The 82935-nt window shown below is 61.4% G+C and carries 83 protein-coding genes; 41 read left to right on the top strand and 42 right to left on the bottom strand.

Translation table 11 applies throughout. The annotated features are described in order from the left end of the window. Nucleotides 1-95 precede the first annotated feature (95 nt). Nucleotides 96-713 (bottom strand): NAD(P)H-binding protein, encoded by a 618-nt coding sequence (locus ACF8EF_RS03380; RefSeq protein ID WP_392460489.1) that lies wholly within the window; start codon nt 711-713, stop codon nt 96-98. Nucleotides 714-765: 52 nt separating this feature from the next. On the opposite strand from ACF8EF_RS03380, the gene ACF8EF_RS03385 reads away from it, so the two are divergent. After that, nucleotides 766-1098 (top strand): DOPA 4,5-dioxygenase family protein, encoded by a 333-nt coding sequence (locus ACF8EF_RS03385; RefSeq protein WP_020189868.1) that lies wholly within the window; start codon nt 766-768, stop codon nt 1096-1098. 120 nt (nt 1099-1218) lie between these two features. On the opposite strand, the gene trpA is transcribed toward ACF8EF_RS03385, so the two are convergent. Together trpA and trpB are read right to left on the bottom strand one after the other, a co-directional pair. Continuing rightward, entirely contained in the window at nt 1219-2028 is an 810-nt protein-coding gene (gene trpA / locus ACF8EF_RS03390) for a tryptophan synthase subunit alpha (RefSeq protein WP_011953131.1), read from the bottom strand. Beyond that, nucleotides 2025-3242 carry a tryptophan synthase subunit beta gene (trpB, locus tag ACF8EF_RS03395; RefSeq protein WP_010951489.1) on the bottom strand — a complete coding sequence of 406 codons (1218 nt, stop codon included), beginning with the start codon at nt 3240-3242 and terminating at the stop codon, nt 2025-2027. The genes trpA and trpB overlap by 4 nt, the downstream gene beginning before the upstream one ends. A 110-nt stretch (nt 3243-3352) precedes the next feature. On the opposite strand from trpB, the gene ACF8EF_RS03400 reads away from it, so the two are divergent. After that, nucleotides 3353-4249: a LysR family transcriptional regulator gene (locus tag ACF8EF_RS03400; RefSeq protein WP_176682986.1), complete on the top strand. Its 897-nt coding sequence runs from the start codon at nt 3353-3355 to the stop codon at nt 4247-4249. On the opposite strand, the gene ACF8EF_RS03405 is transcribed toward ACF8EF_RS03400, so the two are convergent. Beyond that, nucleotides 4246-4569 carry a YqjD family protein gene (locus ACF8EF_RS03405; RefSeq protein ID WP_016712811.1) on the bottom strand — a complete coding sequence of 108 codons (324 nt, stop codon included), beginning with the start codon at nt 4567-4569 and terminating at the stop codon, nt 4246-4248. The two genes, ACF8EF_RS03400 and ACF8EF_RS03405, sit on opposite strands and share 4 nt — an antisense overlap. A 150-nt stretch (nt 4570-4719) precedes the next feature. On the opposite strand from ACF8EF_RS03405, the gene ACF8EF_RS03410 reads away from it, so the two are divergent. Together ACF8EF_RS03410 and ACF8EF_RS03415 are read left to right on the top strand one after the other, a co-directional pair. Then, complete coding sequence (locus tag ACF8EF_RS03410) at nt 4720-4935, top strand: dodecin (protein WP_012269893.1); 216 nt, start codon at nt 4720-4722, stop codon at nt 4933-4935. Between the two features lie 101 nt (nt 4936-5036). Next, complete coding sequence (locus tag ACF8EF_RS03415) at nt 5037-5258, top strand: DUF1161 domain-containing protein (RefSeq protein WP_020191565.1); 222 nt, start codon at nt 5037-5039, stop codon at nt 5256-5258. A gap of 101 nt (nt 5259-5359) precedes the next feature. Here ACF8EF_RS03415 and ACF8EF_RS03420 read toward each other — a convergent pair whose 3' ends face one another. Beyond that, entirely contained in the window at nt 5360-6364 is a 1005-nt protein-coding gene (locus ACF8EF_RS03420; protein WP_176682987.1) for an LLM class flavin-dependent oxidoreductase, read from the bottom strand. Nucleotides 6365-6516: 152 nt separating this feature from the next. On the opposite strand from ACF8EF_RS03420, the gene ACF8EF_RS03425 reads away from it, so the two are divergent. Beyond that, the gene (locus ACF8EF_RS03425) at nt 6517-6942 is read left to right on the top strand and encodes an OsmC family protein (protein WP_176682988.1); all 426 of its coding nucleotides are present in this window, start codon (nt 6517-6519) and stop codon (nt 6940-6942) included. 75 nt (nt 6943-7017) lie between these two features. Next, complete coding sequence (locus tag ACF8EF_RS03430; RefSeq protein ID WP_209968977.1) at nt 7018-7251, top strand: DUF1161 domain-containing protein; 234 nt, start codon at nt 7018-7020, stop codon at nt 7249-7251. A 35-nt stretch (nt 7252-7286) separates the two neighbouring features. Here ACF8EF_RS03430 and ACF8EF_RS03435 read toward each other — a convergent pair whose 3' ends face one another. Together ACF8EF_RS03435 and ACF8EF_RS03440 are read right to left on the bottom strand one after the other, a co-directional pair. Then, nucleotides 7287-7700 carry a hypothetical protein gene (locus ACF8EF_RS03435; RefSeq protein WP_176682990.1) on the bottom strand — a complete coding sequence of 138 codons (414 nt, stop codon included), beginning with the start codon at nt 7698-7700 and terminating at the stop codon, nt 7287-7289. Between the two features lie 55 nt (nt 7701-7755). Further along, nucleotides 7756-8169, bottom strand: a complete 414-nt coding sequence (locus tag ACF8EF_RS03440; RefSeq protein ID WP_176682991.1) for a hypothetical protein — start codon at nt 8167-8169, stop codon at nt 7756-7758. Nucleotides 8170-8254: 85 nt separating this feature from the next. Here ACF8EF_RS03440 and ACF8EF_RS03445 point away from each other — a divergent pair, with 85 nt between their 5' ends. Beyond that, nucleotides 8255-9328 carry an aminopeptidase gene (locus ACF8EF_RS03445; protein ID WP_392460490.1) on the top strand — a complete coding sequence of 358 codons (1074 nt, stop codon included), beginning with the start codon at nt 8255-8257 and terminating at the stop codon, nt 9326-9328. A gap of 109 nt (nt 9329-9437) precedes the next feature. On the opposite strand, the gene ACF8EF_RS03450 is transcribed toward ACF8EF_RS03445, so the two are convergent. Beyond that, on the bottom strand, nt 9438-10088 hold the full coding sequence (locus ACF8EF_RS03450) for an HAD family hydrolase (RefSeq protein WP_176682993.1): 651 nt from the start codon (nt 10086-10088) through the stop codon (nt 9438-9440). A gap of 117 nt (nt 10089-10205) precedes the next feature. Beyond that, a complete protein-coding gene (locus ACF8EF_RS03455; RefSeq protein ID WP_252461741.1) occupies nt 10206-10754 on the bottom strand; it encodes a gamma carbonic anhydrase family protein in 549 nt (182 codons plus the stop codon). 66 nt (nt 10755-10820) lie between these two features. On the opposite strand from ACF8EF_RS03455, the gene prlC reads away from it, so the two are divergent. The 6 genes from prlC (at nt 10821) to ACF8EF_RS03485 (ending at nt 19179) form a co-directional block, all read left to right on the top strand. After that, nucleotides 10821-12908 (top strand): oligopeptidase A, encoded by a 2088-nt coding sequence (gene prlC / locus ACF8EF_RS03460; protein ID WP_392460491.1) that lies wholly within the window; start codon nt 10821-10823, stop codon nt 12906-12908. Next, a complete protein-coding gene (locus ACF8EF_RS03465; protein ID WP_010951500.1) occupies nt 12905-13186 on the top strand; it encodes a YheV family putative zinc ribbon protein in 282 nt (93 codons plus the stop codon). The genes prlC and ACF8EF_RS03465 overlap by 4 nt, the downstream gene beginning before the upstream one ends. Nucleotides 13187-13309: 123 nt before the next feature. Further along, nucleotides 13310-15304 carry a M3 family metallopeptidase gene (locus ACF8EF_RS03470; protein WP_392460492.1) on the top strand — a complete coding sequence of 665 codons (1995 nt, stop codon included), beginning with the start codon at nt 13310-13312 and terminating at the stop codon, nt 15302-15304. Nucleotides 15305-15374: 70 nt separating this feature from the next. Then, entirely contained in the window at nt 15375-16433 is a 1059-nt protein-coding gene (locus ACF8EF_RS03475) for a PA0069 family radical SAM protein (protein ID WP_176682997.1), read from the top strand. 302 nt (nt 16434-16735) lie between these two features. After that, nucleotides 16736-17455, top strand: coding sequence for a carbonic anhydrase (locus ACF8EF_RS03480; RefSeq protein WP_003253046.1), 720 nt, complete (start codon nt 16736-16738; stop codon nt 17453-17455). 191 nt (nt 17456-17646) lie between these two features. Beyond that, a complete protein-coding gene (locus tag ACF8EF_RS03485) occupies nt 17647-19179 on the top strand; it encodes a SulP family inorganic anion transporter (RefSeq protein WP_392460493.1) in 1533 nt (510 codons plus the stop codon). Between the two features lie 147 nt (nt 19180-19326). Here the strand turns inward: ACF8EF_RS03485 and ACF8EF_RS03490 are convergent, their stop codons facing one another. Continuing rightward, on the bottom strand, nt 19327-19968 hold the full coding sequence (locus ACF8EF_RS03490) for a hypothetical protein (RefSeq protein WP_176682999.1): 642 nt from the start codon (nt 19966-19968) through the stop codon (nt 19327-19329). 369 nt (nt 19969-20337) lie between these two features. Here ACF8EF_RS03490 and coxB point away from each other — a divergent pair, with 369 nt between their 5' ends. The 4 genes from coxB to ACF8EF_RS03510 are packed head-to-tail and all read left to right on the top strand — an operon-like array spanning nt 20338 to nt 24578. After that, entirely contained in the window at nt 20338-21465 is a 1128-nt protein-coding gene (gene coxB / locus ACF8EF_RS03495; protein WP_339442803.1) for a cytochrome c oxidase subunit II, read from the top strand. A 43-nt stretch (nt 21466-21508) separates the two neighbouring features. Next, on the top strand, nt 21509-23098 hold the full coding sequence (gene ctaD / locus ACF8EF_RS03500; protein WP_014589242.1) for a cytochrome c oxidase subunit I: 1590 nt from the start codon (nt 21509-21511) through the stop codon (nt 23096-23098). 9 nt (nt 23099-23107) lie between these two features. Further along, complete coding sequence (locus ACF8EF_RS03505) at nt 23108-23674, top strand: cytochrome c oxidase assembly protein (protein ID WP_176683001.1); 567 nt, start codon at nt 23108-23110, stop codon at nt 23672-23674. A 16-nt stretch (nt 23675-23690) separates the two neighbouring features. Further along, entirely contained in the window at nt 23691-24578 is an 888-nt protein-coding gene (locus ACF8EF_RS03510) for a cytochrome c oxidase subunit 3 (protein ID WP_176683002.1), read from the top strand. A gap of 32 nt (nt 24579-24610) precedes the next feature. Here ACF8EF_RS03510 and ACF8EF_RS03515 read toward each other — a convergent pair whose 3' ends face one another. After that, the gene (locus ACF8EF_RS03515; RefSeq protein WP_176683003.1) at nt 24611-24814 is read right to left on the bottom strand and encodes a twin transmembrane helix small protein; all 204 of its coding nucleotides are present in this window, start codon (nt 24812-24814) and stop codon (nt 24611-24613) included. A 51-nt stretch (nt 24815-24865) separates the two neighbouring features. Here ACF8EF_RS03515 and ACF8EF_RS03520 point away from each other — a divergent pair, with 51 nt between their 5' ends. From ACF8EF_RS03520 to ACF8EF_RS03540, 5 genes are read left to right on the top strand one after another with little or no spacing between them, the layout of a single operon-like run. Further along, entirely contained in the window at nt 24866-25603 is a 738-nt protein-coding gene (locus ACF8EF_RS03520) for an SURF1 family protein (RefSeq protein ID WP_209969946.1), read from the top strand. Beyond that, entirely contained in the window at nt 25572-26153 is a 582-nt protein-coding gene (locus ACF8EF_RS03525) for a hypothetical protein (protein WP_020191167.1), read from the top strand. The genes ACF8EF_RS03520 and ACF8EF_RS03525 overlap by 32 nt, the downstream gene beginning before the upstream one ends. Before the next feature lie 9 nt (nt 26154-26162). Continuing rightward, complete coding sequence (locus ACF8EF_RS03530) at nt 26163-27242, top strand: heme A synthase (RefSeq protein WP_020191166.1); 1080 nt, start codon at nt 26163-26165, stop codon at nt 27240-27242. Further along, nucleotides 27227-28120 (top strand): heme o synthase, encoded by an 894-nt coding sequence (gene cyoE / locus ACF8EF_RS03535; RefSeq protein ID WP_392460495.1) that lies wholly within the window; start codon nt 27227-27229, stop codon nt 28118-28120. The genes ACF8EF_RS03530 and cyoE overlap by 16 nt, the downstream gene beginning before the upstream one ends. Further along, nucleotides 28117-28749 (top strand): SCO family protein, encoded by a 633-nt coding sequence (locus ACF8EF_RS03540; RefSeq protein WP_021784590.1) that lies wholly within the window; start codon nt 28117-28119, stop codon nt 28747-28749. The genes cyoE and ACF8EF_RS03540 overlap by 4 nt, the downstream gene beginning before the upstream one ends. A 93-nt stretch (nt 28750-28842) precedes the next feature. Here ACF8EF_RS03540 and ACF8EF_RS03545 read toward each other — a convergent pair whose 3' ends face one another. The 3 genes from ACF8EF_RS03545 to ACF8EF_RS03555 form a co-directional block, all read right to left on the bottom strand. Continuing rightward, nucleotides 28843-29613, bottom strand: a complete 771-nt coding sequence (locus tag ACF8EF_RS03545; RefSeq protein WP_010951512.1) for a MetQ/NlpA family ABC transporter substrate-binding protein — start codon at nt 29611-29613, stop codon at nt 28843-28845. 64 nt (nt 29614-29677) lie between these two features. Beyond that, entirely contained in the window at nt 29678-30349 is a 672-nt protein-coding gene (locus ACF8EF_RS03550) for a methionine ABC transporter permease (RefSeq protein ID WP_021784592.1), read from the bottom strand. Beyond that, complete coding sequence (locus ACF8EF_RS03555) at nt 30349-31356, bottom strand: methionine ABC transporter ATP-binding protein (RefSeq protein ID WP_392460496.1); 1008 nt, start codon at nt 31354-31356, stop codon at nt 30349-30351. The genes ACF8EF_RS03550 and ACF8EF_RS03555 overlap by 1 nt, the downstream gene beginning before the upstream one ends. 227 nt (nt 31357-31583) lie before the next feature. Here ACF8EF_RS03555 and katE point away from each other — a divergent pair, with 227 nt between their 5' ends. Further along, a complete protein-coding gene (katE, locus tag ACF8EF_RS03560) occupies nt 31584-33719 on the top strand; it encodes a catalase HPII (protein ID WP_392460497.1) in 2136 nt (711 codons plus the stop codon). A gap of 60 nt (nt 33720-33779) precedes the next feature. On the opposite strand, the gene ACF8EF_RS03565 is transcribed toward katE, so the two are convergent. From ACF8EF_RS03565 to zur, 4 genes are all read right to left on the bottom strand, one after another. Continuing rightward, the gene (locus ACF8EF_RS03565; RefSeq protein ID WP_392460498.1) at nt 33780-34487 is read right to left on the bottom strand and encodes a PA5502 family lipoprotein; all 708 of its coding nucleotides are present in this window, start codon (nt 34485-34487) and stop codon (nt 33780-33782) included. 126 nt (nt 34488-34613) lie between these two features. Continuing rightward, nucleotides 34614-35396 (bottom strand): zinc ABC transporter permease subunit ZnuB, encoded by a 783-nt coding sequence (gene znuB / locus ACF8EF_RS03570; RefSeq protein ID WP_392460500.1) that lies wholly within the window; start codon nt 35394-35396, stop codon nt 34614-34616. Then, nucleotides 35389-36162 carry a zinc ABC transporter ATP-binding protein ZnuC gene (gene znuC / locus ACF8EF_RS03575; RefSeq protein ID WP_003253004.1) on the bottom strand — a complete coding sequence of 258 codons (774 nt, stop codon included), beginning with the start codon at nt 36160-36162 and terminating at the stop codon, nt 35389-35391. The genes znuB and znuC overlap by 8 nt, the downstream gene beginning before the upstream one ends. Next, nucleotides 36159-36644 carry a zinc uptake transcriptional repressor Zur gene (zur, locus tag ACF8EF_RS03580; RefSeq protein WP_176683011.1) on the bottom strand — a complete coding sequence of 162 codons (486 nt, stop codon included), beginning with the start codon at nt 36642-36644 and terminating at the stop codon, nt 36159-36161. The genes znuC and zur overlap by 4 nt, the downstream gene beginning before the upstream one ends. 66 nt (nt 36645-36710) lie before the next feature. Here zur and ACF8EF_RS03585 point away from each other — a divergent pair, with 66 nt between their 5' ends. Then, nucleotides 36711-37619, top strand: coding sequence for a metal ABC transporter solute-binding protein, Zn/Mn family (locus tag ACF8EF_RS03585; protein WP_209968923.1), 909 nt, complete (start codon nt 36711-36713; stop codon nt 37617-37619). A 111-nt stretch (nt 37620-37730) separates the two neighbouring features. On the opposite strand, the gene ACF8EF_RS03590 is transcribed toward ACF8EF_RS03585, so the two are convergent. Both ACF8EF_RS03590 and ACF8EF_RS03595 read right to left on the bottom strand, forming a co-directional pair. Continuing rightward, a complete protein-coding gene (locus ACF8EF_RS03590) occupies nt 37731-38681 on the bottom strand; it encodes a homoserine kinase (protein WP_176683013.1) in 951 nt (316 codons plus the stop codon). A 69-nt stretch (nt 38682-38750) separates the two neighbouring features. Next, the gene (locus ACF8EF_RS03595; RefSeq protein ID WP_176683014.1) at nt 38751-39038 is read right to left on the bottom strand and encodes a DUF2782 domain-containing protein; all 288 of its coding nucleotides are present in this window, start codon (nt 39036-39038) and stop codon (nt 38751-38753) included. A gap of 75 nt (nt 39039-39113) precedes the next feature. Here ACF8EF_RS03595 and polA point away from each other — a divergent pair, with 75 nt between their 5' ends. Further along, the gene (gene polA / locus ACF8EF_RS03600) at nt 39114-41861 is read left to right on the top strand and encodes a DNA polymerase I (protein ID WP_176683015.1); all 2748 of its coding nucleotides are present in this window, start codon (nt 39114-39116) and stop codon (nt 41859-41861) included. Between the two features lie 545 nt (nt 41862-42406). Here polA and yihA read toward each other — a convergent pair. Then, the gene (gene yihA / locus ACF8EF_RS03605) at nt 42407-43039 is read right to left on the bottom strand and encodes a ribosome biogenesis GTP-binding protein YihA/YsxC (RefSeq protein WP_003252993.1); all 633 of its coding nucleotides are present in this window, start codon (nt 43037-43039) and stop codon (nt 42407-42409) included. Nucleotides 43040-43240: 201 nt separating this feature from the next. Here yihA and ACF8EF_RS03610 point away from each other — a divergent pair, with 201 nt between their 5' ends. From ACF8EF_RS03610 to ACF8EF_RS03640, 7 genes are all read left to right on the top strand, one after another. Then, nucleotides 43241-43543: a cytochrome c5 family protein gene (locus tag ACF8EF_RS03610; RefSeq protein WP_003252992.1), complete on the top strand. Its 303-nt coding sequence runs from the start codon at nt 43241-43243 to the stop codon at nt 43541-43543. A 31-nt stretch (nt 43544-43574) separates the two neighbouring features. After that, the gene (locus ACF8EF_RS03615) at nt 43575-44192 is read left to right on the top strand and encodes a cytochrome c (protein WP_176683016.1); all 618 of its coding nucleotides are present in this window, start codon (nt 43575-43577) and stop codon (nt 44190-44192) included. 151 nt (nt 44193-44343) lie between these two features. After that, the gene (dsbA, locus tag ACF8EF_RS03620) at nt 44344-44976 is read left to right on the top strand and encodes a thiol:disulfide interchange protein DsbA (RefSeq protein ID WP_020191156.1); all 633 of its coding nucleotides are present in this window, start codon (nt 44344-44346) and stop codon (nt 44974-44976) included. Between the two features lie 12 nt (nt 44977-44988). Beyond that, entirely contained in the window at nt 44989-45843 is an 855-nt protein-coding gene (locus ACF8EF_RS03625; protein ID WP_103443600.1) for an endonuclease/exonuclease/phosphatase family protein, read from the top strand. Nucleotides 45844-45870: 27 nt separating this feature from the next. Further along, a complete protein-coding gene (locus ACF8EF_RS03630) occupies nt 45871-47808 on the top strand; it encodes a GGDEF domain-containing protein (RefSeq protein ID WP_176683017.1) in 1938 nt (645 codons plus the stop codon). Between the two features lie 77 nt (nt 47809-47885). Then, a complete protein-coding gene (locus ACF8EF_RS03635) occupies nt 47886-48674 on the top strand; it encodes an N-acetylmuramoyl-L-alanine amidase (protein WP_176683018.1) in 789 nt (262 codons plus the stop codon). 206 nt (nt 48675-48880) lie between these two features. Further along, nucleotides 48881-50479 carry an EAL domain-containing protein gene (locus ACF8EF_RS03640; RefSeq protein WP_392460501.1) on the top strand — a complete coding sequence of 533 codons (1599 nt, stop codon included), beginning with the start codon at nt 48881-48883 and terminating at the stop codon, nt 50477-50479. A gap of 14 nt (nt 50480-50493) precedes the next feature. On the opposite strand, the gene ACF8EF_RS03645 is transcribed toward ACF8EF_RS03640, so the two are convergent. Together ACF8EF_RS03645 and algB are read right to left on the bottom strand one after the other, a co-directional pair. After that, nucleotides 50494-52275 carry a KinB sensor domain-containing domain gene (locus tag ACF8EF_RS03645; RefSeq protein ID WP_392460502.1) on the bottom strand — a complete coding sequence of 594 codons (1782 nt, stop codon included), beginning with the start codon at nt 52273-52275 and terminating at the stop codon, nt 50494-50496. Then, nucleotides 52272-53618, bottom strand: coding sequence for a sigma-54-dependent response regulator transcription factor AlgB (gene algB / locus ACF8EF_RS03650; RefSeq protein ID WP_176683021.1), 1347 nt, complete (start codon nt 53616-53618; stop codon nt 52272-52274). The genes ACF8EF_RS03645 and algB overlap by 4 nt, the downstream gene beginning before the upstream one ends. A 210-nt stretch (nt 53619-53828) precedes the next feature. On the opposite strand from algB, the gene ACF8EF_RS03655 reads away from it, so the two are divergent. The 6 genes from ACF8EF_RS03655 (at nt 53829) to ACF8EF_RS03680 (ending at nt 59248) form a co-directional block, all read left to right on the top strand. Then, nucleotides 53829-54650, top strand: a complete 822-nt coding sequence (locus ACF8EF_RS03655; RefSeq protein WP_392460504.1) for a BON domain-containing protein — start codon at nt 53829-53831, stop codon at nt 54648-54650. Between the two features lie 174 nt (nt 54651-54824). Continuing rightward, nucleotides 54825-55115, top strand: coding sequence for a hypothetical protein (locus ACF8EF_RS03660; RefSeq protein ID WP_176683023.1), 291 nt, complete (start codon nt 54825-54827; stop codon nt 55113-55115). A gap of 43 nt (nt 55116-55158) precedes the next feature. Then, nucleotides 55159-55320, top strand: a complete 162-nt coding sequence (locus ACF8EF_RS03665) for a DUF1328 domain-containing protein (RefSeq protein ID WP_003252966.1) — start codon at nt 55159-55161, stop codon at nt 55318-55320. A 5-nt stretch (nt 55321-55325) separates the two neighbouring features. After that, a complete protein-coding gene (locus ACF8EF_RS03670) occupies nt 55326-55796 on the top strand; it encodes an inhibitor of vertebrate lysozyme family protein (protein ID WP_392460505.1) in 471 nt (156 codons plus the stop codon). A gap of 746 nt (nt 55797-56542) precedes the next feature. Further along, complete coding sequence (gene gltP, locus ACF8EF_RS03675; protein WP_176683025.1) at nt 56543-57871, top strand: glutamate/aspartate:proton symporter GltP; 1329 nt, start codon at nt 56543-56545, stop codon at nt 57869-57871. A 147-nt stretch (nt 57872-58018) separates the two neighbouring features. Further along, on the top strand, nt 58019-59248 hold the full coding sequence (locus ACF8EF_RS03680; protein ID WP_176683026.1) for a nucleoside recognition domain-containing protein: 1230 nt from the start codon (nt 58019-58021) through the stop codon (nt 59246-59248). On the opposite strand, the gene ACF8EF_RS03685 is transcribed toward ACF8EF_RS03680, so the two are convergent. From ACF8EF_RS03685 to ACF8EF_RS03725, 9 genes are all read right to left on the bottom strand, one after another. After that, nucleotides 59230-59865 (bottom strand): ABC-type transport auxiliary lipoprotein family protein, encoded by a 636-nt coding sequence (locus tag ACF8EF_RS03685; protein WP_176683027.1) that lies wholly within the window; start codon nt 59863-59865, stop codon nt 59230-59232. The genes ACF8EF_RS03680 and ACF8EF_RS03685 overlap by 19 nt on opposite strands. Next, entirely contained in the window at nt 59862-60800 is a 939-nt protein-coding gene (locus ACF8EF_RS03690) for an MlaD family protein (RefSeq protein WP_176683028.1), read from the bottom strand. Before ACF8EF_RS03690 ends, ACF8EF_RS03685 begins: the two co-directional genes overlap by 4 nt. A 3-nt stretch (nt 60801-60803) precedes the next feature. Beyond that, the gene (locus ACF8EF_RS03695; protein ID WP_176683029.1) at nt 60804-61595 is read right to left on the bottom strand and encodes an ABC transporter ATP-binding protein; all 792 of its coding nucleotides are present in this window, start codon (nt 61593-61595) and stop codon (nt 60804-60806) included. Further along, the gene (locus tag ACF8EF_RS03700) at nt 61592-62725 is read right to left on the bottom strand and encodes an ABC transporter permease (RefSeq protein ID WP_176683030.1); all 1134 of its coding nucleotides are present in this window, start codon (nt 62723-62725) and stop codon (nt 61592-61594) included. The genes ACF8EF_RS03695 and ACF8EF_RS03700 overlap by 4 nt, the downstream gene beginning before the upstream one ends. A 201-nt stretch (nt 62726-62926) precedes the next feature. Next, complete coding sequence (locus ACF8EF_RS03705; RefSeq protein ID WP_209968871.1) at nt 62927-63952, bottom strand: DUF5924 family protein; 1026 nt, start codon at nt 63950-63952, stop codon at nt 62927-62929. Between the two features lie 93 nt (nt 63953-64045). After that, complete coding sequence (locus ACF8EF_RS03710; protein WP_176683032.1) at nt 64046-65452, bottom strand: pitrilysin family protein; 1407 nt, start codon at nt 65450-65452, stop codon at nt 64046-64048. A gap of 30 nt (nt 65453-65482) precedes the next feature. Continuing rightward, complete coding sequence (locus tag ACF8EF_RS03715; RefSeq protein WP_176683033.1) at nt 65483-67141, bottom strand: Na/Pi cotransporter family protein; 1659 nt, start codon at nt 67139-67141, stop codon at nt 65483-65485. Between the two features lie 271 nt (nt 67142-67412). Next, entirely contained in the window at nt 67413-68183 is a 771-nt protein-coding gene (locus ACF8EF_RS03720; RefSeq protein ID WP_176683034.1) for a TerC family protein, read from the bottom strand. Nucleotides 68184-68252: 69 nt separating this feature from the next. Beyond that, nucleotides 68253-69560, bottom strand: a complete 1308-nt coding sequence (locus ACF8EF_RS03725) for a CitMHS family transporter (RefSeq protein ID WP_176683035.1) — start codon at nt 69558-69560, stop codon at nt 68253-68255. Between the two features lie 267 nt (nt 69561-69827). Here ACF8EF_RS03725 and ACF8EF_RS03730 point away from each other — a divergent pair, with 267 nt between their 5' ends. Next, nucleotides 69828-70229 (top strand): GFA family protein, encoded by a 402-nt coding sequence (locus ACF8EF_RS03730; protein WP_176683036.1) that lies wholly within the window; start codon nt 69828-69830, stop codon nt 70227-70229. Between the two features lie 39 nt (nt 70230-70268). On the opposite strand, the gene ACF8EF_RS03735 is transcribed toward ACF8EF_RS03730, so the two are convergent. The 10 genes from ACF8EF_RS03735 to ACF8EF_RS03780 all read right to left on the bottom strand — a co-directional run bounded on the left by ACF8EF_RS03735 (nt 70269) and on the right by ACF8EF_RS03780 (nt 80152). Beyond that, on the bottom strand, nt 70269-72224 hold the full coding sequence (locus ACF8EF_RS03735) for a DUF4105 domain-containing protein (protein WP_176683037.1): 1956 nt from the start codon (nt 72222-72224) through the stop codon (nt 70269-70271). Continuing rightward, complete coding sequence (locus ACF8EF_RS03740; RefSeq protein WP_021784622.1) at nt 72221-72541, bottom strand: DUF2388 domain-containing protein; 321 nt, start codon at nt 72539-72541, stop codon at nt 72221-72223. Before ACF8EF_RS03740 ends, ACF8EF_RS03735 begins: the two co-directional genes overlap by 4 nt. Before the next feature lie 36 nt (nt 72542-72577). Then, complete coding sequence (locus ACF8EF_RS03745; protein WP_176683038.1) at nt 72578-72871, bottom strand: DUF2388 domain-containing protein; 294 nt, start codon at nt 72869-72871, stop codon at nt 72578-72580. 89 nt (nt 72872-72960) lie between these two features. Further along, nucleotides 72961-73278, bottom strand: a complete 318-nt coding sequence (locus ACF8EF_RS03750) for a DUF2388 domain-containing protein (RefSeq protein WP_176683039.1) — start codon at nt 73276-73278, stop codon at nt 72961-72963. A 309-nt stretch (nt 73279-73587) separates the two neighbouring features. After that, nucleotides 73588-73803, bottom strand: coding sequence for a DUF1127 domain-containing protein (locus ACF8EF_RS03755; protein WP_021784625.1), 216 nt, complete (start codon nt 73801-73803; stop codon nt 73588-73590). Nucleotides 73804-74248: 445 nt separating this feature from the next. Next, nucleotides 74249-75742, bottom strand: coding sequence for an acetyl-CoA hydrolase/transferase family protein (locus ACF8EF_RS03760; RefSeq protein WP_176683040.1), 1494 nt, complete (start codon nt 75740-75742; stop codon nt 74249-74251). Nucleotides 75743-75928: 186 nt separating this feature from the next. Beyond that, nucleotides 75929-77365, bottom strand: coding sequence for an NAD(P)(+) transhydrogenase (Re/Si-specific) subunit beta (locus ACF8EF_RS03765; RefSeq protein ID WP_176683041.1), 1437 nt, complete (start codon nt 77363-77365; stop codon nt 75929-75931). A gap of 2 nt (nt 77366-77367) precedes the next feature. After that, nucleotides 77368-77682: an NAD(P) transhydrogenase subunit alpha gene (locus ACF8EF_RS03770; RefSeq protein ID WP_003252914.1), complete on the bottom strand. Its 315-nt coding sequence runs from the start codon at nt 77680-77682 to the stop codon at nt 77368-77370. Nucleotides 77683-77693: 11 nt separating this feature from the next. Then, nucleotides 77694-78815, bottom strand: coding sequence for a Re/Si-specific NAD(P)(+) transhydrogenase subunit alpha (locus ACF8EF_RS03775; RefSeq protein ID WP_021784628.1), 1122 nt, complete (start codon nt 78813-78815; stop codon nt 77694-77696). 419 nt (nt 78816-79234) lie between these two features. Beyond that, the gene (locus ACF8EF_RS03780; RefSeq protein ID WP_392460506.1) at nt 79235-80152 is read right to left on the bottom strand and encodes a LysR family transcriptional regulator; all 918 of its coding nucleotides are present in this window, start codon (nt 80150-80152) and stop codon (nt 79235-79237) included. A 160-nt stretch (nt 80153-80312) separates the two neighbouring features. On the opposite strand from ACF8EF_RS03780, the gene ACF8EF_RS03785 reads away from it, so the two are divergent. Together ACF8EF_RS03785 and ACF8EF_RS03790 are read left to right on the top strand one after the other, a co-directional pair. Beyond that, nucleotides 80313-81494, top strand: a complete 1182-nt coding sequence (locus ACF8EF_RS03785; RefSeq protein WP_003252907.1) for an acyl-CoA dehydrogenase — start codon at nt 80313-80315, stop codon at nt 81492-81494. Nucleotides 81495-81507: 13 nt separating this feature from the next. After that, a complete protein-coding gene (locus ACF8EF_RS03790) occupies nt 81508-82728 on the top strand; it encodes a CaiB/BaiF CoA transferase family protein (protein ID WP_392460507.1) in 1221 nt (406 codons plus the stop codon). The last annotated feature ends 207 nt before the right edge of the window (nt 82729-82935 follow it).

Genomic DNA, 82935 nt, shown 5'->3' on the forward strand with positions numbered 1-82935 from the left:
ATCGCGACACAAGGCCGCTCCCACAGTGGCACTGCACACGCCGGCCCATGTGTGGGCCTTGCGTCGCGATGGGCTGCGCAGCAGCCCCCGGCAATTTAGACCACGAAGTTCAGGTGCTCGCCCCGGTGCAAGTCCAGCTCCAGCATGTCCACCATCCCCGCTGCGATCCTGGCCAAGCGCCGCAACGGCTCAGCCAGCCCAGGCTCCAGCGTGCCTTCGGTACTGCGAAAATGCTCCATGCCCAACCCGGCCAGTTCCTGCGGTGCATTGATCAGCGTCCAGTGCAAGGCACTGCGCTGCAACCCATCAACCACCTGGGCCACGCATTCCCGCTCCACCTCGCTGTACTTGCTCGGCTCATCCAGCACATCGAAATCGCCCACAAGCAGCAGCCGGCGTATAGTCGTACGCGCAAGCCCCGCCACCAGCGCCTCGCTCAAGCGTGCCTGCCCCGGCAGGTCACCCGGCGCCAGCGCTGGTAACAGGGCGATCACCGCCGAGCCGCCCGCTGCGCCCTGCTCCGCCTGGTGGGCATCACCCAGCCCCCCTATCTTGAAGTGCAGGCCCGGGCGCGGCGAATGGCGGTTGAGGTCGTCGACCACGGCGATGACTTCGTGCTGGCGCGACAGCAGCTCGACCATCAGGGCATTGCCCAGGCTGCTTTCAGGCCCGAACAGGACCAGTTTGAACACTGGGGTTTCGGCGTTTTTCACTGCATCACTCCCGTTGCAGGTGGTGATGGTTGGACCGCAATCAGGAGTTATCGTGCAGAGGATCAAGGGTTACCACGCCCACGTTTATTACGACGCAGCCACCATGGAGCAGGCCCGGGAACTGTGTGAGGAGGCGGCGCGGCTGTTCCCCGTGACCATGGGGCGCATGCATCAGAAACCGGTTGGGCCGCATCCGGACTGGAGTTGCCAGCTGGCGTTCGGGCCGGAAGTGGTGGGGGTGGTTTTGCCCTGGTTGGCGCTGTACCGCAAGGGCCTGGTGGTATTCATGCATCCGGAAACCGGGGATGAACTGGCGGATCACCGGGATCATGCGATCTGGATGGGGGCCGTGCGGCCATTGAATCTATCGGTTTTTGGGGGCTAGGCGGGGGTTGCCTGTGCTGGCCTCTTCGCGGGTGAACCCGCTCCTACAACGATATCGCAGAGCCAGAGGGTGGCACTGGCCCCGTAGGAGCGGGTTTACCCGCGAAGCAGACGACGCAGTTTAACGGCGTGCGCCACGCACCCCTTCAGCCAATGCCGAGCACAGGCTCAATACATCGGTCACCGCCTGATCGGCGCTCTTGGCCTGGGCGATCTTGTCGACCAGTGCCGAGCCCACCACCACACCATCCGCCAGGCGGGCAATGTTCGCAGCCTGTTCCGGCGTGCGAATGCCGAAGCCAACGCTGATCGGCAGATCGGTATGCCGACGCAGGCGGGCAATGGCTTCGGTCACATGCTCGGTGGTCGCCGAACCGGCACCGGTCACGCCGGCCACCGACACGTAGTAGACGAACCCGGAGCTGCGCTCCAGCACGCGCGGCAGGCGCGCGTCGTCGGTGGTCGGGGTGGTCAGGCGGATGAAGTCGATGCCTGCGGCCTGGGCCGGGGTAGCCAGTTCGGCGTCGTGCTCTGGCGGAAGGTCGACGATGATCAGGCCATCGACGCCCGCTGCCTTGGCTTCAGCCACGAACGTGTCCACGCCAAAGCGGTGGATCGGGTTGTAGTAGCCCATCAGCACGATTGGCGTGGTCTGGTTATCCACACGGAATTCGCGAACCATCTGCAGGGTCTTGGCCAAGGTCTGGCCAGCTTCAAGGGCGCGCAGGGTGGCCAGTTGGATGGCCACGCCATCGGCCATCGGGTCGGTGAACGGCATGCCCAGCTCGATCACGTCGGCGCCAGCAGCCGGCAGGCCCTTGAGGATCTGCAGCGAGGCGTCGTAGCCTGGGTCGCCAGCTGTGACGAAGGTGACCAGTGCCGAGCGGCCTTCGGCCTTCAGCTCGGCGAAGCGTTGTTCAAGACGGCTCATGCCTGTTTCTCCTGGGCGGCCATGTGGTTCATGACGGTTTGCATGTCTTTGTCGCCGCGGCCCGACAGGCACACGACCATCAGGTGGTCCTTGGGCAGCTTCGGTGCGCGCTTGATCGCTTCGGCCAAGGCGTGGGAGCTTTCCAGGGCTGGGATGATGCCTTCCAGACGGCAGGTTGCGTGGAACGCATCCAATGCTTCGTCGTCGGTGATACTGACGTATTCGACGCGCTTCACCTCATGCAGATAGGCGTGCTCCGGGCCGATGCCCGGGTAGTCCAGGCCTGCGGAAATCGAGTGGGCATCGGTGATCTGGCCGTCTTGGTCCTGCAACAGGTAGGTGCGGTTGCCGTGCAACACGCCCGGTACGCCGCCGTTCAGGCTGGCGGCGTGCTTGTCGGTGTGTACGCCGTGGCCACCGGCTTCAACGCCGATGATCTGCACGCTCGGCTCTTCGAGGAATTCATGGAACAGGCCCATGGCATTGGAGCCACCGCCGACGCAGGCAACCAGGCTATCAGGCAGGCGGCCTTCCTTCTCTTGCAACTGGGCACGGGTCTCTTTGCCGATGATCGACTGGAAGTCGCGCACCATGGCGGGGTATGGGTGTGGGCCAGCCACGGTGCCGATCAGGTAGAAGGTGTCTTCGACGTTGGTAACCCAGTCACGCAGGGCTTCGTTCATGGCGTCTTTCAGGGTGCCGGTGCCGGCGGTAACTGGCACGATCTCTGCGCCCAGCAGCTTCATGCGGAACACGTTCGCCTGCTGGCGCTCGATGTCGGTGGCACCCATGTAGATCACGCAAGGCAGGCCGAAGCGCGCGGCGACGGTGGCGGTGGCGACACCGTGCATGCCGGCGCCGGTTTCGGCGATCAGGCGCTTTTTGCCCATACGCTTGGCCAGCAGCACCTGGCCGATGCAGTTGTTCACCTTGTGCGCACCGGTATGGTTGAGCTCTTCACGCTTGAAGAAAATCTTCGCCCCGCCGCAATGCTCGGTCAGGCGCTCGGCGAAGTACAGTGGATTGGGGCGGCCGATGTAGTCGCGCTGGAAGTACGCCAGCTCTTCAAGGAACTTGGGGTCTGCCTTGGCCGCTTCGTATTCGCGGGCCAGGTCCAGCACCAGTGGCATCAGGGTTTCGGCCACATAGCGGCCGCCAAACGAGCCGAACAGGCCATTGGCGTCGGGGCCGGGGCGGTATTGGGACTGGGTCATGGGGCGCTCCAAGGCGTAGTGAATGAGTGATGGGCTTTACTCTAACCACGGCAAGCTCGGCTGAAAACCGATAAGATTGCGCAAACTTGTCAGAAAAACTCACAGGTAAAATGGCCCACGACCTCCCTCCCCTCAATGCCCTGCGTGCCTTCGAGGCTACAGCCAGGCTGAACAGTGTCAGCCAGGCAGCGGAAGCGCTGCACGTGACCCACGGCGCTGTCAGCCGGCAGATCAAGGTGCTTGAGGAGCATCTGGGCGTCGCCCTGTTCGTCAAGGACGGGCGCGGCATCAAACTCACAGATGCGGGTGTTCGTCTGCGCGATGCCAGCGGTGAAGCCTTCGACCGGCTGCGCAGCGTGTGTTCCGAACTCAGCCGTGATGTGAGTGAGGCGCCGTTCGTACTGGGCTGCTCGGGCAGCTTGCTGGCGCGCTGGTTCATCCCGCGGCTGGGGCGGTTGCAGGCGGATTTGCCTGAGCTGCGCTTGCACCTGTCGGCGGGTGAGGGCGACCTTGACCCGCGACGGCCTGGGCTGGATGCGTTGTTGGTGTATGCCGAGCCACCGTGGCCGGCGGACATGCAGGTGCATGTGCTGGCCGAGGAATGCATCGGACCGGTGCTCAGCCCGCATTTCGCAGGCTTCCAGCGCTTGCAGGGGGCGCCCGCCAAGGCGCTGCTGGGCGAAGCCTTGCTGCACACCACTTCACGCCCGCAAGCCTGGCCGACCTGGGCGCTGCAACAGGGCCTGGACCCGGCGGCCATTCACTATGGCCAGGCTTTCGAGCACCTGTATTACCTGCTGGAAGCTGCCGTGGCCGGATTGGGCGTGGCGATTGCACCGCAGCCACTGGTCGCCGATGACCTGCGGGCGGGCCGCTTGAGTGCGCCGTGGGGCTTTTCACCTACCCAGGCGGCGCTGGCATTGTGGGTGCCACGGCGCGCCGCAGACGGGCGCGCCGAGCAGTTGGCGCAGTGGTTACGGGCAGAACTTGCGCGGCAGGGCGCTTAGTTTCGCTTGCACATCAGGTACGCCGCCAGCAGGCCCAGCGCACCAATGGCCACACCGGCGGTGGTGTAGGGGTGTTCCTGGGCGTAGTCCCGGGTGGCTATGCCGGTCTGGCGGGTGCGCTGCTTCACTTCCTCGTACGCATCGCTCAGTAGGCTGCGCGAATGACGCAGTGCGCTTTCAGCGTTGCTGCGGATTGCCTTCACCGACTTCTGGGACTCTTCCGACGCATCATGCTTGAGGTTTTCCAAGCTTTTCAGAAGGCTCTCGATCTCCGCTTCCATGCTTTCCAGGGACGTTTTACGCAGCGAGTTACGGTGCATGTTGACTCTCCTTTGCAGTATGGGCTCTAAGGATTGCGACCCTTGGTCTGCGAGAAAGTGCGATCGAACTTTCGCTGACAGTGACCGCTCGCAGGTAAACCAGGCCTGCGCTGCTAGGCTGAAACTCACTGTCACCCATGGAGAGCACTCATGACCGATCATCACACCTACAAGAAAATCGAACTGGTAGGGTCTTCGCCCACCAGTATCGAAGACGCCATCAACAATGCTCTGGCTGAAGCCGGCAAAAGCATCAAGCACCTGGAATGGTTCGAAGTGGTCGATACCCGTGGCCATATCCGTGACAACAAGGCGGCGCACTTCCAGGTCACGCTGAAGGTCGGCTTCCGTATCGCCAATAGCTGATATAGCGTCGGGCTGCATGATCTCGGCGTGATGAGGTATTCAGGAACGGGGCGCCTTGGTGGGGTCCCCTTCTGATTTCATCTGCACAAGGAAAGCGAGTGATGAACAAACTGATTCTGGCGCTGGGCCTGATGACCCTGGCCGGTGGTGCGCTGGCAGCGGGCAAACCGTGTGAGGAACTGAAGGCGGAAATTGCGGCCAAGCTGGATGCCAAGGGCGTCACTGGCTACAAGCTGGAGATCGTCAAGAAAGGCGAGCCGGCGGGCAAGGTCATTGGTAGCTGTGAGGCCGGTACCAAGGAGATTGTGTACCGCCGCGGCTGATAGGCCCGCTCATACGCGGGCTTGCCCGCTCCCACAGTCCAACAGCGCAGGCCTTGAAGGCTCCAGTCAAACGGTGGAAACGGGCGAGCCCGCGACGAGGATCACTCGGTCTTGAGGGCCTGCGCCATCAGCTCATATGACCGAATGCGGTCCGCATGCTCATACAGGTCACAGGTAAAGATCAGCTCATCCGCACCCGTCTGTTCCAGCAGCACTTCTACCTTGGCCTTTACCTTCTGCGGGCTGCCGATCATGGCCAACCCCAGGAAGCTGCCCACCGTCTCTCGCTCATGGGGCAACCACAGCCCATCCATGCTTTCCACGGGTGGCTTCTGCATCAGGCTCTGTCCGCGAATCAGCGCCAGGATGCGCTGATAGACCGAGGTGGCCAGGTATTCGGCCTTCTCGTCGGTCTGCGCCACCACCATGGGAATGCCCAGCATCACATACGGCTTATCCAGCGTGGTCGAGGGCCTGAAATGGTTGCGATATACGCGAATTGCCTCGTGCATGTAGCGTGGTGCGAAATGCGAGGCGAAGGCGTAGGGCATGCCGCGCATGCCGGCCAGCTGGGCGCTGAACAGGCTGGATCCCAGCAACCACATTGGCACGTCGGTGTCGTGCCCGGGTACGGCGATCACTTTTTGATCATCGGTGCGTGGCCCGAGGTAGCGCGAAAGCTCCTCGACATCGTCCGGGAAGTCATCCGGGCTGCCAGCGCGCTCGCGTCGCAGGGCATAGGCGGTCATTTGGTCCGAACCCGGCGCACGGCCCAGGCCAAGGTCGATCCGCCCCGGATACAGGCTGGCCAAGGTGCCGAACTGCTCGGCAATTACCAGCGGCGCATGGTTGGGCAGCATTACCCCGCCAGAGCCCACGCGAATACGTGAGGTCCCACCGGCCAGGTAGCCGATCAGCACCGAAGTCGCCGAACTGGCGATGCCGTCCATGTTGTGGTGTTCGGCCACCCAAAAACGGTTATAGCCAAAGCGCTCGACATGCTGCGCCAGGTCCAGCGAGTTGCGCAGCGATTGCGCGGGGCCAGCGTCGGCGCGTACGGGCACCAGGTCCAGGGTGGAAATCTTCAGGTCACGCAGCTGCGTCATGGAGCCTCCGCAAAAGTGATTGGCCAGAGGCCTTTTTGATTCTGTATGGGCGCATTCGTTGGATTCAATGGCTGCAAGCATATTGCTCTGAACTTGCGGCAGTCGGCAGGCCTCTGAACCGTAGGTAAGCAACCCAGTGACCAGGAGGCATCATGAAAAAGACAGCATCGGCGATCTGGCAAGGTGGCCTGAAGGATGGAAAAGGTCTGCTTTCTACCGAAAGCGGCGCACTCAAGCAGAACCCTTATGGCTTCAATACACGTTTCGAGGGCACACCCGGTACCAACCCGGAGGAGCTGATCGGCGCGGCGCATGCCGGTTGTTTCTCGATGGCGCTATCAATGATGCTCGGCGAGGCGGGGCTTACCGCAGAGCGGATCGACACGGTTGCAGAGGTGACGCTCGACAAGCAAGCGGACGGTTTTGCCATTACTGCCGTGCACCTGGTGCTCAGGGCCAAGGTACCCGGGGCCAGCGAGGCTCAATTCCTGGAGATTGCCAACAAGGCGAAGGAAGGCTGCCCGGTGTCCAAGGTTTTGAATGCGAAGATCAGCCTGGATGCAGCGTTGGTGGGGTGAAACGGTGCAACGGTAGTGGTTTGCTGTAGTCTAAAGAACGTCGGCAGCGCCACTGCCCTTTTCAGGAGCCGTTCCATGATTCGCGTAGCTACCGCTGTGTTGGCTACCCTTTTCGCCACGTCTGCGCTGGCGGCCGTCAAGCCATGCGAGGAGCTGAAAGCCGAGATCGAGGCCAAGATCCAGGCCCAAGGGGTTACGTCCTACACGCTGGAGATCGTGCCCAACAGCGAGGTCGAGGACCAGAACATGGTCGTCGGGACCTGCGATGGTGGGACGAAGAAGATCATCTATCAGAAGAACGATCGATAAGCATCAGGGCTCGGGGCTGCAAAGCAGCCCCGAATTCACGGTATGCAGAACACTTCGCTAGGCTCGTTCACCACCACCTTGCGGTTGGCGTCATACAGCAGAACCTGCGGCTCCATCACTGGCGCTCGCGCCTCCAGGCGATAGCGCTCGCCGGCCTTGAAGTTGTCAAAGCGCACGGTCAGGTAGCAGGTTCGGTCCCTGGGTTGTGACATGATGCCGCCCGAGTAGATTTCATAATCGAAGCGCACCACCAGTTCGTGTTTGCCCGGCGTCACCTGAAAGTAACGGCCATCCTCCAGGCGCTTGCCGTCAAGGCGGTCGGCCATGATCACCCGGCCGGGGGTCATGGTGTACAGGTCGACCCACGCCTGCTTCGGGTCGACGGGCGGCAAGGGGCTGGCGCAAGCCCCCAGTGTACTGAGGGCGATCAGCATCATGGGCTGGCGCATGGCGAAACTCCCACTTGCGATTTACAAGTAACAAGCATAGCGCCGTTTGTGCGGTTCAGGTGCGTTGGCAACCCGCCGGCAGCCCTTGACCCAGCAGTTTTTGCTGGTGGTCGTAGAGTTTGATCCAAGGGCGGAAGCCAATGCTGCCGGCCTGTAACTGATAACGCTGCCCGGCGCTGAAGTCCTTGAAGGTCAGCTTGATCTGGCAATCGCGCCACAGCGGCTTATCGACGGGGCCGATATTGCTGGGGTTAACCGGAAACTGATAGCGCACGGTCAGTTCATGGCTGCCGGGTTGAACCTCGAAATAGCGGCTGTCAGCCCAGTCACGTTCATCTACCTGCACGGCGTCCAGCGAGGTGTTGTCGTAGCGCGTGAGGTCGATCCAGGCCTGGTTCGGGTCCGGGGCTGGCAATGTTGAACAGGCAGCGATCAACACCAGTGAGCCGGCGACCAACAATGCACGCATGGCGAAACTCCCCCTTGGCGAGATAGTCTTGGAGCGAAATGGCCTTGAGCGAGTCAGACAGTCCCGGATGCTTCGACTTTTTCTTATGCAGCGCTCAGGCCTTGGGGCACTCGACCGCAATTTCACCCGTTTGGTTCCGCTGCTTGCGGCGCTTCTGCTGAACGGTTGCAGCAATGTCACCTACTATGGGCAATTGGCGCAGGGCCAGTGGCAGTTGCTGCGGGCGCGGCAGCCTGTAGAGCAGGTATTGGCCGACCCTGCTACCCCTGCACCCTTGCGCGCGCACCTGCAACAGGCCGAACAGGCGCGGGTGTTTGCCAGCCAGCAATTGAAACTGCCGGACAACCGCAGCTACCGGGTATACGCCGACCTTGGCCGCCCTTACGTGGTGTGGAATGTGTTCGCCGCGCCCGAGTTGTCGTTGCAACCGGTAACGCACTGCTTTCCGATTGCCGGGTGCGTGGCGTACCGCGGCTACTACCGGCAAGGCGCGGCGCGAGGCGCGGCGGCGTTGATGCGCCAGGATGGCCTGGATGTGTACGTAGGCGGTGTGGAAGCCTATTCGACCCTGGGTTGGTTCGATGACCCGATTTTGTCGTCGATGGTGGGCTGGGGCGATGAGCGCCTGGCTACGTTGATCTTTCATGAACTGGCCCACCAGCGCTTCTATGTGCAGGACGATACCGAGTTCAATGAATCGTTTGCCTCGTTCGTCGAGCAGGAGGGGACGCGGCAATGGCGCGCGGCGCGTGGGCTGGCGGCGGTTGGCGGGGATCAGGGAAAGCAGCGCGACCAGTTTATCCGCCTGGTGTTGGCCAGCCGTGAGCGATTGCAGGCAATTTATGCGGGGCCGTTGGATGATGCGCACAAGCGCCGGGCCAAGCAGGCCGAGTTTGAGCGTTTGAGGCGTGAATACCGGCAGGTGCGTGATGGCCAGTGGGGCGGTGACAAACGCTATGACGCCTGGATGTATGGGCCGATGAACAATGCCAAGTTGTTGCCGTTCGGGCTATATGACCAGTGGGTGCCGGCGTTTGCGGCGCTATTTCGTGAGGTGGGTGGGGATTGGGTTCGGTTTTACGCGCGGGTCGAGCATTTGGGGCGGTTGCCGATTGAAGAAAGGAAAGCGGCACTGCAGCGTTTGATGGTTAGCCTTTGAGATTTTGGGGCCGCTTTGCGGCCCATCGCGACACAAGGCCGCTCACACAAAGGCCCTGCTTACGCCGATCGATGTGGGAGGGCCGGCTGCAAAGCAGCTCTGCTGGCCCTCAAGCCTTGCTAAAAGCCTGATGCAAATCGGCTACCGTGGCGAAGTGGAAAGCGGGTTCTTCTGCCATCAGCTCTTCCCGGCTACCAAACCCGTATCCCACCGCCACTGCCTGCAGCCCGTTGCTGCGTGCGCCGATCAGGTCATGCTTGCGGTCACCGATCATCAGCGTCTGTGCAGGGTCCAGCCCTTCTTCATCCAGTAAATGGCGAATCAGCTCGACCTTGTTGGTGCGCGTGCCGTCCAGTTCACTGCCGTAGATCACCTTGAAGTGATGATCGAAGGCAAAGTGCCGGGCGATTTCGCGGGCGAACTCCCACGGTTTGGAGGTGGCAATGTACAACGTGCGGCCCTGCCCGTTCAGGGCTTCGAGCAATTCGGGCACGCCGGCGAACACCAGGTTTTCGTAAAGCCCGGTCACGCGGAAGCGCTCCCGGTAGAAGTTCACCGCATCCCAGGCCTTGGCTTCGTCGAAGCGGTAGAACTGCATGAAGGCCTGTAGCAGGGGGGGGCCGATGAAATGTTCGAGGCGGGCCAGGTCCGGTTCGTCGATACCCAGCTTGGCCAGGGCATACTGGATCGAGCGGGTGATGCCCAGGCGTGGGTCGGTCAGGGTGCCGTCGAGGTCGAAGAGGATGTTTTGCTGGTGCATGTACAGGGTTCCACTTGAGTGCTGCGTGGCCTTCTTCGCGGGCATGCCCGCACAGGTAAAGCGCAGGCCTTGAAGGCGCCACTCAACCTGTGGGAGCGGGCGTGCCCGCGAATGCGGTCATTCAGGTTGATCGTAGCCTTCGGCCAGGTGCTGGTCCTTGAGCTTCACGTAGTTGCCGGCGCTGTAGGAGAAAAATGCGCGCTCCTTGTCGTTCAGCAGCCGGGCCTGTTTCACCGGGCTGCCCATGTACAGGTAGCCACTGACCAGGCGTTTGCCTGGCGGCACCAGGCTGCCAGCGCCGATGATCACTTCGTCCTCGACGATGGCACCGTCCATGATGGTGCTGCCCATGCCCACCAGGATGCGGTTGCCCAAGGTGCAGCCATGCAGCATCACCTTGTGCCCGATGGTCACTTCGTCACCGATGATCAGCGGGAAACCATCCGGGTTGAAAGGCCCTGCGTGGGTAATGTGCAGCACGCTGCCGTCCTGCACGCTGGTGCGCGCGCCAATGCGGATGCGGTGCATGTCGCCGCGCACCACGGTCAACGGCCATACCGAACTGTCTGCACCGATCTCCACGTCGCCCAGCACCACCGCCGAACGGTCGACGAAGGCCCTGGGCCCAACTTTCGGAGTGTGTTGCTGGAAGCTGCGAATGGCCATGATAGCGTCTCTCATCTGTGCCGATAGGCAGGCTGCCTGCTGCGGTCGGCGTCGATTGTAATTAAGATGGGGCAGTGTTTCTTCTGCCAAGGTATCCAAACCGTGACTGCGAACAACCCGCTTCTGCAATCCCACGATCTGCCGCCCTTCTCGCAAATTCGTGCCGAACACGTGTTGCCGGCGATCGAAGCGATCTTGGCCGACAACCGTAAAGCCATTGCCGAGATCCTTGAAAAGCAGGGCAAGAACCCTACATGGGCCGGCCTGGTGCTGGCCATGGACGAACTGAACGACCGCCTGGGCGCCGCCTGGAGCCCGGTCAGCCACCTTAACGCGGTGTGCAACAGTGCCGAGTTGCGCGAGGCCTACGAGTCGTGCCTGCCGGCGTTGAGTGCCTACTCTACCGAACTGGGCCAGAACCGCGCGCTGTTCGAAGCTTACCAGGCGCTGATCGACAGCCCGGAGGCTGCCGGCTTCGACGTGGCGCAAAAGACTATCCTCGAGCACGCCTTGCGTGACTTCCGCCTGTCGGGTATCGACCTGCCGGCGGACAAGCAGCAGCGCTACGCCGAAGTGCAGAGCAAGCTCAGCGAGCTGGGCAGCCGTTTCTCCAATCAGCTGCTCGACGCCACCCAGGCATGGACCAAGCATGTCACCGACGAAGCTGCGCTGGCCGGCCTGACCGATTCGGCCAAGGCGCAGATGGCCGCTGCAGCCCAGGCCAAGGGCCTGGACGGCTGGTTGATCACCCTCGAGTTCCCCAGCTACTACGCGGTGATGACCTACGCCAGCGACCGCGCCTTGCGCGAAGAGCTATACGCCGCCTACTGCACCCGCGCCTCCGACCAGGGCCCGAATGCCGGGCAGTTCGACAACGGCCCGGTGATGCGCGAAATCCTCGACCTGCGCCAGGAACTGGCCGAACTGCTGGGCTACAAGAACTACGCCGAGCTGAGCCTGGCCACCAAGATGGCCGAGTCCAGCGACCAGGTGCTGAGTTTCCTGCGTGACCTTGCCAAGCGTTCCAAGCCGTTCGCCGCCCAGGACCTGCAACAGCTCAAGGCCTACGCTGCCGAACAAGGCTGCCCCGAGCTGGCCAGCTGGGACGCCGGCTACTTTGGCGAGAAGCTGCGCGAGCAGCGCTACAGCGTGTCGCAGGAAGCCCTGCGCGCCTACTTCCCGATCGACAAGGTGCTGGACGGCCTGTTCAGCATCGTGCAACGCCTGTACGGCATCGAAATCGCCGAGCTCAATGGCTTCGACAGCTGGCACCCGGACGTACGTCTGTTCGAGATCAAGGAAAACGGTCAGCACGTTGGCCGTTTCTTCTTCGACCTGTACGCCCGCGCCAACAAGCGTGGCGGCGCATGGATGGACGGCGCCCGTGACCGTCGCCGCACCGCCGGCGGCCAGCTGCAGAGCCCGGTGGCCAACCTGGTGTGCAACTTCACCCCGGCCGCGCCCGGCAAGCCCGCGTTGCTGACCCACGATGAAGTCACCACCCTGTTCCACGAATTCGGTCACGGCCTGCACCACATGCTGACCCGCATCGAGCATGCTGGCGTGTCCGGCATCAACGGCGTGGCCTGGGATGCGGTCGAGCTGCCAAGCCAGTTCATGGAAAACTGGTGCTGGGAGCCGGAAGGCCTGGCACTGATTTCGGGTCACTACGAAACCGGCGCCGCCCTGCCCCAGGACCTGCTGGACAAAATGCTGGCCGCGAAAAACTTCCAGTCGGGCATGATGATGGTGCGCCAGTTGGAGTTCTCGCTGTTCGATTTCGAGCTGCACGCCAGCCATGGCGACGGCCGCAGCGTATTGCAGGTGCTCGAAGGTGTGCGTGACGAGGTGTCGGTCATGCGCCCGCCGGCTTACAACCGCTTCCCCAACAGCTTTGCGCACATTTTCGCGGGTGGTTACGCGGCGGGCTACTACAGCTACAAGTGGGCCGAAGTGCTGTCGGCTGACGCCTTCTCGCGCTTCGAGGAAGAAGGCGTGCTGAACGCCGAGACCGGCCGCGCCTTCCGCGAGGCGATCCTGGCCCGTGGGGGTTCGCGCGAGCCGATGGAGCTGTTCGTCGACTTCCGTGGCCGTGAGCCTTCCATCGATGCATTGCTGCGCCACAGTGGTCTCACCGAGGACGCTGCAGCATGAGTGAGGTAGCTGTGAACAAGACCAAGAAGCGCTTCATTGCCGGTGCCGTGTGCCCGGCGTGCAGCGAGCCCGACAAGCTGATGATGTGGAACGAAGACGGCGTACCGCACCGCGAGTGTGTAGCTTGCGGCTTTACCGACACCCTCAACGAGCAGGGCTTGTCGGTGCCGAAGGAACTGGGCACCCGGGTCAACCACCTGGCGCCGAAAGCCGCGCCGGCCAAGGTGCAGACCGTGCAGTTCTTCCCAAATCCGAAGCTGAAAAAGCCGGCTGAGTAATACGGTCATGCCACCCGGGCGCAATGCCCGGGCAGGCATGGACAGGTGTTAGATAGTCAGGCCACCTGGCACACGCTGGCCATGCAAGCTCTCTTGCTCATTTCTACCAGCAAGGTGTGCGTCATGGCCAACCCTCTTCTGCAAGATAGCCATATCCCCGTCGATTACTCCTCCATCACCCTCGAAAACATGCAGGCGGCATTCGCTCACGTGCTGCAGGCACACGAGAACGGTGTCGAACGCATCATCCGTGATCAACGAACCATGCCCACCTGGGATGACATGGTGCTGGCGGTGGATGGGCTGGATAGCCGACTGCTGGCAGTGTTGTATGCCGCCTCACCACTGGTCGGCCGGGATACGGCCTGGGCCAACGCCATCATCGATTTCTACGGCAGAGTGACGGCACGCTTCGAGCAGAAATTCGCCAACACTGGCTTGCATGAGCTTTATGAACGCTTGGCCGGCAGTGACATCGGCAAACAACTGGATACCGGAAAGCGCGCCACCTTGCGTTGGCACCTGGACAAGTTCGCCGCTGGCGGTGCGTTACTCGACTCCACAGGCAAAGCGCGTCTGGCAAACCTTCAGGAGCAGATTGGCACTGTACGCGAGGCGTTCCGCGGCAACATCAACAGGCCTGGGTTCACTGTCACCGATGAAGCCGAGCTGAGCGGCCTCCCGCAGCGCGTACGCGACGAATTGGCTGCAGGAGCGCAACAAGCAGGTAAGCAGGGGTGGCTGATTGCCTGTGACACGCTGACTACTCGAGAGGTGCTCAAACATGCTGCCAACCGCCAGCTCCGTGAGCGTGTGTACCGGGCTTTCCACGCCCGCGGCATCAGCCATGATCCGCAACAGGACAACGGCACGTATCTGCAGCAACTGGCGCAGTTGCTTGAGGCGAAGGCTCTCCTGCTCGGTTATTCCGGCCATCTGGAGCAGAGTCTGCAGGTGAAGAGTGCGGGCTCGGTAGCCCAGGTATGCGGCTTTCTTCACGATCTGGCCGATCATGTGCGACCCGCCATGTTGCGGTGGCGTTCGCAGGTGGAGCGCGGGGCTACCGAGCAGGGCCTGGGCAAACCTCAACCCTGGGATTTCGAGTACCTGCGGCGTGCTTCGCGCAGTGAGTGTCCTGCCGAAGCGCTGCGCGATTACTTCCCGCTGAATACCGTTGTCAGTGCGTTACAGCAATTGGCGCGGAAGTTGTTTGGTGCAGTGCTGCAGCCCAAAGCGCTGCCTGCTTGGGATGACAGCGTGCAGCCATTCGACGTGTGGCAGGACAGCGCTTTCATTGGCTTTCTGTATCTGGATGCCGTGCAACACGCAGGCAAGCAGCCAGACGCGGTGTTCACCACTTACGTAAGGAATCGCCGGGTCGATGCAGAGGGTATTTACCAGGCAGCCTCGGTGGTGGTGTTCAGTGATGTACCGCAAGCGCTGTCTGGTTTTCAGCCGTTGCTCGACCATTTGTCACTGCGCAAGCTTTTCCATGAATTCGGCCATGCCCTGCACCACCTGCTGGTGCGTACGACGAACCACGTCATGTCCAACGTGACCGAGTTGGGCACCGATGGTGTGGAGTTGTTCGGCAAGCTGTTCGAGCGTTGGGTCTGGGATGCAGACTATCTGGTGGCGATCTCGGCGCGCACGCAGGACGGCCGCCAACTATCCCGCAAGCAAGCCGATGGGTGCCTGCAGCAGTTACGACAGCAGGGCGTGGAGGAGATCGCGAGTGATCTGTGCCTGGCGTTGTTCGACATGGACCTGCATGGCACACCAAACGATGGCAGGTCCTTGGAACAGCGACTGGGTGATGCCCGCGAGCGTTGTGGTTACTGGCCGCTCGCTGATTTCGAACATCCGGCGCATGCCTTCGACCACCTTGTAAACGGCTACGATGCTGGTTACTACGCCTACCTGTGGTCGGATGTGCATGCCTTCGATGTGTTCACCCGCTTCGAAGCCGAGGGCCTGTTGAACGGAGCCACGGGCCGGGCACTGCAGGAAGCACTGTTCGTCCCAGGGGCATCCCGCCCGTTACGTGAAGGCATCGAGGCATTTCTAGGGCGGCAATCGAGCCAGGCAGCGTACCTCAATTGGCATGGCCTGAATTAGCCAGACCAGAGGTGCTGGAAAGATCCTGGGATGCGTTGTACTGTATATGAATACAGTATTCGGGTGAGCCATGATTCCTCCAGCACCGCAAAAGGGCCGTGGCACGGCACACAACCCACACAACCGCTTTGCCCCTGGTCATTCGGTGGCGGAAGATGACGGCTGGTACCAGGAAGTGCCGCAAACCCAGGGCACCGAGGTGCGGACCGAGACGGCCAAGTCGGTGATCAGCCGCAACACCTCGCCCGACCTGCCCTTCGATCGCTCCATCAACCCTTACCGTGGCTGTGAGCATGGCTGCATCTACTGCTATGCCCGCCCCTCACACGCCTACTGGGACCTTTCTCCCGGCCTGGATTTCGAGACCAAACTGATTGCCAAGACCAACGCCGCCGAGGTGCTGGCACAGCAATTGAGCAAACCGGGCTACGTGTGCGCGCCGATCAATCTCGGCTCCAACACCGACCCCTACCAGCCGATCGAGCGGGAACAGTTATTGACCCGGCGCTTGCTTGAAGTGTTACTGCGTTTCCGTCACCCGGTGACCATTGTCACCAAGGGTTCACTGGTGCTGCGCGACCTCGACCTGCTGGCCGAGATGGCCCGCCAGCGCCTGGCACGGGTGATGATCAGCCTGACTACGCTGGACGATGGTCTCAAACGGGTGCTCGAACCCCGAGCGGCTTCACCCGGTGCAAGGTTGAGGGCCATCCGGGTATTGCGTGAAGCGGGCGTACCGGTGGGCGTTTTGTGTTCGCCGATGATTCCGATGATCAACGACAGTGAGCTGGAGCGCCTGCTGGAGGCGGCCAGGGAGGCTGGCGCACAGAGTGCGGCCTACATGATGCTGCGCTTGCCGCGCGAGGTGGCGCCGTTGTTCGAGCAATGGTTGCAGGACCATTACCCGCAGCGGGCGGCGCATGTTCTGAGCCTGATCCGCCAGAGCCGCGGCGGCGAGCTGTACGACAGCCGGTTTGGCGTGCGCATGCGTGGTGAAGGGGTGTTTGCCGAGTTACTGGCGCAGCGCTTTGCCAAGGCAATGAAGCGGCTGGACTTCGAAGGGCGCGAGGCGCAGGCGCTGGATTGCTCGGCGTTTTGCCCGCCGGGTGGGCAGATGGCGCTGTTCTGACATGAACCCGCCCCCACAGGGGCTGCGCATTGCTCACAACGCAACTAATAACAACCAATAATTGTGCTAATACATATTGGCAACTGATGTTTTTTTGCTATTATCCAACTCCCGCCTTTTTCTCTGGAACGCCCGTTCTAGAGCCTTCTAATTAAGTTTCAGTTAAGTTTTCCCCGCTAGCGTAGGTAATAAGTCCACACCGACTGTGATCTATGGCCCGTGCGTGTCATCTAAAACCCTGCATAGCCTGAATCTTTCACCGGTAAAATGGATTTACCTACACACCGTCAAGAGGATGAATCATGCCCGTCAAGGACCCATCCAAGGTCGTACCGCAGGTCCCCGCGGAAAGCGCCGATGCTGCCCTTAAGCACATCGTCGACGGCTTCCTGCGCTTTCACCATGATGTTTTCCCGGATCAGCAAGAGCTGTTCAAGAAGCTCGCCACCGCGCAAACACCACGCGCCATGTTCATCACCTGTGCCGATTCGCGCATCGTTCCCGAGCTGATCACCCAGAGCTCGCCAGGCGACCTGTTCGTAACCCGTAACGTGGGTAACGTGGTACCGCCTTATGGCCAGATGAACGGGGGTGTTTCCAGCGCCATCGAGTACGCCGTGATGGCGCTTAAAGTGCACCACATCATCATCTGTGGCCACTCCGACTGTGGCGCCATGCGTGCGGTACTCAACCCGCAGTCGCTGACCAAGATGCCTACCGTTGGCGCCTGGTTGCGCCACGCTGAAGTGGCCCGCACCGTGGTCGAGAACAACTGCTCCTGCGGCAGCGAACACGAGACGATGCAAGTGCTGACCAAAGAAAACGTCATCGCCCAGTTGCATCACTTGCGCACCCATCCTTCGGTGGCTTCGCGCCTGGCGGCCGGTGAGCTGTTCATTCATGGTTGGGTGTACGACATCGAGACCAGCAAGATCGAAGCCTATGACGCTGCCAGCGACAGCTTCCTGCCCTTGGCCGCGGGTGAACCCGTGCCCTGCGCCACTCCGAGAGGCCGCTACTAAGCGACCCGTCCGCCGCTAGAACCTTGATAGCCGGCTGCACCCTGTGGGGTGTGGCGCGGCCTTCGGCTGCCTTGAATTCCCTGACTGCCCTGCCGGCAAGCCCGCTGGCGGCCTGCGCTTGCGCGCTCTTCAGGGGCAAATGTGCCCACGGCCAGGGGAATGGCCGTGTGTTTAGAGAAAGGAGAAACACGGTGAACATTACACAGTTGAAAGCGGCCCTGCCGCGTGAGTTGCTGGCGTCGGTGGTGGTCTTCCTGGTGGCCCTGCCGTTGTGCATGGGCATTGCGATCGCCTCGGGCATGCCTCCGGCGAAAGGCCTGATTACCGGAATTATCGGCGGCATTGTCGTGGGTTTCCTTGCCGGCTCGCCGCTGCAGGTGAGCGGTCCGGCCGCTGGTCTGGCGGTATTGGTGTTCGAGCTGGTGCGCCAACATGGTATGGCCATGCTTGGGCCGATCCTGCTGTTGGCCGGCCTGCTGCAGTTACTGGCCGGGCGTCTGCGTCTGGGCTGCTGGTTCCGCGTCACTGCGCCGGCGGTGGTGTACGGCATGCTGGCGGGGATTGGCGTGTTGATCGTGCTGTCTCAGGTTCATGTGATGTTCGACACCGCGCCGCAACCGTCAGGTCTGCAGAACCTGCTGGCGTTCCCGGCAACCGTGGCGGCAGCCCTGCCACAGGAAAGCGTTGGCTCAGGCTGGATGGCCGGTGCGCTAGGCTTGGGGACCATCGCCATCATGTGGGGCTGGGAGCGCCTTCGGCCGCAGCGGCTGCGCTTCGTGCCGGGTGCCCTGCTCGGCGTCGCAAGCATGACCGCCATCAGCATGTGGCTGGTCCTGCCGGTGAACCGCGTGCAAGTGCCGGCAGACCTGACCGAGGCCATTGACTGGATTCGCCCGGGTGACCTGATGCAACTGGCTGACCCTGCTCTGCTGGTCGCTGCCTTTGCCCTCGCTTTCATCGCCAGTGCCGAAACCCTGCTGTCGGCTGCAGCGGTCGATCGCATGCACAGTGGTCAGCGCTCGGATTTTGACCGCGAGCTTTCAGCCCAAGGCATTGGCAACATGCTTTGCGGGGTGCTGGGTGCTTTGCCAATGACCGGGGTGATCGTGCGCAGCTCGGCCAACGTCCAGGCGGGGGCGCAAACCCGGGCCTCGGCAATCTTCCATGGCTTGTGGTTGCTGGCCTTCGTGGTAGCGCTGAGCAGCGTGCTGCAGCAAATCCCGGTGGCGAGCCTGGCGGGGGTGCTGGTGTTTACCGGGGTCAAACTGGTCGACTTCAAGGCGTTTCGCGGGCTGGGCCGTTATGGGCGCATGCCGATGTTCACCTATGCGGCGACTGCGCTGGCGATCATCTTTACCGACCTGCTGACCGGTGTACTGCTGGGCTTTGCCCTGACCTTGCTGAAGCTGGCGTTCAAGGCGGCGCGGTTGAAGATAAACCTGGTGAGCCTGGCCAAGGATGGGCATATGGAACTGCGCCTCAGTGGCGCGGCGACCTTCCTGAAGGTGCCGGCGCTGACCCAGGTGCTGGATACCGTACCGGTGGGCACCACGCTGCATGTGCCACTGGGGAACCTGAGTTATATCGACCACTCGTGCCTTGAATTGCTGGAGGACTGGAGCCGCAGCAATTCTGCCAATGGTTCGCGCTTGTTGATCGAGCAGCGGCGCCTTAAGCGGCGGATCGAGGGGCGGTTGCGGACTACGGCGGGGGTTGGGGCGTAGGAGCGGGTTTACCCGCGAATACGGTAGTGGCGGCAACGGTGATCGGTGGGTGGAGATTGGCCAGCAGGGCCGGCCCTTTCGCGGGTGAACCCGCTCCTACGACGGCCTGCGCCGAACCACCGATGCACCTACGCCGTGACAGGTATATCAGGCCGGCTGACCCAGCTCGACACCCAGTTGGCGCGACAGGCACGGCCAGCGCTTCCACGCTGCGCCAGTTGCCGGGCTGCTCAGCTTCTCTCGATAGGCCTCCACCGATTCAACCGCAAAGCTCTCGTCATTGAGCATTTCGTCGACCGAGTGGTGCACCACTTCATCCAGCTGGTTGGCAAAGCTTTCGCCAATCAACTGGTGGGCAATCAGGTTGGCGACAGTGGTATCGACCGGGATCAACGGCTGCTGGAAGTGGCGAATGTACAAGTCATTCACCTCTTCCACCAGGCGGTGCGCCAGGTAGGCTTCATCCAGAAGGCAGTCCAGGCCTACATGCCCTTGCATCAAGCTGGGCGGCTGCAGGAAGTAGGCTTCGGCAATTTTCAGTACAGGTTTGATCTGCGATTCGATCCCGGCTTCGCGGGCGACCTCGTGGGCGGCCTCCAGCAATTCCGGAACCTGGTCGATGTAGGCGCTGACGAAGCGCGCCAAAGTACCCTGGGCGTCCTGCTCAGGCAGTCGGATCGAGGGGTGCAGGTGGGGCAGTTGCAGCTCGAGACGCTGTTTCAATTGGCCGGTCTGGCCTTCATGTTGATGGGCTTGGCTTACCTGCTCGCGTACAGCAGCGATGTTCATGACAACTCCAGGGACATTACGTTTCAAACGGAAGACACTAAATTAGCTCGGTATACAGAATACCTAAGACGTATTTGTTATAAGCCACGCAAACGTGTGCGCTATCAGGCATATGGCTCTGCCATTATTACGCCATGCCCTATCAAGCACGCGGTTTTCAGGCCATTCAGCCATTTCATGAAGTTCATTTCACAGGCTTCATTGCGTGCCATTGGTCGCTGTCTATACTCCCGTTGAACGTGATTCGTTGATGAGGCCCGACTGCTTTTAGCAGGGGCTCGGTCGTCGAAGCCATGCAGTCTTGACCGCCGTTCCCTCTTGCCGCAGGCCACGCCTCCGGGACAACAAGAATTAGAAGGGGAACCCGCAATGATGCGACATCCACATGTCTGGATGGGCCTCCTGTTGTGGTCGGTTTATGGCCAGGCGAACGCCGCCTGGACCGTGAACATGCACCCAGGGGCGACGGAGGTCTCCAACGCCGTCTTCGACCTGCACATGACCATCTTCTGGATCTGCGTGATCATCGGCATCGTGGTGTTTGGCGCGATGTTCTGGTCCATGGTCATCCACCGCCGCTCCACTGGCCAGCAGGCCGCGCATTTCCATGAGCACACGTGGGTGGAAATTCTCTGGACGGTGGTGCCCTTCCTGATTCTGGTGGTGATGGCCATTCCGGCTACCAAGACCTTGATCGACATCTATGACGCCAGCGAGTCGGACATCGACGTCCAGGTCACCGGCTACCAGTGGAAATGGCACTACAAATACCTGGGCCAGGACGTGGAATTCTTCAGCAACCTGGCCACCCCCACCGACCAGATTCACAACAAGGCGCCCAAGGATGAGCATTACCTGCTGGAAGTCGACCAGCCGCTGGTGCTGCCGGTGGGGGCCAAGGTGCGTTTCCTGGTGACCGCCGCCGATGTCATCCACTCCTGGTGGGTGCCGGCCTTCGCGGTCAAACGCGACGCCATCCCAGGCTTTGTCAACGAAGCCTGGACCCGTATCGAAAAGCCAGGCATCTACCGCGGCCAGTGCACCGAACTGTGCGGCAAGGACCACGGCTTCATGCCGGTGGTGGTCGAGGTCAAGTCCAAGGCCGACTACGACACCTGGCTGGGCGAGCGCAAGGCTGAAGCCGCCAAGCTCAAGGAGCTGACCAGCAAGGAATGGACCCTGGAAGAGCTGGTGGAGCGTGGCGACAAGGTCTACCACACCGCCTGCGTGGCCTGTCACCAGGCCGAAGGCCAGGGCCTGCCACCAATGTTCCCGGCGCTAAAGGGCTCGAAGATTGCCACCGGGCCGAAGGAAGACCACCTGAGCATTGTCTTCCATGGCAAGCCCGGCACGGCCATGGCCGCTTTCGGCAAGCAGCTGTCGGAAGTCGACATCGCTGCTGTGGTCACCTACGAGCGCAATGCCTGGGGCAACAACAAAGGCGACATGGTCACGCCGAAGGACGTGCTGGCGCTGAAGCAGGCAGAAGCCAAGTGAACCGGGTTACTCGCGGCAATCAATGGATTGCAGGAGACAGGACATGAGTGCAGTGATCGACGACCACGCCCACGGCCACGACCATGCGCACGGCCCGGCCAAGGGCCTGATGCGCTGGGTGCTAACCACCAACCATAAAGACATCGGCACGATGTACCTGTGGTTCAGTTTCATCATGTTCCTGCTGGGTGGCTCGTTCGCGATGGTGATCCGCGCCGAGTTGTTCCAGCCTGGCTTGCAGATCGTGGAGCCGGAGTTCTTCAACCAGATGACCACCATGCATGGCCTGATCATGGTGTTCGGCGCGGTGATGCCGGCCTTCGTCGGTCTGGCCAACTGGATGATCCCGCTGATGGTCGGCGCGCCCGACATGGCACTGCCACGGATGAACAACTTCAGCTTCTGGCTGCTGCCGGCGGCCTTCCTGCTGCTGGTATCGACCCTGTTCAGCCCGGGCGGAGGGCCGAACTTTGGCTGGACGTTCTACGCGCCGCTTTCCACCACCTATGCGCCAGCCAGCGTCACCTTCTTCATCTTCGCCATCCACCTGATGGGTATCAGTTCGATCATGGGGGCGATCAACGTGATTGCCACCATCCTCAACCTGCGTGCCCCCGGCATGACGCTGATGAAAATGCCGCTGTTCGTCTGGACCTGGTTGATTACCGCGTTCCTGCTGATTGCGGTGATGCCGGTGCTGGCCGGCGTGGTAACCATGATGCTGATGGACATCCACTTCGGTACCAGCTTTTTCAGTGCCGCAGGTGGCGGTGACCCGGTGCTGTTTCAGCATGTGTTCTGGTTCTTCGGTCACCCTGAGGTGTACATCATGATCCTGCCGGCCTTCGGCGCCGTCAGCTCGATCATCCCGGCGTTCTCGCGCAAGCCGCTGTTCGGTTATACCTCGATGGTGTATGCCACCGGCGCCATTGCCTTCCTGTCATTCATCGTCTGGGCCCACCATATGTTCGTGGTCGGTATCCCGGTGGTCGGCGAGTTGTTCTTCATGTACGCCACCATGCTGATTGCGGTGCCCACCGGGGTGAAGGTATTCAACTGGGTCAGCACCATGTGGGAAGGTTCGCTCACCTTCGAAACGCCGATGCTGTTCGCCATCGCCTTTGTCATCCTGTTCACCATCGGTGGTTTCTCCGGGCTGATGCTGGCGATCGCCCCGGCGGACTTCCAGTACCACGACACTTACTTCGTGGTGGCGCATTTCCATTACGTACTGGTACCTGGTGCAATCTTCGGCATCTTCGCCTCGGCCTACTACTGGCTGCCGAAATGGACTGGCCACATGTACGACGAAACCCTCGGCAAACTGCACTTCTGGCTGTCGTTCGTCGGCATGAACATGGCCTTCTTCCCCATGCACTTCGTAGGTTTGGCCGGCATGCCGCGGCGCATCCCCGACTACAACCTGCAGTTCGCCGATTTCAACATGGTGTCGTCGATCGGCGCGTTCATGTTCGGCGCCACGCAGATCTTCTTCCTGTTCATTGTCATCAAGTGCATCCGCGGGGGCGCGCCGGCACCGGCAAAACCCTGGGATGGCGCCGAGGGCCTTGAGTGGTCGATACCTTCGCCTGCGCCCTACCACACCTTCCAGACACCCCCGGAAGTGAAATAGGAACCCGCCATGAACGGCCTGTCGGTGAAACGCCTGGTAACGCGCCTGTTGATGCTGACGGTGGTGATGTTCGCCTTCGGCTTCGCGCTGGTGCCGATCTACGACGTGATGTGCAGAGCCTTCGGTATCAACGGCAAGACCGGCGGCCAATACGAAGGTAGCCAGGTCAGTGACCCGACCCGTGCGGTGCGGGTGCAGTTCATGTCGACCAATGCCAGCGACATGGTCTGGGACTTCTACTCCACTGCCGACCAACTGGAGGTCAACCCGGGGGCGGTGAATCAGATGATCTTCATTGCCCACAACCCGACCGACCGGCCGATGAGTGCACAGGCAATACCCAGCATTACCCCGGCCGAGGCCGCGGCCTACTTCCACAAGACCGAGTGCTTCTGCTTTACCCAGCAGGTGCTGCAGCCCGGCGAACGTATCGAGATGCCAGTGCGCTTTATCGTCGACCGCGACCTGCCGGCCAGCGTGAAGCACCTGACGCTGGCCTACACCTTGTTCGACATCACCGCTCGCCACCCGCCGGTCGCGCATGTCGCGGCCCAGGACGTCCAGGGCGCCCGTTAAGGGAAGGAGAACAGCAATGGCAAGTCATGAGCATTACTACGTTCCGGCGCAGAGCAAATGGCCGATCATCGCCACCATCGGCATGTTCATCACGGTATTCGGCCTGGGCACCTGGTTCAACGACATGAAGGCGGGCCACCCGGATTCGCACGGGCCGCTGATTTTCTTCGTGGGTGCGTTGTTTCTGGCCTACATGCTGTTCGGCTGGTTTGGGGCAGTGGTCAAGGAGAGCCGCGCCGGGTTGTACAGCCCGCAGCTGGACCGCTCGTTCCGCTGGGGCATGAGCTGGTTCATCTTCTCCGAAGTGATGTTCTTCCTGGCCTTCTTCGGTGCGCTGTTCTATGTACGCGTACTGGCGGGACCTTGGCTGGGTGGCGAAGGGGCCAAAGGTGTTGCGCACATGCTGTGGCCAACCTTCGAATTCACCTGGCCGCTGCTGCACACCCCCGACCCCAAGCTGTTCCCTCCCCCCAAGGAGGTGATCGACCCGTGGCACCTGCCGCTGATCAACACCATCCTGCTGGTCAGTTCCAGTGTGACAATCACCATTGCCCACCACGCCTTGCGCCGTGACCACCGCGGTCCGCTGAAATTCTGGATGGCGCTGACCATTGTCCTGGGCATCAGTTTTATCGCGCTGCAGGCCTTCGAGTACTACGAGGCCTATACCAAGCTGGGGCTGACACTGGGCTCAGGAATCTACGGTGCGACGTTTTTCATGCTGACCGGCTTCCACGGTGCCCACGTGACATTGGGCACGATCATTCTGATTGTGATGTTCGTGCGCATTCTGCGCGGGCATTTCAACCCGGAAAAACACTTCGGCTTCGAGGCGGCCAGTTGGTACTGGCACTTCGTCGATGTGGTGTGGGTGGGGTTGTTCATCTTTGTCTATGTGTTGTGAATACGAAAACCCTGTAGGGGCGGGTGAGAACTTCAGAAAGGGGCTTGGGAGACCAATTGACCGCTGATCAAGCCCCAGGCGACCAGGCCTATGGTCAGGGCTGCCAGGGTCACCCGTACAGTCAGGGCCTTTAGCAGACGGGTCGAGTTTTCATCATCTTTGACCAGAAACACCAGGCCACTGAACAGGCTGGCAATGGTGGCCAACAGCATCAGGACAATCGCGGCCTTGAGCATGGCGTTACTCCGGGGGGATGCGGTGATGTGGATAAGTATAGCGAGGCGCCTGTGAGGCCGTTTCGCCCAGGCTGGGTACCGACGCTGGTGGTGCTTGCACTGCTGCCGGGGTTAATTGCGCTTGGTTGCTGGCAACTCGGCCGTGCCGAGGAAAAGCGCGTGCTGCTGGCCACCTATGCAGAACGGCGGATTGAAGCGCCGATCGCCGCCGCCCAGCTCCTCTCACAAGAAGACAACGCCTTCCGCCGCGTGCACCTGTATGGGCGCTTCGACGCCGAGCACAGCGTGCTGCTGGACAACCGCATGCGCGACGGTAAAGCCGGTGTCGAGCTGCTGCAGCCCTTTCACGACCAAGCCAGCGGCCTGTGGTTGCTGATCAATCGTGGCTGGCTGCCATGGATGGACCGCCGGGTGCCGGTGCACTTCGAAACCCCTGCCCAGGCCTTGGCGCTGGATACCTCTGTGTATGTCGCGCCTGGCAGCACCTTCCAGCTGCACCCGGACCCCATCGGCGGGCAATGGCCACATCTGTTGACCGCTATCGATGCAGCGCTGCTATGGCAACAGCTTGATCGTGAAGGCTTCGCCCAGGAATTGCGCCTGGAACCGGGCCCGGCGAGCTATCGCCTGGACTGGCCGGTTGTCGCCATGAGCCCCGAAAAACATGTGGGCTATGCCGTGCAGTGGTTTGCCCTGGCGACCGCTCTGGTTCTGCTCTACCTCTACTTCGGCTGGCACCAAAACAAGGAGAAACGCCATGGCCACCGCCACTCCACTGGACGCGCCTGAACGTAGCAAACCCAGAGCCCGTGGGCGTTTGCAGCTGTTGCTTATTCTGCTGGTGGTGCTTGGGCCGATGGTTCTGGCTACCAGCATGTACAAGCTCAAATTCTGGGTGCCGGAAGGCCGCAGCTACCATGGCGCCATGATTGGCAATGGGGAAAGTCGTGCCGATCTCGGCGTGGCGGGGCAGGACGATCGCTGGCAGTTGCTGGTCAGCGCACCCCAGGCTTGCACCGAAGACTGTCAGCGCCTGGTGTACCTGGCTCGGCAGATTCAGGTCGGGCTGGGGCGTGATGCCAGCCGCGCCAGCCACGCGCTGGCCGCCGCCCAGCCGCTGAGTGCCGACTATCAGGCACTGCTCGGCCGCGAGTACCCGCAGTTGCAGCGCTACCCGCTGGATGCACAACGTTACCAGCAGAAGGTTGCCGAGCCCGGCCCGCAGCTGTGGATCGTCGACCCGCACGGCAACCTGGTGCTGCGCTACGACGGCAAGGTCAACGGCAAGCACGTGCTGGATGACCTGCGCCACCTGCTCAAGCTGTCCAACATCGGCTAGGAGCCTGCCATGGCCAGACCTGGATTTCGCCTTGCTGTGTTCGCCACCCTGCTGGCACTGCTGGTCGTCCTGCTCGGTGCCTATACCCGCCTGACCCACGCCGGCCTCGGTTGCCCCGACTGGCCGGGGTGCTATGGGTTTATCAGCGTGCCCAAGAGTGAAGCGCAGTTGGCCCATGCCGAGCTGCACTTTCCTGAGCACCCGGTGGAAGCTGCCAAGGGCTGGGCCGAGATGGTCCACCGCTACTTTGCCGGTAGTCTGGCCGTGGTGATCGCCCTGCTCGCTTTCCAGGCAATGCGCCGGCATGCCCGTGATGGGCAGCCTTATCGCCTGCCGATGCTGCTACTGGGTGTGGTGCTGGCCCAGGCAGCCTTCGGTATGTGGACGGTCACCCTGAAGCTATGGCCGCAGGTGGTCACGGCGCACTTGCTGGGTGGCTTTACCACGTTGAGCTTGCTGTTCCTGTTGTCTCTGCGTCTGTCCCGGGCCTTTGCGCCCTTGCCGAAACTGCCGCTGAGCCTGCGCCGGATCGCTGCGCTGGCGCTGCTGGTGGTAATCGGCCAGATCGCCCTGGGCGGTTGGGTCAGCGCCAACTACGCCGCCGTGGCCTGCATCGACCTGCCGACTTGCCATGGCCAGTGGTGGCCGGCGGCGGACTTCAGCAACGGCTTCCACCTGACCCAGCACGTCGGCCCCAATTACCTGGGCGGACAGCTGGACAGTGATGCGCGCACGGCCATCCACATCAGCCACAGGCTGGGCGCGCTGCTGGTGACCTGCGTGCTGCTGATGCTCAGCTGGAAGCTGCACCGCTGTGGTCTCCCCGGCCTGGCGCGGCTGGTGCTGCTGGCGCTGGCCCTGCAAGTGGGCCTGGGCATCAGCAACGTGGTGTTCCACCTGCCGCTGGCGGTGGCTGTTGCGCACAATGCCGGCGGGGCGATGCTGCTGCTGAGCATGGTGCTGGTGAACTACCGCATTCGAGTGGTCGACAAGGTTCGAGTGGGTGTCGGCCATGGCTGGCGTCTGCGGCCCGTGGTCGGGGTGGGCATTTCCCATCATATGAGGAACGACTCGTGGCGACGCTTCTAAGCGTACGACGGGCTCGCTGGCGCGATTACCTTGAGCTGACCAAGCCCAAGGTGGTGGTGCTGATGCTGATCACCTCGCTGGCGGGCATGTTCCTGGCCACCCGGGCGGGCGTCAGCTGGAGCGTGCTGTTGTTTGGCAACCTGGGCATTGGCCTGTGCGCGGGTGGCGCGGCGGTGGTCAATCATGTGGTGGATCGGCGCATCGATGCGCTGATGGCGCGCACCCACAAACGGCCTTTGGCCCAAGGCCGAGTCGAGCCACTGCCGGCGCTGTTGTTCGCCTTGGCCCTGGCCCTGTTGGGCATGGTCCTGCTGCTGATGTTCACCAACGCCCTCACCGCCTGGCTGACCCTGGCCTCATTACTCGGTTATGCGGTGCTCTACACTGGCTTTCTCAAGCGCGCCACGCCCCAGAACATCGTCATCGGTGGCCTGGCCGGTGCCGCTCCGCCGTTGCTCGGCTGGGTGGCGGTAAGCGGCCATGTCAGTGCCGAACCCTTGCTGCTTGTGCTGATCATTTTCGCCTGGACCCCGCCGCATTTCTGGGCGCTGGCCATCCACCGCAAGGAAGAATACGCCAAGGCCGATATCCCGATGTTGCCGGTGACCCATGGCGAGTACTACACCAAGCTGCATATCCTGCTGTACACCCTGATCTTGCTGGCAGTGAGCCTGCTCCCGTATGCCATCCACATGAGTGGCCCGCTGTACCTGGCCTGTGCCCTGGCTTTGGGCCTGCGCTTCCTGCATTGGGCCTGGGTGTTGTACCGTAGCAGCCGGCCGCACGCGGCGATCGGCACCTTCAAGTACTCTATCGGCTACCTGTTCGCGCTGTTCATTGCGTTGCTTCTTGACCACTACCTGTTGCTGAACCTATGACCCGAACCCAGAAAACCGTCTTCATCCTCGTTGCCCTGGTCGCGTTGATCATGGGCCTTACCGTCAACAAGGTGCTTAATGGTCGTGACCAGCCTAACCCTGCCGAACTGATCGATGCGGGCATCATCCTGCTGCCGCAGAGCCGCGCCGTGGCCGATGTCACCATGACCAACCAGGACGGCCAGCCGGTGCAGATGGATGCCCTCAAGGGCAAATGGTCGCTGCTGTTCTTTGGCTACACCTACTGCCCGGATATCTGCCCGACCACTCTGGCCCAGCTGCGCCAGGTGAAGAGCGAGCTGCCCAAGGATGCCGTCGACCGGCTGCAGGTGGTGTTGGTGAGTGTGGACCCTAACCGCGACACGCCGAACCAGCTGAAGCAGTATCTGGGCTATTTCGACAAGGACTTTGTCGGGGTGGCGGGGTCGATCGAGGATACCCAGAAGCTGGCCAATGCCTTGAGCATTCCGTTCATTCCGGCGGATACCAGCAAGCCGGGGTATACCGTGGATCACAGCGGTAACCTGGCGATTGTCGGGCCGGATGGGCGACAGCGGGGGTTCATTCGGGCGCCGTTCAACAACCAGAAGCTGGGGGCGCAGTTGCCGGGGCTGGTCAAGCGGGATTGAGTCAGCCCCAAACGCTTCGCGGGTAAACCCGCTCCTACAACGATGTGTGTAGGGGCGGGTTTACCCGCGAAGAGTCCAGCGTGATAGTTCGGCTCAGAACGCCGGAACCACAGCGCCTTTGTACTTCTCGATGATGAACTGCTTCACCTCGGGCGAGTGCAGTGCAGCCGCCAGTTTCTTCATGTCGTCCGAGTCCTTGTTGTCCGGGCGGGCAACCAGGATGTTCACGTAAGGCGAGTCGCTGCCCTCGATGGCCAGCGCGTCTTTTTCCGGGTTCAGCTTGGCTTCCAGCGCGTAGTTGGTGTTGATCAGGGCTGCATCTACCTGGGTCAGCACACGCGGGATGGTGGCGGCTTCCAGCTCACGGAACTTCACGTTTTTCGGGTTTTCGGCAACATCCTTCACGGTCGACAGGATGTTCTTGTTGTCCTTGAGCTTGATCACACCAGCCTTGTCCAGCAGCAGCAAGGCGCGGCCGCCGTTGGTGGCGTCGTTGGGGATGACCACGGTGGCACCGGAGGACAGCTCGTCCAGCTTCTTGATCTTGGTCGAATACACGCCCAGTGGCTCGATGTGCACGCCGGCCACGCTCACCAGGCTGGTGCCCTTGGCCTTGTTGAACTCATCCAGGTAAGGCTGGTGCTGGAAGAAGTTGGCGTCCAGGCGCTTTTCGGCCACCTGCACGTTCGGCTGGATGTAGTCGGTGAATTCCTTGACCTTCAGCTCTACGCCTTCTTTCGCCAGTTGTGGTTTGACGAAGTTGAGGATCTCGGCGTGCGGCACCGGGGTGGCGGCGACGGTGAGGGTATCGGCCTGGGCCGAGAAGGCCGCGACAGCGGCAGCGACAGCAAGCAGCTTCTTCATTGATCACTCCTTGTGAGGGCCGCGACGGCCCCCGAACGGGTCGGCCAGGCCGACCCCATTGGGGTTACTTACGGGAAAAATGCACGACCAGTTTGTCGCCCACGCTCTGCAGGACTTGAACCAGTACCAGCAGCAGTACCACGGTCACTACCATCACATCGGTCTGGAAACGCTGGTAACCGAAGCGGATAGCCAGGTCGCCAAGGCCACCGGCACCCACCACACCAGCCATGGCGGTGTAAGAAACCAGGGTGATGGCGGTCACGGTAATGGCCGCGAAGATGCCCGGACGGGCCTCCGGCAGCAGCGCACTGGTGATGATCTGGCGGGTGGTGGCGCCCATCGACTGGGTGGCCTCGATGATGCCGCGGTCCACTTCACGCAGGGCGGTTTCAACCAGGCGTGCAAAGAACGGCGTGGCACCCACCACCAGCGGCGGGATGGCGCCTGCAACGCCCAGCGAGGTACCGGTGATCAGCACGGTGAACGGGATCATCACGATCAGCAAAATGATGAATGGCAGCGAGCGCAGGATGTTGACCACCAGCGACAGCAGGGCATAGACGCCTTTTTGTTCGAACATCTGCTTTGGCCCGCAGAGGAACAGCAGCACACCCAGTGGCAGGCCCAGCAGCACGGTGAAGAACAGCGAGCCGAACAGCATGATCATGGTATCGACGGTGGCCAGCCAGATTTCGGCCCAGTCGACGTTGGCGAAGAAACTCAGAGCGTCCATCAACGCAGTACCTCCATATGTACGTCAGCTGCCTTGAAGCGGGCGAACGCCGCTTCCATGTCTCCGCCGATCAGGGCGAGAGTGAGCTGGCCATAGGGGACATCCTTGATGCGGTCGATACGCCCGGCGAGGATGCTGTAGTCGACACCGGTTTCGCGGGCTACGGTGCCCAGCAGCGGCGCGTAGGTGGCGTCGCCCTGGAAGGTCAGGCGTACGATACGGCCTGGAACGTGGGCAAAGTCGTCGCGCTGCTCGCCTTCGTCGACCTGCTCGTCTTCCTGGACGAAGCGCTTGGTGGTGGGATGCTGCGGGTGCAGGAACACCTCGGCCACCGAGCCTTGCTCGACGATCTTACCGGCGTCCATCACTGCCACGCAGTCGCAGACACGGCGGATCACGTCCATCTCGTGGGTGATCAGCACGATGGTCAGCTTCAGTTCACGGTTGATCTCGGCCAGCAGTTGCAGAACTGAGGCCGTGGTTTGCGGGTCAAGGGCACTGGTGGCCTCGTCGCATAGCAGGATCTTCGGGTTGGTCGACAGGGCGCGGGCGATACCGACGCGCTGCTTCTGGCCACCGGACAGCTGTGCCGGGTACTTCTTGGCGTGGTCCGACAGGCCAACGCGAGCCAACAGCTCGGTGACTCGCTTGTCGATTTCGCTGCGCGACAGCTCCCCGGCCAGGGCCAGCGGCAGGGCGACGTTGTCGGCGACGGTCTTGGAGGCCAGCAGGTTGAAGTGCTGGAAAATCATCCCGACCTGCTGGCGGAAGCCGCGCAACTGGCTGGCGTTGAACGCGGTGACGTCTTCGCCGTCGACGATGATCTTGCCGCCGGAGGGTTCCTCCAGGCGGTTGATCAGGCGCAGCATGGTGCTTTTGCCGGCGCCGGAATGGCCGATCAGGCCGAACACCTGGCCATCTTCGATGGTCAGGCTGGTCGGATTCAGTGCGGGGATTTCCCTACCGGCAACGCGGTAGGTTTTATGTACCTGTTGGAACTCGATCACGTAGCGAACCTTGTGGGGCGCATTGAAATTTGGGTCAGCGGTTAGCTGGGGTCGCGCATTTTAGCCTTTTCCCATAGCTGTTCTTAGCATTTATTTCGTCATGCACCAATCCATCGGGCATATCGCGACAACCGGTAATCCTGATTGAACGCTCGGCAACGCCCTCCAGTCACTACTTGCACAAGCCCTGAACGGGCACGCCTTAAGACTGATGAGGAGAGCCGATCATGCCCAGCAAGAAAACGGATGCGCCCAAGCACAGCGAGGCCGCCGGCACCCAGACCCCCGACCGGGCCAATACCAATGCCAAGCTGCAGAGCCTGGAGGCCGACCGCAGCGATGCGACCGGGCATGCGCTGCGCACCAACCAAGGCGTGCGCATTGCTGACAACCAGAACTCCCTCAAGGCGGGTGATCGCGGGCCGTCGCTGCTTGAAGACTTCATCATGCGCGAGAAGATCACCCACTTCGACCATGAGCGTATCCCCGAGCGCATCGTGCACGCCCGCGGTACCGGGGCACACGGGTTCTTCCAGAGCTATGGCAATCACGCCGAGCTGACCAAGGCCGGCTTCCTGCAAGATCCGGAAAAGATCACCCCGGTTTTTGTCCGCTTCTCGACGGTTCAGGGCCCACGCGGTTCTGGCGATACGGTGCGAGATGTGCGTGGCTTTGCCGTCAAGTTCTATACAGATGAAGGCAATTTCGACTTGGTTGGCAACAACATGCCTGTGTTTTTCATCCAGGATGCCATCAAGTTCCCCGATTTTGTCCACGCGGTCAAGCCAGAGCCACACAACGAGATACCTACCGGTGGTTCAGCTCATGACACCTTCTGGGATTTCGTCTCGCTGGTGCCGGAGTCGGCTCATATGGTCATGTGGGCCATGTCTGACCGCGCGATCCCGCGCAGCCTTCGAATGATGGAAGGCTTTGGCGTGCATACTTTCCGCCTGATCAATGCCGAGGGCGTGGCCAGCTTCGTCAAGTTTCATTGGAAACCAAGTCAGGGCGTGCATTCCCTGCTGTGGGACGAAGCCCAGAAACTGGCGGGCAAGGACACCGACTTCCAGCGCCGTGACCTATGGGAAGCCATCGAAACCGGCGACTACCCGGAATGGGAGCTGGGCGTGCAGATTGTGCCTGAGGCTGACGAACACAAATTCGACTTCGACCTGTTGGACCCGACCAAGATCATCCCCGAGGAACTGGTACCCGTCACGCCGCTGGGCAAGATGGTGCTCAACCGTAACCCGGACAATTTCTTTGCCGAAGTCGAACAGGTTGCGTTCTGTCCCGGCCATATCGTACCGGGTATCGACTTTACCAACGACCCGCTGCTGCAGGGCCGACTGTTCTCGTACACCGATACCCAGATCAGCCGCCTGGGTGGGCCGAACTTCCACCAGATACCGATCAACCGGCCGGTATCGCCGAACCACAACAACCAGCGTGATGCGCTGCACCAGCACGTCGTGCACAAGGGCCGGGCTTCCTACGAGCCCAACTCGATTGACGGCGGCTGGCCGAAGGAAACCCCGCCTGCGGCGCAAGACGGCGGCTTCGAGAGCTATCAGGAGCGTATCGATGCGCACAAGATTCGCCAGCGCAGTGAGTCGTTCGGCGATCACTTCTCGCAGGCGCGGCTGTTCTTCCAGAGCATGAGCCCGACCGAGCAACAGCACATCATCAAGGCTTACAGCTTCGAGTTGGGCAAAGTGGAGCGTGAACATATCCGTGCCCGGGAAGTGAATGAAATTCTTGCCAACATCGACTTGAAGCTGGCGGCGGCAGTTGCGGCCAACCTGGGCCTCCCTGCGCCGAAAGCGGGTACGGTGCAGGTGAAGGGTAGCCAGCTGGCGCAATCGCCTGCGTTGAGCCAGATGAACCACCCAGGTTCAGTGGGTATCAAGGGGCGCAAGATTGCCGTGCTGGTGGCCGATGGCGTGGACGCTGTCAGCGTGGACAAACTGGTAAAGGCCCTGGAAGCGCACAGTGCCCGGCCGATGCTGCTGGGGCCGACCTCGGCGCCGGTGAAGGCGGCGGATGGCAAGCAACTGCCAGTAGCGGCGTCGATGGAGGGGATGCCTTCGATCATGTTCGACGGGATTGTCGTGCCTGCGGGCAAGGCTTCTACGGATGCGCTGGCGGCTAGCGGATTGGCCAAGCATTTCTTGCTGGAGGGTTACAAGCACCTGAAGGCGCTGGTGCTGACCAAGGAATTGGTGAAATCGTTGGGGCTCAAGGAGGACAAGGGGCTGTTGCTTGGGGATGAGCAGAAGGCAGTGGATGCCTTTGTCAAAGCGGTAGAAGGTCACCGGGTGTGGGAACGGGAGGCGGCTGCTGAAGCTGTTCCTGCCTGATAAGACCTTTTCGCGGGTAAACCCGCTCCTGCTGTAGGAGCGGATTTACCCGCGAAGCTTTTACTGCTGATGCGGGACCAGTACCACCTGTGCCGGCAACGAGCGCTGGATTTCATGCTTCTGCTTCAGCTCGAACCCATCGTCGATCTTGCGCACGCGTTTTTCCAGCAAGGTCTTCAGCCAAGGTGCATCCTCGGTGCGCGGCACCTGGAATACCACCTCACACTGGTAATTCACCACATCCGCGGCAATGTCGTCCAGTTGGCGGCGCAGCCCGCGGCTGTCGGTGGTCTTCAAGGCCACCACGGTGCTCGGCGCTGTCGGGTCGATGATGCGTGCCTTGGGCTTGGCTTCGGCGGCCTTCAGCGCAGCCTCGGCCTTTTCCAGCTCGGCCTTGCGGGCCTGGGTCACGGCGTCCCCGCCGGTCACTGCTGGCGCCTGCGGCATCAGTGCCCGGGCACGGGCCAGCGCAGTAGCTGCCGCGTTCACATCGCCCTTCTGCAGGACGATCTGGCTGCGTTGCAGGTAGGCTTCGGCCAATTGGCGCTGGTATTGCTCCAGGCGTGCATCATCCGGCGACTGGGCCTGCAGTGCTGCAAGCTGGTCTTCGGCGGTAGCCAGCTCGTTGCTGGCGATGTTCTGTTGCAACTGCTGCCAGGCATCTGCTTGGGCAGGTGCGGTGGCCTGGTCGACCGGCGCATTGGAGCAGGCAGCCAGGATCAGGGAAAACGCGGCAACAAGCAGATAACGGGAGGCGAACGGCTTCATTCCTGCGACTCTCTATTTGCGCAAAAAGCGAGCAAGTCTACACCCAGGTGCGCACGCTCGAAAATAGGCCTTACAGACCCTTTACCGGCCAAAGGTTGCAAGGCGTGCCTGCACACGCCCTGCTTTTCAGCGTTTTGGCAGGGCCAGGCTCAGCAAGAATAGCACCGCGGCGCAGACCACGATCGACGGCCCGGCGGGGGTGTCCTTGAACCAGGACATGGCCAGGCCGCCGCAGACCGCAGAGACGCCCAGCAGGCTGGCACCCAAGGCCATCTGCTCTGGTGAGCGGGCGTGCCGCTGTGCCGCAGCCGCAGGGATGATCAGCAGCGAGGTGATCAGCAGCACGCCAACGATTTTCATGGCAACTGCAATCACCACTGCAATCAGCAGCATCAGCGCCATGCGTAGGCTGGCCACGGGCAGGCCTTCGACCATGGCCAGCTCTTCGTGCACGGTAACTGCCAGTAGCGGCCGCCACAGCACAGCGAGCAGCAGCAGGACCAGTGCACTGCCGCCGAGGATCCAGGCCAGGTCGGTTGGGCTGATGGCCAGCAGATCGCCGAACAGGTAAGCCATCAGGTCGATGCGCACATCGTGCATGAAGCTCAGCACCACCAGGCCCAGCGACAAGGTGCTGGGGGCCAGGATGCCCAGGAGGGTGTCGGAGGCCAACGGCTGGCGTTGCTGCAATGTCACCAGCAGAATTGCCAGCAACAGGCAGCCCACGGTTACCGCCAGTGCCGGGCTGACATCCAAGGCGAAACCCAGGGCTACACCGAGCAGGGCGGCGTGAGACAGGGTGTCGCCAAAGTAGGCCATGCGCCGCCATACCACGAAAGAGCCCAGTGGGCCTGCAACCAGTGCCAGGGACAAGCCGGCAAGCAAGGCGTAGAGAAGAAAGTCAGCCATGCTTGCAGTGCTCTCCGTGAACATGGGTGCCAGGGGCGACCACCGAGCCATGCAGGTCGTGGCTGTGGTCGTGATGGTGGTGGTAGATGGCCAGGCTCGGTGCGGTTTTGCCGAACAGTTCGACGAACGCAGGGTCACCGCTGACTTGCTCGGGGTGGCCCGAGCAGCATACGTGGCGGTTCAGGCACACCACCTGGTCGGTGGCGCTCATGACCAGGTGCAGGTCGTGGGACACCATCAGCACGCCGCAGCCGTGGCGGTCGCGCAGGCGGGTGATGAGGTTGTAAAGCTCGGTCTGGCCGACTACGTCTACTCCTTGTACCGGTTCGTCGAGCACCAGCAACTGGGGTTCGCGCAGCAAGGCGCGGGCCAGCAGCACGCGTTGCATTTCGCCGCCGGAAATAGTCTGGATCGGGCTGTCGATGACTTGCTCGGCACCCACTTCCTGCAGCGCCGACAAGGCTGCCGCGCGGTCTACGCCGGGCACCAGGCGCAGGAAGCGCAGCACCGACAGCGGCAGCGTGGCATCAACCTGAATCTTCTGCGGCATGTAGCCAATGCGCAGCTTGGGCTTGCGCCATACCTTGCCACGATGTGGCTTGAGCAGGCCAAGTACGGCGCGCACCAGGGTTGTCTTGCCCGCCCCGTTAGGGCCAATCAGGGTGACGATCTGGCCTGGGGCGACCGACAGGTCGATGCTGTCGAGCACCGCCTCGCCGCCAAAGGTGACGCCGACCTGCTCCAGGCGAATCAGGGCGTCGCTCATGCCGTGCTCCGGCAGCTACCGCACAGGCCGACCACTTCCACGGTCTGGGTCTCGACCGTGAAACCCACACCTTTGGCGCTGTTGATGATCGCCTCGCTGATGCTGCTCTGCTCAAGCTCGATGGCCACATGGCAGGCCCGACAGATCAGAAACTGGCCTTGGTGCACGTGCTCGGGGTGGCTGCAGCCGATGAAGGCGTTGAGCGACGCGATGCGATGCACCAGGCCGTTTTCCAGAAGGAAGTCCAGCGCGCGGTACACCGTGGGCGGCGCGGCGCGGCGGCCGTCCTGCTCACTGAGCACCGCGAGGATGTCGTAGGCGCCCAGCGGCTTGTGGCTTTGCCACACCAGCTCCAGCACACGGCGGCGCAGGGCGGTCAGGCGCAGGCCCTGGCGGGTGCACAAGGCGTCGGCTTCAGCCAGTGCGCTGTGTACGCAATGGGAGTGGTCGTGAGGACGGTTGGCCAGCGGTGTGATGGACATGGGCAGCGACGGTTCTGGACAGAGACGTTATTATGTTACCTGTTTCTGACGACTCGAGTATTCACCGTGTCCCGATTCCTGGTTCTGTTTGTCGCTTTCATCGCATTCTCCGCGCAGGCCGACGTGCGTGTGCTCACCAGTATCAAGCCCCTGCAGCAGATTGCCGCTGCCGTGCAGGATGGTCTTGGCAGCCCTGACGTGCTGCTGCCGCCCGGAGCTTCACCCCACCATTATGCGCTGCGCCCCTCTGACGTGCGGCGGGTTGGCGATGCCGACCTGCTGTACTGGATCGGCCCGGACATGGAGAACTTCCTTCCGCGTGTGCTGGGAAGCCGCAGCAAGGCCACAGTGGCTGTTCAGGCGCTGCCGGGCATGAAGTTGCGCCACTTTGGCGAGGACAGCCATTCCCATGAGGAAGAAGACCACAGCGACCACGACCATGACCACCGCCCGGGCAGTCTTGATGCACACTTGTGGCTATCGTCGGTCAATGCGCGAGTAATCGCAGCAAAAATGGCGGCTGACCTGGCCAAGGTCGATCCGGCCAATGCGGCTCGCTATCAGAGCAACCTGAAGGCCTTCGATGAACGCCTGGATGCGTTGGATGAGCGTATCAAGGCTCGGGTGGCCGGTATTGCCGGCAAGCCGTACTTCGTCTTCCACGAAGCCTTCGATTATTTTGAGGCTGAGTATGGCTTGAAGCACGCGGGCGTGTTCAGCGTGGCATCCGAGGTGCAGCCTGGGGCGCAACATGTGGCGGCCATGCGCCAGCGTCTTCAGGAAGTGGGCAAGACCTGTGTGTTCAGCGAGCCGCCACTGCGGCCGCGCCTGGCCGAGACCCTGACTGCCGGTTTGCCTGTGCGCCTGGCCGAGCTGGATGCCTTGGGTGGCACCGATCCGGTAGATGGCAAAGGGTATGAGCGCTTGCTCGAGAAGCTGGGCGGTGACCTGGCAGGCTGCCTGGAACAGTTGTAAGCCTGTACCGGCTCCTTCGCGGGTGAACCCGCTTCCACAGGTACTGCACAGCCCTCAAGGCTGTCGCTATCCCTGTAGGAGCGGGTTCAAGCGCGAAGAAGCAGACGCGGTCTACAGCGCAAACGGCAGGTGCAAAGCCACCTGCTGGCGTTGCGCCAGACGTACTTCGAACTCGCTCGGATCGTGGATCATCACATCCATTCCGGCAAACGACTCGGCCGCAATCAGGCGCGACAGCCAGAAACGCACGCAGCCTACCCGCAACATTTCCGGCCACAGCTCGGCTTCGGCTGCAGTGAACGGCCGCAGCGCCGCATAGGCTGCCAGCAGCGCCTGGGCGCGTGGTGCATCTACTGCCCCCTGCTCATCCAGGCACCAGTCGTTCACGGTGATGGCGATGTCATACAGCATCGGCCCGGAGCAGGCATTGTAGAAGTCGATCACACCGGTCAGGTGGGTGCCTTCGAACATCACATTGTCGCGGAACAGGTCGGCATGCAGGTTGGCCCGCGGCAAGGCCAGAATCTGCGCCTTGTGTGCGCTGATTTCGTCCAGCGCCGGCTGCAGCAATGCGGCTTGCTCTGCAGTCAGGCGTGGCAGTAGCTCGGCACCCGAGGCCAGCATCCAGTCCAGACCGCGGTCGGTGCGGCGCTCGATGATGTGCTCGCGGGTGGCCAGGTGAATGTGTGCCAGTAGCTCGCCGACCTGGGCGCAGTGCTGGTTGTTGGGGGCCTTGATGTGCTTGCCCGACAGCCTGGGCTGCAGCAATGCCGGCTTGCCGCACAGCTCGCGCAGGCCGTTGCCGTCGCGGTCACGAATGGCATAGGGCACCGGCATGTCGGCGGCGTGCAGGGTGTCGAGCAGCTCGATGAAGAACGGCATGTCCTCGCTGGGCCCACGCTCGATCAGCGTCAGGACGAACTCCCCCTGTTCGAGGCTGACGAAGAAATTGCTGTTCTCGGTACCGGCGGCAATGCCCTGGAAGTCGAGCAGACGGCCCAGCTCGTACGGCGCCAGAAAGGTTTCCAGCTCAGGCCGGGTCACGGGGGTGAAGACTGACATGATGAAAAATTGCCCATACGGGCACTTCCGCCGGGAAGTGCCGGGTTGATGTGAACGGTGCGCGTCAGCTTACCACTCGAAGATCTTCCAGGACGGAATCAGCATGTCCGGCTGGTCGGATCGAATGAAATTGGCATCAGTGCCATCGGCGCGTACCAGAAAATAAGGCTTGCCGTTTTTCGGCGTGATCTTGATCGCATACAGGAAGCCGTTCTGCCGGTATTCCTGGATGGTTCTATCGCCTTCCGTGCGAATGGTCACCTCGGGATCGGCCGAGGGGGCGTCGTCCGCCGCCAGGGTGACGACAGGCGTGGTTGCCAACAGGCCGAGCAGTAACAGGCGATTGAGTGTGCGCATGATAACCTAGTCCCTTTGTCGTCAATGATTCTGGCTATTCTAGCGCCGGACCCGTCGAAAAGGTTGATTCTGCTCATGAGCCAAGCGCCCCTCGTCCTGGTGGACGGTTCCTCCTACCTTTATCGCGCCTTCCACGCGCTGCCACCGCTGACCACGTCCAAGGGCATGCCGACCGGTGCGGTGAAGGGTGTGCTGAACATGCTCAAGAGCTTGCGCAAGCAATACCCCGACAGCCTGTTCGCCGTGGTGTTCGACGCCAAGGGCGGCACCTTCCGCGATGCCATGTTCGCCGAGTACAAGGCCAACCGCCCCAGCATGCCGGACGACCTGCGGGTACAGATCGAGCCGCTGCACGCCAGCGTCAAGGCACTGGGCTACCCGCTGCTGTGCGTGGAGGGTGTCGAGGCTGACGACGTGATCGGCACCCTGGCGCGCAGCAGCGCCGCCCTGGGTCGCCCGGTGATCATCTCGACCGGCGACAAGGACATGGCGCAATTGGTGGACGGGCACATTACCTTGGTCAACACCATGACCGGAAGCGTGCTGGACGTGGCTGGCGTGCACGAGAAATTCGGCGTCGGCCCGGAACACATTATCGACTTCCTGGCCCTGATGGGTGACAAGGTCGACAACATCCCCGGCGTGCCGGGCGTGGGCGAAAAAACGGCGGTGGGGCTGTTGACCGGCATCGGCGGCGGTCTCAGCGACCTTTACGCCAACCTGGACAAAGTGCCAGCGCTGGCCATTCGCGGCGCCAAGACCTTGCCGGCCAAGCTGGAGGAGCACCGCGACGCGGCATTCCTGTCCTACGAACTGGCCACCATCAAGGTTGACGTGCCGCTGGATGTGGAGGTCGAGGCGCTGGTGTGCGGTGAACCTGACCGCGAGGCGCTGCTGGCGTTGTACACCGAGATGGAGTTCAAGAGCTGGGTCGCCGAAGTGCAGCGCGATGCGGCCAAGGCCGGTGACGATGTTGCCCCGGCCGTGGAGCCTGCGGCCAAGGTCGAGCCCAAATACGAAACCATTCTCGACCAGGCCCGTTTCGATGCCTGGCTGGAGAAGCTGCGCCAGGCACCGCTGTTTGCCTTCGACACCGAGACCACCGGCCTGGACGCCCAGCAGGCGCAGTTGGTCGGCCTGTCCTTCGCAGTCGAGCCGCATGAAGCGGCCTATGTGCCGCTGGCCCACGATTACGAAGGCGCGCCGGTCCAGCTGGACCGCGAGGCCGTGCTGCTGGCGCTGAAACCACTGCTGGAGGACCCGGCCAAGGCCAAGGTCGGGCAGAACGCCAAGTACGACATCAACATCCTCGCCAATGGCTCCCCCGCCATCGAGATGCGCGGTGTGGCCTACGACACCATGCTCGAGTCGTACGTGCTGAACTCCACCGCCACCCGTCATGACATGGACAGCCTGGCGCAGAAGTACCTCGACCACACCACGATTGCCTTCGAGGACATCGCCGGTAAGGGTGCCAAGCAGCTTACCTTCAACCAGATCAACCTGGACAAGGCCGGCCCCTACGCCGCCGAAGACGCCGATATCACCCTGCGCCTGCACCACGCATTGCAGGCCCGCCTGGCACAAACGCCGAGCGTGCAACCGGTGCTGATGGATATCGAGATGCCGCTGGTGCCGGTGCTGGCCAGGATCGAGCGCCAGGGTGCACTGGTCGATGCCGAGCTGTTGAAGGTACAGAGCGGTGAGCTGGGCGTTAAGATGGCTGAGCTTGAGCTGCGTGCCTACGAGCTCGCCGGTGAGGCGTTCAACCTCGGCTCGCCCAAGCAGCTGGGCGCGATCCTTTACGACAAGCTGGGCATGCCGGTGCTGAGCAAGACTGCCAAGGGCCAGCCATCCACCGCCGAAGCAGTGCTCGACGAACTGGCCGAGCAAGGTTATCCGCTGCCAGAGGTGCTGATGCAGTACCGCAGCCTGAGCAAGCTCAAGAGCACCTATACCGACAAGTTACCGGGGCAGATCAACCCGCGCACCGGGCGTATCCATACCTCCTACCAGCAGGCCGTGGCGGCCACCGGCCGGTTGTCGTCGAGCGACCCGAACCTGCAGAACATCCCGATCCGCACCGCTGAAGGCCGGCGTATCCGCCAGGCCTTCGTCGCCAGCCCGGGTTACAAGCTGCTGGCGGCAGACTATTCACAGATCGAGCTGCGCATCATGGCCCATCTGGCCAAGGACGAAGGCTTGCTGCATGCCTTCCGCAACGACTTGGACGTGCACCGCGCCACGGCAGCCGAAGTGTTCGGTGTGGCCCTGGAAGACGTCACTACCGACCAGCGCCGCAGTGCAAAGGCTATCAACTTCGGCTTGATCTACGGCATGAGTGCCTTTGGCCTGGCCAAGCAGATCGGCGTCGACCGCAAGCAGTCGCAGGACTACATCGACCGCTATTTTGCCCGTTACCCCGGCGTGCTGGCCTATATGGAGCGCACTCGTGCCCAGGCGGCCGAACAAGGCTTTGTCGAAACCCTGTTTGGCCGCCGGCTGTACCTGCCTGACATCAATGCCAAGAACCCTGCCCTGCGCAAGGGCGCCGAGCGCACGGCGATCAACGCGCCGATGCAGGGTACTGCTGCCGACATCATCAAGCGGGCCATGGTCAAAGTGGATAACTGGTTGAGCGAGAGCGGGCTGGATGCCCGGGTGATCCTGCAGGTGCACGACGAACTGGTGCTTGAGGTACGCGAGGACCTGGTGCAGCAGGTGAGAGATGAAATTCGCCAGCACATGAGTCAGGCCGCCCAGCTGGATGTGCCGCTGCTTGTCGAAGCAGGCGTTGGTGCGAATTGGGACGAAGCTCACTGATTGAGCAGGTAAAACTGTGTAGGATCTGCGACGTAGTGACGCGGATCCGTGCACCGCTCAGTGCCGGGGGTGCTTAAGTTTCATGAAACTATCGCAAATAGTTTTATGGGTTTCGGAACTAAACCGGTGAAGCGGAACTCAGAGTAACTGAATGGCTGGTGAAGCCCTTCGATGCTCCTATGTTGTGTTAAGTGTTGGCAGATATCTGGACCCCGCCCTAGCGGTCCGGACTTGGACCCCGAACTTCCCCCTCCCCATACGAAGTCCGGGGTTTTTTTTGCCCGGAATTTGCCGGATGGCTTGTACTGAGCCCCCGTAGGAGCGGGTTTACCCGCGAATGCGATGTCGAATTCACCGCTGCATTCGCGGGTAAACCCGCTCCTACAAGGGCCTGCGCCCAATCACCAAAGCGTGTCCAACCCCGATCAGGTGTAGGAGCGGGTTTACCCGCGAATACGGTAGTGGCGGCAACGATGAACGGCGGGTGGAGAGCAGGCCCGGCCCTTTCGCGGGTAAACCCGCTCCTACGGTTCAGGCGCAAAGCATCAAATGACCGGCTTGTCTTCCAGTTCCATCCAGTCCGCCAGCACTCGGTAGGCGTCTTCCACGCCCAGGCGCTTGGGTGCCGAGAACAGCTGGATAGTAACGCCATCCCCCCAGCCCTTGCGGATTTCCGACTGCACTTTCAGCAGTGTGTTCTTGCCCGCGCCGTGGGTCAGCTTGTCGGCCTTGGTCAGCAGGATGTGCATCGGCATGCTGCTGGCCTTGGCCCAGTCGAGCATCATCTTGTCGAAGTCGGTCATCGGGTGACGCACGTCCATCATCAGGATCACGCCACGCAGGCACTCACGGCTGCCCAGGTAGGCTTCCAGGTGTTTCTGCCAGTGCTGCTTGAGCGGAATCGGGACTTTTGCATAACCATAGCCCGGCAGGTCGACCAAACGCCGTTCATCGTCCAGACTGAAGAAATTCAACAGCTGGGTGCGCCCGGGAGTTTTCGAGGTACGCGCCAGGCTGGCATGAGTCAGGGTATTGAGGGCGCTGGATTTGCCGGCGTTGGAACGGCCGGCAAAAGCCACCTCGTAACCCTGGTCGTCCGGGCATTGTTCGACCTTGGCTGCGCTGAGGGCGAATTTGGCTTTCTGGCAGAGGCCGAGGATGGGGTTCTTGACTTGCATGGGATATCCGATGTGGGTGTTGCCTGACTTTGTAGAGCCAAGCCTGGCAAGCGGTGTCGTTTCCGTTTGGATGGCGGAAGTATATAATGCCCCAGTTTTTGTGTGCTCATTCTCCCAGCGAAGGAGAACGGGCATGGGGTGTCGAACAATAGCTCGCGCAACAGAACGCAGCGCGGCCCCCAACCCTGAAGGTCGTTCCGCATGGCGAAATGGCTGCTTGCTGTCGGTATGTTCCTGCCGTTTTTCAGCGCACAGGCTACACAGGATCCCGAGGTGTTGTACAACCGCACGTGTGCGGCCTGTCACACCGGGCAGTTGCCACAGGCACCCAGACGGGGTGACCGGGCAGCTTGGGAGCCAAGGCTGGCGCAAGGCATGGATGTACTGGTGAAGCACGTGACCCAGGGTTTCAAGGCTATGCCGCCGCGTGGATTGTGCATGGACTGCAGTGCCGAGGACTACCGTTTGGTCATCCTTTGGATGAGCGGCAGTCCCGATACATAACATTTCACCCTTAGCCGTGTTGGATTAGCTGATGAACAAACTAGTCGTGAGTCTGCTGTTGACCTTGGGTGTCGCTGGTGCGGCCACTGCTGCGCAACCTATCAAAGGCGATGCCGCCGCTGGCCAGGCCAAGACCGCCGTCTGTGGCGCCTGCCACAATCCCGACGGCAACAGCCTGGCACCGAACTTCCCGAAACTGGCTGGCCAAGGCCAGCGCTATCTCGAAAAACAACTGCACGATATCAAGTCGGGCAAGCGTACCGTGCTGGAAATGACCGGCATGCTGACCGCATTCAGCGACCAGGACCTGGCCGATATCGCCGCCTACTTCTCCAGCCAGAAAGGCAGCGTGGGTGCCGCCGATCCCAAGCTGGTCGAGCGCGGCCGTGCGCTGTTCAACGGCGGCGACCTGGAGAAGGGCATGCCGGCCTGCACTGGCTGTCACTCGCCTAACGGCGCGGGCATCGCCCTGGCCGGCTTCCCGCACCTGAGCGGGCAGCACTCGCAGTACGTGGCCAAGCAGCTCACTGACTTCCGCGAAGGCAACCGCACCAACGATGGCGATGCCATGACCATGCGCACCATCGCTGGCAAGCTGAGCAACCACGACATCGAAGCGTTGGCCAGCTACATTCAGGGCCTGCATTAACCTTCGGTTAATGTTGTAGGCCAATGATGAAAGGGCGGCCGGGCTGCCCTTTTTTCCGTCCGCAGCCGTTACACTACAGAACTCGAGCCCTTCCCGACCTGTCTCAGTACAGGTCGCGTCGTGGCGACCCATGACTGCTCAGGAGTAAAGCATGCGTAAACTGATTCTCAGCGCTGCGCTGGTCGCCGCCAGCGTATTCGGTATGACTGCCGTTCAGGCCGCCGAGCCTGTTGCTGGCAAGGAATACATCGAGCTGAGCAACCCTGTTCCGGTTTCCGTGCCCGGCAAGATCGAAGTCGTCGAGCTGTTCTGGTACGGCTGCCCGCACTGCTACCACTTCGAGCCGACCATCAATCCTTGGGCTGAAAAGCTGCCCAAGGACGTCAACTTCAAGCGCGTACCGGCCATGTTCGGTGGCCCGTGGGATGCACACGGCCAGATGTTCCTGACCCTAGAAGCCATGGGCGTCGAGCACAAGGTGCATGCTGCGGTGTTCGATGCCATTCAGAACCAGCACAAACGCCTGACCGACAAGAACGACATGGCCGACTTCCTCGCCACTCAAGGCGTGGACAAGGACAAGTTCCTCGCCACCTTCGACTCGTTCGCCATCAAGGGCCAGGTCAAACAGGCCAAGGAACTGGCGAAGAAGTATGAAATCACTGGCGTACCGAGCCTGGTCGTCAACGGTAAGTACCGCTTCGACCTGGGTACTGCCGGCGGACCGGAAGGCGTGCTGAATGTCGCCGACCAGCTGATCGACAAGGAGCGCGCCGCCAAGTAGGCGGCATAACCCATGCCCCGCTTCAGAGCTACGCGTGGCATTGGCCTGCACGAGCCGCAGGTCAACGAACATCACCTGCAGGCCCCGGGCCTGCCTGAGGATGGCCGCCTGCGGCTGCTCAGTTTCAACATCCAGGTGGGCATAAGCACCGAGCGCTACCGCCATTACCTGACGCGTAGCTGGCAGCACCTGCTGCCGCATAACGGGCGTGCCGGCAACCTGCAGAAAATCGGCAGGCTGTTGGGCGACTTCGACCTGGTTGCCCTGCAGGAAGCCGATGGTGGCAGCCTGCGCTCGGGCTACGTCAACCAGGTCGAACACTTGGCCCACTTGGGGGCTTTCCCCTATTGGTATCAGCAGCTCAACCGCAATCTTGGGCGTTTTGCCCAGCACAGCAACGGCGTGCTCAGCCGCCTGAAACCGCAACTGCTCGAAGACCATCCGTTGCCTGGCCCGGCCGGGCGTGGAGCGATCCTGGTGCGGTTTGGCGAAGGCGACGATGCGCTGATAGTGGTGATGATGCACCTGGCATTGGGGGCCAAGACCCGCGCCCTGCAGCTGGGTTATATCCGCGAGCTGATTGGCGGTTATCGTCACCAGGTGCTGATGGGGGATATGAACACCCACGCTACCGACCTGCTGGAGCACTCGCCGCTGCGCGACCTGGGGCTGGTCGCCCCACAAGTCGAGGCCACCTTCCCCAGTTGGCGACCGCAGCGTTGTCTTGATCATATTCTGCTCAGTTCAAGCCTCACGCTGGAGCGTGTCGAGGTGCTGGCGCAGCCAATTTCGGACCACCTTCCCGTTGCAGTCGAGATTCGATTGCCTGATGCATTGACTGTGGATACGCTGCCGGTTTTGAGCTAATTGCCATCACCGTTTGCGGACCCGGGCATGACTGAAGACGCTGAGCGCTGGAAAGAAAAATACCTTAAAAGCATCGAGCAGCAAGAAAAGCTCGAACGCCGTTGGGATGCCCGTCTTGACCTGCTGCGTCGGGGCCTGGTGCGCAGCACCCTGGCTGCTGAAGGCAGCGACAAGGTGGTAGACGAGTGCATGAAAGAAATGCGCGACGTCATTCGCAGCCGCAACATGGACGCCGGCCTCGCCGGCTTGATTCCGCGCCTTGAGAAAGCGGTACTGGACTCCGAACAGCGTCGCGAGACCCGCATGAATCAGGTCAGCGATGCGCTGACCGCACTGGTTGGCCAACTGCAAGGCCTCCCGCTACCCAGCGATATCTCGCGGTCATTGAAAAAGCTGGCGAAGAAGCTTGACGGTGGGGTTGCCCAGTCACGCGAGCTACCGCCGCTGTTGAGCGAGTTGAGCGGCCTGCAGGGGCGCGCGCTGTCGGCCCTTGGCAAGCCGGGTGAAGAAGCCCGACCAGGTTTTCTGCAGCGGTTGTTCGGAAGCCGCGAGGAAGATGCACAGGCAGGAGCAGCGCTTGCGCCGGTAGCGTTGCCTGCTGCCGAGATTGTGCCCCATACAGCCGGCAGTACCGAGCCCTTGCGGCCCGATGACGTCGATGCGCTACAACCGCTGCCGGCCCCTGCTGCTCTGGCTGCCGAGGTAGCCGAAGCGCCCGAGCTTGAGCTGGAGGCATTTGGCCCGGCGCTGATCGAAACGGCCGAAATACCGCCAGCCCCTTTGCCACAGGATAAGGCCCCAGTGGCGGATGCTGCAGTTGCCGCCAGCGAGCCGTTGGCTGAGGCAGAACCCTTACAAACTCTTGAAGAAACCTTTGGTGAAGACGGCCCCTATGCACTGCCCTACGCAGTGGAGCCGCCTTACAGCCAGGTTGCCGCGCACATCGAGCAGACCCTGATCGGTCTGCTCGATGACCTCAGCCTACCCGAGCGACACAAGGCTCAGGCGCTGGAAATGCGCGAGCGGGTTGCCCGCGGCTTGAACTGGTATGAGCTGATCCCGGTGCTGGATGACTTGGCAGTACTCATGCTGGCGATCACCGACAGCGGCCAGCACGAATTCGAAACCTACCTGCAGCAGCTCAATGAACGCCTGGAAGGTTTCCAGAGCCATCTGCACGAAGCCAGCGCCGGCCACGCGGACAACAGTACCGCTGCCCGCGAGCTGGATAGCCAACTGCGTGAGCACGTCGACGGCCTGCAGAGCAGTGTGCAAGGTGCCGCCGATGTAGAAAGCCTCAAGCACATTCTGGAAAACCGTCTGGAAGGTTTGCTGGTGACCATGGACGAGCACAAGCACGAGCGTGACCGCCGCGAGCAGGAACTGGCCGGTCGCCTGCAAGGCTTGTCGGAGCGGGTGGCGAGTATGGAGCATGAGGCGCTTGGCTATCGCGAGCACCTGGAAGAGCAGCGCCAGAAAGCCCTGCTGGACCCGCTCACCGGCCTGCCCAACCGTGCGGCCTGGAGCGAGCGAGTGGAACGCGAAATGCTCGACTGGAAGGAAAACGGCGGCCACCTGGCGATGGCGATTCTTGACCTGGACCATTTCAAGCGCATCAACGACAACTATGGGCATCTGGCTGGGGACAAGGTCCTCAAGATCGTTGCCGACCAGTTGCGCAAGCGTCTACGGGGCCGTGATTTCATTGCCCGTTTTGGCGGCGAGGAATTCGTCCTGCTGCTGCCGCAGACCACGCCGGCAGTCGCCGCGCAAATGGCCGAGGGGTTGCGCGCCACAGTCGAAGCCTGCCCATTCCACTTCAAGGGTGAGCGGGTGGTGATCACCACCTCCATTGGCCTGGGCGCGTTCCGTTCTGGCGATCGCAGCGACCAGGTGCTCAAACGAGCCGATGCAGCGCTGTACCGGGCAAAGGAGCAAGGGCGTAATCGCGTCGAGCAGGGCTAGCCAGCCGCCGTCTCCTCGGCAGGCGCAGCGCAGTTGAGCACGTTATACTGTAGCGCTCATACGCTGAGGCCACTGACGTGCTTTCCACGCTAAAAAAAACCCTGATTTCCTTATTGCTGTTGTCTGTCGCCGGTTGCTCGACGGGCCTGCGCATCGACCGCAGTCATCCTTCTGCCAATCAGGACAACCGCATCCAGTTCGTTGTCCTGCATTACACCAATGCTTCGCTGGAGCGGTCCCTGGCGCTGCTTACCCATGGTGAGGTCAGCAGCCATTATCTGATCGGCGATGGCCCGGCCACGGTGTATCAACTGGTGGATGAAAACCGTCGTGCCTGGCATGCCGGTGATAGCCAGTGGCAGGGGCGCACCTGGCTGAACTCTTCGTCCATTGGTATCGAGATCGTCAACCCGGGCTTCACCGATACCCCGAACGGCCGGGTCTGGCACCCTTACAGCGAGGCGCAGATCCAGTCGCTGATCGCGCTGCTCAAGGACATTGTCAAACGCAACAACATCGAACCACGCCATATCATCGGCCACAGTGACATCGCCCCGCTGCGCAAGCTGGACCCGGGACCATTGTTCCCGTGGAAGCGCCTGGCCGATGCCGGGCTGGGTGTCTGGCCGGATGCCAGCGCCGTGGCACGGCAGCAGGCCTACTTCAGCGTCAACCCGCCAAGCGTTGGCTGGTACCAGCAGGAGCTGGCACGGTTTGGCTATCAGATCGATCAGACCGGCGTGCTGGATGTAGCCACACGCCATGTGATCGCCGCGTTCCAGATGCGCTTCCGCCCGCAGCGTTTCGACGGTATGCCGGATGCGCAGACAGCGGCGATGCTGCAGGTACTTAATCGCATGCGTTGAGTCACGGCGGGCGGGGTACTTGTTGCAGCAGCCTTGCGCTGCGAAGAGGCGTTTTTAGTCGACGCAATTGTATTGACTTTAACGGTCTCACCGCAGCCACAAGGCTGCTTCTATAAAGAGTGTGGGTGGATTGCAGCGAAGCGCCAAACGGTGAGGGTGATTATCGATTCAGTTGCTATACCTTTGTTATCAACTGGATGCCTTTGATGTCAGCCTTCTTCGCCTTGCTGCGCCAAATTTTTTACCGTCCCTGGATGCTGGCCACTTTGGCAGCGCTGGCCAGCGCCGCGGTGTTGCTCTCTGCCAGCATCGGCATTGCCCTGCAACAAATGAAGCAAAGCGAAAGCGAACAGATGAATGCCCAGGGCGAGCGTTTTCTGGACCGGCTCGAACAGGTGTTCGGCCAGTTGCGCGAAGGGGTCGACTTGTTGCAGGCCCAACCCTTGCGCGGCTGCAGCCCGGCGATGCTGGCAGCCTTGCAGCAAGTTGGCCTGAACTCGCGGTTCATCTATGAAGCGGCTTATGTGGATGGCAATGTTGCCTGCTCCAACCGCGGTGATGAGCGAGCGTTCGTTCCCCTGCGGGCGCCAGATATCCAGGGGCCGACGTACAGCTACTGGCTTAACACCACCACCGAGCCGAACGAGAACCTGGCAGCACTGATGCTGGGCCGTGGCAAGTTTCTGGTTTCCACCTCCCGTGGGCATTTGACCGATGTGGTGGACCTGCCCCCGGGCGGCAGCCTGGTGGTGGTGCTGGACAACGGCGCCCGGGCCATTCCGGTGCTCGGCCCGCCACAGGTTTGGCCACCGCCCTCGGCCTGGTCGACCAGCCACAAGTCGCTACTGGAACTCAGCGACCGGCTGATCTACCGAATGCCGACCAAGTCGCCGGATTACCAGTTGGTGTTGATCGCCCCCAGGGCCAGTCTGCCGCTGAGGATGAACGGCATGCTCTGGTTGCTGTTCCCCGGTAGCGTGCTGGCGGCCTGCTGCATCGGTTGGTTGGTACTCCAGTTGATTTTGCAACGGCGGTCGATGAGCTCAGAGTTGCAGAATGCCTTGCGTCGTGGAGAGCTGCAGGTGCTCTACCAGCCAATCATCGAGCTCGACAGCCGGCGCTGTGTGGGCGCCGAGGCCTTGGTGCGCTGGCGTCGCCCGGACGGCACCCTGACCAGCCCGGACCTGTTCATCCCGCTGGCGGAAAATACCGGGCAGATTCGCCAGATCACCGACTTTGTCCTGCAGCGTGTGCTTGAACAGCTAGGACAGCTACTGCGCTCGCACCCCAAGCTATACATATCGATAAACCTGGCGGCCTGCGATGTCATGGTGCCACGTATTGGCCGGGTGGCGGCGCGCTTGTTGGCCTTGCATCGAGTGGCACCCAGCCAGATTGCCTTCGAGGTGACCGAGCGCGGCCTGATCGACGTGGTGGTCGCCCGTGACAACCTGCAGGCGCTGCGCGCTGTGGGGCACCAGGTGCTGATTGACGATTTCGGTACCGGTTATTGCAGCCTGGCCTACCTGCAAACCCTGCCAGTGGACTGCCTGAAGATCGACAAGGCATTCATCGACGCTTTGGGCCACGATGCCGCCAGTAGCGGTGTGGCCCCGCATATCATCCGCATGGCCCATGACTTGCACCTGCGGGTAATTGCCGAAGGTATCGAGTTCGAGGACCAAGCGGAGCTGCTGAACAGCGAGGGGGTCAATTATGGCCAGGGCTGGCTGTTTGCCCGGCCGTTGAACGCCCGGCAGTTTGCCGAGTTGGTGACTCGCGGACACCTGCCGCGGCGGCTGTAGGCGCGGTAAAGCAGTCAGACCGGCAGTGCCATGTAGAACTGGGTCCCCTGCCCCGGCCGGGAAAACACGCCCATGCGACCTCCGTGCAGCTGCACAATCTCCTTGCACAGCGCCAGCCCCAGCCCAGCGCCGCCTTTCTTGCGCCCTACCTGCACGAAAGGCTCGAAGATACGGCCTTGCTGCCCATAGGAAATGCCCTCGCCGTTGTCCTCGACGCTGATGATCACCCGTTCTGCGTGCCGTCGGGCATGCAGGCGTATGCGCCCGCCGTTGGCGGTATGGCGAATGGCGTTGTGCAGCAGGTTGTCCAGCACACGGTCCAGCTGGGCGACGTCGGCCTGGATGCGCGGTAGCGGCAGGTCCAGTTCCTTTATCAGCTCGATCTGCTTGTGCGCAGCCTGTTCGGCAAAACGCAATTGCGCGTGCTCCAGCAGTTCGTCGATGGCACAGGGGGCCAGCTCGAGCTTTTGCAACCCGCTCTGATAACGGGAGAAGTTGAGCAGGTCGTTGATCAGTTGGGTCAGGCGCTGCATTTCTTCGCCGATGGTCTCCAGCAGGTCGTACTCGCGGGCCTCGGGCGGGAACTTGACCCGCTCGCGCAGCAGGCCGAAGGCCATGTGCATGCCGGTCACCGGGGTACGCAGTTCGTGGGATGCGCGCAGCACGAATTCGCTGCGCACCCGTTCGAATGCCCTTTGCTCGGTCACATCGTGCAGGACCATCACCGCGCCGAGGATTGGCCCCTGCGGGTGGCTGACCGGGGTCAGGCTGTAGGTGAGTAGACGTGACTCTTCATCGACCTCCATGTTCAGGTCGTCCGGTGGGCGGTCGAGGCTGCCCCCGCGCAGAACCTGGCGTAGTTGTTGCTCAAGCTCGGGTCGCTGCAAGGCTTCGACCAGGCTGCTGCCCACGCGGCTGTCATTCCAGGCCAGCTGGCGCTGCGCCACTGGGTTGAGGTGCTCGAGGCGACCCTGGCGGTCGATGATCAGCAGGCCGTCGTCGATGCTGTCGAGTACGGCCTGTAGTCGCTGCTGGCCGGCCAGCAGCTCGTCAACGTTGGTGGCCTGGTGCTTGCGCAAGGCATCGGCCATCAGACCAAAGCTGCGGGTCAGCTGGTTAAGCTCGGCGGCCTGGGTGACAGGCAAGGTAACGTCGAAATTGCCCTTGCCCAGTTGGTCGGCCGCCTTGGCCAAGGCTTCGATCGGCTGGCCGATACGCCGGGCGATGTTGTGCGCGGTGATAAAGCCCAGTACCAGCACCACCAGCCCCATCAGGCCGAGTACACCACTGACCAGCAAGGCACGGTCACGGGTGCGTTCCTCGCTACGGGTAATCTGGTCCAGTGCCTGTTTGTGAGAATCGATGAGGTCGGTGCGCACCTGGTTGAACGCGGCCCCTAGCGGCTGATCGGCACCCATGCTGCGAGCGGGTGTGGCGCTGCCGCGATAGGTCTGGAGGAAGGCCTGGTAATTGCTGCTGGCCTTGCTGAAACCCGTGCGCTCACCGCCTTGCTCCAGCCCCTGGTTGAGCAGGTCCTGGAAGTTTTCCTGCAGCAGCCGCAGGCTTTCCGGGGCAGTGTCCTCATCGAGAATAAGCATCAGCTGTTCGCCCAGGTTCTGGCGCAGCTTAAGCCCCACCTCCAGGACGTGGGTGGTATCACGCACCAGTCGCTGTTGCACTGTCGCCATCTGCAGCATGCTGACCAGGCCCAGCAACAGCCCTAGCAACGCCACGGTGACGAGCGCCGAGATGCTGAGGAAAAGCCGCGTGCGCAGCTTCATGGGCGGCCACTTCATAGGTTGTACTGCTTGCGCTTGCGGTACAGGGTAGAAGCATCGATGCCCAAGGTCTTGGCGGCTTGGTCGAGGGTATCGCTGGCAGCCAGTACGGCACCGATATGGGCACGTTCCAGCTCATCCAGGCTAAGCGCCGCACCTACGCGTGGGGCATTGCCGGCGGGTTGTTCACCCATGCCCAGGTGGCTGATTTCCACGCGTTCCTGCGGGCAGATGATGCTGGCCCGTTCCACTACGTTGCGCAGTTCGCGAATGTTGCCAGGCCAGCGGTAGTTGAGCAGGGCGGTGCGCGCCTCGTCACTGAAACCGCGCGCGGGTCGGGAGTACTCCTTGACGAAACGGGCGAGGAAGCGGTCGGCCAGGATGAGGATGTCTTCGCTGCGCTCGCGCAGCGGGGGCAGGTGCAGGGTAATCACGTTCAAGCGATATAGCAGGTCTTCGCGGAAGCGGCTTTCGCGCACCATCTCTTCGAGGTTGAGGTTGGTGGCAGCCAGGATACGCACATCGGCACGTCGGGTAACCGGGTCTCCGACGCGTTCGTATTCCTTGTCCTGGATGAAACGCAGCAGTTTGGGCTGCAAGGTCAGCGGGAAATCGCCGATCTCGTCGAGGAATAGTGTGCCCCCGTCAGCCTGGTTCACCCGTCCCAGGGTGCTTTCGCTGGCGCCGGTGAAGGCGCCGCGGGTATGGCCGAATAGCTCGCTTTCCATCAGCTCGGCGTTAAGCGACGGGCAGTTGATGGTCACACAGGCTTTGCGTGCACGCTTGCTCCAGCCATGGATGGCCCGAGCCAGCTCGCCCTTGCCGGTACCCGATTCGCCAAGGATGAGGATGTTGGCGTCGGTGATGGCGACTTGGCGGGCAGTTTCAAGCACCGACATCATGGCCGGGCTATGGGAATCCAGGCCGTCCTTGGGCTTGCGTACTTCACCTTCCAAGGCTTCCAGGCGCGCAGAAAGCTGGCGCACCTCCAGTTGCTTGGCGGTGGCCAGGCGCAACTGGTCGGGGCTGCACGGTTTGACCAGGTAGTCGGCAGCGCCGGCCTGTATGGCGTCTACTGCGGTGTCGATCGCCGAGTGCGCGGTGACGATCACCACCCGCATCCACGGGGCCTGGATGCGCATCTGTGCAAGCACATCGAGGCCATTGTCTTCACCCAGGCGCAAATCGAGGAAGCACAGATCGAACACCTGGCGCTGCAGCAGGGTTTCCGCCTGTGCGGCGCTGTTGGCGGTGGCCACGCTGTAGCCCTCGTCTTCCAGGCAGTAGCGGAAGGTGCGCAGGATCGCGGACTCGTCATCCACCAGCAGAATGCGGCCTTGGTTGTCCTGGGCTGATTCCATTTCCTGTGCTCCTTAGGGAAAGATCTTTATTTAGTGTGGGAAAAATCGGGCAAGTTGCATGGTCAATTCTGAAGGATTCTGTCCTTTGCACGCTAGCCAATGGCCAAACGATGTTTACAGGCCGTGATTCTTCAATGATTTGCTTAGAGACACGCGCTGGCACATTGGTTGCGATGATTTTCAGATTTTGCCCACGAAGGAGGCACTGTCATGCCCTTTTCCCTGCGTACAGCCGTTTTGGTCGCCACCCTGCTGCCAATAGTTACCCCGGCATTCGCCGACCCTGTGCAGGACGCCCGCCTGGAAGGCGCCCTGCAAACCGCTTTGTCAATGAACCGCATGCTTGATTCATTTCGTATCAAGGTTGAAGTGGACGGCAAGCAGGCGCGGCTTTCCGGTGAGGTGGAGAACGAGGTCGAGCGGCAGTTGGCCGGAGACGTGGCCCGTGCTACCCGTGGCATCGAGCAGGTGGAAAACCGGCTGCAGCTAAATGCCCAACTGGTGGAGCGCCCGCAGGAGCTGCGTGCTTACGCCCAGCGCCTGGAGGACGTGACCCTGGCAGCGGTGATTCGTGCTCGTCTGTTATGGAGCCGCACCACCGAAAAGGCACCTATAGAAGTACAAAGCAGTGAAGGTGTGGTGACGTTGCGTGGCAAGGTCGACAGTGCTGAAGCCAAGGAACTGGCGGGCGTGATAGCGCGTACCACCGACGGCGTGTATTTGGTCAACAACCTGGTCAGCCTAGATAGCGCCGCCATGGTCAAGGCGCGGGAAACACCGGCGGGGGCGCCAACCGGGCCGCAACCAAGCGACAGCTGGATCATCGACAAGATCCAGACCAGCTATCGCTTCAGTCGCAACCTCGATGGCCTGAACCTGAAAGTGGCCAGCGAAGCAGGCTTGGTGCGGCTCTCGGGCGAGGTGGTTAGCGCGGAGCAGAAAACCATCGCTGTGGAGATCGCCCGACAGATCATCGGTGTACGGGGAGTGGATGCTGACCTGCTGAAGGTGGCAACCAAGGTTGAAGGCTGATCGTGCAATTCGCACGACCACACGGGCGTCATCGTGCAGGATACGTCCTTGTGGTGTGCTTGCATGTTTTATAAGTTATTGATTTATAAGGATTTTATTTAAATCAAAAGGCTGGCATGCAGGCTGCAATTACCTGTTCAGGTTTGAACAAAAATTACAGCAGGAGGAGCCAGCATGAACCGCCAATCCGTCAACCGCTCGCAGAGCGCCGCACTGCCATTGCGCCAGATGCTGACACTCGGCATGGCGATGCTGCTCACCTTGGCCGCTGGCCTCTTCTATTACAGCTTGCAGACGGCGCGTCTGGCTGAGCAGGTCGCCGCTCAGACTGCCCTGTTGACGCAGATTCAGGCAACTCGTGCCAACACCTTGGTCAAGGCCGCTGACTCCCAGCCAACTGGCCAGGCCATTGCCTCACCGGCCACCCTGGAAAAAGTTGTTCCCCAGGAACGTTGGGTTTTCTGACCTGGCGGCCGGATCGATTCCGCAAAAAGAAAGGAGAACTACCATGCTGAGTTGGGCTATCACTTTTCTCATCATCGCCATTGTCGCCGCCGTACTGGGCTTCGGTGGTATCGCGGGCGCTGCGACAGGTATCGCCAAGATCCTGTTCATTGTCTTCCTGGTGTTGTTTGTAGCCTCCTTCTTCTTTGGCCGCGGACGAGGTTGAAGAAGATGAGCAGGAAGCTTCGTTCAGCCGTGGCTGCTGCCCTGTTGCTGGGCGGCAGCGCGGCGGCCATGGCGGCCAATGACGGCCAGTTTCGGGTCGACCAACTGCTCGGCTCGGACCCGGAGTACCGGGAAACCTGGCAGGACACCATCGAAGGCGAGGAACGCCTGCCCGAGTGGGTGCTCAATCTGACCGGCAGTGCCCAGCAGCAGATGTCTGCAGTCACGGAAGACGGCGACAAGTACTTGGTCGGTCCGCTGTGCGAAAAGCAGGACAATTGCACCTATAAGCGGCTGATCGTGGCGTTCAGCTGGGACAAGGATGATGCCTACGGGATGCTCGTGGAGGTGCCCGAAGGTTTGCCGAGCGACAAGTCGCCCACCCGTCATGCGCAGTACCGCTGGCTGGGCAAACCTGACGACGGCATGAAGGCAATACTGCAGGAGCAGCTCAAGCGTGACCCGAACTGGTACTGAGCATTTATTGCCGGCACGGATGAAAGGTCACTCACTGTCACGTAATAGAAGCTGAAGCTTTCTATAGTTCAGCCTTCTATGATGCGCCGCCCCGAGGAGGGGTAGCACATGACCAAGGGGCCGGGCTGCTCTGATTGTTCCAGGATCGGAGAGGCCTAGGGGTACAGGGAGTGCCTCCAGTAATGGGCCGGGTCAGGAAAGGCGAAATCGGAAGTTTCAGGTCGGCGGTGTCACAGGGATGCCTTGCCAGACCTGACTTCCGAGGAGCCATGTAGGAAACGTCGCTTCCCTTGCGCGTTTTTTCCCCTGAGACACATTTTGTCTCGACCGTACATCAATTTTTTTTCGGACTTCTCGGCGCTTCTACAAGTGGCATTTCTGCCATTCGGATTGTCGAACAGGCCATCTTTCGTGTCCTATCTGCACCGCCAAATCTGCCGAAAAATGGCGGGTTGGTCTTGTTCGGGATTCCGAATGTTATAAATCAAGCACTTGCGAAGCTGCCGGCTAGGTCGAAAACAGTATGCGTGAACGGCATGGGTCATGCGTTTCAGGCATTAGCTTTCGCCCCTTGCCGTCGCAATAGTTGCCGCCTTTTTCGCTGGCCAGAGCGCCTTGTCGCTCGCCTGCGGTGTCCTTACATGACGTCGCCTGACGTGAAGCCTTTACTGCCCGTGACCTTGCCTATGGCTCTGTTACGCGTGCTTGCGCCAGGTGCCATGACCACTAAAACAAAGGGTAAAGACATGAAGAAGGCAAAACTGAGCCTCGCCTGGCAGATCGTTATCGGTCTGGTTCTGGGTGTTGCAATCGGCGCGCTACTGAATCATTTCAGTGCAGAAAAGGCATGGTGGATCAGCAACGTCCTTCAGCCCGCTGGTGACATCTTCATCCGCCTGATCAAGATGATCGTCGTCCCGATCGTGATTTCGTCGCTGATCGTGGGTATCGCCGGTGTTGGCGACGCGAAGAAACTGGGCAGCATCGGCCTGAAGACCATCATCTACTTCGAAGTGGTGACCACGATCGCCATCGTCGTAGGCCTGGTGCTGGCCAACCTGTTCCACCCGGGCGCCGGCATCGACATGAGCACCCTGGGCACTGTGGACATCTCCAAGTACCAGGCGACAGCGGCTGAAGTACAGCATGAGCACGCGTTCATCGAAACCCTGCTCAACCTGATCCCGTCGAACATCTTCGCAGCGCTGATGCGTGGCGAAATGCTGCCGATCATCTTCTTCTCGGTGATGTTCGGCCTGGGCTTGTCGAGCCTGCAGGCAGAGCTGCGTGACCCGCTGGTTCGTACCTTCCAGGCCGTTTCGGAAACCATGTTCAAGGTCACTCACATGATCATGAACTACGCTCCGATCGGTGTGTTCGCACTGATTGCCGTGACCGTGGCCAACTTCGGTTTCAGCTCGCTGCTGCCGCTGGCCAAGCTGGTGGTGCTGGTGTACTTCGCCATCGCCTTCTTCGCCTTCATGGTGCTGGGCCTGGTTGCCCGCCTGTTCGGCTTCTCGGTGATTAAGATCATGCGCATCATGAAAGATGAGCTGATCCTGGCCTACTCCACCTCCAGTTCGGAAACCGTGCTGCCGCGGGTGATCGAGAAGATGGAGAAGTACGGTGCGCCAAAGTCGATCTGCTCGTTCGTGGTACCGACCGGCTACTCGTTCAACCTCGACGGTTCTACTCTGTACCAGAGCATCGCGGCGATCTTCATCGCCCAGCTGTACGGTATCGACCTGTCTTGGAGCCAGCAGCTGCTGCTGGTACTGACCCTGATGGTCACCTCCAAAGGTATCGCTGGTGTGCCGGGCGTATCGTTCGTGGTACTGCTGGCCACCCTGGGCAGCGTGGGCATCCCGCTGGAAGGCCTGGCCTTCATCGCCGGTGTGGACCGCATCATGGACATGGCCCGGACTGCGCTGAACGTTGTGGGCAACGCCTTGGCTGCGTTGGTCATTGCTCGCTGGGAAGGCATGTACGATGCGGCCAAGGGCGAGAAGTACTATGCCTCGCTGATGGCCGCGAAGCGGGAAGCTGTAGTGGTTGGCGAAACCGCCAAGCGCTGAGCCTGATGGCTGTTTGACCAAGAGCCCCGACTTGTCGGGGCTTTTTATTATCTGCGAGAACTTGAGCCGCGCCTGCAAAGGCTCGCGATCCCCAGTCACAGGCTGCGATACGCTATTATTCGGGCACTTTTCAGGGGGAACATACGGATGCTCAACGGCCTTTGGCTCGGCTTTTTCCTGGTGGCGGCGGTGTCCGCCCTGGCCCAATGGCTGGTAGGTGGCAACGCTGGCATCTTCGCTGCAATGGTCGAAAGCATCTTCGCCATGGCCAAGCTGTCGGTCGAGGTAATGGTGTTGTTGTTCGGCACGCTGACCCTATGGCTGGGCTTTCTCAAAATCGCCGAAAAGGCCGGCATCGTCGAATGGTTGGCCAAGGTGCTGGGCCCGTTGTTTGCCCGTCTGATGCCGGAGGTACCACCCGGCCACCCGGCCCTGGGCCTGATCACCATGAACTTCGCTGCCAACGGCCTGGGCCTGGACAATGCCGCCACGCCGATAGGCCTGAAGGCCATGCGCGCGCTACAGGAGCTGAACCCCAGCAGCACTACGGCAAGCAATGCGCAGATTCTGTTTCTGGTGCTCAACGCCTCGTCGTTGACCCTGCTGCCGGTGACCATCTTCATGTATCGGGCCCAGCAAGGTGCGGCAGATCCGGCCATGGTGTTCCTGCCAATCTTGTTGGCTACCAGCGTCTCGACATTGGTTGGCCTGCTGTCGGTGGCAGTGATGCAGCGCTTGCGCCTGTGGGACCCGGTCGTGCTCGCCTACTTCATTCCCGGCGCCTTGCTGCTGGGTGGCTTCATGGCTTTTCTTGGCACATTGTCGGCGGCAGCGCTGGCAAGTCTGTCGTCAGTGCTGGGCAACCTCACGTTGTTTGGCGTGATCACGCTGTTCCTGGTAATCGGTGCCCTGAGACGCGTGCAGGTATATGAAGCTTTTGTCGAAGGCGCCAAGGAAGGCTTTGACGTGGCCAGGAACCTGTTGCCCTACCTGGTGGCGATGTTGGTGGCGGTAGGTGTGCTACGCGCGTCAGGTGCCCTTGAGCTGGCCTTGGAAGGCATTCGCCATGCGGTGAACTGGATGGGCATGGACACACGCTTCGTCGAAGGCTTGCCGACGGCGCTGGTCAAACCGCTCTCTGGCAGCGCTGCACGGGCGATGCTGATCGAGACCATGCAGACCCACGGCGTGGACAGTTTCCCGGCGCTGCTGGCGGCGACTATCCAGGGCAGTACCGAAACAACCTTCTATGTGCTGGCGGTGTACTTTGGTGCCGTGGGCATCCAGCGCGTGCGCCATGCAGTGGGCTGCGCACTGCTGGCCGAGTTGTCCGGCGTGATCGCGGCGATCTTTGTCTGCTATTGGTTCTTTGCCTGAACCTTCAGTTGTGCCTGATTGGCCTGGGTGATGGTCCAGTTCACGACTTGCCCCACCAGTTGGTCGCTGGCCTGGCCGAAGCCGGCGACCACTGCTGATACCCGTGTATCGTCCAGCGGTTGGCGGATTTCGAAGCGCTTGCTGGCCAGGATGCGTTGGTTGCGGCCCTGGACCAAGCGAGCGTCATAGCGGATCACCACCTCCACTCCCCCATCTGTGCGGTATTCACTCTGAAATGCCTGCAGCTCGCCGGCCAACTCGTAGTCAGCCTGCAGGTTGCTGTCGTCGGCGCTCAGGCGCTGTACCTGGCCCTCTCGCTGGAACCCATCGAGCAAGCGGTTGCGCAGCAGTACCGGGGCCGCATCGCTCCAGCGCGCGCCCTTGTAGCTGCTCACCACATTGCCTTGGGGAATCACGGCAATCCTTGGCCCCGCCAACACTTCACTGGCCAGTGGCTTGTTCAGGCGCAATGACCAGTCCAGCGCCGGTGCCGTGCGGCTAGGTTGATTTACCGGCAGGCGATAAAGGTCCACAGGTTCGCTCTTCGGCAGGATCGAGCAGGCACTGGCCAGGCTCAGCGAGGCCGCCAGGGTCAGCAGGCGCAGCGACGGATTCATGGCTGGAACTCCTTGTTGTTGTCGCGGCCAAGCAGGTAGCCGCTTGGGTCGGCCTCCAGTTGCCGGGAAATGCCTTTGAGTGCGTTAAGGGTTTCGCGCAGTTCACGAATGGCCGGGGCAAGCTGGTTCAGGCTCTGGGCGCCGTCACCAATAGCCTCGCTGTTGTTCTGGAGCAGGTTATTGATGGTTGCCGTGCTTTGGGCCAGTGACTGCATGGCCTGTTCGGCACTGCCGATCGCCTGTTTGCCTTCGCTAGCCAGCAGGCCGTTGGCATTGCGCATCAGCGCCTGGGTTTCGGCCAGAGTGGCGCTGGCCTGCTTGCCCACCTGCACCAGCTGTGCGATGGCCTCGGCGATGCTGCCGTGCTGCCCGGCAAAGGCGCCGGTGGTCTTGTCGAGGTTGGCCAGGGTGTTACTGAGGTGGCCTATGTTGTCCTCGGAGAACATCTGGTTGGCGTTGTGTAGCAACAGGTTGATGTTGGTCACCAGGTCGCTGCTGTCGTTGAGCAGGCGCGAAATTGGCGATGGCGACGCGATGATCACCGGCAGCTTGCCGTCCTTGCCTTTAAGCTCGGGGCTTTGCGGGGTGCCACCGCTGAGCTGGATGAACGAGTTGCCGGTGACGCCGGCCAGGGTCAGTTTGGCCTGGGTGTCTTCCTTCACGGGGGTATCGGCGCTCAGGCGCACCCGTGCCAATACCCGACGCGGGTCTTTCGGGTCCAGTCGCAGGGTGGACACGTCGCCCACCTTGATGCCGTTGTACTGCACCGTGCTGCCGGGGGAAAGGCCGGACACGGCTTCGTTGAACACCACTTCGTAATCCTTGAAGGCGTCGTCGACACTGGATTTGGCCAGCCACAGGCCGAACAGCATGGCCCCGGTCACCACCAGAACGGTGATCAGGCCGATGAGGACGTGATGGGCTCGGGTTTCCATTGCTCAGCGCTCCTGCCCGGCACGGGTGGCAGCCTGTTCGGCTGCGCGCCCGCGTGGGCCGTGAAAGTATTCTTGGATCCAGGTGTCGTTGGTCTTCTCGACCTCGGCCAGCGGGCCGGCCACCAGGACCTTCTTTTGCGACAGCACCGCGATGCGGTCGGTGATGGTGTACAGGGTGTCGAGGTCGTGGGTGATCAGGAACACCGATAGGCCCAGCGCATCGCGCAGGGTAAGGATCAACTGGTCAAATGCTGCCGCACCGATCGGGTCCAGGCCAGCTGTGGGTTCGTCGAGGAACAGGATGTCCGGATCCAGGGCCAAGGCACGGGCCAGCGCTGCGCGCTTGATCATGCCCCCCGACAGCGAGGCCGGGTACTTGTCGGCAGCCGAGATCGGCAACCCGGCAAGGGCCAGTTTCACCCCGGCCAGGTGCTCGGCATCACTACGAGACAGCCCGGCGTGCTCGATCAGCGGCAAGGCCACGTTCTCGGTCACCGTCAGCGAAGAGAACAGCGCGCCCTTCTGGAACAACACGCCAAAGCGCCGTTCGACCAGTGAACGCTGTTCTTCGCGCAAGCCGGCCAGGTCCTGGCCGAGCACCTTGATCTGCCCTTGATTGGGGCGGCGCAGGCCAATGATGCTGCGCAGAAGCACCGACTTGCCGCTGCCTGAGCCCCCTACCACGGCGAGGATTTCGCCACGGTACAGGTCAAGGTCAAGGTTTTCATGTACCACCTGGCGGCCGAAGCGGTTGCAGATGCCGCGGGCTTCGATTACGCAATCCTGGCCACTCACCAGCCCATCTCCATGAAGAACAGTGCTGCCACCGCATCCAGCACGATGACCACAAAAATCGACTGCACCACTGCCGAGGTCGTGTGTGCCCCCACCGACTCGGCGCTGCCGCTGACCTTGAAGCCTTCCAGGCAGCCGATGGCGGCGATCAGGAAGGCGAAGAACGGTGCCTTGGCCAGGCCTACCAGGAAGTGCTGCACGCCAATGTCGCTTTGCAGCAGCGACAGGAACATGGCCGGTGAAATATCCAGTGTCAGGGCGCATACCACCGCACCCCCAACGATGCCGCAGATCATCGCGACAAAGGTGAGCAACGGTAGCGAAATCAGCAGGGCCAGTACCCGCGGCACCACCAGCAGCTCCATGGGGTTGAGGCCCAGCGTGCGGATGGCGTCAATTTCTTCGTTGGCCTTCATCGAGCCGATTTGCGCGGTGAACGCGCTGGCAGTGCGGCCGGCCATGAGAATGGCTGTCAGCAGCACGGCGAACTCGCGCAGGAACGAGAACGCAACCAGGTCGACGGTAAAAATGGTCGCGCCGAAGTCGGCCAGCACCGTGGCGCCAAGGAAAGCGACTACGGCGCCCACCAGGAATGTCAGCAACGCAACGATGGGCGCGGCATCCAGCCCAGTCTGTTCAATGTGTGCCACTACAGGAGTGAAGCGCCAGCGATGTGGCTGGAAAGCGCGGCGCAGCAAGGTTTCGAGAATCACACCGACGAAACCAAGCAGTTGCATGCTGTCCTGCCAGAGCGTGCCGACGGCGCGGCCGATACGCTCCAGCAGCTGCAACAGCACATTGCGCTCGGCCTCCTTGACCGGGATGCAGTAATCCTGGACCGAGCAGTAGACATTCTTCAGCAGCGCCCGGCTGGCCTCAGGCAGTTCGTGGGTGCAGCGCGACAGGCGCTCGGAGCCTAGCAGTTCGGCCAGCAGCGAAGCGCCGGCGGTGTCCAGGCGGCCCAGCTGGCTGAGGTCGGCGACGGTGTCGGCAGCGCACTGCGTGCGCAGGCGCTCGCTCTCGCGCTTGAGGTTGGCGTAGTGTGCCAAGGTCCAGTCACCGGTAATACGCAGGCAGGCCGGTTGGCTGCTGGTGTCCAGGGTGGCGCTGGGGGTGGTCATAGGCTCCATGCAATTGACTCGGCGCTAAGGCTTAGGGGCTGATCATAGCGCAGGGGGCAGGGGCTGTTTGGTGATTATGTGCTGTGTGCACGCTTGGCAACAGTGACCTGGAGCAGCCTCGAGTTGCGAAGCGGTCGTGAGCGCCCACGGAAGTGGCGTGCTGTACCGACCCTTTCGCAGCACAAGGCTGCTCCGGCGCTAGGCAGGGTGTCAATTACCCGCTGGTGCATCATTGACCACCTTGAAGCGCAGCACGCCGATCACTTGCCCATCCTCGGTCAGCACCCTCACCTGCCACTTGCCTACCGGGTTGGGTGGGAAGTTCTGCTTGTGGGTCCAGGCCCGATAGCCTTCCTTGCGCCCGCCGTGGATGTCCAGGGCAATGCGGTCGACCTCCTTGCCGTCCTTTTGCCACACATGGTAGATCCGTTCGTTCAGGCCGCGTGGTGCGTTGATGGCGGTATAGGCATACAGGCCACTGCTGCGGATGCGGCTGGCAGCAATTTCGTCCAGTGAGTCGCCGGGTTGGCGGTTCAGCACTTCGGTACTCACCGCCACCTCGGTCATCCACAGGGTTGCCGGCGGTACCCAAGAGCGCAGCAGCCAGCCCCCGGCACCGACCGACAGGGTAACCAGCACCAGTGCCACCGCGCGGCGCCAATTGTTGATCGGGAAGCTGCTGGCCAGGCTGGGGAACGACAGGACCATGGCCGCGATCAGGGCCAGCTTGAAGCTTTGTGCGGTGGTCAGGTGCAGGATGATCGGGAGCGCGGTCAGCAGAGCAGCGAACAACGTCAGGGTATGCAGCGCCAGGAACAGCCAGCGCCGCGGTGCCAGCCACTTGTAGTACAGCGGGTCGATGATCGAAACCAGGCCGGCTGCGCCGAGCAAGCCGGTGAAGACCAGCTGACCGCTGTTCCAGGTGGTTGTGATGAAAAAGAACGGCAGCACGAAGAACAGCGTTTCCTGGTGGATCATCTGCGTTGCGTAGCGCAACAGCGGCTGAGGGATCTCGCGGTTGAAAGTGCGCGCGAACAGCCCGGTGAGGGTGTTCTCCAGCATCAGCCAGACCCAGCTGACCAGCATGAGCACAGCGACCCAGCTGGCCAGGCCGGCTTGGCGGTCGACCAGGATGAAGCTGCCGATACCAGAGAGGAAACCGCCGAGCGCGATGATGCCGGGGTAGCGCTTGAGTAGTTCGATGATGCGCTGGACGATATGGGGGATTTGGGGCATTGGGGGCTACAACAGAAAAGTGAGGTGGCTGTGCCAGCTTCTGCGCGGGCAACCCCGCGAAAGGGCAAGTACTGGCAAAAGGATACCGCCGATTCACTGCCGCCGTGTAGCACCACTGGGCCGTTCAGGCCCTTGCCGCCGCCAGCGCAACAGCCCCGCCGCCAGGACCAGCCCTACAAGCAAGGCCATCAGTCCGTAAAGCTCGTCATAGCCTAGCAACGGCTTTTCGATGCGCACATAGCCATCTTCCTTGAGCAGAGCCTTCAGCGCCTCGTTGGCCTGTTCCAGGCTGACCTGGCGCAGCTTGCGCACCGGGTTGGCAAAGCGCCCTTCGGTATAGTCGTTCAGCGCCCCCCAGTAGTAGTCGGCCAAGGCACTGTTGCCTTGGGTGCTCCAGCTTTCCTTGCCGATGCTGGCTTCCTTGATGCGGGCGAAGGTGTCCGGGTCCAGCCCTTCCTTGCGCAGGTGGTCGAACATGCCCTGCATCACCTTGATGGCCTTGTCGATGTCATCGCGCTCAAGGTCCGCATTGAGGCTGAGCAGGCCGGTGTCGCCAAAGCTCTCACGCTGCACGGAGGGGCCGTAGGATAGCTCGTTGCGCAGGCGCAGCTGGTCGTACAGCGCCCAGTCCAGGTAGCGCGACAGCAGGTCGAGTGTGGCTTGGTGGTCGTTGTCCAGCACCGGCTCGATGAACAGCCAGTGCAGTTTGACGCCATCGCCCAGCCAGCCGCGGGTCAGGTTGCGACGCTGCTCGGCCTGTCGGGTGATGCTTTCAAGGTTGCGACGCTCTTCTGGTTCAGTGGCGGGCAGTTCGCCAAACGACCGCTCCAGATAGGCCGGAAGCAGGCGGTCGAGGCCACCGACCATGATCAGGGTCATGTTGTTGGCCGCGTACCAGCGGTCACGCAAAGCCTGTACTTGCGCCAAGGTCATGTCGTCGAGGTTGGAGCGCTCCGGGCATTTCAGGCCCAGCTCGGTGGCCAACTGGTCGCTGGCGGGGTGGCCGATATCCTGGCGATCGAGCCAGCGCTGCAGGTGGCCATAGTGGCCGCCATCTTCGCGCTCTATGATGCGCTTGGCGGTGGCCAAGGTCTTGGCGTCGATGCGGGTATCGCGGATGACTGCCAACAGCAGGTCGAGGACCTTACGCTGGTTGCGCGCCGGGGCCTCGATGACAAAGGTGGTGTCGGCACTGCTGGTATAGGCGTTCCACTCGCCGCCAAGCGCTTGCAAGCGCTCTTCCAGCCCGCCTTCGCCTGTTTCGTCGATACCACTGAACAACAGGTGCTCAAGCAGGTGTGGCAGCTCTTTCTGCTCGCAGTCGAAATCATCCAGGCCCACGCCGACCACCAGACGAATCGCCACATGGTCACGTTCGTAACCGTTTTTCAGGATGACCTGCAGACCATTAGGCAACAGGTAGCCTTCAACCCGCGAGCGGTCGAGGGCGAACGAGGGCAGGCTGCAGATCAGCAGGCAAACGAACATCAGGCAACGCATGGGCGAGCGAGGGTCCTCAGCTAGGAGAAATCACGGCTGGCGGGCTTCATCGGGCACACTGTCGAGCATCAGCCCTCCGGTGTCCGAGCCGCCCAGTACCACATAGGCACTGCTACAGAACAAAGAGTTCAACCGCTTCATGTCGGCGATCAGCTCCAAGTGTAGCGAACTGGTTTCGATACTTTGCACGACCTTGCGCTGCAGGCGGCTGACATGGGCGTGGGCGAGGCGCCGTTCCTGGGCACGGAACCGGCGCTTTTCCCGCAGCAGCAAGCGGGCGCTTTCCGGGTCTGCACTGAGGAACACTGACAGGCCCAGGCGCAGGTTGGCCAGCAATTGCTCCTGAAGGCCGGACAGCTCTTCCAGGCCTACCCGGGAGAATTCCCGGCGCTGGCTGGTTTTCTGCTGCTGGACCTTGCGCAGCATGCGTTCGATCAGGTCACAGGCGAGTTTGAGGTTAATTGCCAGCTCTATGATTTCGGCCCAGCGGCGGTTGTCCTGCTCGCTGAGGTCTTCCCGTGACATCTGCGCCAGGTACAGCTTGATTGCGCTGTACAGGGCTTCGGCGTCTTCGCCCAAGGCGCGAACTTGCTGTGGCAAGGCGGTCTGGGTACCACGCAGGGCTCCAAGCATGGCTTCGAGCAGGCTGTCGACGATGTCCCCCAGGCGCAAAGTCTCGCGGGCGGCGTTGGCCAGGGCCAGGCTGGGCGTTTCCAAGGCCGAGACGTCGAGGTGGCGCGGACGCATCTGGCCATTGCCGGTTTCCCGTTCAGGCAGCAGGACGTTGCACAGTCGCCCCATCGGTTTGACGGTGGGCAGCATGATCAGACAGCGCAGCGTGTTGTAGAGCAGGTGAAAACCGATGACCAGTTCCTGAGGGCTGAAACTCAGCGAGTCCATCCATTCCACCAGCGGGTGCAGCACAGGGATGATCAGCACCAGGCCGATCAGCTTGTACAGCAAGCTGCCCAAGGCCACCCGACGCCCGGCGCCGTTCTGCATGCTGGTACTGATGAAAGCCAGCAGCCCGCTGCCGATGTTGGCGCCGACCACCAGCCCAATGGCTACCGGCAAGCTGATCAGTTCGGCGCCGGCCAGGGTTGCGGTGAGCAGAACCGCAGCCAGGCTGGAATAGGAAATCATGGCGAACATTGCCCCGACCAGAGCGTCGAGCATGATGTCGCCGGTCAGTGAGGCAAACAGCACTTTCACGCCCTGGGCATGGGTGATTGGCGCAGCTGCCTGCACGATAAGTTCAAGTGCCAGGATGATCAGGCCAAGCCCGATGCCCACCCGACCCAGTTGGCCGGCCCGTGTCTGCTTGCGCGAAAGGAAGAAGATCACGCCAAGGAAGATCAGCAGCGGCGACAGCCAGGACAGGTCGAAGGTCAGTACCCGGGCCATCAGTGCGGTACCCACGTCGGCACCCAGCATGATCGCCAAGGCCGGGGTCATGGCCATCAGACCCTGGCCGACGAACGAGGTGACCAACATGGCCGTGGCGTTGCTGCTTTGAACCATGGCCGTGACCAGAATTCCGGCGATGAATGCCAGCGGGCGCTTGTCCATGTTCTGGCTGATGATGCGCCGCAAGTTTGAGCCGAATACCCGGAGGATGCCGGTACGCACAATGTGGGTACCCCAGACCAGAAGCGTCACGGCCGAGAGCAGGTTGAGCAGGGTCAGCATGGCGAAGGCCCCCTGTTGCAAAGGCCCATCGGGCCAAGAAATGAAACGTGAGCGTTTGAAGAATTTTCAGTGCTCACTCAAAGCTTTAGTTGTTTTGCCCAGCTGTCGCCAGCTTCGCATGGCAGTCATTTATTTGAAACAGATCTGAAATGAATGATTGCCTGTGCGGGTCGCTTCGCGAGCAAGCCCCCACAGTGATCACGCACAGAAAAAAAACGGGCATGAAAAAGGGCCCCGCGAAGGGCCCTTGCTGTACTGCGCTTCCTTGGCCTTATTGACCCGGAATGTCCTTGCGCAGTTTCACCGGTTCATGATCTTTGCCTTCCTTGCGGGCCATGGCGGTGCGCATGCGTATATTGATGGCTTCCACCCCCAGCGAGAAGGCCATGGCGAAGTAGACATAGCCCTTCGGCACATGCACATCGAACGCTTCGGCGATCAGTACGGTACCGACCACGATCAGGAACGACAGCGCGAGCATCTTCAACGACGGGTGCTTGTCGATGAAATTGCTGATGGCGCCGGCGCACAGCATCATCACCAGCACGGCCACGACGATGGCGGCGATCATCACCGGCACGTGGGACACCATGCCCACTGCGGTGATCACCGAGTCCAGCGAGAACACGATGTCGATGATGGCGATCTGGATGATGGTGTAGAAGAACTTGCCACCTGCGCCTTTGGGCTCCTCTGCGTTCTCGTCCTCGCCTTCCAGGCCGTGGTAGATCTCCTGCGAGCTCTTCCACAGCAGGAACAGGCCACCGAAGAACAAAATCAGGTCACGGCCCGAGATGCCTTGGCCGAATACCACGAACAGGTCGGCGGTAAGGCGCATGACCCAGGTAATCGACAGCAGCAGCAGGATACGGGTGACCATGGCCAGGGCCAGGCCGAAGATCCGGGTGCGTGGCTGCATGTGCTTGGGCATGCGGCTGACCAGAATCGAGATCATGATGATGTTGTCGATACCGAGGACGATCTCAAGCGCGGTAAGGGTGAAAAAGGCAACCCAGATTTCCGGGCTGGTCAGCCATTCCATGTATTTTCCTTCGAGCGGTAATGGCAACGCGCCCCGGTCAGGGCGCGTCGCGTACGTGATACGGATGTATTAAAGACTACTGAACAGCGGGAAAATCCCCATCAGCAGTGCGCCGAGCATTATGCACAGGCATACCAGCACTGCCCACTTGAGCGTGAAGCGCTGATGATCGCCGAATTCGATACCGGCCAGGGCCACCAGCAGGTAGGTGGAGGGTACCAGCGGGCTGAGCAGGTGTACCGGCTGCCCGACGATCGACGCACGGGCCATTTCCACGGGGGTGATGCCGTAGTGGCTGGCGGCTTCGGCCAGCACCGGCAGCACGCCGTAGTAGAACGCGTCGTTGGACATGAAGAAGGTGAACGGCATGCTCACGATCGCGGTGATTACAGCCAGGTATGGGCCTAGCGCTTCAGGGATGACCGCCAGCAGGCTCTTGGACATGGCGTCGACCATGCCGGTGCCGGACAGGATACCGGTGAAGATGCCGGCGGCGAAGATCAGCCCGGTCACGGCCAGCACGCTGCCGGCGTGGGCGGCGATGCGGTCCTTCTGCTGTTGCAGGCAGGGGTAGTTGACGATCATGGCGATGCTGAAGGCAATCATGAACAGCACTGGCAGCGGCAGTACACCGGCGATCAGCGCGGCCATCAGGGCGGCGGTCAGGGCACCGTTGAAGTACAGCAGCTTCGGCCGACGTGCGTCCGGGTACTGCGAGACGGTGATTTCGCTGTGGTCGATGTCGTCGGTAGGCAGATGCAGTTCGCCCAGGCGGGCACGTTCGCGCTTGCCATACATGTAGGCAATGGCCAGGATCGCCAGCACACCGAACAGCATGGCCGGGATCATCGGCACGAAGATGTCTGACGGGTCTACGTGCAGGGCGCTGGCAGCACGCGCGGTCGGGCCCCCCCACGGGGTCATGTTCATCACACCGCCGGCTAGGATGATCAGGCCGGCCATGATCCGCGGGCTCATGCCCAGGCGGCTGTACATCGGCAGCATGGCGGCGCAGCAGATCATGTAGGTGGTGGCGCCGTCACCGTCCAGCGAGACCACCAGGGCCAGTACAGCGGTGCCGACCGAGACTTTCAGCGGGTCGCCCTTGACCAGCTTGAGGATCTTGCGCACGGCCGGGTCGAACAGGCCGGAATCGATCATCAGGGCGAAATAGAGGATGGCGAACATCAGCATCACGCCGGTAGGTGCGAGCTTGCTGATGCCCTCTAGCATCATGGGGCCGATCTTGGCGGAAAAACCACCGAACAGGGCGAACAGGATCGGTACCAGAATCAGCGCGATCAAGGCCGACAGGCGCTTGCTCATGATCAGGTACATGAACGTGATGACCATGGCAAAGCCGAGGAAGGTCAGCATGGCAATACTCCAGGCGTGGCGCGGCGAAAGGACAGTCGATTCGGGCGTATCAGCGCGTAGCGCGCTGTGCGGGGAGTATGCGGAGGGGGACTACGAAAAGGCGGGCACAGGAATACATCAGAATCACCATTGTTGTTGTTGATTGGGCCGGGCGCGGTATTGACCGGGTGCCCTGGCTGACCGGTCTTGTGCCGGTAGTGGGCGCTATCCTAAAAGGGCAAGCTTTCAGCCAGCTTTCGCTGAAGCAAAGGTGACGAGAGGTAGGTGATGCAGGATGTAACCGAAGGTGGCTGCCATTGTGGTGCCGTGCGCTATCGGCTGGAGGGCAACCTGACGGACATTGCCCACTGTCATTGTTCGATCTGCAGGCGGGTCAGCGGTGGACTGGTGGTCACCTGGCTTACCCTGCCCCGTTCCGGGTTCCAGTGGTTAACGGGCGAGCCGAACTGCTATGTGGCGCCAGCCAGTTGCAGCCGCTACTTCTGTGGGCAGTGTGGGGCGCATGTGGCGCTGGTGACCACGCATAGCCCGCAGACGATCGATGTGACGGTGGCGACGCTGGATCACCCTGAATGGGTGCGAGCCAACCGGCATATCTGGGTGGGCAGCCGGTTGCCCTGGTTGCATCTGGATGAGGATTTGCCCTCGGAAGACGAGGAGAGCCTGTAGGAACGGGCTTGCCCGCGAAAGGGCCAGCCCCTGCATGCATCACAACTGCAGACCGCCAGCAGCCTTGTGCAACGCCCGCAAGTGCTCGCCGATCTGCTTCACGTTGGCCTCGACCGCTGCAATTTCCTTGGCTCGCGACGGCTCCAGCAGCGCCCTCACCTCCTTGTCCAGGCTGGTGCTCAAGCGCAACAGCTGTGCCTGCCGCTCTCTGCTCACCTGCTCGAGGTGCTTGCGCTCTTCTGGCTGCGGCAGCCCGTAGCCTTTGGAGTCGAGCAACTCTGCCGGGCGGCTTAGAAAACCGCTGTTGGCAAGCATTTGCTTGAGCGTGGCATCGGCTTTGTTGATGCTGCCATCTTTCAATGCTGCGGCATTCAGGTAGCGCTGCTTGACCTCGTCCTGGGCCAGCAGAAGCTGCCGGCGCAAGCTGGCCTGCTCAAGCAGAAGCAGCGCCGCGCTGGTGCGCAGGTCAGCCTTGGTGAACCAGCTACGGCGCTGCTCGGCATCGAGGGCCAGCCAGTCCTCGACCAGCGCTTGCTTGATTGGCAACTGCTTTCTCAGCACCTCGAACATCGCCTGGTAGCGGTCGCGATAAGAATCGAAGCGGTAGCCCAGGCGTAGCGCTTCGCGTGGGTTATCAAGCACGCTGGTGTCTGCCAGCCCCCTGCCCTTGAGCACGGCCAGCAAACCGTTGGGCATGATGCTGTCCAGGTCGTTGAGGCGCGGATTGGCGGTGCCGCTGCGCAGCAGCTTCAATGACTCCACTGCACAGTTGTTGGACAGGAACCAGTAGTTGCCGTCATAGCTCCAGTGCATCTCGGCGGCCTGGCGCACCAGGTTCTCGATTTCGTCGCGGTTGAGCTTCAAGGGCACCGAGGCCAGGCTGCGCAGCTCGGTCTTGGTGTATTCGTCGATCACCTGGCCCAGCGGCAGCACGAATAGCCGCGACGGGTAGTTGCCGACCAGGCCGTCCCAGCTGGACAGTTGCACGTCGTTGACGAAGGCGCGGTACGACAGCACCAGGCTTTGGTCGAGGTCCAGGCGGCAATCTGGTCCGCGTGGGCGGCCCGGCTTGCAGATCACCAGGCGCAGCATGCTGTGCCCCCAACGGCTGGCCAGGTTCTGATTGGCTTCAGCCAGCAGGTAGTCCACTTCGTAGACCCGCTCCGGGTCGATTTCACCTAGCGGCTGGCGGGCGAAGTCGCTGCCGGCATTGATGAAGGGTAAGCCTTTGGCACAGGTGCTCTGTTGCGGTGCCCAGCCGAAGTGTTCGTGAAGGTATTGGTACAGCGCCGGGCGACGGCAGCTGTAGCTCGGGTCGAGGAGGAAATACTCCATGTTGACCGCGATGTATTCCTTGGGGCTGCTCAACTCATAGCTGTCGGGGCTGCGCACGAATTGGCCATTGTGCTGTTCGCGCTCGCCACGTCGGCCCACGTACTGCTGCCACCCGGCCAGGTCGAGCAGGCGTGGGTCGTCGCTCAGGGTGAAGCGGCGGTCGGCCTGGCCGCGGCATTCTTCCGGCAGGCCAACCTTGCCTAGCGTACCTTGCTGGCGCTTGCAGCGTGCAATTACTGATTTTTCGGCGCTGGGCCACAGGCGGGCACGGTCGTAGAGATGGGTGAGCTCGTGCAGCACGGTGGCCAGCAGCTCTTCACGCACCGTGCCATGTGGGCGATTGGTGCGCTCGCTGGCGGCGCTGCCATCGGTGAGGCTGGGCAGCAAGCGGCGGTTGAGCTCGAGGGTGGATATCAGTGATGCCTGCCCGTAAGTGTCGGGCGGCATGCTGTCGCTCCAGCTGACCCGCACGCGGCGGTCCAGCTGCTGCTTGAAACGCGGTGGCAGCTTGCCCATTGCCTCGTCGAGCAGGGCTTGGGAGGCTTGTGCTTGTTGCGGGTCGAGGCCGGAGGCCTGCAGCTCAAGCTGCAGGTCGGCCAAGGCGGGCGTGCCGAGCAGCGTCAGGGCGCAGCCGAGCAGCCAGGCACGCACGCGCTTCACAGTGCGAGTATGGCTTCAGCCAGTACCTGGTCGCTGGCGCTGCGCGCTTCCGGTACGCGCTCGCGCAGGGTATTGAAGGCGGCCTCGAGTTGGACGCCGCGGATGTCACCGTTGCTGGCGACGAAGCTTGCAGCGTCGTCGTGGGCTTCGCGCACCACTTTGGAGTCGCGGATCGATGTGGTGGTGTCCGAGGTGAAGTCGATCGAACGGCCAAAGGCACGCACGATGATGTTGCTGGTGGCCACCAGGGTCTGTGCCTGGGCCAGGTCGGCCAGCAGCAGCATGCCGAGGGAAGCGGCAATCAGCGGTTTGCGCATGGAGCATCTCCGAAAAATACAGGGAGTCAGGTGTAGCTATTGGACGAGAATTGCCTGCGCCAGTTCCAGATCGCCGACGGCGTGTCGTGCGCAATTGTGGCGTAATGATTCCAAGGCGGCTTCCAGGCGTGCACCACGGATCTGCCCGTCGCTGGCAACGAATGCGGCGGCATCGTCGCGGGCCTGGGTGACCAGTTTGCGATCGAACGGTGCGGTTGTGACCTGGCTGGTGACATAGCCGGTGATGACCAGGCTTTGTGTGGTGGTATCCATGGCATGGGCGCTGGCCATGCCTGCGGTGGCGAACAGCAACGGCAACAGATAACGCATGAGCTTTCTTGAAGGCTGGAAAAATGAACGGCGAAGCCTACCTCAGGTGCGAGGGCCGAAGCCAACGCACCTGTTGTGCATGGCGCGTATCAGAGGGCCAGGATGGCCTGGGCCAGTTGTGCATCGCTGGCTTGCAGGGCCGGCATGTTCGAACGGATGTGTACAAAGGCGCTTTCCAGTCGGGCGCCGCGGATAGCGCCCTGAGTGCCGACGAAGCTGGCAGCGTCATCGCGGGCTGCCTGGACAATCTTGTCGTCGCGGAACGAAGAGCTCACGTCGGAAGTGGCGTCGGTGGAGGCAGCAACGGCGCCCACTACCGCGTCGGTGGTGACAACGAAACTGGTGGCGTTGGCAGTGCCGGCCAAGCCTAGCAGCAGGACGGCGCCAAGCAGGTGTTTACGGTTCATGATTGTGGACTCCTGGGTAGGTCAGGTTGGTTCTGCTGTATCGGACGCTTGCAGGGCGCGTCACGGTACGTTTTCATCAACTGGTTCTAGCAGACGGTTAGGCCAAGCGTACCACGCAGTGCTGCCTAGAGATGACAACGACCGCAATGCCAGGTAACTGTTATGGCTTATTTAAGTTTCTGTAAAACTGTACCTGTCGCAATCTGAAGCACGCTACTGCGCGTCTGTCGGGCAATAAAAAACCCGCTGCAGTCACCTGCAACGGGTTTGAGGAATTCACGGTGCCGGCGAAGCCGGCAAGCCGGGAGCTTAGCGCCAGAAAGGCTTGCTCAGCTCTTCGTAACGCTGCGACTCGCTGATACCGGCATCTGCAAGCAGGCGGGAGTCCAGGCGAGCCAGTTGACGACGGCTGGTCATACGACGCTGCCACAGCAGCAGGGTCGACAATGCGCGCAGTGGCATCGAGGCGTTGGATTGCTGGGCGTTGCTTTCAAAAACCAGACCGGAACTGAGGGTACGTTCCATGATGCTTCATCCTTCCGCTTATGGCGGGATTAGGTAGTGATTTAACTGATGCCAATGATCCTCCTCTGTCGTCCATAACAGTAGATACAGTTCAGGTGAAAGACGATGGCTCAGTTAACTGTGTAACCCTACTGTTGCACTCGAAATAGGCGCAACTGTACCGGTCTGCACACATATGGTGCGTTTTACTGCGGTTGAGGTTTTAGAAAGGCGGGGAATGGTGAAAATACCAGTACAGTAGAACAGTTTTAAACGTTAACTGCGTGGCACAGATTTGCTGACCCGGTCGCGTGTTGTGACAAGGTCGGAAGTGGAACCGAGAATGTCAGAAATACAGCGGAGATTGCAGGGGGCTGCTGTGCAGCCCATCGCGACACGCGGCCGCTCCTACAGGTCGCGTTAGCGGAACAGCGGGGGGAAAGCCGCTGTTCTTGCTACGACTGGATCAGCTAGCCAGCATGCGCCCGGTTTCTTCCAGGTTTTCGTGCCAGCTCAGGGCTTCACGCAGGATGTGCGGGGTATGGCCGCCACGCTGGCAGGCGCGGTCGAAGTAATCGTTCAGTGCAGCGCGGTAGTCTGGGTGCACGCAGTTGTCGATGATCGCCCGCGCCCGCTCGCGCGGCGCCAGGCCACGCAGGTCCGCCAGCCCCTGCTCGGTGACCAGTATGTCCACGTCGTGCTCGGTGTGGTCGACATGGCTGACCATTGGTACCACGCTGGAAATCGCGCCACCTTTGGCAATCGACTTGGTGACGAAGACCGCCAGGTGAGCATTACGGGCGAAGTCGCCGGAGCCACCGATGCCGTTCATCATCCTGGTGCCGCAGACGTGGGTGGAGTTGACGTTGCCGTAGATATCGAACTCCAGTGCGGTGTTGATACCGATGATGCCCAGGCGACGTACCACTTCCGGGTGGTTGGAGATCTCTTGCGGGCGTAGTACCAGCTTGTCCTTGTAGCGCTCCAGGTTACCGAATACATCGGCATTGCGGCGCGTCGACAGGGTGATCGAGCTGCCCGAGGCGAAGCTCAGCTTGCCGGCGTCGATCAGGTCGAAGGTGGAGTCCTGCAGTACTTCGGAGTACATGGTCAGGTCTTCGAACGGTGACGCGATCAGGCCGCACATCACCGCGTTGGCAATGCTGCCAATGCCGGCCTGCAGCGGGCCAAGCTTGTTGGTCATGCGGCCTGCGTCCACTTCCTTCTTGAGGAAGTTGATCAGGTGGTCGGCGATGCCCTGGGTTTCGTCATCTGGCGGCAGCACAGTGGACGGCGAGTCCGGCTGATCGCTGATGACGATACCGACGATCTTGGCCGGGTCGATCGGGATCGCGGTGCTGCCGATGCGGTCGTCGACCTTGACCAGCGGGATTGGCGTGCGGGTCGGGCGGTAGGTTGGGATATAGATGTCGTGCAGGCCTTCGAGGTTGGTGTTGTGCGAGAGGTTGATCTCCACAATCACTTGCTTGGCGAAGATCGCGAAGCTGGCCGAGTTGCCCACCGAAGTGGTTGGCACGATGTGGCCTTGCTCGGTAATGGCCACGGCTTCGATGACCGCGATGTCCGGCAGCTTCAGCTGCTGGTTGCGCAGTTGCTCGACGGTTTCCGACAGGTGCTGGTCGATGAACATCACCTGGCCGTCATTGATGGCTTTGCGCAGGGTGCTGTCGACCTGGAACGGCATGCGGCGGGCCAGTACACCGGCCTCGGTCAGTTGTTTGTCCAGGTCATTGCCCAGGCTGGCGCCGGTCATCAGGCTGATTTTCAGTGGCGATTGCTTGGCACGTTCGGCCAGTGCGTGCGGTACGGCCTTGGCTTCGCCGGCGCGGGTGAAGCCGCTCATGCCGACAGTCATGCCGTCCTCGATCAGACCAGCGGCATCAGCCGCACTCATTACCTTGCTGTGCAGGGAGGACAAGCGGATACGATCACGGTACATGGATTGTTATCTCGGGCTACTGAAACTACTGCAGCGCAGTCTAGAGATTTCGCCCATTGCCGTCCCGCGACCATGGTCGTATGAGAAGCCTTGTATTTGAGCCGTTGATCCGGATCAATAAAAGAAAAGCCCCGGCAGATTCTGACCGGGGCTTCCTTTATATCAGCGGGTTTGTAGCGACTGTTGTCACTCCACCGCCTTGACCATGTCCTCGATGACCTTCTTGGCGTCACCGAACACCATCATGGTCTTGTCCAGATAGAACAGTTCGTTGTCCAGGCCGGCATAGCCACTGGCCATGGAGCGTTTGTTGACGATGATGGTCTTGGCCTTGAACGCTTCGAGGATCGGCATGCCGGCGATTGGCGACTTGGGATCGTTCTTCGCCGCCGGGTTGACCACGTCGTTGGCGCCCAGCACCAGCACCACGTCGGCCTGGCCGAACTCGGCGTTGATGTCTTCCATCTCGAATACCTGATCGTACGGCACTTCAGCCTCGGCCAGCAGTACGTTCATGTGCCCGGGCATACGGCCCGCCACCGGGTGAATCGCATACTTCACGGTCACCCCGTTGTGGGTCAGCTTCTCGGTCAGCTCTTTCAGCGCGTGCTGGGCACGGGCCACCGCCAGGCCGTAGCCCGGGACGATGATCACGCTGTCAGCATTGCTGAGCAGGAAGGTGGCGTCGTCAGCCGAGCCGGACTTCACCGGCCGCTGTTCTTGCGAACCCTGCGCCGCGCCAGCGTCGGTATCGCCACCGAAGCCGCCGAGGATGACGTTGAAGAACGAACGGTTCATCGCCTTGCACATGATGTACGAGAGGATGGCACCGGACGAACCTACCAGGGAGCCGGCGATGATCAGCATCGAGTTGTTCAGCGAGAAGCCGATGCCGGCCGCTGCCCAGCCCGAGTAGCTGTTGAGCATCGACACCACCACTGGCATGTCGGCGCCGCCGATCGGAATAATGATCAGCACACCCATGATGAAGGCCAGGACCAGCATCAGAGTGAAGGCACTGTAGTGGCCAGTGAAAGTGAACAGCAAGCCTAGGGCGATGGTTGTCAGGCCGAGGATCAGGTTCAGTTTGTGCTGGCCAGCGAACTGTACCGGTGCGCCCTGGAACAGGCGGAACTTGTACTTGCCCGACAGCTTGCCAAAGGCGATCACCGAGCCGGAGAAGGTAATGGCACCGATGGCAGCGCCGAGGAACAGTTCCAGGCGGTTACCGGTAGGGATCGGGTCGCTGATGGCAGCCACAATGCCCATCGACTGCGGCTCCAGTACGGCGGCGATGGCGATGAATACCGCGGCCAGGCCGATCATGCTGTGCATGAAGGCGACCAGTTCGGGCATCTTGGTCATCTCGACGCGCTTGGCCATGATCGAGCCGGCGGTGCCGCCGACCAGCAGGCCGACGATGACATAGCCGATACCGGCAGTGGCAAGTTCTGCCCCCAGCTTATAAATGAGGCCAACCGTAGTGAGGATGGCGAGCCCCATGCCGATCATGCCGAACAAATTGCCGCGCCGCGAGGTGGTCGGGTGCGACAGGCCCTTGAGCGCCTGGATGAAGCACACCGAGGCGACGAGGTAGAGGAGCGTTACCAGATTCATGCTCATGCTTACTTCTTCGCCTCGTTCTTGGTTTTCTTCTTGAACATCTCAAGCATGCGGCGGGTGACCAGGAAGCCACCGAACACGTTGACTGCGGCAAGGGCTACGGCCAGCGTGCCCATCAACTTGCCGGCCGGGGTCACGGTCAGGGCTGCGGCCAGCATGGCGCCGACGATCACGATTGCCGAGATGGCATTGGTGACCGCCATCAATGGGGTGTGCAGCGCCGGGGTGACGTTCCACACCACGTGGTAGCCCACATAGATGGCCAGCACGAAAATGATCAGGTTATAGATGCCGTGGGAAATCAGCATGTCTTCCATTGTCGTGCTCCTTAGCCGTTTTTGCGGACGACTTGACCATCACGGCACATCAGGCAGGCCGCGACGATGTCGTCTTCGAGGTTGATGATCAGCGCGCCGTCCTTGTCGAACAGCAGCTTCATGAAGTCCAGCAGGTTGCGTGCATACAGTGCCGAAGCATCGGCACCCACCTGGGCCGGCAGGTTGGTCGGGCCGACGATGGTCACGCCATTCTCCTGCACCACCTGGTCTGCGACGGTCAGCGGGCAGTTGCCGCCTTGGGCGGCAGCCAGGTCGATGACTACCGAGCCAGGCTTCATCTGCGCCACGGTTTCGGCGCTTAGCAGGGTCGGCGCCTTGCGGCCAGGGATCAGCGCGGTGGTGATGACGATATCGGACTGCTTGGCGCGCTCGTGCACGGCCTGGGCCTGGCGCTGCATCCAACTGGCCGGCATTGGTCGGGCATAGCCGCCAACGCCTTCGGCGCACTCTCGCTCCTCGTCGGTCTCGTATGGCACGTCGATGAATTTTGCGCCCAGTGATTCGATCTGCTCTTTCACAGCAGGGCGAACGTCGGATGCTTCGATCACCGCACCCAGGCGCTTGGCTGTGGCGATGGCCTGCAAGCCGGCAACGCCGGCACCCAGGACCAGCACGCGTGCCGCCTTGACGGTACCGGCAGCGGTCATCAGCATCGGCATGAAGCGTGGGTAGTGATGGGCTGCCAGCAACACGGCCTTGTAACCGGCGATGTTGGCTTGCGACGACAGCACGTCCAGGCTCTGCGCCCGCGATGTTCGCGGCGCGGCTTCCAGGGCGAAGGCGGTAATACCGCGTTCGGCCATCTTGCCGATCAGTTCCCCGTTGAAGGGGTTGAGCATGCCCACCAGAAGGCTGCCGCTGTTGATCAGGGCCAGTTCCTGGTCGTTGGGGGCGACCACTTTGAGTACCAATTGGGCGCCGTAGGCATCGGCAGCGCTCCCAATGGAAGCACCCACGGCTTCATAGGCACTGTCCGGAATGGCGGCGTTGAGCCCTGCCCCCCGTTGAACGGTGACCTGATGGCCCTGGCCAATCAGTTTCTTGATGGTTTCGGGGGTCGCAGCGACCCTTGTCTCACCGGTCTGCGTCTCGAGAGGAACACCAATGTGCACGACTATTTCTCCTGCGGTGACCTTTTGTCTTTGTAGAAGCCAGCACACTTCGGATGGTGCGCTGGGGCGGCTGTGGAGCGCCAACCCGCCGGATCCCGGGCGGGGCGAAGCATTTTGCAGACGAACCCAGAGGCCTTCAACCGGTTCTGGAGCGAAACGAAGTCAAAACTACAAGTCACCCTGTGACCGCTTGTCGCAGTGATAGGGCTGCAGCCCGTCAAGCATGGGCCATTGGCAGATTAGGAGAAAAAATCAAAAAAAAATCGGCCAATTCGCTTACGACTAGTTGGATGTCGCAAAATAACTCGCTAAGCCGCGTACTTAGCAGGGTTAAAGGGTATTTTTGTGCTTGCGTTACAGTTTGCGTATATGCGACATATACATATATCTGTAGGTGTTTAAAATAATTGACTACAGAGTCAATTTGTCGCGCTTGTCCCTGTCTTATTGATGTAGGCCTGAGCCTGGCTCACAAGCCAGTCGCGAAAAGCTCGTAGCGAGGCCGACTCCACCTTGCGCTCTGGAATCATCAGATAGTAGGCCTTGTCGCTACTCAGGGCATGCCTGTTAGCGACCACCAGCCTACCCTCCTCCAACTCCCGCTGGATCAGGAACGGTGGTATCAGGGCAATGCCCATGTCGTGCATGGCCGCCTGGGCGAGCATCGAGAATAGTTCATAGCGCGGGCCTGCCATGTCGCGCTCAACGTGCATGCCCACACTGCCGAACCATTGCCGCCAGGCATACGGGCGTGTGCTCTGCTGCAGCAATGGTAGTTGCGCGATGTGGCGTGCTTCGAGCACGCCTTGGCCGTTCAGCAGTGTCGGGCTGCAAACCGGTACCGGGTTTTCGCCCATCAGTTGGTGCGACTGGGTGCCTGACCAGTCTGCATCACCAAAATAGATGGCTGCATCGAAGGCAGTGTCGGCAAACAGGAAGGGCCGGGTGCGGTTGGTAAGGTTGACCGTGACCTCCGGATGGCGCTGCTGGAAGTCCTTGAGCCGTGGTAGCAGCCATTGAGTGCCAAACGTCGGTACTACCGCCAGTTCGATCACATTGGCGCCTTGCTGGCGCATCACCGACAAGGTATCGCGCTCCACGGCATCCAGTTGGGCCGCCACCTGGCGACTGTAGGACAGGCCGGCTTCAGTCAGCGTCACGCCGCGGCGCGAACGGCGGAACAGTTCTACATTGAGGAAGGCTTCAAGACCGCCGATCTGCCGACAGACGGCACCCTGGGTCAGTGCGAGTTCCTGGGCAGCCTTGGTAAAGCTCTCGTTACGGGCTGCCGCCTCGAAGCAAATCAGGGCGGCGGTACTGGGGATCTTACGGCGCATGTACGTCAACCTCACTTGTAAGGCTGTCAATAAGGCGTTTTGCCGATTTACGGAGTGACAAAATATCACTAATCGGTGCGCAATCCTCGTTTGTCCCCGCCGCCGATCAGGCCTAGGCTCAAAGGCACAAGAAACTGCCCCCTATTTCGAGGATTTGCTCATGGCCGGTAAAGCAAGCTTCAACTGGATCGACCCGCTGCTGCTGGATCAGCAGCTCACTGAAGAAGAGCGCATGGTGCGTGACAGCGCTTATCAGTTCGCCCAGGACAAGCTGGCGCCGCGTGTGCTCGAGGCCTTCCGCCACGAGCAGACCGACCCCGCGATCTTCCGCGAGATGGGTGAAGTCGGCCTGTTGGGTGCAACCATCCCCGAGCAATACGGTGGCAGCGGCCTGAACTATGTGTGCTACGGCCTTATTGCTCGCGAAGTGGAACGTATCGACTCGGGTTACCGCTCGATGATGAGCGTGCAGTCGTCGCTGGTGATGGTGCCGATCAACGAATTTGGCACCGAAGCGCAAAAGCAGAAGTACCTCCCCAAACTGGCCAGTGGCGAGTGGATTGGTTGCTTCGGTCTGACCGAGCCTAACCATGGCTCCGATCCTGGCTCGATGATTACCCGGGCGAGGAAGGTCGATGGTGGCTACCGGCTGACCGGCAGCAAGATGTGGATCACCAACAGTCCCATCGCCGATGTGTTCGTGGTGTGGGCCAAGGATGATGCAGGCGATATCCGTGGCTTTGTACTGGAAAAAGGCTGGCAAGGTCTCAGTGCCCCGGCCATTCATGGCAAGGTTGGCCTGCGCGCCTCGATCACTGGTGAAATCGTCATGGACAATGTGTTCGTGCCGGAAGAGAACATCTTCCCGGACGTGCGTGGCCTCAAGGGCCCGTTCACCTGTCTGAATTCGGCTCGCTATGGTATTTCGTGGGGGGCGCTGGGTGCCGCTGAAGCCTGCTGGCACACCGCCCGCCAATACACCTTGGATCGTCAGCAGTTTGGTCGTCCGCTGGCCGCCAACCAGTTGATACAGAAGAAGCTGGCCGACATGCAGACCGAAATCACCCTGGCGCTGCAGGGCTGCCTGCGTCTGGGGCGCATGAAGGATGAAGGGACGGCTGCGGTGGAGATCACCTCCATCATGAAGCGCAATTCCTGCGGCAAGGCGCTGGATATCGCCCGTATGGCGCGTGACATGCTGGGCGGCAACGGCATCTCCGACGAGTTTGGTGTGGCCCGTCATCTGGTTAACCTGGAGGTGGTCAACACCTATGAAGGTACCCACGACGTGCATGCACTTATCCTGGGGCGTGCGCAGACTGGTATCCAGGCGTTCTATTAATAAGGAGCAAGCCATGGGCGCGCTATCACATCTGCGGGTGCTAGACCTTTCGCGCGTGTTGGCCGGCCCGTGGTCTGGTCAGATTCTGGCTGACCTTGGCGCCGACGTGATCAAGGTCGAGCGCCCTGGCAGTGGCGACGATACCCGCTCATGGGGGCCGCCTTTCCTAAAGGATGTCGAAGGTGAGGACACCAGTGAGGCGGCTTACTACCTGTCGGCCAACCGCAACAAGCGCTCGGTGACCATCGACTTTACCCAGCCAGAGGGGCAGCGGTTGGTGCGGGAGCTGGCGGCGAAGTGCGATATCGTCATAGAGAACTTCAAGGTGGGTGGGCTGGCTGCCTATGGCCTGGACTACCAGAGCCTCAAGGCGGTAAACCCGCAGCTCATCTATTGCTCCATTACCGGCTTCGGTCAGACCGGGCCCTATTCCAAGCGCGCTGGCTATGACTTCATGATCCAGGGATTGGGTGGGCTGATGAGCCTGACCGGTCGTCCGGAGGGTGAAGAAGGCGCGGGGCCGGTCAAGGTGGGTGTGGCGCTTACCGATATTCTGACCGGGTTGTATTCCACGGTCGCCATGCTGGCTGCTCTCGCCCACCGGGATCAGACAGGGATCGGCCAACATGTCGACATGGCATTGCTCGATGTGCAGGTGGCCTGTCTGGCGAACCAGGCAATGAACTACCTGACCACGGGCACCCCTCCTCGTCGGCTGGGCAATGCACACCCCAATATAGTCCCCTACCAGGACTTTCCGACGGCAGATGGCGATTTCATTCTTACTGTGGGTAATGACAGTCAGTTCCGTAAGTTCGCCGAGGTGGCTGGGCAGCCGCAATGGGCGGAAGACCCGCGCTTCGTTACCAATAAGCTGCGGGTGGCCAACCGGGCCGAGCTGATACCATTGATCCGTCAGGCTACGGTATTCAAGACCACGGCTGAGTGGGTGGCCCAGCTGGAGGCTGCTGGAGTGCCATGTGGGCCTATCAATAACCTGGCGCAGATGTTCCAGGACCCTCAGGTATTGGCGCGTGGGTTGGCGGTGAGTATTCCGCATCCATTGGCGGGTAATGTGCCGCAGGTTGCGAGCCCGATACGGTTGTCGGAGACGCCAGTGGAGTATCACCGGGCGCCACCACTGCTGGGCGAGCATACCGAAGTGGTGCTGGGGGAAGTATTGGGGCTGGATGCCGGCGAGGTACAGCGTCTGCGTGTTGCGGGTGTGCTTTAGATGAAAAGCGGGGAGGCCGACAGGCCTCCCCGCTTTGCTTTTCTGCGCTATCAAGGTTTATTGAAATTAAAGGTTGACGCCCTCTCGAATCCCCTTATAATGCGCCCCACTTCCAGCGACAACGGAACGACAAACTCCTTGAAATTCAATGAGTTAGACAATTCTGAAGGTGCTGTAAGGGCTACGATCAAATGATCGAAAGCGGTT

The organism is Pseudomonas sp. zjy_15 (assembly GCF_043101865.1).
GTDB classification, from domain to species: domain Bacteria; phylum Pseudomonadota; class Gammaproteobacteria; order Pseudomonadales; family Pseudomonadaceae; genus Aquipseudomonas; species Aquipseudomonas putida_Y.

Coding starts and splice junctions, on each gene's coding strand:
- ACF8EF_RS03740 (WP_021784622.1), bottom strand. CDS start 72,541: ATGCGCAAACCGCTGATTGCCGCTTCCCTCGGCATGCTGCTGCTGGCC.
- ACF8EF_RS03640 (WP_392460501.1), top strand. CDS start 48,881: ATGTCAGCCTTCTTCGCCTTGCTGCGCCAAATTTTTTACCGTCCCTGG.
- katE (WP_392460497.1), top strand. CDS start 31,584: ATGCCCAGCAAGAAAACGGATGCGCCCAAGCACAGCGAGGCCGCCGGC.
- ACF8EF_RS03525 (WP_020191167.1), top strand. CDS start 25,572: ATGGCCACCGCCACTCCACTGGACGCGCCTGAACGTAGCAAACCCAGA.
- yihA (WP_003252993.1), bottom strand. CDS start 43,039: ATGCAAGTCAAGAACCCCATCCTCGGCCTCTGCCAGAAAGCCAAATTC.
- coxB (WP_339442803.1), top strand. CDS start 20,338: ATGATGCGACATCCACATGTCTGGATGGGCCTCCTGTTGTGGTCGGTT.
- polA (WP_176683015.1), top strand. CDS start 39,114: ATGAGCCAAGCGCCCCTCGTCCTGGTGGACGGTTCCTCCTACCTTTAT.
- ACF8EF_RS03490 (WP_176682999.1), bottom strand. CDS start 19,968: ATGAACATCGCTGCTGTACGCGAGCAGGTAAGCCAAGCCCATCAACAT.
- zur (WP_176683011.1), bottom strand. CDS start 36,644: ATGTCCATCACACCGCTGGCCAACCGTCCTCACGACCACTCCCATTGC.
- ACF8EF_RS03630 (WP_176683017.1), top strand. CDS start 45,871: ATGACTGAAGACGCTGAGCGCTGGAAAGAAAAATACCTTAAAAGCATC.
- ACF8EF_RS03760 (WP_176683040.1), bottom strand. CDS start 75,742: ATGTACCGTGATCGTATCCGCTTGTCCTCCCTGCACAGCAAGGTAATG.
- ctaD (WP_014589242.1), top strand. CDS start 21,509: ATGAGTGCAGTGATCGACGACCACGCCCACGGCCACGACCATGCGCAC.
- ACF8EF_RS03540 (WP_021784590.1), top strand. CDS start 28,117: ATGACCCGAACCCAGAAAACCGTCTTCATCCTCGTTGCCCTGGTCGCG.
- trpA (WP_011953131.1), bottom strand. CDS start 2,028: ATGAGCCGTCTTGAACAACGCTTCGCCGAGCTGAAGGCCGAAGGCCGC.
- ACF8EF_RS03405 (WP_016712811.1), bottom strand. CDS start 4,569: ATGCACCGTAACTCGCTGCGTAAAACGTCCCTGGAAAGCATGGAAGCG.
- ACF8EF_RS03420 (WP_176682987.1), bottom strand. CDS start 6,364: ATGACGCAGCTGCGTGACCTGAAGATTTCCACCCTGGACCTGGTGCCC.
- ACF8EF_RS03750 (WP_176683039.1), bottom strand. CDS start 73,278: ATGAACCGTAAACACCTGCTTGGCGCCGTCCTGCTGCTAGGCTTGGCC.
- ACF8EF_RS03685 (WP_176683027.1), bottom strand. CDS start 59,865: ATGAATCCGTCGCTGCGCCTGCTGACCCTGGCGGCCTCGCTGAGCCTG.
- ACF8EF_RS03645 (WP_392460502.1), bottom strand. CDS start 52,275: ATGAAGTGGCCGCCCATGAAGCTGCGCACGCGGCTTTTCCTCAGCATC.
- ACF8EF_RS03725 (WP_176683035.1), bottom strand. CDS start 69,560: ATGCTGACCTTCCTCGGCTTTGCCATGGTCATCACGTTCATGTACCTG.
- znuB (WP_392460500.1), bottom strand. CDS start 35,396: ATGGCTGACTTTCTTCTCTACGCCTTGCTTGCCGGCTTGTCCCTGGCA.
- ACF8EF_RS03615 (WP_176683016.1), top strand. CDS start 43,575: ATGAACAAACTAGTCGTGAGTCTGCTGTTGACCTTGGGTGTCGCTGGT.
- ACF8EF_RS03705 (WP_209968871.1), bottom strand. CDS start 63,952: ATGCCCCAAATCCCCCATATCGTCCAGCGCATCATCGAACTACTCAAG.
- ACF8EF_RS03610 (WP_003252992.1), top strand. CDS start 43,241: ATGGCGAAATGGCTGCTTGCTGTCGGTATGTTCCTGCCGTTTTTCAGC.
- ACF8EF_RS03700 (WP_176683030.1), bottom strand. CDS start 62,725: ATGGAGCCTATGACCACCCCCAGCGCCACCCTGGACACCAGCAGCCAA.
- ACF8EF_RS03475 (WP_176682997.1), top strand. CDS start 15,375: ATGATTCCTCCAGCACCGCAAAAGGGCCGTGGCACGGCACACAACCCA.
- ACF8EF_RS03415 (WP_020191565.1), top strand. CDS start 5,037: ATGAACAAACTGATTCTGGCGCTGGGCCTGATGACCCTGGCCGGTGGT.
- ACF8EF_RS03445 (WP_392460490.1), top strand. CDS start 8,255: ATGCAGCGCTCAGGCCTTGGGGCACTCGACCGCAATTTCACCCGTTTG.
- ACF8EF_RS03435 (WP_176682990.1), bottom strand. CDS start 7,700: ATGCGCCAGCCCATGATGCTGATCGCCCTCAGTACACTGGGGGCTTGC.
- ACF8EF_RS03655 (WP_392460504.1), top strand. CDS start 53,829: ATGCCCTTTTCCCTGCGTACAGCCGTTTTGGTCGCCACCCTGCTGCCA.
- ACF8EF_RS03465 (WP_010951500.1), top strand. CDS start 12,905: ATGAGTGAGGTAGCTGTGAACAAGACCAAGAAGCGCTTCATTGCCGGT.
- ACF8EF_RS03730 (WP_176683036.1), top strand. CDS start 69,828: ATGCAGGATGTAACCGAAGGTGGCTGCCATTGTGGTGCCGTGCGCTAT.
- gltP (WP_176683025.1), top strand. CDS start 56,543: ATGAAGAAGGCAAAACTGAGCCTCGCCTGGCAGATCGTTATCGGTCTG.
- ACF8EF_RS03440 (WP_176682991.1), bottom strand. CDS start 8,169: ATGCGTGCATTGTTGGTCGCCGGCTCACTGGTGTTGATCGCTGCCTGT.
- dsbA (WP_020191156.1), top strand. CDS start 44,344: ATGCGTAAACTGATTCTCAGCGCTGCGCTGGTCGCCGCCAGCGTATTC.
- ACF8EF_RS03590 (WP_176683013.1), bottom strand. CDS start 38,681: ATGTCAGTCTTCACCCCCGTGACCCGGCCTGAGCTGGAAACCTTTCTG.
- ACF8EF_RS03665 (WP_003252966.1), top strand. CDS start 55,159: ATGCTGAGTTGGGCTATCACTTTTCTCATCATCGCCATTGTCGCCGCC.
- ACF8EF_RS03625 (WP_103443600.1), top strand. CDS start 44,989: ATGCCCCGCTTCAGAGCTACGCGTGGCATTGGCCTGCACGAGCCGCAG.
- ACF8EF_RS03680 (WP_176683026.1), top strand. CDS start 58,019: ATGCTCAACGGCCTTTGGCTCGGCTTTTTCCTGGTGGCGGCGGTGTCC.
- ACF8EF_RS03770 (WP_003252914.1), bottom strand. CDS start 77,682: ATGGAAGACATGCTGATTTCCCACGGCATCTATAACCTGATCATTTTC.
- ACF8EF_RS03410 (WP_012269893.1), top strand. CDS start 4,720: ATGACCGATCATCACACCTACAAGAAAATCGAACTGGTAGGGTCTTCG.
- trpB (WP_010951489.1), bottom strand. CDS start 3,242: ATGACCCAGTCCCAATACCGCCCCGGCCCCGACGCCAATGGCCTGTTC.
- ACF8EF_RS03720 (WP_176683034.1), bottom strand. CDS start 68,183: ATGGAATGGCTGACCAGCCCGGAAATCTGGGTTGCCTTTTTCACCCTT.
- ACF8EF_RS03670 (WP_392460505.1), top strand. CDS start 55,326: ATGAGCAGGAAGCTTCGTTCAGCCGTGGCTGCTGCCCTGTTGCTGGGC.
- ACF8EF_RS03550 (WP_021784592.1), bottom strand. CDS start 30,349: ATGGACGCTCTGAGTTTCTTCGCCAACGTCGACTGGGCCGAAATCTGG.
- ACF8EF_RS03660 (WP_176683023.1), top strand. CDS start 54,825: ATGAACCGCCAATCCGTCAACCGCTCGCAGAGCGCCGCACTGCCATTG.
- ACF8EF_RS03455 (WP_252461741.1), bottom strand. CDS start 10,754: ATGGCCATTCGCAGCTTCCAGCAACACACTCCGAAAGTTGGGCCCAGG.
- ACF8EF_RS03595 (WP_176683014.1), bottom strand. CDS start 39,038: ATGCGCACACTCAATCGCCTGTTACTGCTCGGCCTGTTGGCAACCACG.
- znuC (WP_003253004.1), bottom strand. CDS start 36,162: ATGAGCGACGCCCTGATTCGCCTGGAGCAGGTCGGCGTCACCTTTGGC.
- ACF8EF_RS03715 (WP_176683033.1), bottom strand. CDS start 67,141: ATGCTGACCCTGCTCAACCTGCTCTCGGCCGTGACGCTTCTGGTCTGG.
- ACF8EF_RS03690 (WP_176683028.1), bottom strand. CDS start 60,800: ATGGAAACCCGAGCCCATCACGTCCTCATCGGCCTGATCACCGTTCTG.
- ACF8EF_RS03710 (WP_176683032.1), bottom strand. CDS start 65,452: ATGCGTTGCCTGATGTTCGTTTGCCTGCTGATCTGCAGCCTGCCCTCG.
- ACF8EF_RS03470 (WP_392460492.1), top strand. CDS start 13,310: ATGGCCAACCCTCTTCTGCAAGATAGCCATATCCCCGTCGATTACTCC.
- ACF8EF_RS03790 (WP_392460507.1), top strand. CDS start 81,508: ATGGGCGCGCTATCACATCTGCGGGTGCTAGACCTTTCGCGCGTGTTG.
- ACF8EF_RS03745 (WP_176683038.1), bottom strand. CDS start 72,871: ATGCGTTATCTGTTGCCGTTGCTGTTCGCCACCGCAGGCATGGCCAGC.
- ACF8EF_RS03425 (WP_176682988.1), top strand. CDS start 6,517: ATGAAAAAGACAGCATCGGCGATCTGGCAAGGTGGCCTGAAGGATGGA.
- ACF8EF_RS03480 (WP_003253046.1), top strand. CDS start 16,736: ATGCCCGTCAAGGACCCATCCAAGGTCGTACCGCAGGTCCCCGCGGAA.
- ACF8EF_RS03510 (WP_176683002.1), top strand. CDS start 23,691: ATGGCAAGTCATGAGCATTACTACGTTCCGGCGCAGAGCAAATGGCCG.
- ACF8EF_RS03755 (WP_021784625.1), bottom strand. CDS start 73,803: ATGGAACGTACCCTCAGTTCCGGTCTGGTTTTTGAAAGCAACGCCCAG.
- algB (WP_176683021.1), bottom strand. CDS start 53,618: ATGGAATCAGCCCAGGACAACCAAGGCCGCATTCTGCTGGTGGATGAC.
- ACF8EF_RS03565 (WP_392460498.1), bottom strand. CDS start 34,487: ATGAAGCCGTTCGCCTCCCGTTATCTGCTTGTTGCCGCGTTTTCCCTG.
- ACF8EF_RS03515 (WP_176683003.1), bottom strand. CDS start 24,814: ATGCTCAAGGCCGCGATTGTCCTGATGCTGTTGGCCACCATTGCCAGC.
- ACF8EF_RS03400 (WP_176682986.1), top strand. CDS start 3,353: ATGGCCCACGACCTCCCTCCCCTCAATGCCCTGCGTGCCTTCGAGGCT.
- ACF8EF_RS03785 (WP_003252907.1), top strand. CDS start 80,313: ATGGCCGGTAAAGCAAGCTTCAACTGGATCGACCCGCTGCTGCTGGAT.
- ACF8EF_RS03765 (WP_176683041.1), bottom strand. CDS start 77,365: ATGAGCATGAATCTGGTAACGCTCCTCTACCTCGTCGCCTCGGTGTGC.
- ACF8EF_RS03780 (WP_392460506.1), bottom strand. CDS start 80,152: ATGCGCCGTAAGATCCCCAGTACCGCCGCCCTGATTTGCTTCGAGGCG.
- prlC (WP_392460491.1), top strand. CDS start 10,821: ATGGGGCAGTGTTTCTTCTGCCAAGGTATCCAAACCGTGACTGCGAAC.
- ACF8EF_RS03505 (WP_176683001.1), top strand. CDS start 23,108: ATGAACGGCCTGTCGGTGAAACGCCTGGTAACGCGCCTGTTGATGCTG.
- ACF8EF_RS03530 (WP_020191166.1), top strand. CDS start 26,163: ATGGCCAGACCTGGATTTCGCCTTGCTGTGTTCGCCACCCTGCTGGCA.
- ACF8EF_RS03545 (WP_010951512.1), bottom strand. CDS start 29,613: ATGAAGAAGCTGCTTGCTGTCGCTGCCGCTGTCGCGGCCTTCTCGGCC.
- ACF8EF_RS03450 (WP_176682993.1), bottom strand. CDS start 10,088: ATGCACCAGCAAAACATCCTCTTCGACCTCGACGGCACCCTGACCGAC.
- ACF8EF_RS03430 (WP_209968977.1), top strand. CDS start 7,018: ATGATTCGCGTAGCTACCGCTGTGTTGGCTACCCTTTTCGCCACGTCT.